Source organism: Marinobacter sp. B-12 (assembly GCF_056857915.1).
Genome location: NZ_JBSXOB010000056.1, coordinates 1 through 82,343 on the forward strand (window position 1 = coordinate 1; position 82,343 = coordinate 82,343).

Here is an 82,343-nt window from a genome sequence, read left to right on the forward strand (position 1 = left end):
TGGCAAGCCCCCGATATCTTAGACACCTGACAGCTTTGTGAAGTACTGCTTTTCGAAGTCCACCGGTGACAGCCCACCGTTATTGCCGTGTCGGCGAACCGGGTTATAGAACATCTCAATGTAATCGAAGATATCCTGCCGGGCTGTTTCCCGATCCTTATAGATTTTCCGTTTCACTCGTTCACTCTTGAGCAACGAGAAGAAGCTCTCAGCAACCGCATTGTCGTGACAGTTTCCGCGACGGCTCATACTGGGTTTCAATCGGTGGTCTTTCAGGAAGTCTCTCCATTCACGGCTGGTGTACTGAGAGCCTTGGTCTGAGTGAATCAGGACCTCCTGTTTCGGTCTGCGCCTCCATGAGGCCATCAGCAAGGCATCCATAATCAGGTCCGTCGACATCCGTGGCTTCATAGACCAGCCCACAATTTGCCGGGAGAACAGGTCCAGAACGGTGGCGAGATACAAGAAGCCCTCGTGAGTCCGAATGTAGGTAATATCAGTCACCCATCGCTCGTTTGGCTTCTGAGCCTCAAAATCGCGATCCAGATGATTGGGCGCGACATGAGCGGGTTCTCCGCCGTAATAGCCTTTGTGGCGTTTATAGCCGCGCTGAGCGCGGATACCTTCGGCCTTCATCAATCGATATACCCGATTTTTACTGCACCTCTCGCCGAGGTCCTTGAGATCCAGGGTGATGTTCCGATAGCCATACACGCCACCACTTTCGAGCCAGGCCTGTTTGATCAGTCCCACCAAGCGGCGGTTGGCCTTGGTGCGAGGGCTTTCTGGTGCATTTAGCCAGGCATAGAAGCCACTGAAGTGGACGCCCAGAACCCGACACATGACGCGGACTTGAAATTCACTCTGGTGAGCCCTGATGAAGCGATACTTTACTTGGACTCCTTGGCAAAGAACGCTGCGGCCTTTTTTAGTATGTCGCGCTCCTCACTGACCCGGCGCAACTCTGCTCTCAGCTTGCGCAACTCATCCTGCTGCTCGCTGATTTGTTGGTGCTGGCTGCCAGCATCACCATAGAGCTTGATCCATTTGTGCAAGCTGGCCGAGGTAATCCCCAGTCTCCGGCACACATCAGTCACTTTGTAGCCACGCTCCGTGACTTGCTTGACCGCCTCGATTTTGAATTCTTCGGAGTATCGCTTTCCGCTCATTACCAACACCTGTAGATTTGCGTTTAGTGTAACGCTATCAGGCGTCTACTGTATCGGGGGCTTGCCACAGCCTTCAGCCAATGCTCGTATGCGCTTATCTCATCGAACCAGCCATTGACGAGAATCCTTATCTCGTCGAAAGGCCAGTCAGAATTTAACGCCACGGAGGCGATAGGGCCTGGCTGAACCTCACTCTTCCCATCGAGATCGTGGCGTCCCAGCCATGTCAGCAGAACCTGTTTTTTGAACACTGGTAAACTCCTTTTCAGATCTGCATTGGAATTTACCAGTTAAGGAGCCAAAAGTCTGTCTGGCGAAGTCACGACGACTTAACCTAGAAGCTCCGCTTGCGACACCTCAGATCCCACGACAGGCAGACAAGTGAAAACTTAATTGGTTACTCTTCAATGAAATAATCAGTGTCGACCTGCTTCACCTCATAGATGTCTTTCACGCTAACACCCAGATTGTTTTCAATCATGAGCTGAGCCAGTTCCCGGCCATCGATCAGGACGACCTTCATGTCCAGGCCAGCCGCGGCCTCTCGGGCTCCTGCGGAAAAATCAGACGTAGTCAGAAACACACCTTTGCGTGCACGCTGCCTGGTCAAAGCACCGATAAATTTGTCGATTTCGGGGCGATGTACCGTATTGGCCCAGCGCTTGGCTTGGAGGTAAATAGTATCCAGACCCAGCTTGTCTTCCTTTATGATTCCGTCAATTCCATCATCGTTGGTCGTTTGTGTGGCTTGTCCTGCCTCTTTCCTGGAGCCGCCATAGCCCATTGAGATCATTAAATCGACGACCAGGGTTTCGAAAAAAGAGGGTGATGCTTTTCGGATACTATCAAGCACTTCGTCGGCAAGATTCTCCATCAAAGACTGGTGGGCGGAGGCAAGCTGTTCGTCGGGCGTGGCCTCTTCAATAATGTCGTCCACCGGCTTCAATGAATCGGTGACAGGTTTTGGTTTCTGGGTATGGAAATCATGGAATTCAGGAAACTGTTTTAACCATGCAACACTGATTCGCTCCGGCCCGTTGGATAGCGCATCCTGGCCACGGTCCGTGATCTGCACCATGCCTCTTTCCGGAATTGTGAGAAGCCCAGCTTTATTGAGGTATGTCCTTGCCCAACCCACGCGGTTGTTGATCACCGTCTGGTTGCCAGATGGCAAACGCTCTTTTCGCTCTTCGTCTGACAGCTCAAAAGCCTCTTTCACGGCTTCCCGCACATCGGCCAAAGCCCGGGGCTGGCCGTCGCTGACCGTTTGAAGAACCGGACGCATGACCGACTGAAAATCAGGTATTGCCATTGCCTGCACTACTCCCTGCCAGAACTTTGCTTACTGCTCGTCTACAAACTCGAACAAATCACCAACGTCACAACCCAGATATCGGCACAGAGCTTCAATAGTTTCGAGCTCCACACGACTCGCGGTCTCGTGATAAAGCCGGGTGACGGTGCCCCGGTTAACCCCAGTTTCTCTCGCCACATCGACAATCTTGAGTTTCTTCTCGCCCATCAGCTTAGACAGATGGCACTTAATCATTTGGCCCACCAAAGAACAAATTAACCCGCAGGAGATCAAAAAGACTTGCAAAAGGTCTTTATGAGTGCATAATGATCTACAGGAGGACATTTTGAGGCGCTAGTCATGCGGTATGTCCTCCAGCACTGAACGATAGCAGAGGTGAAAAGTTATGTCACAGGAGTATCTGACTACCGAAGAACTGTCCCAGCGGATCAAATATGACCCAAGGACGATTCGTGAACGGCTCAAAGACAGCGTCTTGCTTGAGGGTGTTCATTATATCCGCCCGTTTGGGGGGCGAAAAATTCTTTATATCTGGGAGAAAGTTGAGCAAGACATGTTTGACCAGGCCACCAGTGTCGCATTTGCCGTGCCAATGGCTCGGGGAGGGGTGTGCCGTGGGTAAGATTGTTACGAGGCCTGAAACCGGAAAGCTTTGCTTCGACTTCCGATTCCGAGGAAAACGCTGCAGGGAACAAACTGCGTTGCCGGAAACACCAAAGAACCGAAAACAGCTCGAACAGATCCTTGCGAGGATTGAAGCAGAAATCACTCTTGGGTCATTCGAGTATGGAACCTATTTCCCTAACAGCCCCAACGTCGAAAAGTTCGCGGTTACTACTGGGAGTTCGGTACCGGGATACCACCAAACTCCACTGTTCCGGGATTTTTCGGGTGATTGGATGAAAGAGATGCAAATTCAGTGGCGCCAGTCACACATCGAGACAGTAGAGGGAACACTTAGAAATTACCTCGTACCCTATTTCGGGGAAAAAGAGGTTGGCCGCATCACCAAAAAAGACATTCTCGGTTTCCGGGCATCACTCGCCAAAGTTGTAACCCGGAGTGGGAAAAGTCTTTCTGCCAGTCGGATCAACAAAATCATGACACCTTTGCGCATGATCCTGTGCGAAGCAGCCAACCGCTTCGAGTTTAGCTCACCCTATCACGGGATTAAATCGTTGCGTGTACGTCGGACAGATGTCGAACCGTTCAGTATCGATGAGGTAAAGCAAGTCATTGATACCGTCCGCTCGGACTTCAGAAATTATTACGTCGTTCGCTTCTTCACCGGAATGCGCACGGGTGAGATTGACGGACTCCAATGGGAGCACGTGGATTTCCAACGTCGTCAGATTCTGGTTCGTCAAGCTTTGGTCGATGGCCGCCTGGAGTACACAAAAAATGATGGCAGCTACAGACACATCGAGATGTCGCAGTTGGTTTTCGATGCGCTGAACGACCAAAAAAACGCGACTGGAAAAATGGATTTCGTTTTCTGTTCGCGAACAGGCGGGCCTCTGAATCACAACAATATTACCAAAAGAGTCTGGTATCCATTGCTCACCTATTTGGGTTTGCGCAAAAGACGTCCGTACCAGACCCGTCACACGGCTGCGACGTTGTGGCTGGCAGCCGGCGAGAACCCTGAATGGATTGCCGCGCAGATGGGCCATACAACCACCGAGATGTTGTTCAGGATTTACTCACGATATGTGCCCAATTTGACGCGCCGCGATGGCAGTGCAATCGAACGCCTTCTCATCAAAGAATTTGATGCTCCAGTCGATTCAGAAAAAGGAACTAACTCATGAACCACACTACTTATCACACTCTCTCTATTAGCCGCAGGTCTGTCGCTAACCGGCTCGCGGGCGCATTGGCAGTCACGATGCAAATCCCCGATGGTACCGAATTTATCTGCCTCCTCGGCCATGGCGACGAATCCAGCAACCTTGCAGCCCTGGCGACCTGGGTGGAGGACCAGTTGGATCAGATCGATTGCGACGGCATGCGTGACCCGCTGACCTATCTGATTGCATGTCTGGAGCGCGAGCTTCTCTCTATTCAGGAGGACGCAGTATGAGCGGTACTCTGTTTGTGAATACCAGGTGGGATAGCGAGCCAGACATTTTCATCGGCACCATCATCGATCTGAAAGAAATCGCCAATGGCGAAGATCTGCCTGTGCTTGAGCTGCAGATTGAGAATTCTTTCGAGCGGTATGATGTGGTTATGTCCCAACCACACCAGGAACTCCGGCTGACCAAAATTCCCGATGCTGCCGTTCAACTCGTATTGTGGACGGCGAGGGATCAGTATGCCGTGTCTCGTTCGGATACAGTTATTTTGCTGGACACCCCGGACACGATGTTGCATCTGCCCTATTCGACGCTGCATCGTCCGGACATAGCTACCGATATTGAATTGTTCATCGCACAATGCCCGGTGCGGCCACTAAAGGACTTTGTACGGCGGGTTCTCGGTCGGCCATCAGTGGGCATACGATTTATGAATGGAGCAATGTGGGAACCGGGTTACGAGACACCGGGCAGTCTGGCCCAGCATAGCCTTGATGTCGCCATGAGGTCGTTCGATGCATGCCGCGGATACACTGACGAGGAGCGCTGGCTGGCTTCCATCGCCGGCCTTCTGCACGGCCTGGGCCGCATTGAGCTTACGGATTCCAAGCCACCGGATTATCTCAAGGTGGCTCTGAAAACTCTGGGGTTGCTCTCAGAAGAGCTCAAACGGTTGGAGAAATTCCAAGCTGATGCAGCCCGTATGATTCAGTTCATCATCGCATCAATGTACCGGGTCGGAAGCCGCACAAAGCCTCATCCAGGGGCAATGGTCGTTCAAACGTCCCACCTCGTTGCGGCACATCTCCAGTCGGAGCTGATTGGCTCAGCGAAAAGACATTTAGCGGGTTCAAAGACAAACTACGGAAAGGCTTTACCCCTCCTAAAGGATTGAGTTCATTGGCCAAGGATGGCTAACTACTGCTTTTCTTCCTTAGCAGCGTCCTCAATTGCTGCTTCTCCAGCACGCACCAACGCCAGCGCAAAAACAGCAAATCTCAACGCACTCATCGTGTTCTGAGACCCACCCTTTCCAAGCGTTGGCTCAGGCCTGACTTCAACCTGAGCGCTACCATACCGAAATCGATCGCCCTTAGATTTCTGCGACGCAATTGCCACCCGCGCTTGGGGCACTTGGAACTGCTTTGACCAGTGCGTCTTAATATCGCGATCTGAGAGGCCGTTCTCGGGAGCTCTTACGCGGATTTTTACTAGGTGCATTAACCCGGCATTTTTGAGAAGGTCGAGGTATGCCCGCTTATTTTCATCGCGAGTAAACGAGAGCTGCGTCTTGCTTCGCTGCGCCGAATCACTCACCGTCTGCAAGGCAGAGCGAGCGGGTTCGGGCTCTTCTCTCATCCAACGGCGCACACGTTCAAAGACGTCCTCCACGTGCCCATGAGCCAGTTTAGATTTGGGAGGCGCTGGACACTGCGGCAGTTCAGGCATTGCGACACCGCCAATGCCGTCCTTGTAGGCGACTGTTTCCGCCGACTTACCCGGATTTTGTGATTGCGCGCTACGATGACTACCGTCGCGAACACGCTGCTGCATTAGGCGCTCCCCGAGGTTAAGCCATGCTTCAACGGTAATGACTGCCAAATCATATCGGTCTGCCACTCTTTGGGTGGCCTCGCCTCTGCTGTGGCCCTCGGCAACCATTCGATTGAACTGGAACAAAGCGTCATAGATCATGAATGCCGTGTATGGCTCGGGCTCCAAACACGCAGAAAGGGTCGGGTGATCTGGCATTTTGAAAGCCGTCAGATTCGTCGCCGCTGTGATACAGATACCGCTTGGCCACCCTCTTTGCACGGTGCACGCTAGCTCGCGTGCCGTTGTGGCTCCAGTCAGACCATGCCGGTTCCGGTACACCTCCATGGATCCGGTGGATGAGCCCAGGAGACTGCTCTGCCCACGCAACGTTAAAACCGGTAGCCTGCGCTCAGCTTGGCGGGCACCATTTACATAGTCCATCAAGTGCGCGTAGCTTAGCAGCGTTTGGCCCGGCGAGGCGTGGCCTGCCAGCAAGGCCAGAAACCACAACTTTTTGCGAGTAGGCGCCCATTCTGTTGACCGGTTGGCAATCGCAAAAATGTCTCGTCCCCAGTGGGGCATCACTATGTTCTCAGCATCATCCGTGGCCCAACTCTCCTTCATCAACTCTCCCGGCCAGCGCTCCAACAGCCTTACCCCAGTCAGAGTGACACACGAGTGCCGAAGATGATGAAACCTCAGGCTACCCGTACCGGAAGCCGCACGCATCGCTTCCTGGATCGGAACGAATAAATGACGCTGTGGAATTAGCTGGTTCCCTCGTTGGGGAGCGCAGAACAGCAAATCGCTTTCCTTGGTATTCGGTTCCTTCAGTCGGTGCTGATACCAGTCCTGCAGCTGGCTCAATTCTGTTTCCGTCAGCAACGCCCATAATGGAAGCCGTCTCGTTCCACTGTTACTTTTCTGACCCGCAAACTGATTACCGCGCGTCAATAGCTCTGGACGTGACAAGACGGGGGCCATTAGCCCCTGCACATCTTTGATGAGAATTTTCTGGATTTCAGTGCGCCGCAAGCCACAGCGATATCCCAGAGTCAGAACGATTTTCCGAACTGTCACAAGGCGTCTACTAACTTCCGAGTGCGCCAAAATATTCTGTGCCCGAACGTATTCCGCAGGGGTCAGTATGTCAGCATCCACCTCACCGTTAGCGGTAGCGCCCTCAATCTCGACCTCAGGCATTCCAAATTGGACGACCATGAAGGCATGGAACCAGCCGGCAACTATTGCTCGATCCGACCGCCGTTTACCCGACGGAGAACTGGAGAGCAGTTGGTCATATACCCATTCCCACTCATCCTCCCCCAAGGCATTCAGGTCACCTGTCATAGAGAGAATTGTGGCCAGCGGATTGGCAATCGTACTGAAGTAGCGCTGAATGCTGCTGATCACCAACCGTCCCTGGCGCCCTCCATATCGCCGCATATTGGCACACCAGCTAGCCAGTACGCGGACAACGGGAGCCCAACATTCATCACCAGCAATGGCATTCAATAGTTGGTAGGTTTTATCACGCTCACCAGCCGCGCTTTTTCTTGTAGCCTGTTTCAGAACTCTTTGGATAGCCCGTACCCCGGCATAGACGTCTGAATCGCAGCTTCCGCTTAAAGGCCGTAAATCCGATACCGGTTTGCTTTCATCAGTTTCAATTTTCTTTGAAAGTAGTGGAGGCACCTTTTTGTCTAATAACCTCGCCCATGCATCGGCGGGCAAAGAGACAGTTGCACCGGGACTGCGTTGGATATGATGAAAAACGCCCTCGATCCAGGTGGCGTCCCGGGTCGACGATGATTCAATCAGAAGGCGTAAGACACGATTCGGCGACGCCAAATCGCCGGGCAGAGCCTTTAAGAATTTCAGGAAATTGAACGCCAAACGGCTGACATCTGTGTTAACCCCGCTGGGCCAATGATCACCACCGTGAATTTTGTACCAGCGCTTGAGCAAAAGCAGCGATACGGGATCCGGAAACCAGCGCCATAATCCCTGGTTAGTTTCAATGTCCATCCACGTAAGTCCGTGGAAGTGGCGAACGCCTTTGGGTATGGCTGCTATCAGAGAGAGTAGCTTTTTCTTGCTGTGAATACCGCCGAACACAATAAAACTGAATACGAGCTGGCCCGCATCAACTTTGTGCTCATCGACATCGTTCCGTTTGCGCGGAAATTCAATGTCCGACCAGAATTCCTTCAGCCAATCCTGTCCAATCGAGAGGTCATAGAATCCCGCAGGAGTCGTAGGGGCGGACTCTCCATGCAAAACCAACATTCTCTGTTGGTTTGGCAGATCCAGCTCATGTTCACGAGCAATTTTATGCAAGCATTCAGCAAGATAGTTGTGCCGAATTTTGATCGCCTTCCCAGCCGCTCCCTCCTTTACGGAGGCGAAAAGCGAGTCAATTCGTTGTTCTGAGACTGGGTTCTCGCAAACTCCCTGCAAGATGTCTTCACAATGCCTATCGAGGTATTGGTCCACCATCTGACACTCGTGCTCAATAACCCGTCGACGGTTCTCGGACCGAATTTCATCCCCGTGTGCACGGTTCTCAACCGGAATGTTCTTATTCATAACAGCCCCTCCTCTGCGGTCCAGCCCAGGTCGTCAAGAATGACGTTGAGCATGGACTCAATTTCCGACACATATTCGGTGGGGTTCAGTGCTGAAAACCGACCCATTGGCTCCTGCCCCACCAGCCAATGTCCCATCCAAGTGTCTACGAGTTCTGCACTTACGCCACGATGACGCAGCTCGCTCCGCAAAAAATGACGGTTCAGGTTAAGTGGCAGATCCGAAATTCCATTCAGGTTCTCAGCCAATGTGGTAGGAGATACCTGCCGCACTTTCACAATCTTTTCGGACTTTTTAGTTCTGCGAGATGCTTTAGAAAGGAAAAACAGAAAATGCCCCGGGTCTTTAATACCAAGAAGCGCCCACATCTGCTCAACAACACGTTCGCGATGCTGTCTGTACAAATCCAACTGCAGAGAGAAAAGTTCTGGTACCGGCACGAGTCTGGCGTGACTGAACGCGGCATCGGTTTTGTCCGCAACGACGAGCATCCGGGACCATGGATCGAGATCGGAACTACGCGATAATGGTGCATGAACGCTACGGTAGCCGGTCGCAAACGCCATAAACACCAGGACATAGGACGTGAAGCTGTTATGAATATCGATCAAGGTTTCGGGAGCGAGAGGCTGTTCCAAGTCAGCTTTTAGTCGATCCCGGAGGTCTGAAATAAGCACTGATAGGCGCTCTGGTTTAAGACAGAACGGCGTGCCGATGAAATAGGAACGCTGTTGGAGAGGTGTAACCGGCTCCATCAGTTCCTTATGCCCGCCCTCAACCATGTCGCGTGTCGCTGTTAGGTAACGCTTCTGCAGGTCGGATTCGGCGACACAATAATAGTGTATACCCACATGGGCCCCGGTCGCAGGTTGGTTTCCGGTGATAAACACACCATCCGCGACATCGCCCTGCACATCCGCAATCTCGTTGTATATGCAGCGCTGCAGGCGGGTGAGCGTGATCCTGGCTCCGCTTTCAGAGCGCGACTCAGAAATGAAGTTCTCAACACCGTCCTGTATGTCAGCTATGTCGGGACGCGGAAACAGGTATCCGCACCATTGTGAGTCAGCTACCCCAATAGATCGAATGATCAAATTCCAGAGCAGCTTCAAAATGGGTAGACGGAGTTGACTATGAGTGTGGTACACGTTTGGCTCCCACTCTGTACGCAGAGGACGCATGCGCTCCGGCACAGGAACGTGAACCTGAATGAAACTGCCTTCTTTGCAAATCGCTATGGAATCATCCGATATGTTCTCGGGAACCTGGTTAATAGTGCTATACAGACGGGCATTCAACACTGTTGATAATGGTCGCCCTGTCAGCAAAACCAACCCGGCCGCCAACTCACCCGGGTTCTGACCCGCACCATCCCACGACAGCTCCGATATGACCGAGTCAATCTCATACGCTGTCAGTCGATCCCACCGGGTAGTCAGTGCTTGGGCGCTGCGACGCAGTTGGTCGGCAATGTGGCGGCGTTTGAATGCGCCACTTCTCGGGGACCCTCCACCTCTTGGATTTGAACGCTCTGATGGAACAGCGTATCCAGCAGTCGTTGTAAGATCATTTACCGGAAGGGCTTCTAATCGGGCAGCATTCTCTTGTTCAACCGATGACGTTGGCACTTCCATCAAAGAAAAATCCACTCCTCCAACGTCACCGAGTTGATCTGGCGAAACTGTGTTTATGCTGACCCGCCCGGAGCCATTTACCTGCTTTTTGCGAGCGGAAATCTCAAGAGGTTTTTCTGCACCGAGCGATAAGCCAATCACTCTGCGAATGTGGCCGAGTCGATCGAGTTCGGCAGCACTAAATTCGCTGGACTCTGCCTGCTCAGCCTCAAGTAATGTTTGGTAGCAACCCTTGCGGCTGGATGCATCAAACGTCAGTGAGTCCAATAGCCTGTCGCTGAGACGACGCAGTTCACGAAAGCCTGCCTGGATATTGGCTGCCGGCATTTTGGCGGAGACAGAGTCAACCTGTATTCCGGTATGAGCTGCCACCAGCGCATGTGCGAATAAGAGCAAACGACCCTGCGAAGGCGTTTTCTGCTTTTTCGACATCTCCTGCAGTGAACCATAGATCGGATTGCTCGTTTTGAACTGAGTGATCGCGCCAGGCTGCTCGACCCAATCAGCAGAACCCTCAGCTTGAGTCGTTATTGCAAAGCAAAAATCTTTCAGCTGCGGCAGCACATCCAGGAAGAACGGCTTTTGCCCTAAAGAATCTGGCGTGAATGTGATTTGTTCCGCATGTTCAAGAACAGTACGAAGAACCTGAGCGACACCAGTAATTCCCAGCATCCCTGGCGGTGGATCGATGAGATCGATGAGAGTCTCAGTCATTTCTTGGTTGATCATTTCGAACCACCCTTTTCTTTCATGAATTTGGCTTCCGGTTGTTCAGCACGCTTCTCCGAAAGGGATTGCCGCCTCAGGCCGGCAAGATGAGCCAGAGCAATTTTCGTCGGAACGAGCGGTGTGCCTCTTCCTTTCAAAATAACGCTCCATAGTGCAGCCACAGCGCGACTGTAGAGTTTCCTTTCCATAGCAGGCACTACACAGTTAAGAATTTCTCTTTGCGCCGATACGAACACCAGATCGTTGGGTTGGCTGGAAATGTCGACCATCACCAAAATCTTGGTGTCGGATGGCAAGAATGGCTTGATTGCCAGAGAGCGGATGTTGCTGGTTACATAAAATTTTTCATCATCCCCGATCACTCCTACAGGAGGATGCGCAATGATGTAATCAATCAAGAGCTGCTCAGGTACGTCTGAAAAGCATGACGCTCGATAAGCAAGCCCCAAAAGCATCGATCGGTATTCGGATGGGAAGTCAGGAGAGAGTTTCAGCTCCCCAATCTTCACCTTTTTCGTTTTGAATTTGTCGTTCATCAGTACAGCCTCTTAACTAACGGTGAGGCTATTTTCGAGGTTGGCAAGCACTCTGTGTTCGGTCTAATTGACGGTTTTTCGCAATAACTCCCAGATGACCCAACTATTTGCTTGCAGCTAGGCCAACTTGTGAAAAACTGAGGTTTAAACATCGCTGGAGTATCGGATATGACAAAGAAGCAGACGGCAGCAGAACTCAGGGAGATTGCCTACGATGAAATCCTAGAGCTGTTCGAAGGAGATAGGACCGCCGCAGGTAAGTGGTTGTCATCCTCGGTCCGTGGTCTGGGTAACCATACGCCGATTTCGATTATGGGGACCGAGCCCGGTATTCAGAAGGTCCGCAGATTGGTGGGGCAACTTGAGCATGGCGTCTTCCCCTAAACTTCAGGAATGACGATGAAAAGGTTAAACAACGAAGCTGAGGCCAGTGACAGCCAGAGTAATCAGCCGAGAGCTGCTTGTGGCCACACAAGGATTCACGCAACTGACATCGAACCGACCTGAGAGTAACGAATAAACTCAAAGCCACCGAAGACACAGCCAGGTGACGGAGACGTACTTGTGAAAGCCGTCAGTCGGGTCCAGTTGTCTGATTTCAGTCAATGAGCGGACGTTTAGGATATTGAGGAAGCGATTCAGGTCAGAGAAACTGCTAAAGAGTTCATCACCGCCGCACAAGCCCATTCAGCCAAGAGATCGCCTCAGGATAAGCCGCGGTTTCAAGAACGAACTCCTGGCCTCGGGAGGCAATCATTAAATGGCAGTACTTTCCAGCCTTAGACCAGCGAGAAGGGTTGCTATGGAAGCTCAATGTGCAACCAGAACCATTGGGATAAAAGAAGCTCGGCAAGCGCCAAAGTGTTGGTGATGATACCCCTGGAGCAGTCAGCCTATACTGGTCATGCATTTGTCTGAACGTGCCCGCCCCCGGTAACCCAGTATCCACTCCGTCCAGGCGGAGAGTCTCAGACGCAAGATATAGGGTGTTGCTTGCGTCAATTTGACCGTGAAAGTGGGGGTGATAACGGGCCCAGGCCAACTCCTCCTCTGCTAACTGGTCAACCTTGTGGATCTGCTCTATCTGGAGCCAGCCCCACAGCGCATGAAACGGGGGTGCCGACTTGATGAACCTCCAATCCTCACCGCATTTCTCAACACGTCTAAATAATCCAAAAAACAAGAAAACGTCACCTACGTCTACTTCTTGCTTACGCAAATGCCCTTGAGCGCTACCTGCCTGCCCAAGCAGAGGCCGCCAGTCAGCAGCTCGCGGGTAAACATCTGAAATGAGATCAGGATCAAGATGGGCGTAATGCTCAAAACGCCGGGGATCGCCCGTTAGATCAGCAACGAGCTTACCGATGTTTATCCCTTGGTAGCTCAGCTCCTGATAGGTAATACGCGATTTCTTGTCCGGGATTGGCAATGCGTAAAAAGCGCCGTCGGGAAATACTGGACTGGGACATCCACCTGCAGATGAATCAAACCCCTTTCGGCTCAAGATCAGCTTCATCCGCGTGCTCCGCAGGGAGTCCTATTCGCAGTCAATTTGGCCGGCCAGCTATGAGGCGCTCCATTCCTGCCAGGCGCACATTGGCTTCGAACAAATTCAATGAATCTAGATGCTAGTGATTCTTCCGTCTGAGTACCATGAGCAGATTGTCCGCGGGGAACAGCTGGACGGAGTTCTGGCGGGACAACCAAGGCATCTCTGCCAAAATAGTAGAACTCACCTGCAACCAGAACGTACCGACCGGATATGTCCCGCCTCAAATCATCTTGGCTGGGCATATCGCTCCCCCAATGATTTGCGTTTGGAAGTTGTTCAAAATGCTCTTCTTCAAAGGCGCCGACAACGCAAGGCCGATAGATATTGTCTCCTGCTTTAGCTTCCGGACCTTTTGCGGTCATATCAGGAGTCTTGCTTTGGAACCGAGGGTCCTCAAAGTACTCACGGATATGCAGCTTCTCAGCGACCTGCATAAGGTAGATAAGCCGCTCCTCACCCACTGGATCACCCGCCAAAGATACTGAAGTGAACCCAGCTATCCAGTCACCCTTTTCCTTACACCGACGTATCTGTGGTTTACACGTCGCCAATGTCAGCGTTTCGCCAAAAGGGTTAGGGGCAAAACCGGTATCGCTGACTAGCTTATAGGCGAAAAGACGCATCCCCTTCCTCCGTAAAATAGTGCACATAGATCTGTCACAACTGGCATACCCGGATCCTACCAGCCAACAAGATCAAAGGCTTCAGCTGACTCGAAGGAGGTCGTTAAATTGTCAGCTGCTTTTGAAAAAAACCGTCGACTTGAGCATGACCACGATTCCACAAGACGACCCAAGCCCAAGTCACAAAGCGGCCGGATTGCCCTGAGAGCCTGTAAGCACATATATCCTTCTCCAGATCAGCCTCGCGCCCCGGACTTCTCCATATATTCGCTAATTTCTCGCTCCAAACGGGAGTGAACATCCAGCAAATCAATCTTGTCGACTGGCTGCTCTTTGAGACTGGACTGGGCTTTCTTGCGCTCAAGCTCGGCGCGCTGCTCGGCATAAACGTGATGCAGAACCCCAACACCCAGACCGGCCCTCTCCACCTCGTTCATGTGCTTGCGCAGTTGCTTAAATTGCTCCGGCGAGGGACGGTTCTGCCTCTTCACCTCCACGTCCTTAGCTCGGATATCAAAGGCCTCGCCCCACAATGTCACCGCCTTTTCCCAGGCCAGTGACAGGGTCTGCTGCTCGTTGATGGCGATTCGTACCGGCTTGCTAGACGCATTGACCTGAAAATAGCACTGCTCGGTCTGGCCGCCGCCGATGGTCCCAGTCGAACTTTTCGAGGGCGTTCAGCGGGCCGCTGAACGATGGCTGCCATCATCGCAGCGAGCGCTGGGCAACACACCGCCATTTGGCTTAATGGGGACAGCTGCAGGAATACGAAAAGTGAGGACATTGATCGGCCAGCTTGAGCATGGAGTGGTTCCATAGACCTAGTTGGCTTAAGGGCACCGAATTAATATCAACGATTCATCGTTGGAGTATCGAATATGGCGCCAGCGTCAACAGGCGATCAAGGGAGATGTCGCCGGCTGCCATGGCTAGGTAAGCGGTAACGGCGTTGTCCCGAGTGCTCATGGCCCAGACTTGGAGATCGTAAACGGATACTACCCCGGGCGCACCGCAGCTGAAGTCGTTAGCGGGCTTGCCATTCCGCTATGTTGTCGCAACCGATATCAATGTAATTAAGGGGCGCAGAATCGCTGGCAGTGGTTGTCTTCAACGAGATGACACAGTTCATGGAGCCGCACGTAGCCCATGGCCCGGGTAGGCGCTTTTTGGAGTGCGGGTTCAATAGCACGGTGCCCTCCGGTGAGCACCTCACCGCCGGGTCCGCATTTCAATCATGGGCCGTCTTCCAGCTTCTACAGTGTCGCCCAAAGCGGTACGGATATTCTATGAATCTAGACCCAAAGCTTAATCGTATTCTGCAACGCCTCCATTAAGTGCGACTTTATTATCTCGATTTATAACTATAAACTCTAACTTCCCCTCTCTAATAATACGATATTTTATTAAAACATCGCTTCCGGGAATTACGAAGCCAGTAAATCTTGCACCAAATCTGAAGAATGGCTTTTCAAATTCAGATCTTCCAATTTCCTTAGCAAGAGCCTGAAGGGATTTGGCCCAAGTACAGGTTCCATGGAGAATAATATCATCAAGGCCGGATGCATGCGCAAACTCTCTTTCAGTATGCACAGGGTTCCATATTTGTGAACACTCCGTATAAACATGCGCTTGTCCTTTTGGTATGTTAATAACAACTTCTTTATCAAAATTCGAGTCTTTTAAATGAAAGTTGCTTGGCAAATTTGATTGGCGGCCATTATTAAATTCTTTAGTGGTTAACGGCGTCTTCATGTACATTGATCCAAACCAGCTTTCAGTTAATAACTCACCCCCGTTTCGATCTGACACAGCTAATTTAGTGACTAACAAAGTGCCAGCACTTGTATCACGTGCTTGCACAATACATCCAGAAATAGAGAGATCGTCCCCCGGCCTTACTGGCTTGTAAAAAATACTATCCTGAAATCCATGAACAAATTTATTATAAATATTATGGGAGTCTCTGCCTATTAAGTCCAAATATTCATCTTTTTCAAAAATTGGCCATTCCAAGGCAGCAGAATAACTTAAAGGAGCAACTATTCCTTGAGGTCTATCATCTGAAAGATAAATATCATCGACAGCCCCTATGCCAGCCGCATAGGCCATAGAGTCTCGTTTGGTTACTTTTTTGTCATATTGAATGATAGAGGTTTCTTCATCATTGACAATGATGGGGATTTCTTTAATTTTCATCTCAGTGCCTCGTATCAGAACTTTTCACGGCGGATTTTTATTGAGGAATTGCTGCGATCCCATGTGCCATCTGTAACCCCCTCCTCTCGTATTTTTCTTTTTTCAATTTTTGATGTAGGTGTCTTAGGCAGCTCGCTCATGATCTTGATATATTTTGGAACCATATAGTGGGGCATTCTCTTACTTAAAAACAAAATAAGGTCGTCACAGTTGATTTCAAATCCTTTTTGAGGTACAACTACTATCATAACTTCTTCTTCACCACCATCTCCAGGCACACCGACAGCAGCGGCTTCAAGAATATTTGGATACTCTAAAACTTCGCTTTCCACTTCAAAAGATGAAATATTTTCTCCACGCCGACGTATAGCGTCCTTTACTCGATCAACAAAGTAATAATTCCCCTGCTCATCAATTTTGAACATATCTCCGGTATGGAACCATCCATTTTGCCATGCCTTAGCTGTTGCATCTGGCATTTTGTAGTATCCAGAAAACAAAACCCAAGGCTCATCTGACCTCAATATTAATTCTCCCGGACAGCCAATTGGAACCTCATAATCATTATCATCTACTACTTTTGCGTCATAGCCAGGCAACAATTTACCGCACGCTCCTAGAGCATTCGGATTTAAATCAGAGACTATTGGCGCAGAAATTTCGCTCATATTAAATAACGTATAAACATCAAAACCGAATCGCAGAGTCATTTTAGACGGTTCTTCAGAAAGAGGAATTACCATTACTCTTCGAAGGTAATGGTCCTTGTCTTTTGGAGAAGCTGGAGAACGCATTAAAAATCCAGCCATAGCTCCTAGGAGCAAGCATTGCGTTATCCTCATCGCCTTACAGACGTTAAAAAACTCATCACTACTAAAAGCCTGGACAACTCCAATGGATGAACCTCTCGCGAGCGCACCGGCAACAAATAAAGTTCCCCCGACATGGAAGAGTGGCAAGTTAATTAAAAACCTATCATTAGCATCAACTCCTATCGTGCAATTAAGACCCATAGAGTACAAGTGCATATAGCTAGATATAACTCCTTTAGAAGGGCCGGTTGTACCTGACGTATAGCAAATAGATTGCTCATCCCAAGGTTTCAGCCCCTTGACAGGAGGAGCATAAGTTGAATCAGTTTCAAGAATGTCAAAGGGGACTAGAGATATATCGAACTTTGCGAATTCATCTCGAAATCGCAAAGCATGTTCACTATCAGTTATAATGCACTTAAGCCCATGTGTGCTTTTGAGATCTAGAAGTCTTTCCAGTAAACTAGGGTGAACAAAAGCAATCTTGGCTCCTGAGTTTTCCAAAACATGAGATAACAGATTTCCTTTATATGCAGTGTTTATAGCTACTGAAACACCACCGATCCAATTAATACTGAACCAAGCTTTGAGTGATAGCTCGCCATTGGGCAACCACACAATAACTTTATCACCTTTATTGACTGAAAGACGCTTTAAAGCCAAAGCCGCACTAGAAGCCAATAGAGCCGTACGTCGATAGCTCCATTCTTCTCCACTATCAAATTCAGCAAAATTATCGTTTGGCCTATCGTTGCTTAATTTATCAAGCAAATAGGGCATCACTACATCATTAGGACTAGGCTGTACTTTATTATCCTTAACTACATTTTTCATTTTAAGCCTCCTGTTGCAACTGACTTACTAAGTTTTTTAAATTATCTTAACGAAGGCAGCCAAAGTACTACGCTTGGAAAAAAGTAAACAATTAAAATAGCTAAAACTTGAAGGCAAATAAAAGGGATCGCTCCTTTATAAATAGTAGAGGTTAAAACTGAAGATGGCGAAACACTTCTTAAATAGAAAAGCGCAAAGCCAAATGGTGGGGTTAGAAATGATGTTTGTACAACTAGCGCAACTAAGATTGCATACCATAGCAAATCAATATCCATAAATATGGCTGCTGGCAATATGATTGGAATAACTATAAAAATAATCTCAAAAAAGTCTATAAAGAAGCCCAATATAAAGATCAAGAAAAGTGATACGATTATGAAGCCTACCTGACCACCAGGTATAGCCGCGAAAATATCTCTAATTAGCCAATCGCCATCTAATGCTTTGAATACAATTGCGAAGGCTGTAGCACCTACCAAAATAATCATTATCATACTTGTAATTCGAGATGTTTCTTCCAATGAGCTTTTCAATAACTTAATATTAAACCTTTTATTAGCCATGGATAATAAAAGTGCGCCTACAGCCCCAACAGCTCCAGCTTCCGTCGGTGTTGCAAACCCATAAAAAATACTCCCCAACACTGAAATTATTAAAGCTAAAGGCGGCACTAGAATTTTTATAATACTAAACGCAATCCTGTATATGCTTATACCGGTACTATCTTCTGCTGGAATTCTTGGCATTGATTCTGGCTTAAACCATCCTAGCACAAGGACATATAATATATATAAAATCACGAGTAGTGCTGCTGGAAAAAGAGCAGCTACAAATAAATCATTAATGGACACCCCCATCTGATCCCCTAAAACAATCAATACGATACTCGGAGGCATAATCTGACCAAGCGAACCAGCAGCAATAATTACCCCAGTTGCCGGACTATCGTCATATTCATAACGCAGCATTACTGGTAGGGAAATTAGCCCCATGGCTACTATCGTCGCTCCTATAACACCAGTACTTGCAGCTAATATTCCGCCAATTAATATTACAGCTATAGCAATTCCACCTTTAACTCTGCCAAACAACATGCCTGAAGTAACCAATAAGTCATCAGCAATTTTCGACTTCTGCATTACTAAACCCATGAATATAAAAAAAGGAATAGCAAGAAGCATATAATTTTGCATTATTCCATATATTCTAGAGGGGATGGTCTGCAAAAAAATGAAATTAAATTCGCCTGCTAAAATCCCAACGGTGGACGCAATTATCGTCACCCCTCCCAAAATATACGCAACAGGGAAACCGCTGAATATTAGCATCATCAGCAATAAAAACATCCCTAAACCGAGCCATCCATCCATCAGATCTCTTCCTCGTAATTAACTTTAATGGGGGGGGTATCTGATTTTCCGCACAAAAACAGTACATGCTTCCAAGCCACGTAGCTGGCCTGTAAGAAAACAAACATAAAGGCTATTGGTATGAGAGGCTTAATAATCCATCTTGGAAGGCCTCCAGGATCAGGAGGCCCTTCAAACACAGTAATTGAATTAATAACAAATGGCCATGAAACGTATATTATTAAAAAGCTAAACGGCAGTACGAATAAAGTAAGCCCCAAAACATCGACAAGGCTTTTTATTTTATCACTAAATTTTGAATAGAATATATCTACTCGGACGTTAGAATCGTGGAAAATATTATAGCTTGCTAACATTAAAAAGACTACGCTAAAAATGTACCACTGCAAGTCGATCGCTGCAGACCATGTTAGGTTTGTACCTATGGATCGACCTACATATCGAAGCACTGTCCCAGAAAATGTTAAAATTATCATTAAAAATGTAAGCCATCCCATTGACTTTATCAGGAAGCTATTTATTTTACGTATTGCACTGTGGTTGTCTTTCATGTGGGACCCTCTCTCATCAGCATATAACCAGAATTCATCAAAAAGAATAAGAGGCAACTTCCGAGAGGCTCAAGAAGCTGCCGTAACCATTGCTACTTGCGCTACCGCTGTTATTTGCGATAAGCAAATTGGTCCAGTGGATAGCGAGTTATTCCATGCAATACTCGTAATTCATCCAGAAAGCTTTTCCAATGTCGATAAATTCTATCGAAGTCTTCGTTTTCATCTGAGAACTCATCCATCATCTCAGTATTTACTTTATAAGCAGCTTCAAGAACATCTTCTGGCAAACCTTTCACCTCAACACCATAGTCTCCCTCCATAAGATCTTTAAGAGCAATTCTGTCCTTATTCTGAGACTGGGCGACATGCTCTGCGTGTGTTGCAAGGCTTGCCACTTCAAATGCTGTCTTAAAGTCATCCGGAAGTCCTTCCCACTTGCCTTTATTAACAAATATAGAAAGTGGTGCAGAAGGATGGGTCCAGCAAGGATAATAATAATACTTGGCAACATCATGTAGACCTAAGTTCATATCATCATGAGGCGTATTGAACTGAACTCCGTCGATAACACCTCTCTCCATGGCAGTCAAAATTTCCCCACCTGGAATTGCTTGTGTAGCGGCTCCTAGCCTCTCATAAAGCCTGCCAGCGAGGCCCACAATACGCAGCCTCATACCTTCCAGGTCAGAAAGTGAATTTATTTCTTTATTAAACCATCCTGCCATCTGCGCATTGGTATCACCGACCAAAAAAGATCTCATGTTAAATTTATCATACACTTCCTGCATGAGTTCTCGTCCACCGGCTTTTTCCCACCAAATGCGATGCTGTTCTGCAGTCATACCAAACGGTAAACCGCCATCAATACCAAATGCGCTATTATTGCCGATATAATAGCCGCTCCAACTATGTGCGCACTCCACAGTTCCTGACTGTACAGCGTCAAAAACACCAACGGGAGGAACCAACTCTCCAGCTGAATGAACTCTTATCTCAAATTCACCGTTTGTTAGTTGCAGTAGCTTTTCTGCAAAAATCGTTGCCGAATCTTGTAGAAGCAAATGGCGAGGCCAACTCGTTGGCATGTTCCAACGAATACCGGTGGAAGCTTTAACTATAGTAGGGGCAGATATTGCAGCAGATGCCATACCGACAGCTGCAGTTCCGATAAACTTTCTTCTTGTAAAATCAGCCATTAGTTAGACTCCGTTAATTTTAATGATTAACTGGTGCGATAAACGAGCAGATTAGTTTATGGAATTTAAACAAAAGAGCTCTTTAGCCAAACTAGTCTACCTTTACGTAAACGTCAAGTGCGGATTGAGTAGTGGATCGATGAATCTGGCCCCCAACGTCGATGATCTTATCGGACCGTAAGCGAGGTGTCTGGTGACCAGGAAAATACGAACTGACTCTCAGCTTAGGTCCGTTCCTAGCCGAATCAGAGGCTTTACCCTATGTCGATGACGAGACGGAGCCAGACAACCACTACAAAGAGATCTTGCCGACACTTTCTACCGAGCTCATTTCGCCCCACCTGGTGTAGTAGGTGCGATGACTGGTTTCGTCCTGACGAGCTTTACTTCGTATTCGAAAGTTTCGGCGTTTTAAACTCAAATTGCTTACTGCCCATATCGAACAGGTGCTGAGCAATCAGTTCAGTGGCACCCTGATCAGCGACGGCTATGCGGCCTATGACCGGTATGCTGAACAACAAGCCGGCATCACAAACGCCCCATGCTGGGTTCATTATCCCGTGTCGAATTTTATCTGGAGTGGACTCTGAAGATGCCAGTTCTCATGCGGTAATGGGGTTGCCTTCACACAGGATAAAACTACCGCTCGCTGTAGCGGCGCCAGGAAGACGAGCAAGCTGGGAATGGGCTATCACGGTTTTGCGTTCTGAGGAAACAGGAACCGCCGAGAGGTTGAAATGGCGATGACCTTCCGGATAGTAACAGCGCGGTATCCATATACCGGCAGGTGTTACACGATTGTAGGTGCCGTGTCTGGAAAACGAGCAGCCGCCTTGCGGATGCGGCAGCTTGGCAATCTCGCCATGCGCCACTCTTGAGCCGCCACATAGGCTTCGCCTGAGTGGGATGTCTCGAATCGGAGTTGCATTTGATGCCTGTATCATAGAACTCTAACTGGTATTTTTTCCCGGCAAACACTGCTATGCAGCTCCCACTGGCCCTATAGTTTGATGCTTTACTCCGGATAAAAATCAACTCGGGATAATGGGCCTTATGCGGACCTTCGGATAAGGCCCACAGCCGGCGCTACTTTATCGAGGCACAGAAGGATCACCGGGAGAAAGCCACCGAGGCATTTTTGCGGATCGCAACGTTGTAAAAAATCGAAGAGGTCATCAAAGCTTAGGGGCTGTCCGGCGAGAAGAAACGCCAGTACCGCCTGGAGCTCACCGGGCGGGTGGTCAGCGACTTCTTCCAGTGGTGCCGGGTTCAGATGAAACAGGGCGACCTGCTGCCCAGCGATCCGCTGGCCAAAGCGCTGAACTACGTGCTAAGCCGAAAAACGAGCCTGACGGTGCCCTGGAAGACCCGGACGTAAAGCCAGTCACCAACCACCTGAAGCGGTGACCTGACCTTGACCCAGAATTCTTAACCGTTTAAAACTGGAAAATCCGGCATGATAGACCCTTGAACAGGAGATCATGCCGAATAGCGATCCCGTTGCACCGATGAGCAGATCGCTTTCGCCCTGAAGCAAGCGGAGTTTGACACCCCGATCCCCGAGGTATGACGCAAGATCGGCAATTCCGACGCCACCTTTTGCCATTCGAATTCCGGCTCACCCCTGGTCAGGAAATCCTCGTAGTCCAGATCAATCACCTGGGCGTCACCACAAACAAGTTAGAGATAGTTAACATCAACCAGCTTCAGTGGGTTATAGAGCTGGCTGACGGGTTGCTTGATGACCTCACCGTATTCCCGGTCTGCAATCAACACCCTAGCCTCGCCTTGCTCCAGCATAAAGGCAATGGCTTCGGCATCCAGTCGGGTAGTCAGTGCATTCTGCACCCCGCCCAGCACGGGAACACCAAAGTGGTATTCCAGCATGTCGGGAATATTCGGCAGCATCGTATCCCCTTTGCCGAAAGCGCGGAGGCAAGGCGACGGCAACGTTCATAGGTCTCCCGCTAGTTACTGCGCGTTTCGCCATAAATCACCGCCGGGTATTCCGAATACACACTGGCCGTAAGCACCAGGAAATCCAGCGGTTTCAGGGTCGCGTGGTTTGCATCGGTGGGCTCGAGGCCCTGATCAAAGATCGAAACCATACGGATCTCCAAGTGTTGTTGTTCTGGATTGGTACCGTGTGCCCATGACTATAGGGCAACGGACCAGTTTTGACATTTTCACCATACCTTGAAAAATTTTTTCCTACTATCCGAACTCAACCCATAAATTATTTGACGTTTACGTAAACTGAAACTAGCATAAAGCTAAAAGGAAGCGCTATGGGCATCAAGAAAACTTACAACATTAATGAGCTCGCCAAGGAGTTCGATGTCACTACGCGAAGCGTACGTTTTTACGAAGATCAGGGCCTGATCCACCCCACTCGGCGCGGACAGACCGCTTCTTCAGAGCTAAAGACCGGGTACGGCTGAAGCTTCCAGTTGTTGGGCGGTAACGGCTACATCAACGAATACCCGACAGGCCGTCTGTTGCGTGACGCCAAACTGTACGAAATCGGAGCCGGCACGTCCGAAATCCGCCGGATGCTGATCGGTCGTGAGCTGTACCTGAACAAATAAGGGCGCTAGCTGCAGTAATGTCGGCAGCCAGCACCCATGCATATCGAGGCGCTGGTGGATGGGGCTTCCGGAACCGTAAAAAACAGGGATGTTTTTTGAGAGCCTACAGGGACGTATTCACGGCGTGTTTCGGAAGCCCCATCCACCAGTGCCGAGGCACGGACAAAGAGGCACGGACTAAAAAGCTATGACAATACTCCAAAGCAAAATAAACCCAAGGTCCGAAGAGTTCCAGGCCAACCAGGAATCCATGGCAAAAGCCGTGGCAGACCTGTGGGACAAAGTCGCCACCATCCAGCAAGGCGGCGGCCCCTCCTACCAGGAACGCCACATCGCCCGCGGCAAACTGCTACCCAGAGAGCGCATCAACCGCCTGCTGGACGACGGCTCCCCCTTCCTGGAAGTGGGCCAGTTCGCTGCCTACAACGTCTACGATGAAGAAGTTCCCGCCGCAGGCGTGGTCGCCGGCGTAGGCCGCGTCTCCGGCACCGAGTGCATGATCATCGCCAACGACGCCACCGTAAAAGGCGGCAGCTACTACCCTCTGACGGTGAAAAAACACCTGCGCGCCCAGGAAATCGCCCTGCAGAACCGCCTGCCCTGTATTTACCTGGTGGATTCCGGCGGCGCCAACCTGCCCAGACAGGACGAAGTCTTCCCGGACCGCGACCACTTCGGCCGCATCTTCTTCAATCAGGCCCGCATGTCAGCCGACGACATCCCCCAGATCGCCGTCGTCATGGGTCTGTGCACCGCCGGCGGTGCCTACGTACCCGCCATGGCCGACGAATCCATCATCGTGCGCAACCAGGGCACCATCTTCCTGGCCGGTCCGTCGCTGGTGAAAGCCGCCACCGGTGAAGTGGTCAGCGCCGAAGACCTGGGTGGCGCCGACGTGCACTGCAAAGTCTCCGGCGTTGCCGACCACTACGCCGAAAACGACGCCCACGCCCTGGAAATCGCCCGGCGCTGCATCTCCAACCTCAACCGCCGCAAACCGGCCGACGTAGAGATCCGCAAGCCCAAGGCCCCGCTGTTTGACGCGGAGGAAATCTACGGCATCGTCGGTACCGATTTGCGCAAGCAGTTCGACGTGCGCGACGTCATCGCCCGCATCGTCGACGGCTCCGAATTCGACGAATTCAAACGCTACTACGGCCAGACCCTGGTGACCGGCTTCGCCCATATTCACGGCTACCCGGTGGGCATCATCGCCAACAACGGCATCCTGTTCAGCGAGTCCGCTCAGAAAGGCGCGCATTTTATTGAGCTGTGCTGCCAGCGCAACATCCCGCTGCTGTTCCTGCAGAACATCACCGGCTTCATGGTGGGCCAGAAGCACGAAGCCGAAGGCATCGCCAAGCACGGCGCCAAGATGGTCATGGCCGTGGCCTGCGCCGAAGTGCCCAAGATCACCGTACTGATCGGCGGCTCTTTTGGAGCGGGTAACTACGGCATGTGCGGCCGTGCCTACAGCCCCGATTTCCTGTGGATGTGGCCCAATGCCCGCATCTCGGTGATGGGTGGCGAACAGGCCGCCGGCGTGCTGGCAACCGTCAAGCGTGAAGGTCTGGAGCGCAAAGGCCAGGAGTGGAGCAGCGAAGAAGAAGCCGAGTTCAAGAAACCCATCGTCGACTCCTACGAGCACCAGGGCCACCCCTACTACGCCAGCGCCCGCCTGTGGGACGACGGCGTGATCGACCCGGCCCAGACCCGGGAAGTGGTTGCCCTCAGCCTGTCCGCCACCCTCAACCGCCCGGCCAAGCCAACACGCTTCGGCGTGTTCCGCATGTAACGGAGGAGAACTCCATGACCGAACAGGAAAACGCAGTTCTGCTCAATCGCCGCAGCGCCGGGGTCACCGAAGTGGTGCTGAACCGCCCGGACAAACGCAACGCCTTCGATGACGTGATCATCCAGCAACTGATCAACGCGCTGGAAGACGTGAACACCGATGACAGCACCAGCGTTGTCATCCTCCGCTCCGAAGGAAAACACTTCTCCGCGGGGGCGGACCTGGGCTGGATGCGCCGCATGGCGAACAACACCCGCCAGGAAAACCTGGACGACTCGCGGGAACTGGCGCGGCTGATGAACGTGCTGAACCACCTGTCCAAGCCGGTGATCGGCCTGGTACAGGGCGCGGCCTTCGGCGGTGCCGTCGGCCTGGCCGCCTGCTGCGACATCGTGCTGGCCACCGAAAAAGCCAGCTTCTGCCTGAGCGAAGTTAAACTCGGCCTGATACCCGCGGTGATCAGCCCCTATGTGGTACGCGCCATTGGCGAACGCCAGGCCCGCCGCTATTTCATCACCGCCGAAATCTTCACGGCGCAGCAAGCCGAACACTTCGGCCTGGTGCACGAAGTGTGTGAAGACGTGGACGCCATGGAACGCCGCTGCAACGAACTGCTGCTGCAGCTTGCACTGAATGGTCCCGAAGCCATGCAGGCCGCCAAGGGCCTGGTGTTTGCGGTCAGCCAGAAGGTCATCGGCGAAGACGTCATCGAAGAAACAGCCCAGCGCATCGCCGACATTCGGGTGGGCGAAGAGGGACAGGAAGGCCTGAGTGCTTTCCTGAACAAACGCCGCGCCAACTGGATTCCGGAGAGCGAATAATATGTTCAGTAAAATTCTCATAGCCAACCGCGGCGAAATCGCCTGCCGGATCATACAGACCGCCCACCGCATGGGCATTCGTGTGGTTGCTGTCTACTCAGACGCCGACGCCGACGCCCGGCACGTGGCCATGGCCGACGAAGCCTTTAACATCGGCCCGGCCGCCAGCTCCGAGAGTTACCTGAAAGCCGACACGATCATCAAAGTGGCAAAAGAATCCGGCGCCCAGGCCATCCATCCGGGCTACGGTTTCCTGTCGGAAAACACCCAGTTCGCCGAAGCCTGTGAAGCCAACGACATCGTGTTCATCGGCCCGCCCTCTTCCGCCATTGCCGCCATGGGCTCCAAATCCGCCGCCAAGGCGATTATGGAAAAAGCCGGCGTACCACTGGTACCCGGCTACCATGGTGATGACCAGGCCCCGGAAACCCTGCGCAAAGAAGCCGAAAAATGCGGCTTCCCGCTGCTGCTGAAAGCCGTCGCCGGCGGTGGTGGCAAGGGCATGCGCGTCGTGGAACGCATGGAAGAGTTTGACGACGCCCTGGCCGCTGCCAAACGGGAATCGAAGAACGCCTTCGGTAACCCGGACATGCTCATCGAACGCTACCTGACCCAGCCACGCCACGTGGAAATCCAGGTGTTCTGCGACAAGAGCGGCAAGGGCGTGTACCTGGCCGAGCGGGACTGTTCCGTGCAGCGCCGCCACCAGAAAGTGCTGGAAGAAGCCCCCGCCCCGGGCCTGAGTGACGACACCCGCAAAGCCATGGGTGAGGCCGCCGTCAAAGCCGCCCAGGCCATCAATTACGTGGGCGCCGGCACCGTGGAATTCCTCTACGACGTGGACGGCTCTTTCTTCTTCATGGAGATGAACACCCGCCTGCAGGTCGAGCACCCGGTTACCGAAATGGTCACCGGCCAGGACCTGGTGGAATGGCAGCTGAAAGTGGCCTGGGGCGAGCCCCTGCCCCTGGAACAGTCCCAGGTGAAAACCCGGGGCCACGCCCTGGAAGCGCGCATCTACGCCGAAGACCCGGACCAGGACTTCCTGCCCGCCACCGGCAACCTGCGCTACCTGAGTACTCCTGATGAAAGCGCGCATGTGCGGGTGGATACAGGCGTCACCGAAGGCGACGACATCAGCATCCACTACGACCCGATGATTGCCAAACTCATCGTGTGGGACGAAACCCGCGACCAGGCCATCAACCGCCTGGTGCAGGCCCTGGAGCATTACCGCATCGCCGGCGTGAAAACCAACATCCGCTTCCTCCACGCCCTGGCCGACGCCCAGCCGTTCCGGGAAGCTGAGCTCACCACCGGCTTTATCGACGACCACCGGGAGCTGCTGTTCCCGAAATCCCGGCTCGACACCCACAAGGCGCTGGTCCTGGCCGCCGGCTTCGTGCTGGAACAGCGCAAGTCCCGGGAAGTGATCAGCACCGACCCCTGGTCGCCATTCGGCCGCCAGAACAGCTGGCGCATGAACTCCGAATACGCCCAGCCCCTGCAACTGCAGGTAGGTGACGACATCCACGAACTCAAGGTGCTAGAGCGAGACGACCGCTACCAGGTGTTCGTCGGCGGCAGCGTGTACAACCTCACCGCCCGCCTGGACGACGACTACCTGCAGGCGGTCATCAACGGCCACCGCATCAGCATCCATGGCAACCTGCACAACGACCAGCTGGTACTTTTCTACGAGGGTGACACCTTCCAGTGCACCGTTTATCGTGAAACCTATGGCTTCGAAGAAATGGCCGGCGAAGGCAGCCTGGCTGCCCCCATGAACGGTGCCATCGTCGCGGTACAGGCCAAAGTGGGCGACACCGTCACCGCCGGCCAGAGCCTGGTGATCATGGAAGCCATGAAAATGGAACACGCCATCAAGGCCCCGGCCGACGGCGTGGTCACCGACATCTTTTTCGCCGAAGGTGACCAGGTCTCCGAAGGGGCCGAGCTGATTGCGATTGAAGTCACTGCAGACGAGGAAGAGGAGGCAGGCTGATGGCCTTCCCAAAACAGGTAAGACTGGTTGAAATGAGCCCCCGCGACGGCCTGCAAAATGAGCCCGGCGAGGTCATTGCAACCCACATCAAAACCGAACTGATCGACCGGCTGGCCGACTGTGGCCTCAACCACATCGAATCCGCCAGCTTTGTGTCGCCGAAATGGGTACCACAAATGGGTGACGCCGCCGATGTGATGGCCGGCATCAAACGCAAACAAGGCGTGCGCTACTCCGTACTCACCCCCAACCTCAAGGGCTTCGAAAACGCCCTGGCGGCGGGGGCCCACGAAGTCGCCGTCTTCGGTGCTGCGTCCGAGTCCTTCAGCCAGAAAAACATCAACTGCTCCATCGCCGAAAGCCTCGAACGCTTCCTGCCGGTGATGGAAGCGGCAAAACAACACCACATACCGGTACGCGGCTACGTCTCCACCGTCCTCGGCTGCCCCTACGAAGGCGACATCGCCCCCGAACAGGTCGCCAAGGTAGCGAAGGCCCTGGCCGAAATGGGCTGCTACGAAATCTCCCTCGGCGACACCATCGGCGTGGGCACCCCATTGAAAGCCAAACGCATGCTCGAAGCCGTCTCCGCCGAAGTGCCCATCGAAAAACTGGCCGCTCACTTCCACGACACCTACGGCCAGGCTTTGGCCAATCTCTACGCGGTACTGGAAGAGGGTATAGCTGTCATCGACTCATCCGTAGCCGGCCTCGGCGGCTGCCCCTACGCCAAGGGCGCGTCGGGCAACGTAGCCACCGAAGACGTGCTATACCTTCTGAACGGATTGGGAATAGAAACCGGCGTCGATCTGGACAAATTAGTAGCAACCGGCGAATGGATCAGCACCCAGTTAAAACGCCACAACGGCTCAAAAGTAGGCCAGGCCCTAGGCGGTAACTGCGCATGATCAAGTGGGGAGCGGGCCTGTCTGTCCGGGACCGTAAAAAACAGGGATGTTTTTTACGAGCCTACATGGACGTATTTACGGCGTGTCCCGGAACGCCATGCTCGCAACCCGCGCCGTAAACGTTTTACGGGCTAGGCATTCCATTATAAAAAGTGTGGCACAAATTTAGCCAACTTATATTATGCATACTCCTCGTAAGCTCCCTCAGGAATACTGGATCGTAGCCTATAAACCGAAAGCAACATCAGCATGGACCGCCCCTACCCGACATCAAATATTTATCTTAACAGCCACATTTTTTAGTTGTAGGTAACTCCTAAGCCCTCAATTCCCTTTTCACGCCCAAACCCACTCTTCCTGTAGCCCCGAAAGGCAGCTCAACACCATCCCAGCTCCATAACTATTAATATAAACCTGACCAGCCTTGATCTTGGTTGCCAAGTAATGCGCCTTATTGATATCCCCTGTCCAAACTTCAGTCAACAATCCATATTCCGTACTATTGGCGATAGTAAGCGCTTCACGCAAGTTCGAAAAGGAAAGAACCGAGAGTACTGAGCCGAAGACTTCTTCACAAGTCACACGGTTTGCCGATAAAACACCATCAATTACGGGTGGGCTTGAAAAAATATACTTTCCCTAACTCGCCTTCTGCCCACTGATCGCCACCGATTAGGATGTTCAGGCCCTCCGCCTTGGCGACCTGCACGTAGTCAAGAATTCTATCCAATTGTTTTTTTCGATATAACTGGACCAATATCCGGATTATCGATACTAGGCCCAATTGTGAGCCGCTGCATCTTTTGTATAACTTTCTCCACAAACTCATCATGAATAGATGATTCCACAATCAAGCGGGAGCCCGCCGAGTAGGTTTGCCCAGATCAAACCCGTTACGACGCCGCAACGGCGCGACGGGAGCGCTCGATCTGAACCGAAAACGCCATGCTTTCGACTAGGCTCGCCTGCAACACCTTTGACGCTGCCATTTCGGAGTATGAAGATGTGTTTCATTTAAGGGGCCAACTATCGCTCAACCATATCGACTCCCAAACGAATGCTCTCCAGGATCGAGCTGCTGCGACTACCCAGCGATCGATGGTCCTTCACAATAAGTTCAAGACGCTTTTTGGCCGCTTCTGGATCGATAACGACGGTGAGGACTGAGTGGCGCACAACATTCACCTGCCCGCGGTTCGCATCATCCACTGTCTCAACCATGGCTTCGAGAATAGAGACGAAGTCCTCGTCGCTTTTTGTGCCCTCGATGAACAAGGCTCGTGACTTGTCGCCATGCCCGAGCAGCAGCCAACAGTCGAGAAGGAAAAGCGGGCGCCTGGTATCAAAGACCTGCTTCCAAGTCATGCCGTCGAGGCGTGACTCGAACGCTTCGCAGGCTGTTTGCAGCGCCCATGCCGGAAGGTAGTTGCCTGAGCGCGCCCCGTCTTTGACCAAGAGATCCCATCTCAGAGTGTATGTAAGTCAGCAGATCGTAGAGCCGTCTTTGAAGGCAGAGTCGATCGCGGAACGGAACCAGTTTCCTGGATTAGAGCTAGCGAGAAATCCTAGGGCCTTTCCTGCATAGTACCAGTCATCCGGCCTCTCATGCATCGTCCATTCGGCCGGCGCGCATTGATCCATTGTTTTCGCCAACGCCACAATAAAAACCTTCGCCTCGTCGTGGTCCAGGCTCCCGAAAGATTGCCTCTCGATCCGCTTTAACACTTCCCTACCCTTCGTCGTCCCGTCGTAGAACGTAGGTTCTTCAAACCATCTTTGAAGTAGGTCGGACGCTTCTTCTCCCTTGGTTCTCAGGGCGTCTCGCAGGGCATCAAAGTCGTCCTTCTGAGGCGCCCCTTTTGGTGCGGCTAGAGCGAAATACAGCCGATAGTAATCCGGACTTGCCAGCCGTTTACCGGACGCCGCTGATGCGAGTGCCGCCTCCTGCATGCTAAAGCGAAGCGAATTGAGTTCGTCTATCTTTGACGAGTCCGTCGACAACTTGATAGTAAACTTCGGGGCCAAAGCAACCACGTCACGAGGTATCTCCGCAAGCGTTAATCCTTCGGTAAGGAGCGCTTTTCTCATATCCTCAAGAATCTGTTTCTCTCGCTCTGGCGAGGTCCTCCTGTTGAAGCTTATTTGGAGCTCGGCGAAGTAGGCGCAAAGCGTCTCGATCGCCTGATAAAGCGCTGGATTCGAGTTTTTAATGAGCTGCAGCCCGCAAAGATCCACAAAGTCGGCGCGGCCACGCAACGCAGGCCAAAGAAAGCGAACGGCGTCTAGAACTCGATTCACGTCGCGCGGCGTCCGAAGCCGGTGCGTCGAATAATCAAGCTGTATCGGGAGTCGTTCAGCCGAGCTGGGATCTATGCCATCCCATATCTCAGCCAGTCCAGACTCCAGCATACGACGGAGCGCAAACGGCTCAGATTCTGGAACCAGCACGGGGATCTGGACGATTTTGGCAAGATAGGCGCGCCCATCTCCTGCCTTCGTCTCACAGGTAATTGCTTCGGAGACCACTGCCGCGTCATAGCAAAGTACATAGACAAGGTTTGGGAAGTCAGCCACGGAACGCACCAGCCTAAGAACCTCGATGATCTCACTTGGCTCAAGACGATCTACGTCATCGATAAAAACGACGATGCGCGTAGAAAATTTTGCGAGAGCCGTACTTATCTCATCCTTCACAACCAAGAGCGGCTCAGCGCCCTTGCCGAGCTCGCCGAGCTTTGCGAGCTGCTGCATAAAAGTTTCGACTTGTGTTGCCCCAGGTACACCGACCAGACCAGACAGCTTCACTAGCGGAGCTAACCGCCCAAATCGAGCCGAGTAACCTAGTAGCTTGTTGAGCACATTGTCGACCTCATTTTTCCGAACGGCACCGCCGTTATCACAGTGCAGCTCGATTACACTGCGCAAATCAGCGAAGAAAGCGTCCAAGAGCTCGTCGCGGTTCCCGACGAGCCAGGGTCGAAAGTCAAAACAAACCGCGCCTTGCCGTTTACTCAGCTCCCGTTTCGTCAGTCCTACCAAGTGCGACTTTCCTGACCCCCACGTACCCTCAAGCCCGAGTACGATGCCCCCAGCGACCGCAGGGTCGATGAGCACATCCGCCAGCCGGCCTGCGATATCAGTAAACCCAAGAAGATCCTGCCCTGTCTCGCCAAGATTGTCTTGCAGCCTATAGTTTCCAACCATGATACCGACCCTCCTTGAGTACCCCGGCAAATTAATTTTTGCTCAGCCTTCGAATAAGCGCGTGATGCCCTTCTTATAGCTTGGTCGAAAAAGCAAAAACAGGCCTGATTTTTTCGCCCATGGCATCGGCATGCTTGGAGATAATGTACCGCCATAAAAGTATAGCTCCATGGATGGGGCACCGATTACAAACTCAACGAAAACGTTTCACTAGGTAACCCAATGGCATCAGAAAGCCAGTCCAGCAAAACCGGCGAGCCGGCTCTACCGTTAACTCGCGAATACGATTAGAAGAGGCCAACGACCTCGTCGCTGTCCGATTTCGGGACACTCGAAACCTAACAGTTGCGGACGAGCCATGGGAGCGTAAACTACGCATCACCAAGGCCAAAAGCCGGTTTGGGGCACCGATCAAATGTCCTGTTCCCGGACATCCAAACCCTATCAGTCTTGTGCCAAAAATCGGCGTTAATCGGTCAAAATGCTGTTTTATCGTGATTTTTTATAGTGTTAAATTTTAGAGTAACTAATTGATCATGCGGATTTTTGGTCGATTATCCCCACTTGCTACCGGGTAGCAGCGGCGCCCTCCGGAGGCAAAGGTCTCAGGTTCGAATCCTGACGGGCGGGCCATTTTCATGAAAAATCAGTAAGTTACACCTCCCGCCTTTAATCATCTTCAAGATTCAAATTTACTCCCTTTCAAATTTCAACCTAGGCAATGACATTCATCCTGGTTCTGGTGTAATACCCCCAGAAACTGATTCTATGGCCAAATTGTGTCCATGGTGCATCCACTCAATTGAAGAAGCTCCTTTCAGCAAGAAAACTCTGTGTAGTGGTCAACTAATTTCGGAAAGTATTTCAAGACTGTCCGCAACAGACGAAAAACTCTTATCAGTGGTGCAAATGTTTTGGGTGCTTGGTAGCGAACTGTTTGGTGCAAAAGAGCCCCTATGATGCCCTCGTGGATGACGGCCGAACTTTATTGAGTGACCACTCAATAAAAGCTAAAGTACCGGGCAGTCATAAAAATCCAAGAATCACTGATCAGGAGTCAACAGCAATGAGCCCCACCATTGATTATTACTTCAGCTGCCTTTCACCGTTTACCTACCTGGGACATAAGGCTTTCCTTGAAACCGCAGAACAGGCGAAAGCCAGCATCAACTTCAAGCCAATAAGGCTGCCAAAGGTGTTCGCCAACTCGGGCGCGAAACCGCTACCCGAACGCCCGGCATGCCGCCAAGAGTACCGCCTGCTTGAAATCCAACGATGGGCAAAAAAACGCGGCTTGTCCGTCAACCTCAAACCAGCGTATTTTCCCGCAGACCCGAGTCTGGCTGACGGTTGTGTCATTGCCCTCCAAGCGACAGGCCAGAATCCTGGAAATTTTGTGCAGAGAGTGCTGGCAGCCTGTTGGGCAGAGGAGAAGAACATCGCGGATGAAGCGGTAATTCGTGACATCCTGAACACCCTTGAACTGGATGCAGAAGGCCTGCTTGAAGCGGCCCGGTCATCAGACGTTACTGAACAGTACGACCGTCATACCGACGAAGCGATTGGCGATGGGATTCTCGGAGCTCCGGCCTATGTGTTGGATGGCGAACAGTTCTGGGGCCAGGATCGAGTTGAACTATTGTCCGAAACCATGGCTTCAAAAGCCTAATTGCGCGACCGCCTATTACCATCCTCTGGCGGGCCGGAGCCAATAACGACGTTCCGCGCCAGAGGTATCCAACGACGATCGCGACAAAATTTCCGAACGTCGGGATTGGGTCGATCGGCCCCTCAGCGACGCTGGGGGGGTACCCAGACTTTTTTAATTAATTCCATTCTGATAAGCAATATTCCGCGCGCGCTGAGCCTGTCGTCGATCCGCTAGCCCGACCACCAGAATTCCCAGACCAACCAAGCAGAACCCGAAAATATCCGAGCCGCTCGGCTGTTCATTCAGAACAACGGCAGATGAGAGCAGCCCAACCGCTGGAACCGCGGCGGAACTCAGCGACATGGTCACTGCGGGTAAAGACCGGATGGCACCGACCTGAGCTGCAACGCAAAGGCCCGATGCAATGGCGCCGCTGAAGAAGATGTTCACCAGAAAAGCTGGCTCCCATCGGATGGTAGCAAGGTCTTCCACGAAAAGGGCCAAGGGTACCAATAGCAGCAATGACGAAAGCAGTTGCCAGGGTATCAGCGACAGCACATCCCCGCGCCACTGATGCCGACGGACATGAATCAGTCCTGCCGTCCAGACAATCGTCGCCAGAACGATCAATCCGCCCCCGGTCACCATCCCTTCAGCGTGCCAGTCGACGGTCAGTGGATTAAATATAGCCAGCAGTCCAGCGAGTCCAAATCCGGCACCCAATGCCCTGAACAAGGTTAAGCGCTCGCCGAGGAACAAGGCGGCTGCCGGCACCACCCAGATTGGTGAAGTATAGGCCAGAATCGCCGCCCGACCGGCGGGCATATACTGCATGCCAAAGGTCACCAAGGTGATAAACCCCATGTTCTGAAGAATGCCCACGGAGAAAACCACCGGTATGTCCGCCCGGTGCGGCATCCGGAGAATGCCCATCATTCGCGCAATCAAGAACATGGTGAGGGTCCCGAGGACCATCCTCAAGGTCGTGTACAACAGCGGCGGGCTGTAGGCCAGGCCTATCTTCATGATGGGAAAATTAATCCCCCAGGCCAGTGCGGTAAAGGCCACCAGCAGGTACCCGTTGCGCCAAGCATAGCCGGCACCCGATGCAGGCATTACCGAAGTAGACCGCGACATGGTCAGTGCTCGACCTTCAATGCACTCTCATGCCAGTTACGCAGTGCCCGGTCGGACATCCAGACCATCAGTGCGAACAACAGGATTCCCGTTACGGTGATCAGAATCAGCGCCGCAAACATTTTGGGAATCTGCAGATTGTAGCCGGATTGCAGGATCATGTAGGCCAGGCCGGCCTTGGCTCCCCCGGTACCAGCAACGAACTCGGCCACCACCGCACCGATCAAAGCCAGCCCGGAACTGATGCGCAAGCCTCCGAAGAAGTAAGGCAGGGCGCTCGGAACACGTAAACGCACCAATTCCTGCCAGCGGCTGGTGCGATACATCCGGAACATGCTCAACAGGTTCGGATCGACACTTCGCAGCCCCAGTGTGGTGTTGGAGATAATCGGGAAAATAGCTACGATCACCGCACAGATGGTCAGAGCCCACGTGGTGTCGTTTACCCAGATGATGATCAATGGCGCAATGGCCACAATCGGTGTTACCTGCATCAGCACCGCATAGGGGAACAGACTGATCTCAATCCACTTGCTCTGCACGAACAGCAACGAGGCCGCCACTCCCAGAACCACCGAAATAGCAAAGGCCAGGAAGGTTACCTTGAGGGTCATCATCAAGGCATTAAACAGCGAATTGAAATCAGACACCAGCGACTGCCCGATATCCACGGGGCTGGGCACAATGTATTTCGGTACTTCAAACGCCACCACCGTCAATTGCCACATCAGAAGCACCAAGACTCCCACAAGCAAAGGGGCAGCGACCTGAACAAAGCGCTCGTTCTGGATCAATGGTGTTTTCATGAATCACTCCCCTCTTTGCTTTCTCCCATGGCACTGGCTCGCTCAAGAGCCATCGACACCTGCCGACAATATCCGGCAAATTCGGTGGATACCCGGAAATCAGGGGAACGGGGATAGGGTTCTTTGATTTCGATGTCATCCACGATCCGTCCGGGGCGAGCCGCCATGACAACCACCCGACTGGACAGATAGACCGCCTCGTAAACACTGTGAGTCACGAAGACAATGGTCCAGCCCTTTTCTCGCCAGAGCTTCAGAACATCGTCATTCAGCTTGTTGCGGGTCATCTCGTCGAGGGCTCCGAAAGGTTCATCCATCAACAACAGGTTAGGTTCGGTTACCATGGCCCGGGCGATGGACGCTCGCATTTGCATGCCGCCGGAAAGCTCTCTCGGGAAGCTCTCATCAAACCCCGTCAGGCCCACCATATCGAGGGCGTCATCAATCTTTTTCTCGACTTCCGGTGCATTACCAGCGTGGTCCAGATCCAGCGGGAGACGAATATTTTTACGTACCCGAGCCCAGGGCATCAGCGTGGCATTCTGAAACACGAAGGCCAGCTTCCGGCCCTTGCTGCCAACCACTCCGTAATCCTGCTCCCACCATTTGACCGTACCGGTGGTCACTTCACCCAGGCCCGCCATAATCCGGAGTAAGGTACTCTTGCCGCACCCGGAAGGCCCCAGGAGGCTGACGAACTCCCCCTGTTTTATAGTCAGATCGGCTCCTTTCAGAGCGACCGTGCCATTGCTGTAGATTTTGTTAACCCCGTCCACCTGCAGGACCGGTCTGCCCGGGGCGAGCGCCTCTGGCGCTGGAGCCATAACATTCGGCTCCCGGGCCGGATTCAGGGGTGTTACTTTGTCCGCTGTCATAATGATATCTCCAGGGCCGATCAATGGCGTCACCGACCGGCATCAGGATAGGGTTCGATGCTTACGGCAGCACCGGCTCTTCGGGCAGAAATTCCAGGGTGAAAACCTTGCTGAGATCAAGATCTGCCGACGCAAGGCCTGCGCCAACCATGAAATCCTTGATCTTCGTCCAACGTTCTTCGGTCATCACTCCAATTCCCTGGGTTCCCGCGTCGCCGCCAGTCACCAGTTCGTAGTCCTTGATCTTTTCGATGCCATAGGCAATTTGCTCAGGCGTCATCTCAGGGTTTTCCTGCATGATGAGCTTGTTCCCGGGCTCCGGGTTCTCCAGGTAGCTTTGCCAGCCTTCCATGCTTGCCTGCACAAACCGTTTGACCACGTCTGGCCGCTCTTCAATCATGTCGGTTGTGGTTTCGATGGTGGTGGCGTACGGAGGGTAACCGTAGTCCGACAACAGGAAGACGTTCGGCTCAATTCCCCCTTTCTGGATTGCAAAAGGCTCCGACGAGAGGTAGCCCTGCTGAACAATGCTTTCATCGGTCAGAAATGGCGCAACACTGAAGGTATAGGCGTGCACAACATCGTCTTCGAACCCGTACTCTGCCTTCAGCCATGGCCAAAAGGTGGAATGGGCATGGGTTGCCAGATAAATGGGCAGGCCCTCTTCCTTGATCTGCTCAATGGATTCAACGTGGGGATGCGCAACCAATGACTGAGGATCTCCCTGCATGGAGGCAGCCACGGTCATAACGGGCAAGCCCTTCTCGACCGCGTTAATGTTGCCAATGGGATAGCCCATGAGCAGGTCATAGCGCCCAGTTACCAACAACTGGGTTCCGTTTACCTGCGGGCCACCCATTCTGATTTCTACATCCAGCCCGTGCCCCTCGTAAAGGCCTGTTGCCAGTGCTTGATAAAAGCCACCATGCTCAGCTTGGGCATACCAGTTGGTTCCAAATACGACCTTATCCAACTCGTCCGCATTTACCGGCGAAAAAGCGACCAGGCCGGCCATCATGATCGAACCACCCAGAACGGTGCTTAGCTTCATCTTCATGGATACTCTCCTAGACCAGGCGGTTTACGCCTCTTTTAATTGACCAATTGCTCAGGTTTTATAAGGCAACCTTCATGCCATATAAGAAATAAGTTTTTATTATTTAATATCATTAGCTTAAAAAATATAGAACACAGAAAAACGCACCAGTTTTAAACAAACTCTGGCCAACTGCTCTACTTTTGAACAAGCCAAAAAAAACCGCCCGAAGGCGGCAAAAGGACTACACAACGTCACGCTTACACCATTCCCTCGACCTAGGTGGCGTATGCCGCAAGTTCAACCGACGATGGCTCGAGTGTTACCCAGCCTGACAGTCTCGCCACCCTTGCCCCCAATGCACGGGCAATGGCAAGTTCGTTCTCGTCAACTCCCCTGTTTCCATCGAATCCAGTAACCGTTGTCGCCCCATAGGGCGAACCTCCTTTTTCGGTCCGCACCAACTCCGGAACACTGTGGGGAACACCGGCCAACACCATCCCATGCTGCATGAAGGGCAATAAAAGAGAGAGCAACGTCATCTCGTTTCCAGAATGCATACCTCCCGTGGAGGTAAACGCAGCCCCCACTTTGCCGATCAAGGCACCTTGCCGCCAAAGAGGTGCCACTTCATCGATAAACGCCCTAAGCGGTGTACTCATCAACCCATATCGGGTGGGAGACCCCCAGACAATTCCTTTTGCCCAGTCAAGATCATCGGCAGTGGCTCTGGGTAGCGCACGGAATTCTGCCTGGGCCGCAATAAAATCAGCCCGTTCCGAGTCCACACTGAATTCGGGCTCATCTATGGCCACTCGGCAAAGACGAACTTCCGCACCTTCCGACAATGCGCCTGACGCCACTGCTCGGGCGAGCGCCAGTGTGCTGCCGTATCGGGAATCAACAACCACGGTGACACGGCTTGCTGTCATGACGCCCTCCTTCATTGTCCGTGCTTCTGCCAAAATACTTCATGCACTTTTGCTGCATCGTCCTCCAGGACCGGCCCGATCACCTCGACTTCGCGCTGTCCGGAATCAAACACCTGCCGGCAGGGCAGATCGAGCGTCGGATTTTCGGGATGGTTGCCGGTAATGTTCTTCAGCCGGTGTTCACTGAGCCCGTAGACTATTCTCCCCAAACCGGCCCAGTAGGCCGAACCGGCACACATGCAACAAGGCTCTGCGGATACGTACATGGTGCAACCGGCCAGAAAGTCTGGACGCCAGGCCTTGCTGGCCCGAGTCATCAGAACGCGCTCGGCATGACCTGTCATATCACGGTCCGGGAGGTAAGCGTTGCCCTGCTCCATCAAGACAGAGCCTTCACTGTCGACCAACAAGGCGGCAAACGGATGTACTCCGTCTTCCGCCAGCCCGTTTGCCATGGCGATGACCTTTTGCATCATTGCCAGATCGGTATTGTTCAATCTTTCCTGTTCAGACAATTCGTTAACCTCTTATGACATGCTTAGCCCTGTTTTTTGGGCAGGCTCCATGGGAAAAAGATCTGCTGCGCCCAGTGCACCGACTTGAACAGCAACAGGCTGACCACTGCCAGAAAGAACAGCCCCGCGAAGGCCTGCGGAATCCGGAAAAACGACGTCGAGAACTGAATGAAGTAACCCAGTCCCTCTTCGGCGGCAACAAATTCCGCCACCACGGCGCCGATAATGGCCAGAGTGATGGCCACGCGCAGGCCGCTGAAAATATGCGGAATGGCGTAAGGAATCCGGATCTGCCAGGTTTCCCTACGCAGCGGGGCATCCAGCGAACGACTCAATTCAACCAGTTCATCGGGGGTTTCGTTGATCCCGGTCGCAGTCGAAACCACCAGCGGGAAGAACGTCAGCAGGCAGGTAATCAATACCCGTGATGGGTCATCGGACCCCATCAATACGATGATCAGTGGCGCAACCGCCACCACCGGGGTGGATTGAACCACCACCAGTAACGGAAAGAGAGTGCGCGACAGCAGCTCCGATCGCATCATGGCGATGGCAATGGGAATCGCCACCAGGATGGACGCCGCGAACCCCATCAAAGCCACCCGCAGGGTCGCCCACAGATGGGTAAACCAGCGGCTCATCTCCACATTGAAAAAAGCCTCGACGATGGCCGAGGGGGCTGGCAATACATAGGCCGGCAAAGAGAACCCCTGACAAACCAGTTCCCATAGCAGAACCAGCGCCACAAAGAACAACCAGGGCGCCGCCGTCAACAGGGAGCGGCCGGCCCTATTCTCAAGCTTCAGGCTCATAGATATGCTTCCTCAGTCGCTCAGTTAACTGGCCGAATCTGGGTTCGGATATGGTTTGGGTCGTGCGTGGCCTAGGCAGGTCCACATCCACCATCTCCAACACGGTACCGGGGCGCTTGCTCATCACCAGCACCCGGTCTGCCAGCAGCACGGCTTCGGCGATGGAATGGGTAATGAATAGCACGGTCTTGGGGTTTTCCTGCCAGATTTTCAGAAGATCGAACCCGATCTGCTCCCGAGTCATTGCATCGAGTGCCGAGAAAGGTTCATCCATCAACAGAATATCCGGGTTCAGCAACAGCGCCCGAACGATTCCGACCCGTTGCTGCATGCCGCCAGAGAGCTCATTCGGCATCTTGTTGGCAAAACTTTCCAGGCCCGCCATGGCCAGCAAGGCGTCCGCACGCTTTTCATCGTCACGACCGTAACGGCCGAACTTGTGCTTGAGCGGGAAAAGCACGTTCTTTCGGACAGTCAGCCAAGGCAACAGCGTTGGTTTCTGAAACACGATACCAACGTCGTCCCGGGGTCCGGAGACCTGCTTTCCAAATACCGAGACCTGTCCCTCTGTTGGGGTCAACAGCCCGGCAATCATCCGCAGCAAGGTGGATTTTCCGCAGCCGGAAGGTCCCACCACCGCCACGAACTCGTGACGGCGGATGTCCAGTTCAATACCGGTGACCGCGGGCGGGATTGCCGGGTTGGGATCGTAACGGTGCCCGACTCCGGAGAGCCGCACAAACGGACGATTAGTGGCGGGCTCAGTCATGCTTACAGCGCCTCAAAAAGGGTCCGGTCGATGATGATTTCCGGGTCCAGTGCATCACCGGCCAGTTTCTCGGCTTGCGCCACCCAGCTCCAGGTCAGCGCCACACGTTCCTCAGTGAGGGCTCCCAGGCCATCCCGGTCGCTGACGTCGTTCATAACCAACTTCATGGTGTCGCCAATCTGGCCGGTTGCTACATCGACATCCACTTCCGGCACCATGCTGTTCAGAGCTTCGGCTGCCTTGCGCGGATTCTCGCTGGTGAACTTGAGAGACTTGTCAAAAGCCCGCAAGAAGCGCTTGGCCACGTCCGGACGCTCACTCAGGAAGGCCTCGCTGGCCACCACGGATGCCGAGTAAAGTTCCAGTCCGGCATCGGACCATGGCAGTACCACCAGCTCGTTACCGGTGGCTTTGGCCTGATCTGCAAACAGGGCGATATTCGTGACCCAGGCAATGATGGCGTCGGTTCCACCGTTCATCAGCATCGGCCCCAGGGCACCTGGGTCAGCCTTGGTCAAACTCACCGCATCCTCAGCCATGCCGTTCTCTTTTAGCACCAGCGGCAGGAACGCATTGGAGGATGTGAACGGTGATGTAGCGACTTTCTTGCCCTCGATATCCGTCATCTCGCTGATGTCGGCCTTCTGCAAGGTAAAGAACGCATGAGGTGCCTGGTTGAAGATGCTATAGACGGCTGTCACCGGCAGACTATTGTCCTGGACCTTGGCTGCCATCAGCGCCCCGATGTCTGCGCTGCCGATGTCGGCTTGTCCGGTGGCAATCTTGGTAATCGCGTCGGTCGAACCCCGGCCACTGGCGATTTTGACTTCCAGGCCTTCGGCTTCAAAGAATCCCTCCTGTACACCTACATACACCGGTGACTTATCCCCACCTGGCAGCCAATCCAGTTGGTAAACCACTTTGTCGGCCGCCAATGCTGCCTGAGCCATCAACCCGCCAGCCAGTGAGGCAGCGATCAGAATCGAGCGTTTGAAACCTTTGTGCATGAGTATTCTCCTTCGGGTTTAATCTTTCCGAGCTTTATTGATCATTCGGTCAGGTTTTAAAACTGAACTGCAAAGGACAGGCCAGAATATGTCTGTTACCGCACAATTCGTTGGAAACCTCACCTTTACCGCTGAAAACACTCCAGTTTCCGGGCCTGTGTTGCGTGTGGAAGGCCAGCCCACACATCTCTACATGTAAGCCCAAACAAGCGCTGGACCGCGTTTTATGGCGCGCGAATCTGGTGCATTAAATGGGGAGCCGCCCTGATATGAAGCCTTTACGAAATCCGCTGCAACGCCACTGAACCCTCGAAAACCGTGGTATTTCCGGCCATCCGCCCGACCAACGATATTTCTTGATTGGCACGCTTTGTGAATTACTGACCACATGGACAGTTTTAGAATCGTAAACCGGAGTTAAAGCATGAGCAGCACGAATGAAACAGGCGGTTCATTACCCATCATTGACCTGTCGTTACTCTCGGGAACCGAGCAACAAAGGCAGGCGCTGACGAGCTCGCTGACCGAAGCCTGTCTGCATACGGGGTTCTTCTATATCCGCGAACATGGCATCCCCCCAGAGCTGATCGATCAGGTATTCAGGGAGTCACAGGCTCTGTTCAACCTGCCAAAAGAACACAAACAGGCGATCCACAAGGCTCACTCCCGAGCGAACCGAGGCTATGAATCAATGAGGGGGCAGACTTTGGAGACCGGCGCGCCCCCAGACTTGAAAGAAGGGTTCTACATAGGCGAAGAGCTGGACGAAACCGACCCCCGCGTACAGGCCGGCCGATTCAACCAGGGTGGAAACCAATGGCCAGAAACACTGCCCGGCTTCCGCAACACCATGACCTCATACTTCAACGCCATGAACCAGCTCAGCACCCGCATAATGGAGGCTCTGGCCCTAACCCTGGATCTGAAACCGGACTTTTTTACGGACTTCTGCCACCAACCATTATCCACCCTGAGATTGCTGCACTACCCACCTCAACCCGCCCAGCCGGCTCCCGGGGAAAAAGGGTGCGGAGCCCACACAGATTTTGGCGGCATCACCGTCTTGCTGTTAGACGACAAGCCGGGGCTTCAGGTGTGGGATGTCCGTTGTGAGCAGTGGATCGAAGCAAAACCCATCCCCGGCACTTTTGTGGTCAACCTTGGCGACATGATCGCCCGCTGGACCAACGACTGTTACCGCTCAACCCTGCACAGGGTCGTCAATACGTCGGGCGCCGAACGCTACTCGGTGCCGTTTTTCTTCAGCGGCAACCCCGACCACACCGTCACCTGCCTGCCTACCTGCCTTTCCGAGGGTGAGCAACCTCACTACCCGTCCACAACGGTTGAAGCCCACCTGATGGAGATGTACCGGAGAACCTATGCCTGAACAAATGACGACCGCCGTTCTGATCCATGGCGCCTGGGCCGGCGGCTGGGTATGGGAAACCATCACCCCTTATCTCAAAGAGCAGGGCTTCAACGTTATGGCACCGGATCTCCCGGGGTGCGGAAGCCGCCTGGGCAACCCGGCCGACGCCTCTCTCAGCCAATGCGTCGACGACCTGGAAAAGATGCTTCAGAAGGTCGAAGGCCCACTGCTACTGGTGGGGCATTCCGGGGGCGGTGCCGTTGCAACCCAACTGGCAGAAGCCATTCCTGAACGAGTCATTGGCGTTGCCTACCTGGCGGGCATGATGCTGCCTTCCGGTACGGGTTTTGGCCAAATCGTCAGCGACATGCGGGAACAGTACCCCGAAGCCTCCGGCATTGGCCCGTTTCTGACCTGGGAAGACAACGGGCAGGTTTCCCGCGTACCGGCAGATGCCATACGTCAGATTTTCCTGCAAGACGTCAGTGAGTCCATTGCCGAGCAGGCAATTCCCCGCTTCAATCCACAGGCCGAGGGCAGCCGGATGCTGGTGCCTCACTGGACTGACGCCCGTTTTGGAAAGCTGCCAAGGCTGTACATCGAGGCGAGGCAAGACCGCTCTGTGATCTTGCCGGTGCAACGGCGAATGCAGCAGCTGGTCCCGGGCGCATCGATCGTTTCTCTGGATACCGGTCACGTTCCCCAGGTCGCAGCACCTGGTTGTGTTGCCCTTGCCCTGGCGGAATTTGTAGCCAGCCAGATGTAAAAAAGGACGGCCTTTCGGGCCGTCCTTCTGATTCATACTATCGGGTACGCTGATCAGTCGGCGTAGACCGATTGTATATAGGACAGATCAAACGCCTTTTTCCAGTCCAGATCCTCCGGCAGGGTGCCTGCTTCAACCATATCCTCAAAGAATGCCTGCCAACGTTCCAGGGTCATCATCCCGTAACGACCGTCCTCGGCAGCGCCGGACAGAAGAATACCCTCCTCCTGCATTTTCGCATGGCTGTAGGCCAGCAACGCATCCTGCATTTCGGGGTTGTCTTCCTTGATCAGGGCATTCGCCGGGGCCGGATTCTCGAAATAGGCCTTCCAGCCCTCCGCTGTTGCGGCAACCATCTTCTGCACAACCTCCGGATTCTCTTCGATCCTGTCAGCCGTGGTATCCAGCGTGGCCGCATAGGCCTCCCAGCCATAGTTGGCCAGTAGCAGGCTTTTTCCCTTGACCCCGGCCTGATCCAGGAAGAAACCATCATTGGTTACGTAGCCCTGCTGAATCGTCTGATCATCCTGGATGAACGGAGCGAAGCTGTAGTCGTAGGCCTGCAACTGGTCATCGGTGTAACCATATTCAGTTTTCAGCCACGGCCAGTAGGCAACCCGTCCTGCGGTAGGAACACGCATGGATTTGCCCTTCATGGCTTCCAGAGAGTCATTGCCAACACCCTCATGAACCACTAACGACTGCGGATCTTTCTGGAAGAATGCGGCGACTGTTACCAGAGGGATTCCCTGGTTAACGGCGTTGAGCGACTGCAGGCTGTAGCCCATGATGAAATCCACCGACCCACCCATGAGCAACTGCACATTGTTCACCTGGGGGCCACCCATCTTGATGGTGACATCCAGTCCGTGCTTTTCATAAATCCCCATGGCCTTTGCGGCATAGAAACCACCGTGTTCGGCCTGGGCATACCAGGTTGTGGCAACGGTTACCGGGGTCAGTTCCTCTGCCTGGACGAAACCGGCGGCAGCACCGAACGACAGCGTGAGACCCGCCGCAATGTTCTTCAGTTGTTTCATTGTCATTCCTCAGTTCTGGGCCTGGGCCCCGTAGGTGTTGGTGAGTTTTTCATTCAGGTGCTGCCCTGCCGAGATAGGCCCATAAATCGCAGGGTTGTCTGCGGTGGCGCAACTCTCGATGCAGGCTATTTCCGATGTTTTGTTGGGGTGGCAGAAAAAGGCAATGGAATAACGATCACGATGACGATGCTCTGGTGCGACGTTCACCCGATGCGGCGTCGAACAGAACACATGGTTGGTCCAGCGATGCATCAGGTCCCCGGTATTGACCACAACGGTGCCGGGTATCGGCGTCGCCCGGATCCATTCTCCCGAGCGGGTGCAGACCTCAAGACCGCCAACATCATCCTGGAACAAGAGGGTGATACTGCCGTAATCGGTATGGGCTCCGGCACGACTTTCACCGTCTTCCGGCTCAAATCCTTCGGGTAATGGCGGGTAATGCAACAGCCGCAGGGTATGGTCGTGTTCGTTGTGGGCATTCTTGAAGAAATCTTCCGGCTGCCCCAGCGCGAGGGCGAAAGCTTGTAGCACCCGGTCGGCGGTTAGAATGCACTCCCCGAGAAACCGGGTCATAACAGTCTCGAAACGGGGATAGCCGGCGGGCCAGAGGTTTTTATGGGTGTCCGGACCGGGGCCTTCCGGCGCTAGATTGAAAGCCTCTTTCAAGTCACCCGGACGGGTGGGATCAAGCTTTTCCCGCTTGATCCCAACATAACCTCGATTACTCTCCGGGTTCTGCCAGGCGACCCCTTGCTTATCCTTCTGTGGCAGAGCAAAAAACGCTTTCGAACCGGAGAATGCCGCTTCCAGCTGCTCATCTGGCATTCCACAACCCGACAGATAGAAAAACCCCCAATCCTGACTGGCCCGACGCATCTGGTCCGCCACCGATTTACGTTCCGCACTGGTTCCGTTCAAGAACCGCTCAAAATGAATTACGGGTATTTCCTGTGTCTCGTTCGGCATGTTTTCTCCTGCATCACTCCATGCTTTGTTATCCAGTTGGTCAGATAATTTGCAAATGACATGCCATAAAAATCCGCCTTAAAAGCCCCATTATCGGACTCTTTAACAGATATTCCGCCTCAAAAAAGTGCACACTGCTATTTAATTGACCATAAGGTCAGGCTTTTACCGAAAACCAGACAGGCATTGCTCTTGCATAGTAATCAGCCCCATTTACCACCAAGACGATTTCAGCAATGACAGAAACTCTGCTACTTAAAAATGCTCGCGTTATCGCCACCATGGACGACAACGACAGAGAGATCGAGAATGGTTACATTCTGGTCCGCAACAACCGTATTGAAGCGGTCGGCGCTGCCGACGACTGCCCCGATACTGCAGATCGCACCATCGACCTGAAGGGTCATGTGGTGAGTCCGGGGCTGATCAATACCCATCACCACATGTTCCAGTCTCTAACTCGTGCGCTGCCCGCTGCACAGAATGGCGAGCTGTTCGACTGGCTGAGCGCCCTGTTTCCAGTCTGGCGAAACATCACCCCGGCCATGCAACGAGCTGCCAGCCGAACCGCCATGGCGGAGCTGATGCTATCGGGATGCACCACCGCCGCCGACCACGCCTATCTGCATGTCAACGGCATCACTCTGGACGACAGTTTCCAGGCGGCCGCAGAAATGGGCATCCGTTTCCATGGCGCTCGGGGCGCCATGAGCCTGGGCCAGAGCAAGGGTGGGTTGCCACCGGATGAACTGGTGGAGCAGGATGAAAGTGCGATCCTCAAGGACATGTTGCGAGTCGTGGAAACACACCATGATCACAGCCCGGACGCCATGGCTCGGGTGGCGCTGGCACCCTGTTCGCCATTTACCGTAACAACCGACCTGATGCGCGACGCCGCCACCATGGCCCGGTCATTGAAGGTAGGCTTACATACCCACACGGCGGAAAACTGGAAGGATCTGGCCTTCAGCCAGGAACGCTATGGCATGACGCCGACCGAATATACGGAAGAGGTCGGGTGGGTCGGAGAGGATGTCTGGCACGCCCACTGCGTACACCTGGATGACCCCGGCATTGCTCTGTTCGCTCGAACCGGTACTGGCGTCGCTCACTGCCCCTGCTCAAACATGCGATTAGCCTCAGGCATTGCCCCGGTCCGGAAAATGGTGGATGCCGGGGTAAAGGTGGGACTCGGCGTGGACGGCAGCTCCTCAAATGATAGTGGCAACCTGCTGGATGAGGCACGCCTGGCCATGTTGTCAGCCCGCGTGAGGGATCAGGAGCCCGGCGCCATGACCGCCCGGGAAGCGCTGCGGATCGCTACCCGTGGTGGCGCGGAAGTGCTCGGCCGGGGGGATGCCCTGGGCAGAATTCAGCCGGGCTACTGCGCGGACATCGTGGCTTTTCGCACCGATGATATTGCCATGGCCGGCGGCCAGAGCGATCCACTGGCCTCGCTGGTGTTCTGCACACCACCGCGCGTGCAATGGAGCATCATCAATGGTCGTGTGGTGATAGAAGAGGGCCACCTGCTGACCCGTTCCCTGCCTCACATCATTGAAGAACAGAACCGGATGGCGGAACAACTGATGGCTTAACGTTCCATGCTGTCCGGGCGGTCGGTTACCGGACAGCAAGAGACCCCGTCACTCGCTTTTCAGACGGTGGTAACCCCGATCAAAGTAGACCAGACCACCGATATCATCCTGATGGCGGACGTTCGCGACCTCACAGAACAGAATGTCGTGAGTACCCACACTTACCCGCTTGCTCACGGTGCAGTCGAAGCTCACCAGCGCCTCTTCCAATACCGGTGCGCCGGTGACCGCGGTGCTCCAGGTTGCGCCGGCAAAGCGCTGTTCCATGGTCGTTTTGCTGCCGAACAGATTCGATAAATCGGATTGGTGATCAGCCAGCGTGTTGACGCAGATGCTGTCATTCTGCCGGAAGGCGTCGTACACCGATGCGCCACGGTTCAGGCACACCAACAGGGTAGGCGGCTCGTCGCAAACGCTGCAGACAGCCGTAGCAGTGAATCCCGCTCGACCACCCGGCCCATCGGTAGTGACAACATTGACGGCTGCGGCCAGGGTGGACATGGCATTGCGGAACGACTGCTTGTCCACGAGCGGCGGCATGGTGAGCACCTCACGAAGTTGCGGTTGAGATTTCATCATTCTCTCCTTATGCCAGTCGGCAAGCGTTGTCGAATTCCAGGCGAGGCAATCTGCCATAGACCTTGTCCGGATTGCCGTGGCCAAGGTTGATCAGAAGATTGACTTTCCACGTATTCCCAGCGAAGAACGCCTCATTGACCTTGCCAGGATCAAAGCCGGACATTGGCCCGGTATCCAGGCCCAGCGACCGGGCAGCCAGTATCAGGTAGGCAGCCTGCATTGAACTGTTACGAAATGCAGTTTCGTAAGCCATTTCGGGGCTGCTGGTAAACCAGCTTCGAGCATCGCCATGGGGAAACAACTCGGGCAGTCGCTCGTAAAACTCTTCGTCATAAGCCACGATCACCGTGACCGGAGCACTCATTGTCTTGTCCAGGTTACCGCTGGACAGACAGGGCGCCAGTTTCTCCTTTCCAGCGGCACTTCTGACAAACACAAATCGAGCCGGGCTGCAGTTGGCAGATGTCGGGCCCATTTTCACCAGGTCGTATAACGCCCGGAGCGTGTCTTCCGGGATGGACTGATCCAACCAGCCATTGTGGGTGCGCGCCTCGGTAAACAGTTGACCGAGGGCCTTTTCATCAAGTTGTTGGCTCATAGGGCCTCCTGGGTGGTTAACGCCGCTGCGGGCAAACGATGTTTCCTGAGGTGATCGAGCATCAGTTCATTGAACCGTTCAACCTCTGTGACATTGACCCCATGACCACCTTCGGGCAGAAGCCGAATGCTGGAATTTGGCAGACGGGCCGCCAGCTTCTGGGAACAGGTCCAAGGCACCAATGAGTCATCACGGGTCGCAAGCACGAGCGTCTCTGCACGCACTTTGGCCAGCTCCTGCGCAGCCGGTTGCCAGGCCAGAAGCGCCGCGATGCGCCTTAGAACATTTGCCGGAGGCGGGAAACTGGCCAACGCATGAGAAGACTCCTGCTCCAGCCACTCAGTGTTGGCGGCTATCCATACCGGCGTGTACAGGAACAGAGGCTGGGCTTCGAGATACGCCTCAGGCCCGGAATTCAGCAGTAACTTCCTGCGCACCGAGAAGCATCGCCGGGAATGCGCATTGGGTTCTGACCAGGCGTTGATTAACAGCAGGCTGGCAACCAACTCCGGCGACCGTCGCGCCAACTCCAGACCGATCAGCCCGCCCAGTGCATGACCAATGAAATGCACCGGCCCGGACACCTGATCCTCCAGCAACCCGCCAAGCTCTGCCGCCATCGCTTCAACCGTGTAGAGCTCCGGGATTTCACCCCGGCTGCGCCCGGTGCCGAAATGGTCATAGACCAGCACCCGATAATACTTGGTTAGAGCGGGCAACTGAGCCGCCCAGTAATTCCTTGACCCACCGAGCCCGGCACTGAGCACGACGAGCTCACCGTCGGCCGGGCCATGGATTTCCCAATAAAGTGAGCTTACGGCACCAGTCATCATTTACCTACGTGCGCAATACTGGCGATTTCAACCAATGCATCCGGCTTCACCAGGCCACATTGAATGCAATAACGGGCCGGTTTCTCTCCCGGAAAGTACTCGGCATACACCTTGTTGACCGCCGCGTAGTTGTCCCAGTCGGTGACCATGATCATGTTGAAGGTAACGTCGTCCATGGTTCCGCCCGCCGCTTCAACAACGCCTTTGATGATCTCCAGTACGTGCCGGGTCTGGGCTTCTGCGTCGCCGACGTGAACCACGTTGGTGTCCTTGTCAAACGGCAAAGTCCCGGAAACGTACACAACGCCATCGGCCATGGAGCCGGGGACGTAAGGAGCCAGCGGTTTTCCTGAACCTGCGGGAATAATGGAAGTCTTTGGCATGGTGTATCTCCGTCTTTTATGCAGCTGTGGATTCAGTTTGAGCTGTTTCTGCGTCGCCTGTAGCGCCGCCGAAGGTCTGGCAGAAATCTTCTGTGCTGGACACCCAGCCGAAGAACGTTTCAATGTTGTACAACGCGGCCTGCTGGATGAACTCCGGGCCAGCCTGGTGCGTGGCATCGGCCAGAACCACCCCGAAGTACTCCAGGAAAAAGCCGTCTCTCAGGGTCGATTCAACACAGACGTTGGTCGCGATGCCGGTAAAGATCAGGTTGCGAATACCCCGACTGCGCAGAATGCTGTCAAACGAGGTGTTGAAGAAACCGCTGTAACGGGGCTTGGGTATGACTATATCGCCGGGCTGTGGCTGAAGTTCCTCCACCAGATCATAGTCCCAGGTACCCTTGGCAAGAAGGCTGCCATTGAGTTCCGGTTTCTTACGCATGGTTTTCAGGGCATTGGATTTGTACCAGTTCGGGGAACCGGGGCCACCAGCTTCAACGTACTCTGGGTCCCAGCCGTTCTGGAAGAAAATCACCGGAATGCCTGCCGCCCGCGCCACAGCGATCGCCTTTTTGATCTGCTGGATGACAGGTCCGGTTGTGGAAACGTCGAAGCCGGCCCGGTCCAGATAACCTCCGATCGTGGAATACGCGTTCTGCATATCCACCACGACCAGCGCCGACTCACTGGCGCGGACATTCAGGGCTTCCGGTTTTCCCGGCAATTCCAGAACAGGTTCCGCGCCGGTATTCAGGATGTAGCCCGATTGCTCCGTTTCGATGTTCATACGGCCTGCTCCAGTTCCTGGTTGATATGTACCCGCGTTTTCATCAGCGGCTGAATGTACTTGCCGAAGTCCTCAATGCCCTGAACGAAATCGTCAAAGGTCAGCATTACGCCACTGACACCCTCAACCGTACCTACTTCATCCAGCATCCGAGCGACACTCTCGTAGGAACCTACCAGGGTGCCCATATTGATGTTCACTGCGGACGTCGGATCTGCCATCTGACGGATGTTGGTATCGGATTTGGACTTCTTGTCCGCGGCACCCTGTTCACCGAGCCAGGCCACCGCCTCTTCATCGACACCTTCCTTGTAGGATTCCCACTTGGCCCGCGCCGCTTCATCAGTTTTGTCGGCAATCAGCATGAACAGGGCGACGGAACTGACCTCCCGCTGGGCTTCTTCGGTAGCCTTAACCAGGCGCTCAACGGTTGGCGCAAAGGCAGTTGGCGTGTTCACCCCTTTACCAAAGCAGAAGTTGTAATCGGCATATTTGGCGGTAAACGCCATCCCGGCCTCACTCTGCCCGGCACAAATAACTTTCATGTCGGCCTGCGGTACGGGGCTAACACGACAATCATCCATCTGGAAGTGCTCGCCTTTGAAATCACTGTGGCCAGTCGCCCAGAGATCCCGCAGCACCTGGGCATATTCACCAAGATACTCATAGCGGGAGCCGAAGAATTCATCGCCCGGCCATAGCCCCATCTGGGAGTATTCCGGTTTCTGCCAGCCCGTCACCAGGTTCACCCCGAAACGACCATTGGAGATGGAATCAATGGTGGAGGCCATACGAGCAACGATGGCCGGCGGCATGGTCAGTGTTGCCGCAGTGGCGAATAACTGGATTTTGCTGGTGACTGCAGCAAGGCCCGCCATCAAGGTGAACGACTCCAGATTGTGCTCCCAGAATTCAGTTTCACCGCCGAACCCGCGCAGCTTGATCATCGACAGCGCGAAGTCGAAGCCGTAGCCCTCTGCTTTCTGGGTAATCTCCCTGTTCAACTCGAACGTCGGCATGTACTGAGGCGCGTTCTTCGAGATCAGCCAACCATTGTTGCCGATGGGAATGAAGACGCCGATATTCATCTGTTCGCTCATGGGGTTCTCCTTGATGTTTCCGGTCTGATGGCGCACTCGGGCCACCACCTGTGACTCACGTTCCCCAACAGCAACGCATAATGTCGGCCATAATGCTTTTTATTATTACAAATCAATTACCTGCAACTTTTCACTTAATAATTTCAGACCATTTGGTCTGAAATAGAGCACTCGGTTTGTGCACTGCGGGCGTTTTTGGGGCAAACCGGCTGATCGCATCTAAAAGACCTATTCACCGAGAAATCCGGTGCTAGAATGAGCGTCCGGTCAATCCAGCGGAGAACTACGTGAGCGTCATCAGAAAGGGCAAGGAAACAGCCAGCGAGGGCAAACGGAAGCCACAGCGGGTTCCCTCCGCTGCGGCGCTCAATAGAAGAATGCGCAATAGCGAGAAGAAACGGGCAACTATTCTGGATGCTGCGCTAAGCACCTTCTCGAAATACGGATTGCACGGCGCCAGTATCGACCAGATTGCACTTCAGGCCGATGTATCCAAAACCAACCTCTTCTATTACTTCAGCAGTAAAGAAGAGCTCTACGTCAGCGTACTTCGAGAGCTTCTGGATTTATGGCTCAAACCGCTGCGGGCATTCACGGTCGAGCAGGATCCTATAGAGGCCATCAGGGACTACGTTCGGGTCAAGCTGGAGTTTTCGAGGGACCACCCCGCCGAATCCCGACTGTTCTGCATGGAAGTCATGCAGGGCGCGCCGTTAATGCTGACCGAACTGCAACAGCCACTGCACGATCTGGTCGAGAACAAAATAGAGGTTATCCAGACCTGGATTGATCAGGGCAAACTGGCGCCCGTAGAGCCTTACCACCTGGTTTTTTCGCTATGGGCGACCACCCAGCACTACGCCGACTTTCGCGTACAGGTAGAAGCCGTTGCCGGGAAAACGCTGGAAGATCCGGGCTTCTTTCAGGAAACCCTCAGTAGCCTCGAAACCATCATTCTTAACGGCGTCCGCCCCCGCTGATCGGAGAGCAGCTCGTTCCCCGAAACTCTCCTGCCCCTAATTTGGGCTCAAAGTAGAACCATACGCTCTAATTTAGACCATTTGATCCGGGTCAATTTTTCATAAACCACTAACTGATTGTTTTTTAACAAAATCGAAAAATGGCACGCTTGCTGCTACGTCAATCAGCGAGCGAGAACGACTCCTTTGTTTTTTATCCGGGCCCTTCTCGCAAAACTGAATTGAAGGAGGTTGTGCCATGCAGTTGCAACACGTACCAACGATCGACCTTGCCCCTTACTTCGAAGGCACCCCTGAAGGGAAGGCCCAGGTGGCGAAGGAGGTCGACAGGGCCTGTAAGGATATTGGTTTCCTGGTCATCACCAACCACGGAATTCCCAGCGAACTGGTGGATCGCGTCTATTCACTGAGCCGCAAGTTTTTCAACCAGCCCATGATCGAAAAGCGGAAAGTGGATCGTCCCAGCCCTGATATGGTGCGCGGTTATAGTGCCATTGCCGAAGAAAGCCTGTCCTATTCGATGGAAGAAGCCGCGCCGGGAGACCTGAAAGAATCCTTTTCCATCGGGCCCACAGACGTACCGGACGACGAGTACCACCGGGGCGCCGCCGCAGGCCCTCACTTTGCGCCGAATGTGTGGCCGGAAACCATTGAAGGCTTCAAAGAAGCCTACTCAGACTATTTCGATGCCATGAGCGACCTGGCCCGTTCGCTGATGCGTATTTTTGCCCTCTCCCTCAAGCTGGACGAGCATTTCTTCGACGACAAGATCGACAAAGAAATCAGCATGCTGCGCACCCTCAGCTACCCCAACATGGGGACAAACATTGAAGCTGGCCAGATGCGTGCAGGGGCCCATACCGACTATGGCAGCCTGACCATTGTCAAACCCGACAACTCACCGGGTGGTTTGCAGGTATGCAACCAGAACGGGGAGTGGGTCAGCGTGCCCTATGTGGAGGGCAGTTTCGCGGTCAATATTGGCGACCTCATGATGCGATGGACCAATGACCAGTGGATCTCGACCCTCCACCGTGTTGTCAATCCGCCGCTGGACGCCAAGACCGCCGAGCCGCGCCAGTCCATTGTCTTTTTCCACCAGCCAAACTACGACGCCATGATCGAATGTCTGCCCAGTTGTCTGGACGAAGCTGGCAAAGGCAAATACCCGGCTGTCAGCTCCGGTGACCACCTGAAATCCAAATTCGTCAAACAGACAACCTTTGGTGGCACCCAGGAGGTGGCTTGATATGGGGACGCTCTCTTACGTCAATGTTTTCGCCAAAGATATAGAAGCCCTCAGTGTTTTTTACCGGGATCTGTTCGGATTCAAGGAAATTCCGGAGATCCGTTCACCCATCTTCCGCGGCCTGGACACGGGGCGCTCCTGCATCGGTTTCAATGCGCTGGATGCCTACGAACTGCTCAAGCTCGATGATTACTCGGACACAAAAGGCTGCAAGTTCCTGTTGAACATTGATGTGGACAGCAAGGAAGAGGTGGACGAGTACGTTCCCAAAGCTCTCACCTCTGGTGCAACGCTCATCAAAGAGCCCTACACCACCTATTACAACTGGTACCAGGCTGTAATGCTGGACCCGGAAGGTAACGTTTTCCGAATCAATCACATGATGTAGAGCCGTTTCTCCCAACCAAAGGAAGTACCAACATGAAAAAACTCATATTCAGTGCCTGCTTTGCACTGGCCGGTTTCCTGGGCCTATTGAACACCGCTCACGCCGAAGGCTTCACTCTCAAGAGTGACCCAAAGATCGCCATGCTCTATATCTCTCCGACCAATGACGGCGGCTGGACTCAGGCTTTTGATGAAGCCCGTCAGCGCCTGGAGGATGAACTGGACATCAAGATTCAGTACGTGGAAAGCGTTCCTGAATCTGCCTCGGCCATCCGGCCGGCCGTCGAGCGTTTTATCAAACGTGGCGCCAACATTATTATCGGTACCGCTTTCGGTTACTCCGATACATTCAAATCATTGTCTGAAGACTATCCGGACGTCGCCTTCCTGAACGGTTCTGGCACCACCAACGGCCCCAACCTGCTGTCTTACTACGGCCGTACCTACGAGAGCCAGTACCTTTGTGGCATGGCAGCCGGCGCAGCGTCTGAATCCGGCAAGCTCGGTTTCGTCGCTGCCAACCCGTTCGGTGTTGTGAACTGGACCATCAATGCTTACGCCATGGGTGCCCGTGAAATGAACCCCGATGCAACCGTCACCGTGGTCTATACCGGCGCCTGGAATGACCCCACCAAAGAGCGCTCCGCAACCAAGGCCCTGATCGATCAGGGCGCCGATGTCATCGGCCAGCACGTAGACACCCCGACACCGCAACTGGTTGCCCAGGAAAATGGCGTCTACGGCACAGGTCACCATCGTGATTTCCGCGAGTTCGCACCGAAGGCTACGGTTTGTTCGTCAGTCTGGGTCTGGGATCGCTTCCTGAAGAACGAACTGGAAAAAATCATCGCCGGCAACTGGGTACCAGCCCCCCATGGAGCGCTGCTGTCCATGAAAGAAGGCGGTACCGACATCGCCTGCTGTGGGCCGAACGTTGATGAGGAAGAAGAAGCCAAGATTATGGCGGCCCGCGAGAAGCTGATGAATGGTGAACTACAGGTCTATGCCGGCCCGCTGAAAGACCAGAACGGCACCGTTCGCGCAGCAGAAGGCGAAGTCGTATCCGATGGCGCCCTGTGGCAGATGGACTGGTTTGTTGACGGAGTGATTACCCAGCAATGAGTACACAGAACGCGATCCAGCTGAGCGGCGTCAGCAAGACCTTCGACGGTTTCAAGGCCCTGTCCGACGCTGACTTCACCGCCAGGTGGGGCGAAGTTCACGCCCTGCTCGGCGAAAACGGAGCCGGCAAGTCGTCCCTGATGAACATCGTGGCCGGCCTCTATGGTCCCGAAGGCGGATCGCTGTTCATCGACGACAACCCAGTAAAACTGAAAGGCCCGAAAGAAGCCGCCAAACTCGGCATCGGAATGGTTCACCAGCACTTCAAACTGGTGACTCCCTTCACCGTTGCCGAGAATATCCTGCTGAACCTGGGTCATATCCAGGCCAGCGGGCTTTATCGGGAACGCCTACGCCGGGTGTCTGACGACATCCGTGCCATGGCCGAGCGCATCGGGTTCAGGATTGATCCCGACGCCCGCATTGATCAACTCTCCATCGCAGAACAGCAACGCGTGGAAATTCTTAAAGTACTTCTGGCCGGCGCCAAGATACTGATTCTGGATGAGCCTACCGCCGTGCTTACCGAAGAAGAAGCCGAAAACCTGCTCACGACCGTGCGGGGATTCGCCCATGAGGGCGCTGCTGTCATCCTTGTAACCCACAAAATGAACGACGTGCTGCGCTATGCCGATCAGGTCACCATTATGCGTTCGGGCCGAACCATCAAAAGCCTGAAGCCGGATTCGGTATCCGTGGATGAACTGGTGAAGCTGACCGTCGGCGAATCAGCACCGGAGCAGAGGATTCCTGTAGAGGAACGGACATCTGGTGAGCCTTATTTGAACGTCAAGGGTCTCACCAGCACCGGTGACCACCGGGCCCTGAATGGCCTGGACCTGACCCTGAACAAGGGGGAAATATACGGTATCGCCGGCGTCGGCGGGAACGGCCAGAGCGAACTGGCCAACGCCCTGATGGGCATTCCAGAGGGTGTCGAAGGCACCATGAAGCTGATCGGCGAAGGCGATCTGGCCGACTTCGATGCAGCCCGGCGCCGCGCCATCGGCGTCGCCGCCATCCCTGCAGACCGTTATGGTTCTGCTCTTGCCGGCCCGCTCTCTATCGCTGACAACTTTGCCTTGGGCGACATCCATTCCGGACGATATGGCCCGTTCTGGTATCTCAAAACCGGAGCCATCGAAGCAGACGCGGCGGAAGCCGTTCGACAATTCGATGTCCAGGGTGTTCGTTCGCTGAAACAGAAATCGGCACTGCTCTCCGGAGGGAACGCACAAAAGCTGGTCATCGCCCGGGAGTTCAGTCATCCCCCTAAACTTGTCCTCGCCCACAGCCCCAGCCGGGGCCTCGACGTCAAAGCGACCGAAGCTGTCAGGAAACGGCTGCGTGCAGCCCGGGATAATGGCGCAGCGGTTCTCCTTATCAGTGAGGATCTGGACGAAGTCATGGCCATGGCCGACCGGATAGGCGTCATGTCCGCTGGACGTATCGTGAACGAGTTTTCACAGCCTGCCGATCGTCAGGCCATTGGCCAAGCAATGGTGAACCATGTCTGAATTTGCATTACAACGCCCGCTCATAAAGCGCAGATATACCCTGGAAGTCCGCCAGCAGATGGCCTGGCACTGGCAGGCACTGATTCTGGCCGGGTCCATGATCCTAGGCCTGCTGATTTCCGGCACCATCCTCGTGGTCGCGGGAGTTCCGGCAGGCGAACTGCTGAACGAGTTTGTGATCCTCACTCTGTTTGATAGCCAGAGCCTGACATCGGTGCTCTTTCAGGCCTCACCGCTGATTATGGTGGGCCTGGCTGGTTGCCTGGCGTTCCGGGCCAAGTTCTGGAACCTCGGCCTGGAAGGCCAGATGATCTTCGGGGCCATTGGCGCCACTGCCATCACCATGTGGGACATCGGTGCTCCGGGCATGCGTCTTCCACTGATGATCGCCGCCGCCATGGCCTGCGGATTATTGTGGGCGGTTGCCCCGGTACTTCTTCGGCTCAAGCTTCAGGTTAATGAAATTGTTTCGACCCTGATGCTCAATTACATTGCGATTAACGTATTGCTGCACCTGATGTACGGGGCCTGGAAAGACCCCAAAGACGCGTTCCCATACTCTCCCAAGTATGAAAGCTTCGAGCTTCTGCCGGAGTTGGGAAATGGCCTCAGCCTGTCGATCCCCATCGCCATTGTCATTGCCCTACTCGTACTCTGGTTCGTCAACATCTCCCGCGCCGGTCTCTATCTACGGTTCGTGGACAAGAGCCCGAAAGTCGCCAGTGCCGTTGGGGTTCCTGTTGCCAAAACCATCCTGATGGCAGTGCTCTTTTCCGGCGCCCTGGCGGGACTGGCTGGCCTTATGGTCGCCGCGGGCCAGGAGGGTCGCCTCACACATTCCTTCTACGTGGGCTATGGGTTTTCAGGCATTCTGATCGCGTTTCTGGCCCGAAATAATCCCATTGCGGCCACCTGCGCCGCGTTGCTGATTGCCACCCTGTTCGTTGCGGGTAGAAGCCTTCAGGTGTTCTATCAAATCCCGTTTGCCATGGTGCAACTGATCCAGGCCGTACTGGTGATCTGCGTCGCCTCTTCAGATTTCTTTATTCGACATCGTATTCGCCGCGTGCAAGGGGAAGACTGATCATGGACCTGATTACGAGCTGGATGGGTAACATCCCTGAGTTTGCCGTGCCTTTTGCCCTCGCGGCTCTGGGACTGATCATCACCGAGAAATCCGGTGTTCTGGCACTGGGTGCCGAGGGGCTGATGCTTGTTGGGGCCGTTGCCGGGATAGGTGCCTACCTGACCTTCGAACACACCGCGCTCGCGCTGATCATGGCCATGTTTGCCGCCAGCGTGGTTTCCCTGCTGTTTGCCCTGATGGTTCTGGTCATGCGCATGAACCAGGTAATCTCGGGTCTGGTACTGGTGTTCTTCTGCCAGGGACTGACAACCCTGACCGGAACACTGATGGGCTGGACCAACCAGCCTGTGCCCGGACTGGAGACCATCGCATTCTGGCCACTCTCCGAGTTGCCCTACCTGGGCCGGTTTTTCATTCAGAATCCCGTGGTCTATCTAATCCCTGTGATTTTTCTGGTTTCCGTCTGGGCCCTCAATCGCACTACGCCCGGACTGCGCATGCGCGCCGTTGGCGAAAATCCACAGGCAGCGGACGCTGCCGGCATCCCGGTACTGAGCTACCGGTTGGCGGCCATTGTGATCGGCGCCGCGTTGATTGGTCTGGCCGGTGCATTCATTGCCGTTCTGAGCACCAAACTCTGGATTTCAAACATGACCGCAGGCAGGGGATGGATTGCCGTCGCACTGGTTATTTTCGCTCGCTGGTCACCCTGGAAAGCACTGGCCGGGGCCATTCTGTTCGGCTGCATTGAAGCACTAATTCCTCAGTTGGCCGCTTCCGGCATCAAGCTATCGCAATACTTTGTGTTCATGGCCCCTTACGCCATCACCCTCGGTGTCATGATCTGGGTGGCCGCATCAAAAAGGGACAGCAACAGTCAGCCCGGCGCCCTGGGGGCACCCTTTATCCGGGAAGAGCGCACCTGATCCGGCGCAGAACAGACACCCTACCGATCACCAGGAGAGTACCTTGAGCAAGACTCTGTTTATCACCGGTGCAACCTCCGGCTTTGGCGCCGCCACGGCCCGGCGGTTTGCCGCCGACGGCTGGTCCATTGTTATCTGCGGCCGCCGGGAAGAACGCCTTTACGCTCTGGCCGATGAGCTTGGATGCCTGACACCGGTGCATCCTCTGAAACTGGATGTCCAGGACGCCGAAGCGGTGACACAGGCGATCGCCTCGCTGCCTTCAGGCTTTCGTCGGATTCATACCCTGGTCAACAACGCCGGCCTGGCACTGGCACCGGCTGCCATGCAGGATGTTCAGCTTGCCGACCTGCACACCATGATCAACACCAACATTACCGGGGTGGTCAATGTGACCCATGCCCTGCTGCCCACACTGATTGAGACCGGGGCCGGCACCAACATCATCAACATCGGCTCCACTGCCGGTGAGTGGCCGTATCCTGGCAGCCATGTATACGGTGCCAGCAAGGCGTTTATCAAACAGTTCTCCTACAACCTCCGCTGTGACCTCCTGGGCACCGGGGTGCGCGTCACCGATCTGGCACCCGGCATTGCCGAAACCGAGTTTTCGGTAGTTCGTAACAGCGGCAACAAGGCCGCAGCAAATTCTGTTTACGAGGGAACCGTGCCGTTGTCTGCCGAAGACATTGCCGAGCAGATTGCCCACATCGCCAACCTGCCCGACCACATCAATATCAATCGTGTGGAAATGGTACCGGTACGGCAAGCCTGGGGGCCCTATGCCATTCATCGCGAACAGAGCCCGAGCCACGAACAGGACGCCTGAACATGCCGAAACTCAGATATGCCTGGCCGGTCGTCACGGGTCGTACCGCCCTGATTGTGGTGGACATGCAGCGAGTCTTCTGTGAGCCCGAGGGAGATCTTTACGTTCCATCGACCACAGCAATCACGCCACGAATTCAGCAACTGGCCGACGTTTGCCGGAAGAACGGAGTCCCCGTTATCTATCTGCGTCACATCGTTCGCGGTGACGGCACTGACACCGGGCGCATGAGCGATATGTATCCGGATGTCGACGAGGTTCTGGCGCGTGACAATCCCATGGTTGAGATTATCGAGCAGCTTGCGCCGCTGACCGGAGATGTGGTGGTGGACAAACTCTTCTACAGCGGCTTTCACGGCACCGACCTGGACACCATACTACGTTCCCGGGATGTGGATACCCTGATCGTTTGTGGCACCGTCACCAATGTTTGCTGTGACACCACCATTCGCGACGCCGTTCACCGGGAATACAAGGTTATCGCGCTGAGCGATGCCAGCGCCGCCATGCCCTATCCCGATCTTGGCTGGGGGGCCGTTACTGCAGACGAGGTTCAAAAGGTCGCCCTGACCACCTTTGCCTACGAATTCGGTGAGGTGACAAGCACGGACGATATTGTGCAGAGGCTGCAGAGCCGGGAGTAACTCCCGGCCCGTCAGGACATCAAATCAGAGACTACTCCTGACCGGACTCATACTTGCGCTCGGGAGGGTCGAAACCAAAGTCCCGGCCGTCCACCAGATCCATCACCGGAGACTGCCGACGGTCTTTCCCCACCAGCTCACATACCCGGCGGGTCTGGGCTTACAGATGCAAACCTGGCACGGTTCCCGGATGGCTGGAAGGTTGTCGCTGCCCACGTCAGCGTGATGCGGACAGCATCCTGATCACTCCGGTTCCCGGTGGTCGTACGTTGCGTTCAACCGTGACGCAAGATAATCCGCACAGGTAATCGGCTGATACTTTGGCGCCTGGTCCGGTACGACATCCCGGGGATCCACAACCGAGTCCGGGTTTACTTCCAGAAAGTGCGCGATAGAGTACCGCTCCTGCGCAGGCGGCCTGACCCGGTGCGGGGTGGAGACGTAAACGTCGTTACTCCAGCGCATCAGACAATCACCGATGTTACAGACAAAGGCTCCCGGCACGTGGGGGGCCTGAATCCACTCGCCCTGTCGGTTCAGCACTTCCAGCCCGGCAACCTTGTCTGTCGCCAAAATGGTGATGTTGCCGTAATCACTGTGGGTTCCAGCACCACCGTCTTCCCGGGTGTTGGTGCCGGCGCTCGGTGGATAGCGCAGCATGCGCAGGGTGGCAATCGGCGATGACAGATGCCGGGCAAAAAACTCTTCATCCAGCCCCAGATCCATACTGAAACCACGATGAATAGTTCTTCCCAGCTCCAGGCAGTGGTTGAAATAGTCCAGTGCACGCTGACGCCAGCCGTCGATCGGGGGCCAGAAGTTGACGCCGCGAAACGGTTTTCCTGCCAGGACATCCGGGTGATCCTCCGGAAAGTCCGTTCCGATATTGAAGGCTTCCTTCATATCCGCACCAGACTCCGGATTCAGCTTCTCATCCGCCATCGCCACGTATCCGCGGTTGTGGGGCGAGCGCTTGATCGACAGCACTTCTTTCTCGGCGATCGGCAGCGCAAAGAGTTCCTTTGCCAGGGTAAACGCATCCTCGCAGACCGCCTGGGGGATTCCGTGATCCGTAGCGTAGAAAAAGCCGACTTCCCTGCAGGCCCGCCCCAGCTCAGCGGCGGTGGCCCGACGCTGAGCCGGGACGTCGCTGCGCAGGCCGGCCAGGGAAATAATGGGTAATGCAGACATCGTGATCTCCTGAATATGCTCGCTGTCAGACCATGGACATTCGTGTGTGGGCCAGTTTCCGACAGGCCTCATGCAGAGCAAGCCCCTGCCGCTGGGCATCGGCAATGACCGCCTGCTGGCTGACCTGCACCGCTTCACCACGGCGAAGCAACTGCCGCCCGTCCACCCAGACACCGGACACATTGCCCGGACCGGCCGCAAACACCAGGTTCCAGATCAGGTTTCCTCCCTGCTCGTTCACCGACACCGGTGCCATATTGGCGCCACCCAGATCCAGCAACAGCAAATCGGCTTTCTTGCCCACTTCAAGGGAGCCGATTTCCCGATCCAGGCCCAGTGCCCTGGCTCCGTTGATCGTTGCCATCCTCAGAATCTGCTCGGCAGGAAGTACCGTGGCATCCAGCCGCGTTGCCTTCTGAATCAGGGAGGCAAACTTCATCTCCTCAAACAGGCTGAGGCTGTTGTTACAGACCGGCCCATCGGTACCCAGGCCCACGGTGACACCTGCCGCCAGCATTTCCGGCACACGGGCCACACCGCTGGCCAGTTTGGCGTTACTTACCGGACAGTGAGCGATGCTGGTGCCGGTATCCGCCACCCGGGCGATCTCCTCATTATTGAGCCACACGCAGTGGGCCAGCAGGGTCCGCTCCCCAAGAATGCCGTAGTGATCCAGCATCGCCAGGGATCGACGGCCAAACTCGGCCGTGACTGCCTGCTCTTCTTCCTTCTGCTCACTGCAGTGGGTATGGATGCCCACGCCATACTCACGACTTAATCGGGCGGCGTCCCGGTAGGCATCTTCCGTGCAGTAAAACAGATGTTCCAGCCCCATCCAGACACGAATGCGGCCATTCTGGCTTTCATGGTGAGACCGGATCAGTTGCCGGTTCTCCTCCCGGGTCGAGAAGAAATCCTTGCCGGGCCGGTCGGCCACATATGGTGCCAACTGCACCCGCAGCCCTAGGTCAGCCGCAGCGTCGGCGCAGCGATCCATGTACCGGAACATATCCATCACGCAGGTAATGCCGGACTGCAGAGCCTCGAGGTAGCAGAGGCGGGCGGAATGGTAAGCGTACTCCTCGGTCATGGCCCGGTGTTCCAGTTGGTACCAGGGCAACCAGTCCATCAGAGGCATGTTTTCGGTCACACCACGCATCAGGCTGGAGTGGGAATGACAGTCGATCAGGCCGGGCAGCAAGGCGTGGCCGCCGGCATCGATCACCTCTACGCCTTCCGGGATAGTCACTTCCCTGACATCGCCAACCTGGCGAATCATCCCGTCTTCGACCACCAGTGCACCATCGGCAATCACCCGATTGTCCGGGTCCACAGTGAAGATCGCGGCGTGACGGATTGCAAAACTGGACATAGCTCCCCCTAGGTTTCAGAACTCGTCTCTGTGAGCACAGCAATGGCACGTTTCAGACCACCGTATCCGGTGCATCGGCATAGGTTGCCGGCCACCGCCTCTTCAAGATCAACGACATCACCGTTCTGCTGCTGACGCAAACCTGAAACCAGCGATACCGCGACACCCGGCGTACAATAGCCACACTGCAACGCGCTTTCGGTCGCCAGGGCGTCTCTTACCTGAGCAAAATCAGAGGCTTCGGCCAAACCTTCAGCCGTTTCCACCGTGCATCCCGAGACCTGCCAGGCCATCACCAGACACCCGGGAACCGCCTGACCGTTCAACAACACCGTGCAGGCCCCGCACCGGCCGATACGGCAACCGGCCCGGGCAGAGGTGATCCGCCCGGAGCCCCTCAGGATGTCCAGCAACGTGGTTGCCGGCGATACCCACTGTGAAATAACGTCGCCGTTCAGTTCAAACGTCACGTGTTCCGGCGCGCAGGGTTCCGGCTGAGTCTGTCTGGTCATGAACAGGTTTCCTCTTGGGCACAAAGCTCGGCCAACAGGTATCCGGCATCCACCGGAAGGTGCCGGACCCGGATACCGGTGGCCGCCTCAATCGCCGAGCAGATGGCCGGCGCCACCGCCTCAATACCCAGTTCTCCAACTCCTCGAACCGGAAAGCGATCAGTCGTCGGTGTGTTATCCAGAACATCCACACGTTGGTCAGGCACATCCTGCAGGGTGGGGATTATGTACTGGTCCAGATTGTCAGCCAGGTAGCGTCCTTGCCGGGTCGGCATGTCCTCGCTGAGCGCCATGCCCAGCCCCATGATGGCTGCTCCCTCAATCTGGCCGAGATAGCCGGGAGGATAGATAACACGGCCCGCCGCGGTTATGTGGTGAAGATCAGTCACCCGGACCCGACCGGTCAGGCGGTCTACGGCAACCCTGGCCACCGTCGCAATCTGCAACTGAAGGTAACGACCCACGAGTTGATTTCCTTCCGGAGCAACAGGAAAGGCCTGACTGGCATCAACCCGAGTCTGTTCAGGTTGCCCTTTTTCAGCCAGTTCCCTGTAGCTCAGCACCTGGCGCCCCCCGGCGAACAAGCCTCCCGGGCCGCTGTACAGTTGATCACAAGGCAGGCCGGTCAGCACTGCAGCCTGATCCCGCACGCGGTCTTTCCAGCGGGGGAGAATGTCGGCCAGAACACCATGAATCAGAACAGAGCTGCGTGAAGCACTGGTGGGACCGGAATCCGGCCCCCGCGAGTTCCCCAGCACCACGTCGATATCGCCGGCCACGCAACCCAGGGTCTCACAAACGAGGCAGGTGATCGCTTCGGCAAGGTTCTGGCCATAGTCGGAGAAGCCAAATTCCAGGCGGATCCGGCCTTCAGCGCTCAAACTCACCCGACCGCCGCCTCTGTCGGGCAAGCCGTCGCCAAGTCCGTTACCCTGAGCCCCCATCGCCATGCCGGTACCGGTCAGCCAACGCCTACGGGCATCCGAAACCGCGGGCGCCCAGAGGGGTGAGGCGCCAGCCTCGGCCAGAACATCGGTCGGCGGTGCACTCCAGCGCACCACCTGGCCCCGGCTGCCGGGTTCATCAACCGTGCGCAGATTGATTCTGCGAAGCGCCAACGGGCACATAGCCAGCTTTTCGGCCAGGGCGTCGAGTTGTGATTCCACGGCAAACGTTGCCTGATTTCCGCCAAACCCCCGAAAGGCTCCGGAAACGCCATTGTTAGTGTAAACCAACCGTCCGGAAACCGAATACGCCTCGATCCGGTACAGGGGCGCCGTGGCATGATCCAGGAAGTTTTCCAGCACCGCCGGCCCCAGGCTTGCGTAGGCACCGGTATCGAGCAGCGCGTCGACACGGTGGGCCAGAATCCGGCCCTGGCGGTCACACCCGGTGGTCATGATCATCGACACAGGGTGTCTCTTGATTCCGGTGCGACAGGACTCGAAACGATCCAGATGAATCAGAACCGGGGAACCGGTCTGTAAGGCCAGGATGCCGGCCGCCGGCTGAATGGTCAGCTCATCCTTACCACCAAATGCGCCCCCCGTCGGGGTTGCCTCCACCGTCACCTGAGAGGGTTTGAGTCCGAGAATGTCGGCCAGCTGTTCGGCATCACGGTGGCCTGACTGACAACCGACCCGAAAGATCACACCACCGTTGTTATCCGGAATGGCCACACCGCCCTCGGTCTCCATGAAAGCGTGCATTTGCCGGGGCGTCTGGTAGTGATGCTCCACGATCACGGCACATCGGGCAAAGGCTGCGTCGGTATCGCCCCGCTCAAAGGCCTCCCGGGCCAGAAGGTTGCTCTCGCCATGCAGGGGCGACATCTGTTCTGCCGTTTCAGCCTGATCGACGACCGCCAGGGGCGCGTAGTCGACATCAATCACCTCCAACGCCGCCCGGGCCTGCTCCACCGTATCGGCGGCCACCGCCGCAATGGCATCGCCCTCATAGCGGACGCGGTCTTCACACAACACAGGCTGATCACGCACAACAATGCCAAGGCGGTTGAGGCCCGGCACATCTGCTGCCGTCACCACCGCTCTGACGCCGGACATCAATCGGGCCCGGGAGGTATCTACCCGCAGCAAACGGGCGTGCGCATGCCGACTGCGCAAGATGGCCCCGTGCAATAAACCGGGAAGGTGCTGCTGATCCGTGGCGTAGCCAAACCGCCCCTCTATACGTTCAAGAACACTGGTTTCCGCCATACCGGGTTGGGGTTTAAGTTCCAAGAGCCACCTCCGACAGAAGCCCCGTTGTCATTCGTCGCAACGCCATCCGCAGATGGGCGTCCTGCCAACCATGAGCAGCCAATTCGCGGTCGATCACCGCCCCGACATCACCCGATGCCAGATCAGCCCGATCATTAACAAACGTTTCCGGCGCCACCAGGCGAAGCAGGCCGCCCTCGCCACACACCGCAAGGCGCACCCGATCACCATCATGAACACAAACCAGAGTAGCGCGAGTCGGACTGAACCTTTCCCGATAGCCGAGTTTTTCCAGCGAGATCCGCCAACCCCTGCAATCCGGAATCGTAAAGCCACGCAACAGATCGTCCGATGCCCGCTCCCTCAACCACCGGGAAAGTGGCAGTGTCCGCTCTCCGGTGCGGTTGAGGACGTCCACCCGAACATCAAGCGCCATGGCCAGGGCAGACAGATCTCCACCCACAGCCAGATTGCCGCCAACGGTTCCCAGGGCCCGGACACCCGGCCCTGCCACCCGATTCAGAAACAAGGCCAGCGGAGGCAGATATTCTCGGACCAGAGGATGCCGAGCCATCTCCGACAAAGACGTCAGCGCACCCACGGTGAGCCCCCGTGAATCATCTTCCAGCCCCCGGAAAGCAGGCCAGGCAGCATTCAGGGCCACCAGTTTTTCCGGCCAGCACTGATCCCGCTCATGGGTCGGCTGAAGCCATGTCCCGCCCGCCATGTATGGCACCTTGAATCGCCGGGCCAGACTGACTGCTTCACTGGGAGAATCGGGGCGTAGAACCCGAATCGCTCGCCTTTCGGTCACCGGGTTCAGTTCGGATAGAGGGTCTGACATGGGGAAACCCTAAACAGCAGCCAGAATGGGTCTGATGACTTGCTGCAGGTTGATCTCATCACAATTCTGACCCGGCCCCTTACGGTCAACCACCAGATAATCGGCATCGGCTTTCAGAGGTAGCAACGGTGCGTGCCATGTGCCGGCGTGGTATGTGACGCCTTGATGGCCTTTGACCAGAAATACCCGGACGGCGGTTTCGTCGAAATCACCTGGCAGTGCAACGACTGCCAGAAAGTCGACGTTGTTCATGGGTATGAATGACTGACTCCCCAACGGGTGACGTTCCATCAGATCTAGTTCGAGAGGAACAAGAGGCTGGCCACGAAAAATCGAAAGAATGCCCCGATCTGTAGCACCCGATAGAGCCACAGTGGACAAGGCATGAAAACGCTCGGTACGCCCCTGGTTAATGGGAAAAGACTCGGCACCATCGGTATCAATCACATCTCCGAACGGAGCGAAAGCTTCGCGGGTCAAAGGCTCGGCAACAAGACGTCGGAACTGTTTCATGACACGGGTGTTCCGCACAGGCGAACGCGGCTGACGCCACCGTCAGGAATGCTATTGAACCGGATGTGGGTAATCGGCCCGAGGTCCTCCAGCGCCTGGAACTGATGGATACGGTCAGCCGTCAACGGCTGCTGATCCATCAAGGTCGGCCAGAACATGCTTTGGGTAATCAGAGACTGTGCCGTGCTGGCTCCATCCTCCACGCAGGCCGCCTGAATGGAGCAGGCGGCCGGAAAGTTGCCTTTAAAATGCGCTGTATCCACCTCTATGCGTTCAGCAACCCCCTTGTGACCAAGGGCCAGAATGCACCAGTCGTTACCGGGTTCGCGCCGCCGGCGGGTTTCCCAGCCATCGCCCATATTAAGGCCTCGTCCCGGTCTCAGTAATTTGCGCGGCTCGCCGTAGTGGGCGTCGCTCCAGGCCACCTGATCTGCGCCATGTTCCAGTGCCAGAAGATTTCGGCTCTCACCGGCCGCCAGCATTATTTCCCAGTCACAGAAGGGTTTGCCATAGACTCGCAGGCGCGCCAGTCCGCCATCCGGATAGATATGCATGCGCAGGTGCGTCCATGGCTGACCGGATTCAATGGCGCAAAACCGGTGATCATTACCGCTCAGCCCGGTAGCGGGCACCAAAACTTGCCAGCCTGCGTGTTCATCCGGATCGCCGTCCGGACTGAAACAGGCTTCCAGAGAGGCCGCCGGAGGAAAGTTTCCGGTAAAAAAGCTGGTATCAAAATCAACGCCCATCAGAACGCCCGGCATGGCCAGACGCACGATGCACCAGTCGTGGCCGGTTGTCCTTCGGCGACGTGTTTCCCAGCCGTCCATCCACTTGCCATGGTCGTCGTAGCGGTCGGGATAGAATACAGGCTGTGCCGGGTTCAGCATGCGATCCCTGGGTGCAAAAAACTCATCCGTCACCCGGGTCACTTCCGCTCCCAGACTGCGATCTGCCAGATTCAGGCCCAAGCGGGTAAACTCCGGCCCATCCACAACAGGGGCCACAACTGCATCGGTCATTCGAACACTCCGGTATCAATCGGGTTGGTAAGGGTGCACTTGCTTCCAGTGGCGGGCGATATCGATACGCCGGCATACCCAGACCCGGTCCTGTTGCTGGATATAATCAAGGAATCGCTGCAACGCACGGAACCGGCCCGGACGCCCGACAACCCGACAATGCAGGCCAACAGACATCATTTTCGGAGCCTCCGCACCTTCCTCATAAAGCACGTCAAAGCTGTCTTTCAGGTACTGGAAGAACTGCTCTCCGGAATTAAACCCCTGGGGTGAACAAAAACGCATGTCGTTCGCCTCCAGCGTATAGGGCACCACGAGATGGGGCTTCTGTTCGCCCGTGCTGGTCTCGACGGTGGTCCAGAATGGCAGGTCATCACCGTAGTAGTCGCTGTCGTATTCCAGGCCGCCCTGCTCCACGACAAGTCGACGGGTATTCGGGCTGTCCCGACCGGTATACCAGCCCAGAGGAGGCTCTCCGGTGAGTTCGGCATGCTGCTCGATTGCCCGTTCGAGGTACCGGCGCTCTTCCGATTCGCTCATGTCCTGGTAATGGATCCAGCGCTGACCGTGGCAGGCAATTTCATGGCCGTCGTCCAGGAACGCCTGAACAACATCCGGATGACGGGCCAACGCCATGGTGACCCCGAAAACAGTCAACGGCAGTTCCCGCTTCCGGAATTCTTTCAGAATACGCCAGACACCGGCACGGGATCCGTACTCATAGAGGGATTCCATACTCATGTGCCGGTCCTGGTAGGCAACCGCGCCAATGATGTCAGAGAGAAAGGTTTCTGAGTGCTCATCACCGTGAAGCACACAGTTTTCCCCACCCTCTTCGTAATTCAGTACAAACTGGACCGCAACCCGGGCATTTCCGGGCCACTGGGCATGAGGAGGGTGTTCACCATAGCCCCGCATATCCCTTGGATATGAAACACATTTTTTCATCTCGGACTCTCAAGACCACACCCCCGGAGGATCACACCGGTCAGAAAATCCGCCGCATGGTCGAAGTCGCGCTTCTCGTATTCGGCTTTGTTTTCCACCATCAGGATCTGCACCTGGAAGTCGGCGTAATGTTGGGTTGAAGACCAGATCAGAAAAATCAGCTGCACTGGGTCGACCGGAGCCATGCGCCCGTCGTCGATCCAGGACTGGATAACCTCCGCCCGGCCCCGGACCCACTCGCGCATATTCGTGCGCAGGTGCTCAAGCAGGAACGGTGCACCCTGGATAATTTCCATGGCAAACAATCGGGACGCCAGCGGGTACTTGCGGGACATCTCCACCTTGTTCCGGATAAACGTCGCCAGGGCTTCCGACGGGTCGTCTTGCGGACTGATCTCCGTGAACACCTTGTTCCAGCGCGCGAGAATGTCGTCAAACATAGCCCCGTACATGCGCTTCTTGTTGCTGAAGTAGTACAGTACGTTGGACTTTGGCAGCCCGGCCCGCTCGGCGATATTCTGGATCGTCGTACCTTTGTAGCCGTTCAGAGCGAACTCTTCCTCGGCGGCAATCAGTATTCTTTCCCGGTTACGCTCCCGTATCCTTCCCGGGCGATACGTCCGGTTCTTTCCTTTGCTGTCTTTTTTTACGGCAACGGAGCTTTCTGCAACAGAAATGTTGGTCATGAGCCTCTCACTTGTTGTCCAGTTGTTCAGGAATCCGGCAATAAGATTCTGCCGGACTCCTGTTCAGGATCAAAAGTGAAATTTCACCAGTGCACTGACGGAGCTCTGATCATCGATCAGCGTATCGCCAAGACCGTACTTGTTGTTCCAGTACTGGTATTCAACACCAGCGTAGAGAACCCCCGGAGCTCCCCAGAAGTTACTCACATCCAGCTTGATCTGAGGCACGAACTGAAATTCCGACTTGTGGTCAGATTCTGCTGTGGACCAGTCAATGTAGCCGTCAATCAGAAAGAGGGCCGAACCCATCTCTAACGGAGCACCCCAGGTAACGGTCAACTGATAATCATCACTGACCTGATCGTTATCGACGTAGTAAACGGAGGTGTTGAAATACATGAAGCCAGGCAGATCCCAGGCCAGCCCCAAACCACCCATGTAGTTGTTGACCTGCGTGCTTCCGCCGAATTCGTATTGAGCGCCCAAAGTGACGTCCTTGACCGGACCAAAGCTCATGTCAGCACCGGTTAACCAGCTTGTGCTCAGGGTGGGCGCAAATTCGCCGTACACATTGTCAGAGCCTTCAACATCGCCCTGTCCCTGATCACGGTCGATGAAGAAGAAGGTGCTTCCCCAGTTGTGAGCCGTCGCGTTCTCGAAGGTGAAATAGGTGGCTTCGTATTCAAAGCCGCCGTTACCGCCGGCGTCGAACTGAACACCCTGGTACTGGTCACTGTGCAGAATGGAGATGCTCGATGAGCCGAAGAATTTCTCCGCCTGGGCTGCTGGGGCAAAAGACGCTGCGGCCACACAGCCGGCGATCAGTATTTTACTAAATGCTTTCATGGATTTACCTCTCAGTTTACGTTCTTTTTGAGTCATTGTTGGTGCACATTTGATGGTTATTGTTAGCGTCCCGGCCGATAGGGCTGGCCTAGGGAAAGGGGGGTATTCAATCGGGTTCGGCCAGGATTCCAGGACAACAGAACCAGCATCAGAATAGTGACGACGTAGGGCAACATCGCCAGCAGTTCCGTGGAGCTCTTCCAACCAAGACCCTGTAGAACCAGGTGCAGAATACTGGCTGCCCCGAACAGGTAGGCGCCGAGAACTACCCGCTCAGGGCGCCAGGTAGCGAAAACGACCAGCGCCAGGGCTATCCAGCCCCGCCCGGCCGTCATGTTCTCGGTCCAGAGTGGGGTATAGGCAAGTGACAGGTACGCACCAGCCAAGCCGGCCATGCCGCCGCCGAACGCCACCGCGAGATACCGTAAAACCAACACGTTCAGGCCGTTGGCGTTGGCCGCTTCCGGGTCTTCCCCAACCGCGCGCAACAACAGGCCACCACGGGTTTGACGGAGGAAAATGGCCACACCGGCAAAGGCCATCAGGGACAGGTACACTAATGGATCCTGATCAAACAGAACACGCCCCAGCACCGGGATATCGCTCAGGAAGGGAATTGCGACACGCGTGAAGCCATCGATGGATTGTCCCACAAAGCCTGCTCCGAGGAAGGCACTTAAGCCGGTCCCGAAAATGGTCAGTGCCAATCCTGCAGCGTACTGGTTTGCAGCCAGGGACACCGCCATAAACGCGAACAACAACGACATGCCGATCCCGGCCAGTATCGCAGCGGCCACACCCACCACCAGGCTGCCACTGGTCAGTGCCGCTACAAACCCCGCGACGGCCCCCATCAGCATCATGCCTTCCTGCCCAAGGTTCAGGACCCCGGAGCGCTCGCAGATCAGCTCACCAAGCGCCACCAGCAGCAGCGGAGTACCCGCAACAACAGTGGCAGCCAGCACGTTCGTCAGCAGTTCCATTTCAGGCATCTCCAGTGACAGTCTTGGCTGCGATGGTGGTTTGCCGCGACGGCCATTTCAGGCGGATGCGGTAATGGATAAAGGCGTCACAGATCAGCAGGTAGAACAGCAGCAAGCCTTGAAACAGACCGGTAACAGCCTTGGGCATATTCATGGCGATCTGGAGCATCTCCCCCCCTATAAAAGTCAATGCCAGCAGCGCGCTGGCAACAACGATGCCAAGAGCATGCATACGACCAAGGAAAACAACGATGATGGCGGTGTAGCCGTACCCGGGAGACACCTGCGGAACGAGCTGACCAATGGGGCCCGTGACCTCCGAAGCCCCGGCCAGGCCGGCGGTGGCACCACCCACCAGGAAAGCAAACCAGGTCAGCCGTCGGGCACCAAAACCTGCGAAAGCGGCTGCCCGATGATCCTGCCCTACCACATTGAGTTGAAAACCGATAAAACTGCGGGCAAACAGCACCCAGACCAAGACCGCAGCCAGCAACCCGAACGCCAGCCCCAGATGCAAGCGTGTGCCGGGAATCAGCGCTGGCAACAGGGCCGAGTCAGCAAACATCACGGACTGGGGAAAGCCAAAACCATAAGGATCTTTGAGAGGACCGTGCACCACATACAGCAGCAGATTCAGCGCGATGTAATTGAGCATGATGGTGGTGAGAATCTCGTTGCAATGCAGGTGCGTTTTCAGTCCTGACGCAACGGCCGCCCACAACATTCCCGCCAGGGTTCCCGCCAGCAGAACTACTGGCAGCACCCAGAAGCCGTCTGCATCAACCAGCCAGACCGCCATGATGCTGGCACCTAAAGCCCCCATCAGAAAGTGCCCTTCAGCACCGATGTTCCAGAGTTTCGCCCGGTAGCAAACGGTCAGCCCCGCCGCACACAGAAGCAGCGGCGCCATTTTCAGCCCGAGCTCTGCAAGCCCCATCAGGTCGCTGATCGGTGTAATGAAGAAAAACTTCAGGCCATCCATGGGATCCTTGCCCATCGACAGAAAAAGGACAAAGCCGGTAGTGACTGTCAGAACCAGGGCGAGCAGTGGCGATGTCCACCTCATCAGAGAGGAATCAACGGGACGACGCTCAAGCAGCAACATGGTTCACCTCCGCAGACTCGAACTCTCCCGCCATCCATTGGCCAAGCTGTTCGATGCTCAGTTCAGAGGTAGACGCGAGGGGTGAAAGCCGCCCGTTACACAGCGCACCCAGCCGATTGCAGAGTTGGTAGAGCTCATCGAGGTCCTCCGAAATCAGAACAATAGCAGCCCCGGCATCCCGCAATTGGACCAGAGCTTCATGGATAGCCACCGCAGAGCCGACATCAACGCCCCAGGTAGGGTGCGACGCCACCAACAGACGGGGGTTCTGTAACGCTTCGCGGCCAATAATGTACTTTTGGAGATTGCCTCCCGAGAGGCTGCCGGCGGTGCTGCTTTCGTCGTTACACCGGACGCCGAAACGACGGATCACCTCCCGGGAAAATTCGCGGACCCGACCAAAACGAATCAGCCCCCGGTTCACCAGCCCCTGACCGGAGGCTGTCAGCAGTGCGTTATCTGCCAGGGTCATATTTGGAACCGCCCCCCTTCCCAGGCGTTCTTCGGGAACAATCGCAACACCAAGATTCCGACGTTGATTCGGCGCCAGATTTTCAATTCCCCGGCCGTCCAGACTGATGCTGCCAGCATCCACCAGAATCTCTCCAGACAGGGCTTTCAGCAGCTCATCCTGGCCGTTGCCCGCTACCCCTGCGATGCCCACAATCTCACCCTTGCGCAACTCCAGGGCGACGCTCTTGAGGCTGGTGCCAAACGGATCGTTACTCTTCCATTTCAGGGCCCGGACATTGAGCAGAACCTCCCCGGGCTCCGCTGCGGTCACCTGAGTTGAAATCGGCGTATCGTTACCGACCATCAGTCGCGCTATGTCGTTCGCCGACACCTCCGCCGGCCTGCAGTCGCCACTCACGCGCCCCTGGCGCAAAACCGTTGCGTTGTGACAAAGGTTGCGAACCTCTTCCAGCTTGTGACTGATGAACAAAATGCTGCAGCCTTCGCTCGCGAGCTGCCTCAGCGTGGCAAACAGTGAAGAGACTTCGTGGGGCGTCAGCACCGATGTCGGTTCGTCCAGAATCAGCAAGGTGCTTTCCTGAATCAAACAACGGACAATCTCCACCCGCTGACGCTCCCCGACTGACAAGGTACTGACATAGCGACGGGGATCCAGCGCCATACCGTAGCGCTCCGACACTTCACGGATGCGTTCGTCGAGCCGCTTCCGGTCCCGGGCTTCAAAAGGAGGCAAGCTGAGGGCGATGTTCTCGGCGACTGTCAGGGTTTCGAACAGGGAGAAATGCTGGAACACCATGCCAATGCCCATACTCCGGGCCTGAGCCGGGCTAGTCACCCTGACTTCATGACCATTCCAGAGCATCCGGCCTTCATCCGGCTGAACAACGCCATAGATCACCTTCATCAAGGTGCTCTTACCGGCGCCATTTTCACCCAAAAGCGCATGAATCTCACCGGCTTCCACCGTGAGGTCAATTCCATCGTTGGCCCGGCAACCCGGGTATTCCTTGACGATGTTTTTCAGCTTAAGGCGCAACGCCGCAGCCATACACAGCCTCTCATTCCGTTATGTATGCCTGGCCAGCCGATTAAGAAACTGACCAAGTAATCAACATTTCAGGTGAGAGCAATATGCTTGCCAATAGTTAATAAAATCGAAAAATTATTTAATTGAACCAGTTGGTCAGTTTTTTGCAGAAACCCTTCCTAACGCTGCGGAAAACCTGCCTGAAGAGAGGAATGGGGTGCCGCTATACACCGCAAATAGCCTGCTAGCGGAGAGAACCATGATCGAATTTCTTCTGAACGGCCAAATTGAAAAAGTTGACCAGTTCGACCCAAATTTGAGCATCCTGGAATGGTTGCGCACCAAAATGCGCCTTACCGGTACCAAAGAAGGCTGCGCCTCCGGAGACTGTGGTGCCTGCACGATCATTACAGGAACAGCTGACCAAGATGGCAACACTCATTACGACGCAATCAACAGTTGCATCACCTTGCTGGGAAGCCTTCATGGCAAGGAACTGATTACCGTCGAAGCCTTCCAGCAGAAACCACGTCATCCGGTCCAGCAGGGCATGATGGAGAAGCACGGTGCCCAATGCGGTTTTTGCACGCCCGGCATCGTGATGTCGCTGACGGCCCTGCATGCCAACCGCAAGAACAGCACGGTCAGCCGTCATCAGATTCTTGAGGCCCTGTCTGGCAATCTCTGTCGCTGTACCGGCTATCGTCCGATCATTGAGGCAGGACAGGATGCCATGGTTAAAGAATGGACACCGGATACTGAGCACCCGGCCGCTGGCATGGCCCCCGGGTCGTCGGAATCTGCTCTGAGCCGGATTCACCAGAACAACATCACCATCGAAGCAGCCGGAGGTTCACGGTATGACGCGCCGGTCTGCCTTGATGACCTTCGCTCATTGCGCCGCGCCTATCCCGATTCCAGACTGGTCGCCGGCAGTACGGATCTGGCACTGGAGATCACTCAACAGCTGAGTTCCCTGGATCATCTGGTCAGTGTGGAACGCGTACCGGAAATGAAAGGCTGCGCCCTAGAGGGCGACGAGTTGGTGATAGGTGCTGCCACTACCTATCAGGCATTCAGGGAAACACTGTGCGAACTTTGGCCGGCGTTCGACGCCATGCTCGAGCGACTCGGCTCACTACAGATCCGCAACCGGGGCACTTTGGGCGGCAACATTGCTAACGCTTCGCCCATCGGCGATATGCCGCCACCGCTGATCGCACTCAATACCATTTTGGTGCTAGACGGCCCGGACGGGCAGCGCTCGATGCCTATCGAAGACTTTTTCCTGGGCTATAAAGAAACGGCCCTGAAATCGGGCGAATTCCTCCACTCTGTGCGGATCCCGGCACCGAAAACCAACGAAACTTTGCACATCTACAAAATCTCGAAGCGATTGGACGACGACATCTCCGCCGTTCTGGGCGCTTTTCGACTGACCATAACCGATGGTGTGATCAGTGACTGTCGCCTTGCCTTCGGCGGCATGGCCGCCACGCCCGCCCGGGCACTGCAAACGGAGAACGCGCTCAAGGGGCAGCTCTGGAACGAAAACAACGTGGCCGCTGCGATTAACGTCCTTGGCAGCGACTTTTCACCCCTGAGTGATGTCCGGGCCTCGGCCTCTTATCGGCTTCAGGTTGCCGGCAACCTTCTGCGCCGCGCCTGGCTGTCTTCGGATTCACTCCCACGCGAGCAACTGACGGTGACCGACTATGCGTAAACTGCCCCTGAACACACCCACACCGGCCCACACTGCCCAAGGGCTGGCCGGACAAAGCGCCAAACACGACAGCGCCTGGAAACACGTCAGTGGTCAGGCCCGATACATTGACGACTTACCCATGCCGGAAGGCATCCTGCACGCCGCGGTCGGTCACAGCCAACAGGCCCACGCCCGAATAATGTCCATGGATCTGGAGGCCGTCCGCCGATACCCCGGTGTCATCGCCGTAGTCACTGCCAAGGATGTGCCTGGCCATCTCGACATCGGCCCGGTGTTCCCCGGTGACCCGGTACTGGCGGATGAGATCGTGGAGTTTATCGGGCAGCCCCTGTTCGCCGTCGCCGCAACCTCCCACGAAGCTGCACGCAAGGCAGCGAAGCTGGCGAATGTTCAATACGAGCCCCTGGATGCGGTCATTACCGTAAACCAGGCACTGGACAAAGAATTGTTTGTTCGCCCCAGCCAGACCCAGTTGCGAGGTAACCCTGATCATGCTCTCTCCCAGGCATCTCATCGCCTGATCGGCGAACAGGTCGTCGGTGGACAGGAGCATTTCTACCTGGAAGGACAGGCTTGTCTAGCCGAACCCACCGAAGACAGGGGTATGTTTGTTCACACCTCCAGCCAGCATCCCTCCGAAGTACAGAAGCTGGTCGCTGAGGTATTAGGGCTGCCCATTCACGAGGTCCAGACTGAGGTTCGAAGAATGGGCGGCGGCTTCGGCGGGAAAGAGACCCAGGCGGCCCCAGTCGCCTGCATTGCAGCCCTACTAGCCAATGCGACGAGCCGACCGGTGAAGTACCGTTTGTCACGCCCCGACGATATGATCCAGACCGGTAAGCGGCATGACTTCTTCAATACCTATGACATCGGCTTTGACGATGACGGCCTGATTCAGGCGGCCGACATTATGGTCGCAGGCCGTTGCGGTTACTCCCCCGACCTGTCCGATGCCATCGTCGATCGTGCCATGTTTCATGCCGATAATGCCTACTATCTGAACCAGGCCCGGGTTACCGGCCACCGCTGCAAGACCCACACCGTTTCGAACACGGCATTCCGGGGCTTTGGCGGACCTCAGGGCATGATGATCATAGAACAGGCCATGGATGATATGGCCCGCCACCTTGGCCGCGACCCGCTGGATATCCGCAAGCTCAACCTGTACCGGCCCGGACGCGACATCACCCATTATGACCAGACCATTGAACAGCACGTACTTCCGAAGCTGATGGAGACGCTGGAAACCAGCTCTGACTATCGTCAACGGCGTTCGGAAATCACCAAATTCAACCAGTCCAGCACGGTACTCAGGCGGGGGCTGGCGCTGACGCCTGTAAAGTTTGGCATCTCCTTCACCGCCAAACACCTGAACCAGGCGGGCGCACTGGTTCACATCTATACCGATGGCAGCATTCATGTAAATCACGGCGGTACCGAGATGGGCCAGGGGCTCTATATCAAGGTGGCGCAGGTGGTTGCGTCCGCTTTCCAGGTCGATCTTGAGCGCGTCAAAGTGTCCGCCACGCGCACCGACAAGGTGCCCAACACCTCGCCAACCGCCGCCTCTTCCGGCTCCGACTTGAACGGCATGGCAGCACTGGACGCCTGTGAAAAGATTCTCGCGGGGCTGACAGACTTTGCAGTACAGAACTGGTCGGTCTCACCAGAAGCCATCCATTTCTCGGATAACCAGGTGCAGATCGGCGACCTGCAGATGCCATGGGAAAGCTTTGTTCAGGCCGCCTATATGAACCGGGTACCACTGTCTTCCTCAGGTTTCTACGCCACTCCCAAGATCCACTACGACCCGGAAAGCGGAAAGGGGCACCCGTTTCTGTATTACTCGAACGGCGCCGCCTGCTCTGAAGTAGTGATCGACACCCTGACCGGGGAATATCGGGTCCTTCGTACCGACATCCTGTTTGATGCCGGTCGCTCCCTGAATCCCGATATCGATATTGGCCAGATCGAAGGCGGGTTCGTCCAAGGTATGGGCTGGCTGACCACGGAAGAACTGGTGTACAGGGATGACGGCAAACTGCTAACAACCGGCCCTGCCACCTACAAGATTCCGGCAGTCTCGGACTGTCCGCCCGACCTGAGGGTTGCTCTGCTGGCCGACAGCCCGAACCGCGAAGCCACGATATTTCACTCCAAAGCGGTCGGGGAACCGCCATTGATGCTCGGCATCGCCGTCTGGAGCGCCCTGCGGGACGCAGTCTCGAGCCTCACCGACTATCGCTTCAGCCCACCGCTGGACACGCCCGCCACACCAGAACGGGTGCTGGGTGCCGTCACCGCTAGCCAGGCCTGGCTTGGCAAGCAGCAGGAGGCATCCTGATGGAACGTCGAAAGCTCTGGTACCAGGCCGTAGCCGACTGCGAAGCACGCGGTGAGCCCTATGCCCTGGTCTCTGTTCTCGGCGTAGCCGGGTCGGTCCCCCGGGAGCCGGCCAGCAAGATGGTGGTCACTGGTGAACACAGTTACGACACCATCGGTGGCGGGCACCTGGAGTACCAGATTTGCCAACAAGCCCGGGACAGGCTGGCTCGTCAGGACTATACCAGCGACCTCGCACACTTCCCGCTGGGCGCCAGTCTTGGTCAGTGCTGCGGCGGCAGCGTGTCGGTACTACTGGAAGCACACCCGGGGAGTGAGCAGGAACTGATACTGTTCGGGGCCGGCCATGTCGCCAAAGCGCTGGTCACTATCCTCGCTCAGCTGCCCTGGCGAATCACCTGGGTGGACGAACGTCTTGAGCTGTTTCCATCTGATGTACCCGCCAATGTCCATATCCACCACACGGATGACCCCGTCGGTGATGCACCCAACCTGTGCTCGTGTAAACACGCTCTGATCTTGACCCACAATCACCAACTGGATTTCGATCTCTGCCGCGCCCTGTTAACCGCCGGCGGTTGCTCAAGCCTGGGCCTGATCGGGTCAGAAACCAAGGCAGATCGATTCCGCAAGCGGCTGGACCACCGGGGTTTCAGTGCCGATGCCATCGACTCCATCCGCTGCCCCGTTGGCCATCCTGATGTCCCCGGTAAACGGCCAATGGAAGTGGCCGTCTCGATCAGCGCCGAACTGCTGGCTCTGACCACCCCCCACCGGACAACTTCCGCCCGACGAGGGTTGCCCTGGCGGCAACTGCGGGGGCTGATCCAGAACACCGATACGAAAGAGACAACCGAATGACCATTGAAGCACTCAACGCCCTGCACCATGAGGAAGCGGAAGCCCGACTCGCCCGCAGCCATGAGTTCTGGCCAAAACTGACTGAGCAAGACTGGTTCGATGCCTTTGAGGCTCATCCGAAGATGGGAGACATCAACAGTCTGCGTGCAACGTATGCCAGCATCAAAGCCATGGTCATTGGCGAGCAGGCCAGGATGACCAAATTGCGACTGGAGAAACTGCTATGAGCGCAAAAAGCTCCGTTACGACTCACATTCTCGATCTCGGCAGTGGCCAGCCTGCCGCCGGTGTGGCGGTCAGCCTGTATCGGGTTCAGGGCCAGGGTCATACCGCCATTGCCAGTGGCACAACCGATGCCGATGGCCGCGTAATGGACTGGTTCGATACCGCTCTTGAAGCCGGCCACTACCAGCTCCGTTTTGCGACCGGCGACTGGTACCACAGCCTCGGGATGGACGCCTTCTTCCCCGAGGTCTGCCTGGAGTTCCGGGTCAACGATCCGGAGGCCCACTACCACGTTCCCCTGCTGTTGAATCAGTGGGGCTACTCAACGTATAGGGGGAGCTGATGACCACAATGACAGATCCATATCTTCCACTGGGCTGCAAGGCTCACCGGGGCACAGTGCTCCATTTCCTGGAAGACCCGGGCAATGAACCGGAGCCCGCGGCGGGCAGCGTGGCCTTCTTCGAGGACGGCCTGCTGATTGAGCACCATGGCAAAGTGCTGGTAGCCGGTGACGCCAGTGCATGGTTGCACCAATTGCCCGAAGGCACTGAGGTGACCCACTGGAAAGACCAGCTGATCCTGCCGGGTTTTATCGACACCCACGCACACATGCCCCAACTGGGGGTTATGGCCAGTTACGGTGCCCAGTTGCTGGACTGGCTGGAAACCTACACATTTCCTCATGAGGCCCGATTCAGCGACATGGACTGGGCCCGGACTGAAGCGAACCGGTTTACCGATCTGCTGCTACGCTACGGCACCACCTCGGGCTTGGTATTCTGCACCTCCCATCCTGAGTCGGTGCATGCCCTGTTCGAGGCTGGCGAGCAACAGGGAATGGCCCTTACCGCGGGCAAGGCCATGATGGACCGCCATGCCCCCGAAAACCTGAAGGACACGGCCCAGAGCAGCTACGACGACAGCCTCTCGCTGCTGGAAACCTGGCACAAACGCGGACGCCAACGCTACGCGATTACACCCCGGTTTGCCGCTACTTCGACGCCGGAGCAGCTTTCGCTCGCCGGCAAGCTCGCCGCAGAGCATCCGGATGTCATGGTGCAGACACACTGGGCGGAGAATACCGGCGAAATCCAGTGGATCCGTGAACTGTTCCCGGAGCGCTCCAGCTATCTGGATGTGTACGATCACTATGGCCTGCTGGGCGATCACACCGTTCTGGCGCACGGGATTCACATTGATGATGTAGACCGCAAACGACTGTCTGAGACGGGCACCCGCATCGCTTTCTGCCCCACCTCAAATACCTTTCTGGGCAGCGGACTCCTCGACTTCCGGGAAGCCCGCGAAGCTGGGGTTTCGGTCGGGCTGGCCTCTGATGTTGGCGGAGGTACCAGTCTGTCGATGCTGACCACCATGGCCGAGGCCTACAAGGTTTGTCGGCTACGCGGCCAAACCCTGACGCCCTGGCAGGCGTTCTATCTCGCCACACTCGGCAATGCCCGGGTCCTGCATCAGGACCAGCAGACCGGCAGTTTTCAATCCGGGCGCTTTGCTGACTTCGTGGTCCTAGATCCGAGCGGAACACCGCAGTTGGCCATGAAGCAGGAATTCACACACACGCTCTTCGAAACTCTCTTCAATCTGATGATTCTGGGCGACGACCGAGCCATCACCGCCTCTATCGTGGCCGGTGAACTACGCCACCAGGCAGCAGGAACTGACGCTGCTACCACCTACTTCACGCAAGGAGCCTGAGCCATGGAAGCCTACCTCAGCGAATGGTTGTCCCTTCTGGTCCGCTGGTTTCACGTTATCGCAGGCGTTGCCTGGATCGGCGCATCGTTCTACTTCATCTGGCTGGACAATCACCTGCGGGAACCACCGGAATGGAAGAAAAACGAGGGCATCAAGGGCGACCTGTGGGCCATTCACGGCGGTGGTTTTTACGAGATCGCCAAGTACAGACTGGGGCCGAAGGAAATGCCCCGGGAACTGCACTGGTTCAAATGGGAAGCCTATTCAACCCTGCTTAGCGGTCTGGCCCTGCTGTTTGTTGTTTACTACATGGGCTCACCGGGCTATCTGATCGACCCGGCCAAGGCCGATCTCAGCACCGGTGCCGCCATCGCAATCGGCCTGGGCAGCATTGCCGTGGTTCTTGCCATTTACGAAACCCTGATTCGAAGCCCTCTTGCCGACAAAGGCAAGGCGTTTGCGCTAATTCTGTTCGGCATTCTGGTTCTCGTCGACTGGGGGCTGTTTCAGGTGTTCTCAGGCCGGGGCGCGTTTATCCACGTCGGGGCGGTGATCGGAACCATCATGGTGGCCAACGTCTTTCTCGGCATTATTCCCTCACAGCGGGCGCTGGTCGACTCGGTCCGGGCGGGGGAAGAAGCCAACGAAAAGGTCGCTCGCCTGGCCATGCTCGCCAAGCTGCGCTCGACCCACAACAACTACCTGACGTTGCCGATCATCTTCATCATGATCAGCAACCACTACCCGCTGCTGTATGGAAACCCTCACGGCTGGGCAATCCTGGCGGCCATCGGGTTCATCACGGCCTTCGCCCGGCACTACTTCAACCTCCGGCACAGGGACATCAACCAGCCCTGGATATTGGCGGTCGCCGCAGTGCTCACCGCTGCCTTGATCTGGCTTGTGGCCCCGGCCCCGGCAACCACGCTGGATACGGCCGACCACCCGGAGGTCAGTAATGAGGTCGCAATCGCTCTCATCAACACCCACTGTGTGGCCTGTCATGCCAGCAGCCCCGGCCATCCGGCCTTTCAGGCACCGCCAGCGGGCATCAAACTGGAGAACCTGTCGCTTCTTGCCATGCACGCCGACAAGGTACGCCAGGCGGCGGTAGATTCTCACTACATGCCACTGGGCAACCTGACCGGCATGACGAACGAGGAACGCCAGCTACTGGGGCAATGGCTACAGCACAACAAACCCTGAAATCATCCTGAAAAAAGGCCTCCCGAAGGACAAGCCGTTCACTTAAAGTGGATCTGAACGGCTTGGCCCGGCCCGAAAAGGCGCTATACTACTGGATATCCAGACAGTATGGTGCCTTTTTTCATGAGAAAGAAATCTTGCCAGAAGGATTGGCCGCGAGTTCCTGAGAGG

83 protein-coding genes and 3 pseudogenes are annotated in these 82,343 nt (G+C 55.2%); 34 read left to right on the forward strand and 52 right to left on the reverse strand.

The window, feature by feature from the left end; all coding sequences use genetic code 11:
- Positions 1-18: 18 nt before the first annotated feature.
- The 3 genes from AC13D2_RS11170 to AC13D2_RS11180 all read right to left on the reverse strand — a co-directional run bounded on the left by AC13D2_RS11170 (position 19) and on the right by AC13D2_RS11180 (position 2,718).
- Positions 19-1,169, reverse strand: a protein-coding gene (locus AC13D2_RS11170; RefSeq protein ID WP_482938604.1) for an IS3 family transposase whose coding sequence is annotated in 2 segments (ribosomal slippage) — positions 19-932 and positions 932-1,169 — 1,152 coding nt in all. Because the reading frame shifts where the segments join, the coding sequence is not laid out codon by codon here.
- 397 nt (positions 1,170-1,566) lie between these two features.
- A complete protein-coding gene (locus AC13D2_RS11175) occupies positions 1,567-2,481 on the reverse strand; it encodes a restriction endonuclease (RefSeq protein ID WP_482938605.1) in 915 nt (304 codons plus the stop codon).
- Between the two features lie 30 nt (positions 2,482-2,511).
- Positions 2,512-2,718, reverse strand: a complete 207-nt coding sequence (locus tag AC13D2_RS11180; RefSeq protein WP_064229038.1) for a helix-turn-helix domain-containing protein — start codon at positions 2,716-2,718, stop codon at positions 2,512-2,514.
- A 151-nt stretch (positions 2,719-2,869) separates the two neighbouring features.
- Here AC13D2_RS11180 and AC13D2_RS11185 point away from each other — a divergent pair, with 151 nt between their 5' ends.
- Genes AC13D2_RS11185 through AC13D2_RS11200 form a run of 4 tightly spaced genes read left to right on the forward strand, consistent with a single transcriptional unit; the run spans position 2,870 to position 5,457 of the window.
- The gene (locus tag AC13D2_RS11185; RefSeq protein ID WP_482938606.1) at positions 2,870-3,106 is read left to right on the forward strand and encodes a hypothetical protein; all 237 of its coding nucleotides are present in this window, start codon (positions 2,870-2,872) and stop codon (positions 3,104-3,106) included.
- Positions 3,099-4,295: an Arm DNA-binding domain-containing protein gene (locus AC13D2_RS11190; RefSeq protein ID WP_482938607.1), complete on the forward strand. Its 1,197-nt coding sequence runs from the start codon at positions 3,099-3,101 to the stop codon at positions 4,293-4,295. The genes AC13D2_RS11185 and AC13D2_RS11190 overlap by 8 nt, the downstream gene beginning before the upstream one ends.
- Positions 4,292-4,567, forward strand: a complete 276-nt coding sequence (locus tag AC13D2_RS11195; RefSeq protein ID WP_482938608.1) for a hypothetical protein — start codon at positions 4,292-4,294, stop codon at positions 4,565-4,567. Before AC13D2_RS11190 ends, AC13D2_RS11195 begins: the two co-directional genes overlap by 4 nt.
- Complete coding sequence (locus tag AC13D2_RS11200) at positions 4,564-5,457, forward strand: hypothetical protein (protein ID WP_482938609.1); 894 nt, start codon at positions 4,564-4,566, stop codon at positions 5,455-5,457. The genes AC13D2_RS11195 and AC13D2_RS11200 overlap by 4 nt, the downstream gene beginning before the upstream one ends.
- Positions 5,458-5,480: 23 nt before the next feature.
- Here the strand turns inward: AC13D2_RS11200 and AC13D2_RS11205 are convergent, their stop codons facing one another.
- From AC13D2_RS11205 to AC13D2_RS11215, 3 genes are read right to left on the reverse strand one after another with little or no spacing between them, the layout of a single operon-like run.
- Positions 5,481-8,687, reverse strand: a complete 3,207-nt coding sequence (locus tag AC13D2_RS11205) for a tyrosine-type recombinase/integrase (protein WP_482938610.1) — start codon at positions 8,685-8,687, stop codon at positions 5,481-5,483.
- Positions 8,684-11,050 carry a hypothetical protein gene (locus AC13D2_RS11210; RefSeq protein WP_482938611.1) on the reverse strand — a complete coding sequence of 789 codons (2,367 nt, stop codon included), beginning with the start codon at positions 11,048-11,050 and terminating at the stop codon, positions 8,684-8,686. Before AC13D2_RS11210 ends, AC13D2_RS11205 begins: the two co-directional genes overlap by 4 nt.
- The gene (locus AC13D2_RS11215) at positions 11,047-11,586 is read right to left on the reverse strand and encodes a hypothetical protein (protein WP_482938612.1); all 540 of its coding nucleotides are present in this window, start codon (positions 11,584-11,586) and stop codon (positions 11,047-11,049) included. Before AC13D2_RS11215 ends, AC13D2_RS11210 begins: the two co-directional genes overlap by 4 nt.
- 168 nt (positions 11,587-11,754) lie before the next feature.
- On the opposite strand from AC13D2_RS11215, the gene AC13D2_RS11220 reads away from it, so the two are divergent.
- Positions 11,755-11,970, forward strand: a complete 216-nt coding sequence (locus AC13D2_RS11220) for an antitoxin Xre/MbcA/ParS toxin-binding domain-containing protein (protein ID WP_482938613.1) — start codon at positions 11,755-11,757, stop codon at positions 11,968-11,970.
- 283 nt (positions 11,971-12,253) lie between these two features.
- On the opposite strand, the gene AC13D2_RS11225 is transcribed toward AC13D2_RS11220, so the two are convergent.
- The 3 genes from AC13D2_RS11225 to AC13D2_RS11235 all read right to left on the reverse strand — a co-directional run bounded on the left by AC13D2_RS11225 (position 12,254) and on the right by AC13D2_RS11235 (position 14,252).
- Entirely contained in the window at positions 12,254-13,102 is an 849-nt protein-coding gene (locus AC13D2_RS11225) for an Nmad3 family putative nucleotide modification protein (protein ID WP_482938614.1), read from the reverse strand.
- Complete coding sequence (locus AC13D2_RS11230; RefSeq protein ID WP_482938615.1) at positions 13,099-13,788, reverse strand: Nmad2 family putative nucleotide modification protein; 690 nt, start codon at positions 13,786-13,788, stop codon at positions 13,099-13,101. Before AC13D2_RS11230 ends, AC13D2_RS11225 begins: the two co-directional genes overlap by 4 nt.
- Before the next feature lie 209 nt (positions 13,789-13,997).
- Positions 13,998-14,252, reverse strand: coding sequence for a hypothetical protein (locus tag AC13D2_RS11235; RefSeq protein ID WP_482938616.1), 255 nt, complete (start codon positions 14,250-14,252; stop codon positions 13,998-14,000).
- A gap of 157 nt (positions 14,253-14,409) precedes the next feature.
- Between AC13D2_RS11235 and AC13D2_RS11240 the strand changes: the two genes are divergently transcribed.
- Positions 14,410-14,580 (forward strand): antitoxin Xre/MbcA/ParS toxin-binding domain-containing protein, encoded by a 171-nt coding sequence (locus AC13D2_RS11240; protein WP_482938617.1) that lies wholly within the window; start codon positions 14,410-14,412, stop codon positions 14,578-14,580.
- Positions 14,581-14,834: 254 nt separating this feature from the next.
- Here AC13D2_RS11240 and AC13D2_RS11245 read toward each other — a convergent pair whose 3' ends face one another.
- The 6 genes from AC13D2_RS11245 to AC13D2_RS11270 all read right to left on the reverse strand — a co-directional run bounded on the left by AC13D2_RS11245 (position 14,835) and on the right by AC13D2_RS11270 (position 20,723).
- Positions 14,835-14,909, reverse strand: a complete 75-nt coding sequence (locus AC13D2_RS11245; RefSeq protein ID WP_482938634.1) for a YgjP-like metallopeptidase domain-containing protein — start codon at positions 14,907-14,909, stop codon at positions 14,835-14,837.
- 157 nt (positions 14,910-15,066) lie between these two features.
- Positions 15,067-15,957, reverse strand: coding sequence for a MaoC/PaaZ C-terminal domain-containing protein (locus AC13D2_RS11250; protein ID WP_482938618.1), 891 nt, complete (start codon positions 15,955-15,957; stop codon positions 15,067-15,069).
- 14 nt (positions 15,958-15,971) lie between these two features.
- Complete coding sequence (locus AC13D2_RS11255) at positions 15,972-17,603, reverse strand: AMP-binding protein (RefSeq protein WP_482938619.1); 1,632 nt, start codon at positions 17,601-17,603, stop codon at positions 15,972-15,974.
- Positions 17,604-17,644: 41 nt separating this feature from the next.
- Positions 17,645-18,973 (reverse strand): TRAP transporter large permease, encoded by a 1,329-nt coding sequence (locus AC13D2_RS11260; protein WP_482938620.1) that lies wholly within the window; start codon positions 18,971-18,973, stop codon positions 17,645-17,647.
- Positions 18,973-19,524 carry a TRAP transporter small permease subunit gene (locus AC13D2_RS11265; RefSeq protein WP_482938621.1) on the reverse strand — a complete coding sequence of 184 codons (552 nt, stop codon included), beginning with the start codon at positions 19,522-19,524 and terminating at the stop codon, positions 18,973-18,975. The genes AC13D2_RS11260 and AC13D2_RS11265 overlap by 1 nt, the downstream gene beginning before the upstream one ends.
- Positions 19,525-19,634: 110 nt before the next feature.
- Complete coding sequence (locus AC13D2_RS11270; RefSeq protein WP_482938622.1) at positions 19,635-20,723, reverse strand: TRAP transporter substrate-binding protein; 1,089 nt, start codon at positions 20,721-20,723, stop codon at positions 19,635-19,637.
- A gap of 422 nt (positions 20,724-21,145) precedes the next feature.
- Here AC13D2_RS11270 and AC13D2_RS11275 point away from each other — a divergent pair, with 422 nt between their 5' ends.
- The gene (locus tag AC13D2_RS11275; protein WP_482938623.1) at positions 21,146-21,313 is read left to right on the forward strand and encodes an IS66 family transposase; all 168 of its coding nucleotides are present in this window, start codon (positions 21,146-21,148) and stop codon (positions 21,311-21,313) included.
- Between the two features lie 647 nt (positions 21,314-21,960).
- Complete coding sequence (locus tag AC13D2_RS11280) at positions 21,961-22,101, forward strand: hypothetical protein (RefSeq protein WP_482938624.1); 141 nt, start codon at positions 21,961-21,963, stop codon at positions 22,099-22,101.
- Positions 22,102-22,107: 6 nt separating this feature from the next.
- On the opposite strand, the gene AC13D2_RS11285 is transcribed toward AC13D2_RS11280, so the two are convergent.
- The 3 genes from AC13D2_RS11285 to AC13D2_RS11295 form a co-directional block, all read right to left on the reverse strand.
- Positions 22,108-22,329: a hypothetical protein gene (locus AC13D2_RS11285; protein ID WP_482938625.1), complete on the reverse strand. Its 222-nt coding sequence runs from the start codon at positions 22,327-22,329 to the stop codon at positions 22,108-22,110.
- Between the two features lie 74 nt (positions 22,330-22,403).
- Positions 22,404-22,631 (reverse strand): AMP-binding protein, encoded by a 228-nt coding sequence (locus tag AC13D2_RS11290; protein ID WP_482938626.1) that lies wholly within the window; start codon positions 22,629-22,631, stop codon positions 22,404-22,406.
- A gap of 59 nt (positions 22,632-22,690) precedes the next feature.
- Positions 22,691-22,831: a hypothetical protein gene (locus AC13D2_RS11295; RefSeq protein ID WP_482938627.1), complete on the reverse strand. Its 141-nt coding sequence runs from the start codon at positions 22,829-22,831 to the stop codon at positions 22,691-22,693.
- Positions 22,832-23,011: 180 nt separating this feature from the next.
- Here AC13D2_RS11295 and AC13D2_RS11300 point away from each other — a divergent pair.
- The 6 genes and pseudogenes from AC13D2_RS11300 to AC13D2_RS11325 form a co-directional block, all read left to right on the forward strand.
- Positions 23,012-23,184 (forward strand): annotated as a pseudogene (locus tag AC13D2_RS11300) (MerR family transcriptional regulator); the annotation flags it as partial.
- Positions 23,165-23,311: pseudogene (locus AC13D2_RS11305) on the forward strand (acyl-CoA dehydrogenase family protein); the annotation flags it as partial. The pseudogenes AC13D2_RS11300 and AC13D2_RS11305, both read left to right, overlap by 20 nt.
- 187 nt (positions 23,312-23,498) lie before the next feature.
- On the forward strand, positions 23,499-25,106 hold the full coding sequence (locus tag AC13D2_RS11310) for a carboxyl transferase domain-containing protein (RefSeq protein ID WP_482938628.1): 1,608 nt from the start codon (positions 23,499-23,501) through the stop codon (positions 25,104-25,106).
- 14 nt (positions 25,107-25,120) lie between these two features.
- Positions 25,121-25,927, forward strand: a complete 807-nt coding sequence (locus tag AC13D2_RS11315; protein ID WP_482938629.1) for an enoyl-CoA hydratase-related protein — start codon at positions 25,121-25,123, stop codon at positions 25,925-25,927.
- 1 nt (position 25,928) lies between these two features.
- The gene (locus AC13D2_RS11320) at positions 25,929-27,932 is read left to right on the forward strand and encodes an acetyl/propionyl/methylcrotonyl-CoA carboxylase subunit alpha (protein WP_482938630.1); all 2,004 of its coding nucleotides are present in this window, start codon (positions 25,929-25,931) and stop codon (positions 27,930-27,932) included.
- Positions 27,932-28,840 carry a hydroxymethylglutaryl-CoA lyase gene (locus AC13D2_RS11325; protein WP_482938631.1) on the forward strand — a complete coding sequence of 303 codons (909 nt, stop codon included), beginning with the start codon at positions 27,932-27,934 and terminating at the stop codon, positions 28,838-28,840. Before AC13D2_RS11320 ends, AC13D2_RS11325 begins: the two co-directional genes overlap by 1 nt.
- Before the next feature lie 336 nt (positions 28,841-29,176).
- On the opposite strand, the gene AC13D2_RS11330 is transcribed toward AC13D2_RS11325, so the two are convergent.
- The 4 genes and pseudogenes from AC13D2_RS11330 to AC13D2_RS11345 form a co-directional block, all read right to left on the reverse strand.
- On the reverse strand, positions 29,177-29,470 hold the full coding sequence (locus tag AC13D2_RS11330; protein ID WP_482938635.1) for an aldehyde dehydrogenase family protein: 294 nt from the start codon (positions 29,468-29,470) through the stop codon (positions 29,177-29,179).
- A 92-nt stretch (positions 29,471-29,562) separates the two neighbouring features.
- Positions 29,563-29,712, reverse strand: a pseudogene (locus AC13D2_RS11335) (aldehyde dehydrogenase family protein); the annotation flags it as partial.
- Positions 29,713-29,866: 154 nt separating this feature from the next.
- The gene (locus tag AC13D2_RS11340; RefSeq protein ID WP_482938632.1) at positions 29,867-30,295 is read right to left on the reverse strand and encodes a hypothetical protein; all 429 of its coding nucleotides are present in this window, start codon (positions 30,293-30,295) and stop codon (positions 29,867-29,869) included.
- Positions 30,296-30,322: 27 nt separating this feature from the next.
- Complete coding sequence (locus AC13D2_RS11345) at positions 30,323-32,044, reverse strand: KAP family P-loop NTPase fold protein (RefSeq protein ID WP_482938633.1); 1,722 nt, start codon at positions 32,042-32,044, stop codon at positions 30,323-30,325.
- Positions 32,045-33,011: 967 nt separating this feature from the next.
- Between AC13D2_RS11345 and AC13D2_RS11350 the strand changes: the two genes are divergently transcribed.
- A complete protein-coding gene (locus AC13D2_RS11350; protein WP_258955194.1) occupies positions 33,012-33,713 on the forward strand; it encodes a 2-hydroxychromene-2-carboxylate isomerase in 702 nt (233 codons plus the stop codon).
- Positions 33,714-33,866: 153 nt separating this feature from the next.
- Here AC13D2_RS11350 and AC13D2_RS11355 read toward each other — a convergent pair whose 3' ends face one another.
- From AC13D2_RS11355 to AC13D2_RS11395, 9 genes are all read right to left on the reverse strand, one after another.
- Complete coding sequence (locus AC13D2_RS11355; RefSeq protein ID WP_082040495.1) at positions 33,867-34,832, reverse strand: DMT family transporter; 966 nt, start codon at positions 34,830-34,832, stop codon at positions 33,867-33,869.
- A gap of 2 nt (positions 34,833-34,834) precedes the next feature.
- The gene (locus AC13D2_RS11360) at positions 34,835-35,638 is read right to left on the reverse strand and encodes an ABC transporter permease (RefSeq protein ID WP_041332598.1); all 804 of its coding nucleotides are present in this window, start codon (positions 35,636-35,638) and stop codon (positions 34,835-34,837) included.
- On the reverse strand, positions 35,635-36,513 hold the full coding sequence (locus tag AC13D2_RS11365; protein ID WP_213479983.1) for an ABC transporter ATP-binding protein: 879 nt from the start codon (positions 36,511-36,513) through the stop codon (positions 35,635-35,637). The genes AC13D2_RS11360 and AC13D2_RS11365 overlap by 4 nt, the downstream gene beginning before the upstream one ends.
- Positions 36,514-36,574: 61 nt before the next feature.
- Positions 36,575-37,570, reverse strand: a complete 996-nt coding sequence (locus AC13D2_RS11370; protein WP_041332596.1) for an ABC transporter substrate-binding protein — start codon at positions 37,568-37,570, stop codon at positions 36,575-36,577.
- A 257-nt stretch (positions 37,571-37,827) separates the two neighbouring features.
- Positions 37,828-38,481 carry an NAD(P)H:quinone oxidoreductase gene (gene wrbA, locus AC13D2_RS11375; RefSeq protein WP_091642187.1) on the reverse strand — a complete coding sequence of 218 codons (654 nt, stop codon included), beginning with the start codon at positions 38,479-38,481 and terminating at the stop codon, positions 37,828-37,830.
- 11 nt (positions 38,482-38,492) lie between these two features.
- Positions 38,493-38,957: a nucleoside deaminase gene (locus AC13D2_RS11380; protein ID WP_213479986.1), complete on the reverse strand. Its 465-nt coding sequence runs from the start codon at positions 38,955-38,957 to the stop codon at positions 38,493-38,495.
- 62 nt (positions 38,958-39,019) lie between these two features.
- Positions 39,020-39,808, reverse strand: a complete 789-nt coding sequence (locus AC13D2_RS11385; RefSeq protein ID WP_041332594.1) for an ABC transporter permease — start codon at positions 39,806-39,808, stop codon at positions 39,020-39,022.
- Positions 39,792-40,577, reverse strand: a complete 786-nt coding sequence (locus AC13D2_RS11390; protein WP_091642182.1) for an ABC transporter ATP-binding protein — start codon at positions 40,575-40,577, stop codon at positions 39,792-39,794. The genes AC13D2_RS11385 and AC13D2_RS11390 overlap by 17 nt, the downstream gene beginning before the upstream one ends.
- Before the next feature lie 2 nt (positions 40,578-40,579).
- Complete coding sequence (locus AC13D2_RS11395; RefSeq protein ID WP_041332593.1) at positions 40,580-41,584, reverse strand: ABC transporter substrate-binding protein; 1,005 nt, start codon at positions 41,582-41,584, stop codon at positions 40,580-40,582.
- A 424-nt stretch (positions 41,585-42,008) separates the two neighbouring features.
- Between AC13D2_RS11395 and AC13D2_RS11400 the strand changes: the two genes are divergently transcribed.
- Both AC13D2_RS11400 and AC13D2_RS11405 read left to right on the forward strand, forming a co-directional pair.
- A complete protein-coding gene (locus AC13D2_RS11400; RefSeq protein ID WP_041332592.1) occupies positions 42,009-42,974 on the forward strand; it encodes an isopenicillin N synthase family dioxygenase in 966 nt (321 codons plus the stop codon).
- Positions 42,967-43,722: an alpha/beta fold hydrolase gene (locus AC13D2_RS11405; RefSeq protein WP_213479984.1), complete on the forward strand. Its 756-nt coding sequence runs from the start codon at positions 42,967-42,969 to the stop codon at positions 43,720-43,722. Before AC13D2_RS11400 ends, AC13D2_RS11405 begins: the two co-directional genes overlap by 8 nt.
- Before the next feature lie 53 nt (positions 43,723-43,775).
- Here AC13D2_RS11405 and AC13D2_RS11410 read toward each other — a convergent pair whose 3' ends face one another.
- Together AC13D2_RS11410 and AC13D2_RS11415 are read right to left on the reverse strand one after the other, a co-directional pair.
- Positions 43,776-44,762 carry an ABC transporter substrate-binding protein gene (locus AC13D2_RS11410; protein WP_213479946.1) on the reverse strand — a complete coding sequence of 329 codons (987 nt, stop codon included), beginning with the start codon at positions 44,760-44,762 and terminating at the stop codon, positions 43,776-43,778.
- A gap of 9 nt (positions 44,763-44,771) precedes the next feature.
- Positions 44,772-45,731, reverse strand: coding sequence for an isopenicillin N synthase family dioxygenase (locus AC13D2_RS11415; protein ID WP_041332591.1), 960 nt, complete (start codon positions 45,729-45,731; stop codon positions 44,772-44,774).
- 236 nt (positions 45,732-45,967) lie between these two features.
- On the opposite strand from AC13D2_RS11415, the gene AC13D2_RS11420 reads away from it, so the two are divergent.
- Positions 45,968-47,329 carry an 8-oxoguanine deaminase gene (locus tag AC13D2_RS11420; RefSeq protein ID WP_091644502.1) on the forward strand — a complete coding sequence of 454 codons (1,362 nt, stop codon included), beginning with the start codon at positions 45,968-45,970 and terminating at the stop codon, positions 47,327-47,329.
- A 48-nt stretch (positions 47,330-47,377) separates the two neighbouring features.
- On the opposite strand, the gene rutF is transcribed toward AC13D2_RS11420, so the two are convergent.
- Genes rutF through rutA form a run of 6 tightly spaced genes read right to left on the reverse strand, consistent with a single transcriptional unit; the run spans position 47,378 to position 51,597 of the window.
- Complete coding sequence (gene rutF / locus AC13D2_RS11425) at positions 47,378-47,905, reverse strand: NADH-dependent FMN reductase RutF (RefSeq protein WP_091644504.1); 528 nt, start codon at positions 47,903-47,905, stop codon at positions 47,378-47,380.
- A gap of 10 nt (positions 47,906-47,915) precedes the next feature.
- The gene (locus tag AC13D2_RS11430) at positions 47,916-48,506 is read right to left on the reverse strand and encodes a malonic semialdehyde reductase (protein ID WP_041332590.1); all 591 of its coding nucleotides are present in this window, start codon (positions 48,504-48,506) and stop codon (positions 47,916-47,918) included.
- A complete protein-coding gene (gene rutD, locus AC13D2_RS11435; protein WP_091644507.1) occupies positions 48,503-49,336 on the reverse strand; it encodes a pyrimidine utilization protein D in 834 nt (277 codons plus the stop codon). The genes AC13D2_RS11430 and rutD overlap by 4 nt, the downstream gene beginning before the upstream one ends.
- A complete protein-coding gene (gene rutC / locus AC13D2_RS11440) occupies positions 49,336-49,722 on the reverse strand; it encodes a pyrimidine utilization protein C (protein ID WP_041332589.1) in 387 nt (128 codons plus the stop codon). Before rutC ends, rutD begins: the two co-directional genes overlap by 1 nt.
- Before the next feature lie 16 nt (positions 49,723-49,738).
- Positions 49,739-50,509, reverse strand: coding sequence for a pyrimidine utilization protein B (gene rutB, locus AC13D2_RS11445; RefSeq protein WP_052479367.1), 771 nt, complete (start codon positions 50,507-50,509; stop codon positions 49,739-49,741).
- Positions 50,506-51,597, reverse strand: a complete 1,092-nt coding sequence (gene rutA, locus AC13D2_RS11450; RefSeq protein ID WP_041336425.1) for a pyrimidine utilization protein A — start codon at positions 51,595-51,597, stop codon at positions 50,506-50,508. The genes rutB and rutA overlap by 4 nt, the downstream gene beginning before the upstream one ends.
- A gap of 299 nt (positions 51,598-51,896) precedes the next feature.
- Here rutA and rutR point away from each other — a divergent pair, with 299 nt between their 5' ends.
- The 9 genes from rutR to AC13D2_RS11495 all read left to right on the forward strand — a co-directional run bounded on the left by rutR (position 51,897) and on the right by AC13D2_RS11495 (position 60,350).
- Positions 51,897-52,589 (forward strand): HTH-type transcriptional regulator RutR, encoded by a 693-nt coding sequence (gene rutR / locus AC13D2_RS11455; RefSeq protein ID WP_041332588.1) that lies wholly within the window; start codon positions 51,897-51,899, stop codon positions 52,587-52,589.
- Between the two features lie 238 nt (positions 52,590-52,827).
- Positions 52,828-53,838: an isopenicillin N synthase family dioxygenase gene (locus AC13D2_RS11460; protein ID WP_091644509.1), complete on the forward strand. Its 1,011-nt coding sequence runs from the start codon at positions 52,828-52,830 to the stop codon at positions 53,836-53,838.
- 1 nt (position 53,839) lies between these two features.
- Entirely contained in the window at positions 53,840-54,226 is a 387-nt protein-coding gene (locus tag AC13D2_RS11465; RefSeq protein ID WP_041332587.1) for a VOC family protein, read from the forward strand.
- A gap of 32 nt (positions 54,227-54,258) precedes the next feature.
- On the forward strand, positions 54,259-55,347 hold the full coding sequence (locus AC13D2_RS11470; protein WP_091644512.1) for a BMP family ABC transporter substrate-binding protein: 1,089 nt from the start codon (positions 54,259-54,261) through the stop codon (positions 55,345-55,347).
- Positions 55,344-56,864, forward strand: a complete 1,521-nt coding sequence (locus tag AC13D2_RS11475; protein WP_091644515.1) for an ABC transporter ATP-binding protein — start codon at positions 55,344-55,346, stop codon at positions 56,862-56,864. The genes AC13D2_RS11470 and AC13D2_RS11475 overlap by 4 nt, the downstream gene beginning before the upstream one ends.
- Positions 56,857-57,948 carry an ABC transporter permease gene (locus AC13D2_RS11480; protein ID WP_091644518.1) on the forward strand — a complete coding sequence of 364 codons (1,092 nt, stop codon included), beginning with the start codon at positions 56,857-56,859 and terminating at the stop codon, positions 57,946-57,948. Before AC13D2_RS11475 ends, AC13D2_RS11480 begins: the two co-directional genes overlap by 8 nt.
- A 2-nt stretch (positions 57,949-57,950) precedes the next feature.
- Positions 57,951-58,877, forward strand: coding sequence for an ABC transporter permease (locus tag AC13D2_RS11485; protein ID WP_091644521.1), 927 nt, complete (start codon positions 57,951-57,953; stop codon positions 58,875-58,877).
- Positions 58,878-58,920: 43 nt separating this feature from the next.
- Positions 58,921-59,706: an SDR family NAD(P)-dependent oxidoreductase gene (locus AC13D2_RS11490; RefSeq protein WP_041332585.1), complete on the forward strand. Its 786-nt coding sequence runs from the start codon at positions 58,921-58,923 to the stop codon at positions 59,704-59,706.
- Between the two features lie 2 nt (positions 59,707-59,708).
- The gene (locus AC13D2_RS11495) at positions 59,709-60,350 is read left to right on the forward strand and encodes an isochorismatase family protein (protein ID WP_041332584.1); all 642 of its coding nucleotides are present in this window, start codon (positions 59,709-59,711) and stop codon (positions 60,348-60,350) included.
- A 243-nt stretch (positions 60,351-60,593) separates the two neighbouring features.
- On the opposite strand, the gene AC13D2_RS11500 is transcribed toward AC13D2_RS11495, so the two are convergent.
- From AC13D2_RS11500 to AC13D2_RS11560, 13 genes are all read right to left on the reverse strand, one after another.
- On the reverse strand, positions 60,594-61,541 hold the full coding sequence (locus tag AC13D2_RS11500) for an isopenicillin N synthase family dioxygenase (RefSeq protein ID WP_041332583.1): 948 nt from the start codon (positions 61,539-61,541) through the stop codon (positions 60,594-60,596).
- A 25-nt stretch (positions 61,542-61,566) separates the two neighbouring features.
- Positions 61,567-62,913 carry an amidohydrolase family protein gene (locus tag AC13D2_RS11505; RefSeq protein ID WP_041332582.1) on the reverse strand — a complete coding sequence of 449 codons (1,347 nt, stop codon included), beginning with the start codon at positions 62,911-62,913 and terminating at the stop codon, positions 61,567-61,569.
- Between the two features lie 8 nt (positions 62,914-62,921).
- Positions 62,922-63,425: a (2Fe-2S)-binding protein gene (locus AC13D2_RS11510; RefSeq protein WP_052479366.1), complete on the reverse strand. Its 504-nt coding sequence runs from the start codon at positions 63,423-63,425 to the stop codon at positions 62,922-62,924.
- Positions 63,422-65,665 (reverse strand): xanthine dehydrogenase family protein molybdopterin-binding subunit, encoded by a 2,244-nt coding sequence (locus tag AC13D2_RS11515; RefSeq protein WP_143071183.1) that lies wholly within the window; start codon positions 65,663-65,665, stop codon positions 63,422-63,424. The genes AC13D2_RS11510 and AC13D2_RS11515 overlap by 4 nt, the downstream gene beginning before the upstream one ends.
- Positions 65,655-66,488 carry an FAD binding domain-containing protein gene (locus AC13D2_RS11520; RefSeq protein ID WP_082040492.1) on the reverse strand — a complete coding sequence of 278 codons (834 nt, stop codon included), beginning with the start codon at positions 66,486-66,488 and terminating at the stop codon, positions 65,655-65,657. Before AC13D2_RS11520 ends, AC13D2_RS11515 begins: the two co-directional genes overlap by 11 nt.
- A 9-nt stretch (positions 66,489-66,497) precedes the next feature.
- The gene (locus tag AC13D2_RS11525; protein ID WP_041332580.1) at positions 66,498-67,001 is read right to left on the reverse strand and encodes an ureidoglycolate lyase; all 504 of its coding nucleotides are present in this window, start codon (positions 66,999-67,001) and stop codon (positions 66,498-66,500) included.
- On the reverse strand, positions 66,998-68,023 hold the full coding sequence (gene alc, locus AC13D2_RS11530) for an allantoicase (RefSeq protein ID WP_041332579.1): 1,026 nt from the start codon (positions 68,021-68,023) through the stop codon (positions 66,998-67,000). The genes AC13D2_RS11525 and alc overlap by 4 nt, the downstream gene beginning before the upstream one ends.
- A 15-nt stretch (positions 68,024-68,038) precedes the next feature.
- Positions 68,039-68,971 carry an allantoinase PuuE gene (puuE, locus tag AC13D2_RS11535; RefSeq protein WP_041332577.1) on the reverse strand — a complete coding sequence of 311 codons (933 nt, stop codon included), beginning with the start codon at positions 68,969-68,971 and terminating at the stop codon, positions 68,039-68,041.
- Positions 68,968-69,657, reverse strand: coding sequence for a TetR/AcrR family transcriptional regulator (locus AC13D2_RS11540; protein ID WP_041332576.1), 690 nt, complete (start codon positions 69,655-69,657; stop codon positions 68,968-68,970). Before AC13D2_RS11540 ends, puuE begins: the two co-directional genes overlap by 4 nt.
- Before the next feature lie 69 nt (positions 69,658-69,726).
- Entirely contained in the window at positions 69,727-70,503 is a 777-nt protein-coding gene (locus AC13D2_RS11545) for an outer membrane protein OmpK (protein ID WP_041332575.1), read from the reverse strand.
- A 62-nt stretch (positions 70,504-70,565) separates the two neighbouring features.
- Complete coding sequence (locus tag AC13D2_RS11550; protein WP_041332574.1) at positions 70,566-71,495, reverse strand: ABC transporter permease; 930 nt, start codon at positions 71,493-71,495, stop codon at positions 70,566-70,568.
- Positions 71,488-72,591 carry an ABC transporter permease gene (locus tag AC13D2_RS11555; protein ID WP_041332573.1) on the reverse strand — a complete coding sequence of 368 codons (1,104 nt, stop codon included), beginning with the start codon at positions 72,589-72,591 and terminating at the stop codon, positions 71,488-71,490. The genes AC13D2_RS11550 and AC13D2_RS11555 overlap by 8 nt, the downstream gene beginning before the upstream one ends.
- Entirely contained in the window at positions 72,578-74,113 is a 1,536-nt protein-coding gene (locus AC13D2_RS11560) for an ABC transporter ATP-binding protein (protein WP_091644528.1), read from the reverse strand. Before AC13D2_RS11560 ends, AC13D2_RS11555 begins: the two co-directional genes overlap by 14 nt.
- A 238-nt stretch (positions 74,114-74,351) precedes the next feature.
- On the opposite strand from AC13D2_RS11560, the gene xdhA reads away from it, so the two are divergent.
- The 7 genes from xdhA to AC13D2_RS11595 are packed head-to-tail and all read left to right on the forward strand — an operon-like array spanning position 74,352 to position 82,172.
- On the forward strand, positions 74,352-75,815 hold the full coding sequence (xdhA, locus tag AC13D2_RS11565; protein WP_091644531.1) for a xanthine dehydrogenase small subunit: 1,464 nt from the start codon (positions 74,352-74,354) through the stop codon (positions 75,813-75,815).
- Positions 75,808-78,162, forward strand: coding sequence for a xanthine dehydrogenase molybdopterin binding subunit (gene xdhB, locus AC13D2_RS11570; RefSeq protein WP_041332572.1), 2,355 nt, complete (start codon positions 75,808-75,810; stop codon positions 78,160-78,162). The genes xdhA and xdhB overlap by 8 nt, the downstream gene beginning before the upstream one ends.
- Positions 78,162-79,022 carry a xanthine dehydrogenase accessory protein XdhC gene (gene xdhC / locus AC13D2_RS11575; protein WP_091644534.1) on the forward strand — a complete coding sequence of 287 codons (861 nt, stop codon included), beginning with the start codon at positions 78,162-78,164 and terminating at the stop codon, positions 79,020-79,022. The genes xdhB and xdhC overlap by 1 nt, the downstream gene beginning before the upstream one ends.
- The gene (locus AC13D2_RS11580; protein ID WP_041332571.1) at positions 79,019-79,249 is read left to right on the forward strand and encodes a hypothetical protein; all 231 of its coding nucleotides are present in this window, start codon (positions 79,019-79,021) and stop codon (positions 79,247-79,249) included. The genes xdhC and AC13D2_RS11580 overlap by 4 nt, the downstream gene beginning before the upstream one ends.
- On the forward strand, positions 79,246-79,590 hold the full coding sequence (uraH, locus tag AC13D2_RS11585) for a hydroxyisourate hydrolase (RefSeq protein ID WP_091644537.1): 345 nt from the start codon (positions 79,246-79,248) through the stop codon (positions 79,588-79,590). The genes AC13D2_RS11580 and uraH overlap by 4 nt, the downstream gene beginning before the upstream one ends.
- An 8-nt stretch (positions 79,591-79,598) precedes the next feature.
- Positions 79,599-80,966: a guanine deaminase gene (guaD, locus tag AC13D2_RS11590; RefSeq protein ID WP_052479656.1), complete on the forward strand. Its 1,368-nt coding sequence runs from the start codon at positions 79,599-79,601 to the stop codon at positions 80,964-80,966.
- 3 nt (positions 80,967-80,969) lie between these two features.
- Positions 80,970-82,172, forward strand: a complete 1,203-nt coding sequence (locus AC13D2_RS11595; protein WP_091644540.1) for a urate hydroxylase PuuD — start codon at positions 80,970-80,972, stop codon at positions 82,170-82,172.
- Positions 82,173-82,343: the final 171 nt, after the last annotated feature.

What these genes read in the sequence shown, in the direction of transcription:
- AC13D2_RS11180 (WP_064229038.1), bottom strand. Translation starts at nt 2,718, where the DNA reads ATGATTAAGTGCCATCTGTCTAAGCTGATGGGCGAGAAGAAACTCAAG.
- AC13D2_RS11205 (WP_482938610.1), bottom strand. Translation starts at nt 8,687, where the DNA reads ATGAATAAGAACATTCCGGTTGAGAACCGTGCACACGGGGATGAAATT.
- AC13D2_RS11200 (WP_482938609.1), top strand. Translation starts at nt 4,564, where the DNA reads ATGAGCGGTACTCTGTTTGTGAATACCAGGTGGGATAGCGAGCCAGAC.
- AC13D2_RS11385 (WP_041332594.1), bottom strand. Translation starts at nt 39,808, where the DNA reads ATGAGCCTGAAGCTTGAGAATAGGGCCGGCCGCTCCCTGTTGACGGCG.
- AC13D2_RS11505 (WP_041332582.1), bottom strand. Translation starts at nt 62,913, where the DNA reads ATGTCCAGTTTTGCAATCCGTCACGCCGCGATCTTCACTGTGGACCCG.
- wrbA (WP_091642187.1), bottom strand. Translation starts at nt 38,481, where the DNA reads ATGACAGCAAGCCGTGTCACCGTGGTTGTTGATTCCCGATACGGCAGC.
- AC13D2_RS11510 (WP_052479366.1), bottom strand. Translation starts at nt 63,425, where the DNA reads ATGACCAGACAGACTCAGCCGGAACCCTGCGCGCCGGAACACGTGACG.
- rutB (WP_052479367.1), bottom strand. Translation starts at nt 50,509, where the DNA reads ATGAACATCGAAACGGAGCAATCGGGCTACATCCTGAATACCGGCGCG.
- AC13D2_RS11265 (WP_482938621.1), bottom strand. Translation starts at nt 19,524, where the DNA reads ATGAAAGACAACCACAGTGCAATACGTAAAATAAATAGCTTCCTGATA.
- xdhA (WP_091644531.1), top strand. Translation starts at nt 74,352, where the DNA reads ATGATCGAATTTCTTCTGAACGGCCAAATTGAAAAAGTTGACCAGTTC.
- AC13D2_RS11365 (WP_213479983.1), bottom strand. Translation starts at nt 36,513, where the DNA reads ATGACAGCGGACAAAGTAACACCCCTGAATCCGGCCCGGGAGCCGAAT.
- AC13D2_RS11520 (WP_082040492.1), bottom strand. Translation starts at nt 66,488, where the DNA reads ATGTCAGACCCTCTATCCGAACTGAACCCGGTGACCGAAAGGCGAGCG.
- AC13D2_RS11405 (WP_213479984.1), top strand. Translation starts at nt 42,967, where the DNA reads ATGCCTGAACAAATGACGACCGCCGTTCTGATCCATGGCGCCTGGGCC.
- AC13D2_RS11550 (WP_041332574.1), bottom strand. Translation starts at nt 71,495, where the DNA reads ATGCCTGAAATGGAACTGCTGACGAACGTGCTGGCTGCCACTGTTGTT.
- AC13D2_RS11255 (WP_482938619.1), bottom strand. Translation starts at nt 17,603, where the DNA reads ATGAAAAATGTAGTTAAGGATAATAAAGTACAGCCTAGTCCTAATGAT.
- AC13D2_RS11285 (WP_482938625.1), bottom strand. Translation starts at nt 22,329, where the DNA reads ATGGCAAAAGGTGGCGTCGGAATTGCCGATCTTGCGTCATACCTCGGG.
- AC13D2_RS11185 (WP_482938606.1), top strand. Translation starts at nt 2,870, where the DNA reads ATGTCACAGGAGTATCTGACTACCGAAGAACTGTCCCAGCGGATCAAA.
- AC13D2_RS11415 (WP_041332591.1), bottom strand. Translation starts at nt 45,731, where the DNA reads ATGCCGAACGAGACACAGGAAATACCCGTAATTCATTTTGAGCGGTTC.
- puuE (WP_041332577.1), bottom strand. Translation starts at nt 68,971, where the DNA reads ATGAAAAAATGTGTTTCATATCCAAGGGATATGCGGGGCTATGGTGAA.
- AC13D2_RS11270 (WP_482938622.1), bottom strand. Translation starts at nt 20,723, where the DNA reads ATGGCTGATTTTACAAGAAGAAAGTTTATCGGAACTGCAGCTGTCGGT.
- AC13D2_RS11195 (WP_482938608.1), top strand. Translation starts at nt 4,292, where the DNA reads ATGAACCACACTACTTATCACACTCTCTCTATTAGCCGCAGGTCTGTC.
- AC13D2_RS11595 (WP_091644540.1), top strand. Translation starts at nt 80,970, where the DNA reads ATGGAAGCCTACCTCAGCGAATGGTTGTCCCTTCTGGTCCGCTGGTTT.
- AC13D2_RS11390 (WP_091642182.1), bottom strand. Translation starts at nt 40,577, where the DNA reads ATGACTGAGCCCGCCACTAATCGTCCGTTTGTGCGGCTCTCCGGAGTC.
- AC13D2_RS11580 (WP_041332571.1), top strand. Translation starts at nt 79,019, where the DNA reads ATGACCATTGAAGCACTCAACGCCCTGCACCATGAGGAAGCGGAAGCC.
- AC13D2_RS11210 (WP_482938611.1), bottom strand. Translation starts at nt 11,050, where the DNA reads ATGATCAACCAAGAAATGACTGAGACTCTCATCGATCTCATCGATCCA.
- AC13D2_RS11545 (WP_041332575.1), bottom strand. Translation starts at nt 70,503, where the DNA reads ATGAAAGCATTTAGTAAAATACTGATCGCCGGCTGTGTGGCCGCAGCG.
- AC13D2_RS11480 (WP_091644518.1), top strand. Translation starts at nt 56,857, where the DNA reads ATGTCTGAATTTGCATTACAACGCCCGCTCATAAAGCGCAGATATACC.
- AC13D2_RS11525 (WP_041332580.1), bottom strand. Translation starts at nt 67,001, where the DNA reads ATGAAACAGTTCCGACGTCTTGTTGCCGAGCCTTTGACCCGCGAAGCT.
- xdhB (WP_041332572.1), top strand. Translation starts at nt 75,808, where the DNA reads ATGCGTAAACTGCCCCTGAACACACCCACACCGGCCCACACTGCCCAA.
- AC13D2_RS11325 (WP_482938631.1), top strand. Translation starts at nt 27,932, where the DNA reads ATGGCCTTCCCAAAACAGGTAAGACTGGTTGAAATGAGCCCCCGCGAC.
- AC13D2_RS11430 (WP_041332590.1), bottom strand. Translation starts at nt 48,506, where the DNA reads ATGAGCCAACAACTTGATGAAAAGGCCCTCGGTCAACTGTTTACCGAG.
- AC13D2_RS11410 (WP_213479946.1), bottom strand. Translation starts at nt 44,762, where the DNA reads ATGAAACAACTGAAGAACATTGCGGCGGGTCTCACGCTGTCGTTCGGT.
- alc (WP_041332579.1), bottom strand. Translation starts at nt 68,023, where the DNA reads ATGACCGATGCAGTTGTGGCCCCTGTTGTGGATGGGCCGGAGTTTACC.
- uraH (WP_091644537.1), top strand. Translation starts at nt 79,246, where the DNA reads ATGAGCGCAAAAAGCTCCGTTACGACTCACATTCTCGATCTCGGCAGT.
- AC13D2_RS11475 (WP_091644515.1), top strand. Translation starts at nt 55,344, where the DNA reads ATGAGTACACAGAACGCGATCCAGCTGAGCGGCGTCAGCAAGACCTTC.
- AC13D2_RS11290 (WP_482938626.1), bottom strand. Translation starts at nt 22,631, where the DNA reads ATGCTGCCGAATATTCCCGACATGCTGGAATACCACTTTGGTGTTCCC.
- AC13D2_RS11465 (WP_041332587.1), top strand. Translation starts at nt 53,840, where the DNA reads ATGGGGACGCTCTCTTACGTCAATGTTTTCGCCAAAGATATAGAAGCC.
- AC13D2_RS11215 (WP_482938612.1), bottom strand. Translation starts at nt 11,586, where the DNA reads ATGAACGACAAATTCAAAACGAAAAAGGTGAAGATTGGGGAGCTGAAA.
- rutA (WP_041336425.1), bottom strand. Translation starts at nt 51,597, where the DNA reads ATGAATATCGGCGTCTTCATTCCCATCGGCAACAATGGTTGGCTGATC.
- AC13D2_RS11175 (WP_482938605.1), bottom strand. Translation starts at nt 2,481, where the DNA reads ATGGCAATACCTGATTTTCAGTCGGTCATGCGTCCGGTTCTTCAAACG.
- AC13D2_RS11260 (WP_482938620.1), bottom strand. Translation starts at nt 18,973, where the DNA reads ATGGATGGATGGCTCGGTTTAGGGATGTTTTTATTGCTGATGATGCTA.
- AC13D2_RS11310 (WP_482938628.1), top strand. Translation starts at nt 23,499, where the DNA reads ATGACAATACTCCAAAGCAAAATAAACCCAAGGTCCGAAGAGTTCCAG.
- AC13D2_RS11355 (WP_082040495.1), bottom strand. Translation starts at nt 34,832, where the DNA reads ATGTCGCGGTCTACTTCGGTAATGCCTGCATCGGGTGCCGGCTATGCT.
- AC13D2_RS11360 (WP_041332598.1), bottom strand. Translation starts at nt 35,638, where the DNA reads ATGAAAACACCATTGATCCAGAACGAGCGCTTTGTTCAGGTCGCTGCC.
- AC13D2_RS11500 (WP_041332583.1), bottom strand. Translation starts at nt 61,541, where the DNA reads ATGTCTGCATTACCCATTATTTCCCTGGCCGGCCTGCGCAGCGACGTC.
- rutD (WP_091644507.1), bottom strand. Translation starts at nt 49,336, where the DNA reads ATGACTGGTGCCGTAAGCTCACTTTATTGGGAAATCCATGGCCCGGCC.
- AC13D2_RS11225 (WP_482938614.1), bottom strand. Translation starts at nt 13,102, where the DNA reads ATGAAGCTGATCTTGAGCCGAAAGGGGTTTGATTCATCTGCAGGTGGA.
- AC13D2_RS11470 (WP_091644512.1), top strand. Translation starts at nt 54,259, where the DNA reads ATGAAAAAACTCATATTCAGTGCCTGCTTTGCACTGGCCGGTTTCCTG.
- AC13D2_RS11230 (WP_482938615.1), bottom strand. Translation starts at nt 13,788, where the DNA reads ATGTGCACTATTTTACGGAGGAAGGGGATGCGTCTTTTCGCCTATAAG.
- AC13D2_RS11555 (WP_041332573.1), bottom strand. Translation starts at nt 72,591, where the DNA reads ATGTTGCTGCTTGAGCGTCGTCCCGTTGATTCCTCTCTGATGAGGTGG.
- xdhC (WP_091644534.1), top strand. Translation starts at nt 78,162, where the DNA reads ATGGAACGTCGAAAGCTCTGGTACCAGGCCGTAGCCGACTGCGAAGCA.
- guaD (WP_052479656.1), top strand. Translation starts at nt 79,599, where the DNA reads ATGACAGATCCATATCTTCCACTGGGCTGCAAGGCTCACCGGGGCACA.
- AC13D2_RS11420 (WP_091644502.1), top strand. Translation starts at nt 45,968, where the DNA reads ATGACAGAAACTCTGCTACTTAAAAATGCTCGCGTTATCGCCACCATG.
- AC13D2_RS11315 (WP_482938629.1), top strand. Translation starts at nt 25,121, where the DNA reads ATGACCGAACAGGAAAACGCAGTTCTGCTCAATCGCCGCAGCGCCGGG.
- AC13D2_RS11295 (WP_482938627.1), bottom strand. Translation starts at nt 22,831, where the DNA reads ATGGTTTCGATCTTTGATCAGGGCCTCGAGCCCACCGATGCAAACCAC.
- AC13D2_RS11250 (WP_482938618.1), bottom strand. Translation starts at nt 15,957, where the DNA reads ATGAAAATTAAAGAAATCCCCATCATTGTCAATGATGAAGAAACCTCT.
- rutC (WP_041332589.1), bottom strand. Translation starts at nt 49,722, where the DNA reads ATGCCAAAGACTTCCATTATTCCCGCAGGTTCAGGAAAACCGCTGGCT.
- AC13D2_RS11495 (WP_041332584.1), top strand. Translation starts at nt 59,709, where the DNA reads ATGCCGAAACTCAGATATGCCTGGCCGGTCGTCACGGGTCGTACCGCC.
- AC13D2_RS11320 (WP_482938630.1), top strand. Translation starts at nt 25,929, where the DNA reads ATGTTCAGTAAAATTCTCATAGCCAACCGCGGCGAAATCGCCTGCCGG.
- AC13D2_RS11485 (WP_091644521.1), top strand. Translation starts at nt 57,951, where the DNA reads ATGGACCTGATTACGAGCTGGATGGGTAACATCCCTGAGTTTGCCGTG.
- AC13D2_RS11560 (WP_091644528.1), bottom strand. Translation starts at nt 74,113, where the DNA reads ATGGCTGCGGCGTTGCGCCTTAAGCTGAAAAACATCGTCAAGGAATAC.
- AC13D2_RS11220 (WP_482938613.1), top strand. Translation starts at nt 11,755, where the DNA reads ATGACAAAGAAGCAGACGGCAGCAGAACTCAGGGAGATTGCCTACGAT.
- AC13D2_RS11380 (WP_213479986.1), bottom strand. Translation starts at nt 38,957, where the DNA reads ATGATGCAAAAGGTCATCGCCATGGCAAACGGGCTGGCGGAAGACGGA.
- AC13D2_RS11540 (WP_041332576.1), bottom strand. Translation starts at nt 69,657, where the DNA reads ATGACCAACATTTCTGTTGCAGAAAGCTCCGTTGCCGTAAAAAAAGAC.
- AC13D2_RS11395 (WP_041332593.1), bottom strand. Translation starts at nt 41,584, where the DNA reads ATGCACAAAGGTTTCAAACGCTCGATTCTGATCGCTGCCTCACTGGCT.
- AC13D2_RS11460 (WP_091644509.1), top strand. Translation starts at nt 52,828, where the DNA reads ATGCAGTTGCAACACGTACCAACGATCGACCTTGCCCCTTACTTCGAA.
- AC13D2_RS11345 (WP_482938633.1), bottom strand. Translation starts at nt 32,044, where the DNA reads ATGGTTGGAAACTATAGGCTGCAAGACAATCTTGGCGAGACAGGGCAG.
- AC13D2_RS11400 (WP_041332592.1), top strand. Translation starts at nt 42,009, where the DNA reads ATGAGCAGCACGAATGAAACAGGCGGTTCATTACCCATCATTGACCTG.
- AC13D2_RS11240 (WP_482938617.1), top strand. Translation starts at nt 14,410, where the DNA reads ATGGTCCCAGTCGAACTTTTCGAGGGCGTTCAGCGGGCCGCTGAACGA.
- AC13D2_RS11370 (WP_041332596.1), bottom strand. Translation starts at nt 37,570, where the DNA reads ATGAAGATGAAGCTAAGCACCGTTCTGGGTGGTTCGATCATGATGGCC.
- rutF (WP_091644504.1), bottom strand. Translation starts at nt 47,905, where the DNA reads ATGAAATCTCAACCGCAACTTCGTGAGGTGCTCACCATGCCGCCGCTC.